This is a genomic window from Streptomyces sp. NPDC025273, assembly GCF_040638585.1.
In the GTDB taxonomy this organism is placed as follows: Bacteria; Actinomycetota; Actinomycetes; order Streptomycetales; family Streptomycetaceae; genus Streptomyces; species Streptomyces cinereorectus.
In genome coordinates, this window is record NZ_JBEZYP010000005.1 from 1 (window position 1) to 110,322 (window position 110,322).

The window sequence follows — 110,322 nt, forward strand, 5'->3', positions numbered from 1 at the left end:
TCCCGAAAGGCACCGACCTGAGCGTCCACAGTCCCGAAGACCTCGAACACGTCGCCCAGGAACTCAACGGCCGCCCACGCAAGACGCTCGGCTGGAGTACTCCAGCCGAGCGTCTACGTGATCTACTCACCACCTGAAAACCAGGCGGTGTTGCAACGACCCCTTGAACCCAAGCCCCTTGGGTTTCCAGTGGTCCGGGCCCTCCCGCGTGCGGGACGACGGTTCGTCAGCGGCGGTGCTGCGAGTCCGCGACGGTCACCTCGACGCGCTGGAACTCCTTGAGGTCGCTGTAGCCCGTGGTGGCCATCGCCCGGCGCAGCGCGCCGAAGATGTTCATCGAGCCGTCGGGGCTGTGCGAGGGGCCGGTCAGGACCTCCTCCGTCGTGCCCACGGAGCCCAGGTCGACCAGCTTGCCGCGCGGCACGTCCTCGTGGACGGCCTCCATGCCCCAGTGCCGGCCACGGCCGGGCGCGTCCGTCGCACGGGCCAGCGGGGAGCCCATCATCACGGCGTCCGCACCGCAGGCGATCGCCTTGGGCAGGTCACCGGACCAGCCGACACCGCCGTCCGCGATCACGTGCACGTACCGGCCGCCGGACTCGTCCATGTAGTCGCGGCGGGCACCGGCCACGTCGGCGACCGCGGTCGCCATCGGGACCTGGATGCCGAAGACGTTGCGCGTGGTGTGCGCGGCACCGCCGCCGAAACCGACGAGGACACCGGCCGCGCCGGTGCGCATCAGGTGCAGGGCCGCGGTGTACGTGGCGCACCCGCCGACGATCACCGGGACGTCCAGCTCGTAGATGAACTGCTTCAGGTTGAGCGGCTCGGCGGCGCCGGAGACGTGCTCGGCGGAGACGGTCGTGCCGCGGATGACGAAGATGTCCACGCCCGCGTCGACGACGGCCTTGGAGAACTGGGCGGTGCGCTGCGGCGAGAGCGCGGCGGCGGTGACGACACCGGAGTCGCGCACCTCCTTGATGCGCTGCCCGATCAGCTCCTCCTGGATGGGGGCGGAGTAGATCTCCTGGAGCCGCGCGGTGGCGGTCTCGACGGGCATCTCGGCGATCTCGTCGAGGAGCGGCTGCGGGTCGGCGTGCCGGGTCCACAGCCCCTCGAGGTTGAGGACACCCAGTCCGCCCAGCTCACCGATGCGGATGGCGGTCTGCGGAGAGACCACCGAGTCCATGGGAGCGGCCAGGAAGGGCAGCTCGAAGCGGTAGGCGTCGATCTGCCAGGCGATCGAGACCTCCTTCGGGTCACGGGTACGGCGGCTCGGCACGACAGCGATGTCGTCGAACGCGTATGCCCGCCGACCGCGCTTGCCGCGCCCGATCTCGATCTCAGTCACGATGATGTGGCCTTTCCTCTACGTCTGCGCTGACCAGTATCCCCGACACACACATGAGGGGCGGTCCCGGGAACCCCGGTCCGCCCCTCACCTGCGCTGATGCGTTACTTCCTGCTGTAGTTCGGTGCTTCGACCGTCATCTGGATGTCGTGCGGGTGGCTCTCCTTGAGACCCGCCGAGGTGATCCGCACGAAGCGGCCGTTGGCCTGGAGCTCCGGGACGGTCCGGCCGCCGACGTAGAACATCGACTGGCGGAGACCGCCGGTGAGCTGGTGCACCACCGCGGACAGCGGGCCGCGGTACGGGACCTGGCCCTCGATGCCCTCGGGGACCAGCTTCTCGTCGGAGGCGACGCCCTCCTGGAAGTAGCGGTCCTTGGAGTACGAACGCTGCTCGCCGCGGGTCTGCATCGCGGCGAGCGAACCCATGCCGCGGTACGACTTGAACTGCTTGCCGTTGATGAACATCAGCTCGCCCGGGGACTCCTCGCAGCCCGCGAGGAGCGAACCGAGCATCACGGTGTCCGCGCCGGCCACCAGGGCCTTGGCGATGTCACCGGAGTACTGGAGACCACCGTCGCCGATGACCGGGACCCCGGCCGCCTTGGCGGCGAGCGAGGCCTCGTAGATCGCGGTGACCTGCGGGACGCCGATGCCGGCGACCACGCGCGTGGTGCAGATGGAGCCGGGTCCGACGCCGACCTTGATGCCGTCGACACCCGCGTCGATGAGCGCCTGGGCACCGTCACGGGTGGCGATGTTGCCTCCGATGACGTCGACTCCGGAGGCGTTCGACTTGATCTTGGCGACCATGTCGCCGACGAGGCGGGAGTGGCCGTGCGCGGTGTCCACGACGATGAAGTCGACACCGGCCTCGACGAGCGCCTGCGCCCGCTCGAAGGCGTCGCCCGCGACGCCGACCGCGGCGCCGACGAGCAGCCGGCCTTCCTTGTCCTTGGCGGCGTTCGGGTACTTCTCCGCCTTGACGAAGTCCTTGACGGTGATGAGGCCCTTGAGGACCCCGGCGTCGTCGACCAGCGGAAGCTTCTCGATCTTGTGGCGGCGCAGCAGCTCCATGGCGTCCACACCGGAGATGCCGACCTTGCCCGTGACCAGCGGCATCGGCGTCATGACCTCGCGCACCTGGCGCGCACGGTCCGGCTCGAAGGCCATGTCGCGGTTGGTGACGATACCGAGGAGCTTGCCCGCCGCGTCGGTGACCGGGACACCGCTGATGCGGAACTTGGCGCACAGGGCGTTGGCCTCGTGCAGCGTCGCGTCCGGGTGCACCGTGATCGGGTCGGTGACCATGCCGGACTCGGAGCGCTTGACCAGGTCGACCTGGTTGGCCTGGTCGGCGATGGAGAGATTGCGGTGCAGGACACCCACGCCGCCCTGACGCGCCATGGCGATGGCCATGCGCGCCTCGGTGACCTTGTCCATCGCCGCCGAGAGCAGCGGGATGTTCACCCGGACGTTCTTCGAGACGTGCGAGGAGGTATCGATCTGATCGGGCGCCATGTCGGACGCGCCGGGCAGCAGCAGCACGTCGTCGTATGTCAGCCCGAGCGTCGCGAATTTCTCGGGCACTCCGTCGACGTTTGCAGTCATGACACCTTCCCCAAATGGCCTTGATCGGTGCGGATGTCCATGCTAACGGGCTCGCGGGGTGTCTCATTCCACGAGCAAGATCACTTGGCGGTTTCGTGGCTTCCTACGGAACAGCCGGGGCCGGTCCGAGCCGCCCCTACTGGCCCGCGAGGGCCCGCAGTCTGCTCAGCGCGCGGTGCTGGGCGACCCGGACCGCGCCCGGGGACATTCCCAGCATCTGTCCGGTCTCCTCCGCGGTCAGACCGACCGCGACCCGGAGGACCAGCAGCTCGCGCTGGTTCTCCGGGAGATTGGCGAGAAGCTTCTTGGCCCAGGCCGCATCGCTGCTGAGCAGGGCGCGTTCCTCCGGGCCGAGCGAGTCGTCGGGCCGCTCCGGCATCTCGTCGGAGGGCACGGCCGTCGAACCGGGGTGCCGCATCGCGGCACGCTGGAGGTCGGCGACCTTGTGGCCCGCGATGGCGAAGACGAAGGCTTCGAAGGGCCTGCCGGTGTCCTTGTACCGCGGCAGCGCCATCAGCACCGCGACACAGACCTCCTGCGCGAGGTCCTCGACGAAGTGACGGGCGTCACCCGGCAGCCGGCTCAGCCGGGACCTGCAGTAGCGCAGGGCGAGCGGGTGGACATGGGCCAGCAGATCGTGGGTGGCCTGTGCGTCGCCGTCGACGGCGCGGTGCACCAGAGCACCGATCACCGTCGTCTCGTCGTCGCGCATCGGACCATGGTGCCCTGACGCCGTCTGATCCGCGGCATCGCGTCCCGAGTTGTGCACCGAAGCGTTATGAGCGGGTGCGCCGGATGTCATCCCCTGCGCCCTCCCCTTCCGCTGGACCGAATCGTTCCCGAGGAACTCCACACCTCAAGGATGCGGCATCGGCCGGGAAGCGTCACCCGACGCCGGCAGCGGGCCCTGCCGCAGGTCCGCCGCCACCGTCGCCCCGTCCGCCGTCGTGCGGACGGGATCGAACGACTACCGGCCGCGCCGCGGCGTCAGCGGACCAGGCCCCAGCGGAAGCCGAGCGCGACCGCGTGCGCCCGGTCCGAGGCTCCCAGCTTCTTGAACAGACGCCGGGCGTGCGTCTTCACCGTGTCCTCGGAGAGGAACAGCTCGCGTCCGATCTCCGCGTTGGAGCGGCCGTGGCTCATGCCTTCGAGGACCTGGATCTCCCGCGCGGTGAGCGTCGGCGCCGCCCCCATCTCGGCGGACCGCAGCCGGCGCGGGGCGAGCCGCCAGGTCGGATCGGCCAGCGCCTGGGTGACGGTGGCCCGCAGCTCTGCGCGCGAGGCGTCCTTGTGCAGATAGCCGCGGGCACCGGCGGCGACCGCGAGCGCGACGCCGTCCAGGTCCTCGGCGACGGTCAGCATGATGATCCTGGCCCCGGGATCCGCCGAGAGCAGCCGCCGGACCGTCTCCACACCCCCCAGACCGGGCATGCGTACGTCCATCAGAATCAAATCCGAACGGTCGGCCCCCCAGCGGCGGAGGACTTCCTCGCCGTTGGCCGCCGTCGTCACCCGCTCGACGCCGGGCACGGTCGCAACCGCGCGACGGAGCGCTTCTCGGGCAAGCGGGGAGTCGTCGCAGACGAGGACGGATGTCATGACCGTCCTCCGCAGCTGATGCGCGTCACCTTGAGCCTCCAGGCTGTACAAGTCGTCACCTGTGCGGTCGACCCCCTCGGACACCTGCCCGAGCTCGTTCTCCGTCAACCGCCTCGCCCTTCTCAACGACGGTCACTCGAAAGAGTTACGGGTCGAAGCTTCCGGTTCGGCACTCTAAGTGAGAGACCGCACACGGAGGGGAGCGGCGCGAGGTCATTCACTCGTCAACCGATGCATCACCCATAAGCATGCCCCATTTAGCGGATTTTCTTCCCTTTTGCTGGCGTCTGCGGCTAGATTCGCAATCAGTCATATTTACATCTACTAACACCGTAGATGTACGGTCGGAACTCCGGCCACGCCGATCACTCCGACGGTCAACGACGGTCGAGGATGCCGCTTCCGACTCAGCAAGGTTTCGAGGGGACACGCAATGGCAGATTTCTCCCGCCTTCCCGGACCCAACGCAGATCTGTGGGACTGGCAGCTGCTGGCCGCCTGTCGCGGGGTCGACAGCTCGCTGTTCTTCCACCCCGAAGGAGAGCGCGGGGCGGCCCGGAGCGCCCGTGAGACCTCGGCGAAGGAGGTCTGCATGCGCTGCCCGGTACGCGCCGAGTGCGCGGCGCACGCGCTCGCGGTACGGGAGCCGTACGGCGTGTGGGGCGGCCTGACCGAGGACGAGCGCGAGGAGCTCATGGGCCGCGCCCGCAACCGCCTGATCTCGGCCCACTCCGGCGCCACCCAAGAGCCCGGCCACACCTGACACTCCGTACGGCCCATCGACAGCAGAAACGTTTTTTCGAACCTGGCGCGCCCGCCGTCGGACGCGCGCACCGGGTGCGGCGGTATGCGCGCGGTCAGCGCGCGGCGACCCGCGACAGCTGGTCCAGGGTGGCGGCCACCGCCGGGACCCGGGCCAGGTCCGGCAGGGTCAGCGCGACGATCTCCCGCTCCACGGCCGGCTCCACCGTGACGGTGCGCGCTCCCTTGGGACGTACCGACTCGATGGCCAGCGCCGGCAGCACGGCCACGCCGAGACCGGCCCCGACCAGGCCGATCACTGCCGGGTAGTCGTCCGTGGCGAAGTCGATCCGGGGGGTGAACCCGGAGGCCTCGCAGACCTCCACCAGCTGACGCCTGCAGCGCGGGCAGCCCGCGATCCACGGCTCGTCGGCCAGCTCGCCGATGCCGACGGCCGCCGCCCCCGCCAGCCGGTGGCCCTCGGGAACCAGTCCGATCAGCCGGTCCGTGAGCAGCGGGCGCACCACGAGGTCGTCCCACTCGCCGCCGGTCGTCCCGTACCGGAACGCCAGCGCGATGTCGCAGTCCCCGTCGCGCAGCATCTCCACCGAGCGGGGCGGTTCCGCCTCGACGAGCGAGACCTGGGTGCCGGGGTGGGCGGCGCGCAGCGCGGCGAGGGCGCCGGGAACCAGCGTGGAGCTTCCGCTGGGGAACGACACGAGACGGACCCGCCCGGCACGCAGCCCGGCGATCGCCGCGACCTCCTCCTCGGCCGCGGTCAGGCCCGCGAGGATGCCGGAGGCATGGCGCACCAGGGCCTCGCCGGCCTCGGTGAGCCGCATCTCACGCCCCGTACGGATCAGCAGCGGAGTGCCCGCGGAGGATTCCAGTGCCTTCATCTGCTGGCTGACCGCGGGCTGGGTGCAGCCCAGCTCCCGCGCGGCGGCGGAGAACGAGCCGGTGGTGGACACGGCACGCAGGACGCGGAGATGGCGGGCTTCGATCATCCTTCAACCATAAGCGCTACTTGCAGGGTCGCGCGATTATTCACGAGCATCTTTGGGTCCGGAATGGCTAGCGTGTGCGGCATGAAGCTGCTGACCGTGAATCTGGGCCGCCCCGGGGCCACCGCGCACTCCGACGGGCTCACCGGGATCGACAAGCGTCCGGCCGACGGTCCCGTGCGGGTCAGCGACCCCGGCCCCAAGGGCAGCGGCGGCAGCGGGCTGGCCGGGGACTCGGTGTGCGACCTGCGCCATCACGGCGGCACGGACCAGGCGGTGTACGCCTTCGCGCGCGAGGAGCTCGACGCCTGGGAGAGGGAGCTCGGCCGGCCCCTGCCCAACGGCTCGTTCGGCGAGAACCTCACGACGCTCGGCCTCTCCGTGAGTCACGCGCGGATCGGCGAGCGCTGGCGGATCGGCGACGAGCTGGTCCTGGAGGTGACGGCCGGCCGCATTCCGTGCCGTACGTTCGCGGGTCACCTGGACGAGCGGGGCTGGGTGAGGCGGTTCACGCGCGAGGCGGCGACCGGCGCGTATCTGCGGGTCGTCGAGCCGGGCACGATCCGTGCCGGGGACCGAGTCGAGATAGTCCACCGTCCCGACCACGAGGTCACCGCGGCCATCCAGTTCCGGGCCGTCACGACCGAGCGGGGCCTGTTGCCGCTCCTCCTGGCCGCCGGGGACGCGCTGCACCCCGAGGCGCTGCGCACGGCGCGGGAGTACGTGGCGGCCCACGGGTCGTGACCATCCTCCGGGCGGGTGGGCGGCCCGCGGTCGCGGGGCACTAACGTGCCGCGTATGACGACTGCACTGATTACGGGCGCGACGGCGGGGATCGGGGCCGCCTTCGCCGGGCGGCTCGCGGGTGACGGGCACAACCTGGTGCTGGTGGCCCGTGACACGGAGCGGCTGCGGGTCCAGGCCACGGAGCTGCACGACCGGCACGGCATCGAGGCCGAGGTACTGACGGCCGACCTGTCGACGGACGCCGGGATCGAGGCGGTCGAATCACGGTTGGCGGACCGCGTGAGCCCGGTCGACCTGCTGGTGAACAACGCCGGTTTCGGCAACAAGGGGCGTTATCCGGACGTCCCCATGGCCGATGAGCTGACCATGCTGAAGGTGCACTGCGAGGCGGTGCTGCGGCTGACCTCGGCCGGAGCGATCGCCATGCGGGAGCGCGGGCGCGGTGGAGTGATCAATGTGGCTTCGGTCGCGGCCTTCCTGCCGCGGGGGACGTACGGGGCGTCGAAGGCGTGGGTCGTCCAGTTCACCCAGGGCGCGGCGAAGGACCTGGCGGGGTCGGGGGTGCGTCTGATGGCCCTCTGCCCCGGCTTCGTGCGGACCGAGTTCCACGAGCGGGCCGGAATGGGGACGGGCAACATCCCGGACTGGATGTGGCTCGACGCGGACAAGCTGGTCACGGCGGCCCTGGCGGATCTGGCCCGGGGCAGGACGGTGTCGGTGCCGGACCCCCGGTACAAGGCGCTGATGGGCCTGGTGAAGGTGGCACCCCGGGGTCTGCTCGGCGGAGTGACCTCCCGCGCGGGCCGCACGTACGGCCCGCGGTAGCAAACCCGCCCCGGGGCGGGTACCCCGCGCGACGGCCGAGGCCCGGTGCCCCCGCGACGGGGGTACCGGGCCTCGGCTGCGTACGGACGTACTAGTGGGAGTGGCCGTGGCCGTGACCGGCGTCGGCCTCTTCCTCGGCCGGCTTCTCGACGACCAGGGTCTCGGTCGTGAGCAGCAGCGACGCGATGGACGCGGCGTTCTCCAGGGCGGAGCGGGTGACCTTGACCGGGTCGATGACGCCGGCCTTCACCAGGTCGCCGTACTCGCCGGTGGCGGCGTTGAAGCCCTGCCCCTTGTCGAGGTCGGCGACCTTCGAGGTGATGACGTAGCCCTCGAGGCCCGCGTTCTCCGCGATCCAGCGCAGCGGCTCGACGGCGGCGCGGCGCACGACCGCGACACCCGTGGCCTCGTCGCCGGTCTTGCCGAGGTTGCCCTCGAGGACCTTGACGGCGTGGACCAGAGCGGAGCCACCACCGGAGACGATGCCCTCCTCGACCGCGGCGCGGGTCGCGGAGATGGCGTCCTCCAGACGGTGCTTCTTCTCCTTGAGCTCCACCTCGGTGGCGGCGCCGACACGGATCACGCACACGCCGCCGGCCAGCTTCGCGAGGCGCTCCTGGAGCTTCTCGCGGTCCCAGTCGGAGTCCGTGGACTCGATCTCGGCCTTGATCTGGTTGACGCGGCCCTTGACGTCGGCGGAGTCGCCGCCGCCGTCGACGATGGTCGTGTCGTCCTTCGAGACGGTGACGCGGCGGGCGGTGCCCAGCACGTCCAGACCGGCCTGGTCGAGCTTGAGGCCGACCTCCTCGGCGATGACGGTCGCACCGGTGAGGGTGGCGATGTCGCCGAGCATGGCCTTGCGGCGGTCACCGAAGCCCGGGGCCTTCACCGCGACGGCGTTGAAGGTGCCACGGATCTTGTTGACGACGAGGGTGGAGAGCGCCTCGCCCTCGACGTCCTCGGCGATGATGAGCAGCGGCTTGGAGCCACCCGCCTGGATGACCTTCTCCAGCAGCGGGAGCAGCTCCTGGATGGAGCCGATCTTGCCCTGGTGGATCAGGATGTACGGGTCGTCGAGGACGGCCTCCATACGCTCCTGGTCGGTCACCATGTACGGGGAGAGGTAGCCCTTGTCGAAGGCCATGCCCTCGGTGAACTCGAGGTCCAGGCCGAAGGTGTTGGACTCCTCGACGGTGATGACACCGTCCTTGCCGACCTTGTCCATCGCGTCCGCGATGAGCTCGCCGACCTGGCTGTCCTGCGCGGAGAGCGCGGCCACTGCGGCGATGTCGGACTTGTCGTCGATCGGGCGGGCGGTCGCGAGGAGTTCCTCGGACACGGCCTTCACGGCGGCGTCGATGCCCTTCTTCAGGGCGGCCGGGGACGCGCCCGCGGCAACGTTGCGCAGACCTTCGCGGACGAGCGCCTGGGCCAGCACGGTGGCGGTGGTGGTGCCGTCACCCGCTACGTCGTTGGTCTTGGTCGCCACCTCCTTCACCAGCTGCGCACCGAGGTTCTCGTACGGGTCGTCGAGCTCGACCTCGCGCGCGATGGTGACACCGTCGTTGGTGATGGTGGGAGCGCCGAACTTCTTGTCGATGACGACGTTGCGGCCCTTCGGACCGATCGTCACCTTCACCGTGTCGGCAAGCTTGTTGACGCCGCGCTCAAGGGCGCGACGGGCGTCCTCGTCGAACTTCAGAATCTTCGCCATGGGCTGAGCTGTCCTCTCAAACGAACTGCGCCCCTCGCCACCCGGCTAGTTATTTCGCAGGGGGCCAGGGGCGCAGAACAGAAGCAAACGTGGGTGAATTACTTCTCGATGATCGCGAGAACGTCGCGCGCCGAGAGGACGAGGTACTCCTCGCCGTTGTACTTCACCTCGGTGCCGCCGTACTTGCTGTACAGAACGACATCGCCGGTCTTGACGTCGAGCGGAAGGCGCTCGCCGTTCTCGAAGCGGCCCGGGCCCACGGCCAGGACGACGCCCTCCTGGGGCTTCTCCTTGGCGGTGTCCGGAATGACCAGGCCGGAAGCCGTGGTCTGCTCGGCGTCGAGCGGCTGGACCACAATGCGGTCCTCGAGCGGCTTGATCGCAACCTTGGAGCTGGTGGTCGACACGATCCGGTCTCCCCCTTCGGAGATCTCACGGGGTTTAACAGTCTGTGGGTGGCGACCAGGTCGATCCGTCGTCGCGGGTGCCGGACCTGCCCTGTCGCACAGTGGTGCTGGCACTCTCCAGTGGGGAGTGCCAGACCTGAGACTATGACCGCGATTAGCACTCGGTCAAGCGGAGTGCCAATTCACCACCCTCGCGTGGCGCGCTCGGACCGGCGTGCGCCCCGACGACGCGGAAGGGGGCGGGCGTGTTCCGGGCGGAGAACGGCCCCTCAGACGTAGTCCTCCAGCCTGGCCACGGCGTACCCCTTGCCCGTGATCGTCTTCATGACGTGGCGGACCATGTCGGTCATGGACCCCTTCCACGCCTCCGGCCCGCGGAAGTGGGTGAGGATGATGTCGCCGGGGTGCAGGTCACGGTCCCACTCGCGCCACTCCATGTGGTCGGGGAACGCCTCGGCCGCCCAGAGGGGCACGGCCTTGATGCCGCAGGACTTGGCGATGCGCAGGGTGTCGCCGTTGTAGTTGCCGAACGGCGGCCTGAAGAGGGTGGGCCGCTTCCCGAAGTACTTCTCGATCTTGTCCTGTTCGCCGCAGATCTCCCGCCGCTGGTCGGCCTTCGAGAGCCCCGGCAGATAGCGGTGGTTGAGGGTGTGGTTGCTGAGGGTGACGCCGCGCGCCTGCATGTCCTTGAAGTAGCCGTAGTCGTCGCTGACGACGTAGTCGCTGAGGAAGGCGCTGTACGGGATGTCCAGCTCCGTCATCATCTTCAGCAGTTCAGGGTCCTTCTCCGCACCGTCGTCCATCGTCAGGAAGACGATCCGCTCCTTGGTCGGGACGGTGGTGAAGACCGGGGGCAGCGCGTCCCCGCCCTCGACCTCGAAACCCTCACGGGTGGTGATGCGCGGCTTCTCGGCGGGCGGCGCCGGGGGGAGCAGCGGGACCTCGGCCAGCCCCCACTTCCTCGCGGCTGCCGCGCGCGCGGCCCGCTGCCGCTTCAGCCGCTCGGCGTAGGCCTCCGGCGCCGGGGCCGCCTCGGCGGCGTCCGCCCCGGGCCGTCCCGCGCCCGGATCGGCCTGCCGCCCCCGGCCGGCCCCGTCGCCGCCGGCTCCTTCGGCGCATGCGGAGGCGACGGCGGCGACCAGCAGGGCCGCCAGAACCGCGCGGACCGGTCTGTGCCGTTTCATGGCGCATTTTTCGTTTTGTCGTACTGGCTGCATGGCGCCGCATCCTGCCAGCCGGTCGACGGCCCCCCGCCCCGACACCTCCGGCGGGCCCGGCCCGTCCCCCGGCTGGCTCACAATGGACCGGTGAACGACCAACCCCCCGCAGACGCTTCCGACCCGCTCGCCGCGTTCGCCGCCCTGCGCACCCCCGAGGGCGCCGCGCTGCTGGCGGAGTTGCGCGACCACGACCCGGCTCAGGAGCTGGCCACGGCGACCCGGCTGCGCCGCACCCACCCGGCCGGACTGGTGTCGGCGGCGCTCGGCCAGGCGCGGCTGCGGCAGCGCGCGGTGGCCAAGTTCGGGGCGGCGGACGCGTACCGGATGTTCTTCACCCCGAACGGCGTGGAGCAGGCGACCCGGACCTCGGTCGCCACCTGTCGCGCCGAGCGGTTCGCGGGACTCGGCGGCGTACGGAGTGTGGCCGACCTGTGCTGCGGGATCGGCGGCGACGCGATCGCGCTGGCCAGGGCCGGCATCTCCGTACTGGCCGTGGACCGCGACCCGCTGACCGCGGAGGTGGCCCGCGCCAACACCGTCGCGCTGGGCCTCCAGGACCTGGTCGAGGTGCGGTGCGCGGACGTCACGGAGATCGACACCTCCGGGTACGACGCGGTCTTCGTCGACCCGGCCCGGCGTGGCGGACGCGGCCGGATCTTCGACCCCGAGTCCTACTCACCGCCGCTCTCCTGGGCGACCGGGGCCGCGCTCAGGGCCCCCCGCGCGGCGCTGAAGATCGCCCCGGGTGTCCCGCACGAGGCGATCGGCCCCCGGGCCGAGGCCGAGTGGATCTCGGACGGCGGCGATGTGAAGGAGGCCGTGCTCTGGTTCGGCGAGGGCTTCACCCCCGGGCGCTTCCGGGCCACCCTGCTCCCGTCCGGCGCGACCCTGACCACCGACGCGCCGCTGCCCGCCCCGCCCGTGGGGCCCGTCGGCCGCTATCTGTACGAACCCGACGGCGCCGTCATCCGCGCCCACCTGGTCGCCGCCGTCGTGGAGCGGTGCGGGGGCAGGCTGGTCGACGAGACGATCGCGTACGTCACGAACGACGAGCTGTACGAGTCCGAGTACACGACCGCTTACGAGATCACCGACCGGCTCCCGTTCAACATGAAGAAGCTGAAGGCCCTGCTGCGCGAACGGCAGGTCGGTGTCCTGACCGTCAAGAAGCGCGGCTCCGCGGTCGAACCCGAGGAACTGCGGCGGCGGATGAAGCTCCAGGGACCGCACGCGGCCACCGTCTTCCTCACCCGGGTGGCCGGGGCCCCGACCATGCTGATCGGGCAGCCGGTGAAGCCGCCCTGATCAGCCGTGCCGGCCCCGGCCCGGGGCTTGCGTCCTGAGCCCCGCCGCCCGGCGCAGGGCCGGCGCGGACATGCCCGGACGTGTTCAGGTCAGCGGGTACGACGTGCGCCCGGACGCCTCGTCGATCTCGTCGTGCGCCTTGGTGAGCAGCTTCATCGCCAGTTCGTTGAGCGCGCGGGCCCCCGCGATCTCCTCGCCGACCCTCGGCTGCTCCGCGTCGGAGGGATGGCGGCTGGCGTATCCGTGGGCCCGTACCTCGGTCCCGTCACTGAGCCGCACGAGAGCGGCCGCGCGGGTGCGGTGCGTGTCCTCCTCGAATTCCAGCTCGACATGCCATCCGACAGTGGTTTCCATCATGACGGTCACCTCCCGGAAGTCCTGCTTCCAGGGTGCGCCCGTTCGCCCGGCCGCGCACGGCGTGCGGGCGGGGTGGCGTCAGGCGTCAGGCGTCACACAGCGCCTGGACGTCCAGCTTCCGCATTCCCATCATCGCCTTCATCGCCCGGTCCGCCCTGGCCCTGTCGGGGTCGGAGAGCACCTCGTGCAGGGCGCGCGGGACGATCTGCCAGGACAGACCGTACTTGTCCTTCAGCCATCCGCACATGCTCTCCTCACCGCCCTCGGTGAGCTTCGCCCACAGCGCGTCGACCTCCTCCTGGTCCGCGCAGTCCACGCTCAGCGAGACGGCCTCGCTGAAGGTGAACTGCGGCCCGCCGTTGAGCGCGACGTACTCCTGTCCGGCGAGCACGAAGTCCACCGTCAGCACGGTGCCGGGCTCCCCCGGGGACGCCTCGGTGTGGTGCATGACGTCGACGACGCGTGAGTCCCCGCCGAAGACGGAGACGTAGAACTCCGCGGCCTCCTGGGCCTGGTCGTCGAACCACAGGCAGGGCTTGATCTTCTGCATGGTCTCTCTCCTTCGCGCGGTGCGTGGCAGAACGCTGTGCAAGGTAGACCCGTCCCGCACCGCGAACTCATCGGTACACGCCCTGCGCGCGGGCCGGCGGCAGCGTTCACTCCCGCGGCGGCAGGAGCGGGCCACGGTCCGTACGAAGGCGGCGTGCGCCGGGTCCTGCCCGCGGAGGCGGTCTCAGGCGTCCGCCGGCCCCAGCGACTCGAAGCGCCAGCGGTGCACCGGGCGGGTGATCAGCCCTGCGTGCGGCTCGGGCAGCTCCGGCAGTTCGTCGTCGTAGGCCGCCTCCCACCAGGTGAGGACGAGCACCCGGTCCTGCGGGGCGCGCAGCAGCTCGCTGCGCAGCGGCCGCCGGGCGAGCTCGGCCGCCCGGGACCGGGCCCATTCCAGCAGCTCGGCTCCCCGGCCCGCGGTGGCGCGGGCCTCCCACATCAGGGCGACGGTCATGAGTAGAGGTTGTCCTTGCTGATCTCGTGCACGTGGTCGTGGTCATGGGCGTGACCGTGCGCCCCGGGTACATGGGGTTCGGTGACCGGCAGCGAGGAGTCCGCGGAGAGCTCCCAGTCCGAGGCCGGGCGGTTGCGGGCGACCATCTCGGCGCCGAGCGCGGCGACCATCGCGCCGTTGTCCGTGCACAGTCCGGGCCTGGGCACGCGCAGCCGGATGCCGGCCCGCTCGCACCGCTCCTCGGCCAGGGCGCGCAGCCGCGAGTTGGCCGCTACACCGCCGCCGATCATCAGGTGGCCGACGCCCTCGTCCTTGCAGGCCCGCACGGCCTTGCGGGTCAGCACGTCCACGACGGCCTCCTGGAAGGACGCCGCGACGTCCCGTACGGGAACGTCCTCGCCGGCCGCCCGCTTCGCCTCGATCCAGCGCGCCACGGACGTCTTGAGGCCGGAGAAGGAGAAGTCGTACGCCGGATCGCGCGGGCCGCTCAGCCCGCGCGGGAACGCGATCGCCTTCGGGTCTCCTTCCCTGGCCAGCCGGTCGATGACCGGGCCGCCGGGGAAGCCGAGGTGCAGCACCCGGGCGATCTTGTCGAAGGCCTCGCCCGCCGCGTCGTCGATGGTGGCGCCCAGCGGGCGTACGTCGCTGGTGATGTCCGGGGCCAGCAGCAGCGAGGAGTGTCCGCCGCTGACCAGCAGTGCCATCGTCGGCTCGGGCAGCGGGCCGTGCTCCAGCTGGTCGACGCAGATGTGCGAGGCGAGGTGGTTCACCCCGTACAGCGGCTTGTTCAGCGCGTACGCGTACGCCTTGGCCGCCGACACGCCGACGAGCAGCGCCCCGGCGAGCCCGGGGCCGGCCGTGACCGCGATGCCGTCCAGGTCCCGGGCGCTGATCCCGGCCTCCTTCAGGGCGCGCTCGATGGTGGGGACCATCGACTCCAGGTGGGCGCGGGAGGCGATCTCCGGGACGACGCCGCCGAAGCGGGCGTGCGTGTCGACGCTGGAGGCGACGGCGTCGGCGAGCAGCGTCGTGCCGCGCACGATGCCGACGCCGGTCTCGTCGCAGGAGGTCTCGATGCCGAGTACGAGCGGTTCGTCAGCCATCAGTCAGATCTCTGTTCCTTGTACGGTCAGGCGCATGACGAGTGCGTCGATGTTCCCCGGCTGGTAGTAGCCCCGGCGGAAGCCGATGGGTTCGAAGCCGAAGCGTTCGTAGAGCTTCTGCGCGCGTGTGTTGTCGACACGCACCTCCAGGAGCACCGAGGCGCACTCGAAGGCCGTGGCGTGTCTGAGCAGGTCGCTCAGGAGCTCGGAGCCGAGGCCGCTGCCCCACTGGCCGCGGCTGACGCCGATCGTCTGGACGTCGGCGAGGTCACCGGCCGAGGCGAGGCCCGCGTAACCGACGATCCGTCCGTCGGCGGGGTCCTCGGCGACGACGTAGCGGTGGGTGGCCTGCGGGCCGCGGGAGCGCGCCAGCTCGGACCAGAACATGCCGGCCGACCAGGAGTCCTCGGGGAACAGCTCGTGTTCCAGCTCCAGCACCGGGGCGATGTCCCACCAGCGCATCTCGCGGAGCACTGCGGTCGCGGTCGTCACTTGGGGGTGACCACCTTGTAGTTCTTCGGCACCTGGGCGTCGGGCCTGCGCAGGTAGAGGGGCTGCGGCGGCAGCAGTGCGTCCCCGGCGGCGAGGCGTTCGGCCGCGAGGGCGGCGAGCGCACCCGCGGAGACGTGTTCCGGACCGCGGGCGTCCGGGAAGGCCTCGGGGTAGAGCAGGGCGCCCGCGCCGACGACGGGCAGTCCGGCGAGCCGCTCGGCGATGTCGGCGGGCCGGTCGACGCCGGGTTCGCCGGTCGTGCGGCCCTCCTCGTACCGCGCCCAGTAGACCTCCTTGCGGCGCGCGTCCGTCGCGACGGCGAACGGGCCTTCGAGGCCCCCCTGCCGTGCGGCGTACGCGAGGCCGTCGAGCGTGCACAGCCCGTGCACGGGCACGGAGAGGACGGAGCCGAAGGTCGCCGCGGTCACCAGACCGACGCGCAGCCCGGTGTAGGGGCCGGGGCCGGTCCCGACGACCACGCCGGTCACGGCGTCGAGTGCCACCCCGGCCTCGGCGAGGACCCGGTCGACGGCGGGCAGCAGGAGTTCCCCGTGCCTTCGGGCGTCGACCTGGCCGGTTTCGGCGACGACGGAGGCACCGTCGTGGAGGGCGACGGTGACGGCGGGGGTGGCGGTATCCACGGCGAGCAGGAGCACACAAACAGCCTACGGCTCCGCCGACCCGGTCATCGCAGCCCGTACGGCGTCCCGGTCCGCCCTTCCGCTGCTGGTACCGTCGCCCGGGTACACGCGTGTACGACGTAAATGCTTGTATGACATACGACGGCAGGCGCGCGAAAAGGGAGTTCACGGTGGCAAGGGGCAGCTCGGGAATCGTGGCCGCGCTCACCGCCGCGGCGGTGGCCGCGGTCTGTTTCCTCGCCTACCAGGCGTCGGCGAACGCGCCCGACTCGGTGGCCGTCCCCTCGGCCGAGGCCTCCGGCAGCGCGTCGGCGAAGCCGAGCGAGAAGCCCGCCCCTCCGAAGGAGCCGCTCGCGATCCCCGCGGACTCCGACACCGGGCCGCGCGTCGTGTACGCGCTGAAGGACCGGCGGGTGTGGATCGTGGACGCGAAGGAGAAGTCGCTCCGGACGTTCGCCGTCATGCCGAGCTCCGTGAGCCCGCTGCCGGGTGTCTACCGGGTCACCTCGCGCTCGGGCACCATCAAGGGCTCGGACGGCGTACTGATCGAACACGTGGTGCGTTTCGCGAGCGTCGACGACGTGTCCGTGGGCTTCAGCGCCGCACAGGACGGTTCCCTGGAGAGCCCCGACCCCACGCTGAAGACCGGCGGCGTGCGGATGAAGCGCGCCGACGGCAACGCGCTGTGGACCTTCGCGACGGTCGGCGTCAAGGTCGTCGTCGTCCCGTAGCGGCCCCCGGCCCGGTGGCAGAAGCCCTCTAGGCCGCGTCGCGCCCCTGTTCCTCCTCGACGTCCTCGGCGTCCTCGCGGGGCGGCGTCGAGACAGCTGTCGCCGCGGCGCAGGAGGCCAGCAGATCCTTCATCGACACCGCGGACACCGGCGTGTCCGCCTGCGGCGGCTGCGGCTGCACTTCGCGCTCGGGTGTCGGCATGTATGCCTCCTCGGGCTTCGGTGAGAGACGTGGTTAGGCAGACCTAACCAGATCTCCCGTCCATGTGACCACGGCCGTAGCCCCCGGCGCAACATTTTACCGACGGCCTGTCGGAAAGCGGCCCGCGTCAGGCCGTCGCCAGGTCCTCCCGCAGCCCTGCCCAGCGCGCCCCGATCCCCATCAGGGTCACCGTGCGGCGTTCGTCGTCCGTGTCGCCGACCGCGCGGTCGATCACCACGCGCAGCCGGTCCTCCGACAGCTCCTCGACCTTTCCGTCGCCCCACTCCACGACGACCACCGACTCCGGCAGCGACACGTCGAGATCCAGGTCCTCCATCTCGTCGAGCCCGCCGCCCAGGCGGTACGCGTCGACGTGGACCAGTGCGGGGCCCGTGCCCAGCGACGGGTGGACCCGGGCGATCACGAAGGTGGGAGAGGTGACGGCGCCCCGCACGCCGAGACCCTCGCCGAGCCCGCGGGTCAGGGTGGTCTTGCCCGCGCCGAGCTCGCCGGAGAGCATCACCAGGTCCCCGGGGGCCAGCACACCGGCGATGCGGCGGCCGAGGTCCCGCATCTGTTCGGGGGACTCGACGGCGAGGTCCAGGGTGACGGTGTCCGGTACGGCGGTGTCGGCCGCCGGGCCGTTGTGCGCTGCTTCCATGCGGGCAACGTTAGAGGATCAGGGCACCTCGGCCGGAACGGCTCCGATCCGTACCAGCAGGTCCGCGAGCCGGTCGGTGACCGTCTCCGGGTGCTCCAGCATCACCAGGTGCCCGGCGTCCGGCACGATGACCAGCTCGGAGTCGGGGAGGTGGTCCGCGATGGCCTCGCTGTGCGTACTGGGCGTCACCAGGTCCTTGTCGCCGGCCAGGATCAGCACCGGGATGTCGCGGAAGGCGAGCAGCGCCCCGCTCTTGTCGTGATCGGTGAACGCCGGGTAGAACTCGGCGACCACATCGATCGGGGTGGACTCGATGAGCCGCTCCGCGAACCGGGACACCGCCGGGTCCACGTCCCGCGATCCGAACGAGTAGCGCTTGATCAGGCCCGCGAAGAGGTCGGCCGTGGCCCGCCTGCCGCGCTCCACCAGCTCCGCCTGGGAGCCGAGCGCGTTCAGCACGACGGGCAGCACCCGGCGCACCGCGTTCACCCCCGCCACGGGCAGCCCGAAGTTCACCTCGCCGAGCTTCCCGCTCGACGTGCCGATGAACGCCACCGCGGCGACCCGGTCACGGATCAGCTCCGGGTACCGGTCGGCGAGCGCCATCATCGTCATGCCGCCCATCGAGTGCCCGACGAGCACCAGCGGGCCCTCGGGGGCCGCCGCGTCTATGACCGCCTTCAGGTCGCGGCCGAGCTGGTCGATGCCGACCGGTACGCCCTCGGCCTGCGCCCTGCCGCGCTCGGAGCGGCCGTGGCTGCGCTGGTCCCAGTGGACGGTGCGGACCAGGCCGCGCAGGGCCGCCCGCTGGAAGTGCCAGGAGTCCTGGCTGAGGCAGTAGCCGTGACTGAAGACGACGGTGACGGGTCCGGGCGCCTTGCGGCCGAAGAGCCTTCGCCGGCGCGACGAGCTCGTGCCGCTGCCCGGCTTGGCACCGGAGCGGACCGTGCCGCCGTCCTCGACCTCGTCGACCTCGTAGTACAAGCCGGTCCCGTCGTCGGCGACGGCACGGCCCGGGGTCCCGCGCACGGAGCCGTACGGGCCGGAGGCGTCCAGCGCGAGACGGGCCTTCTTGCGCATGCCCCGGCCCACCGTCAGCCGCTCGACCGCGACACCCGCCGCCGCGCCCGCGGCGATGACGCCTATCGCCGCTCCGGCGATGCCCGCCCGCCGCCAGCCGGCCGCCGCGACGGCCGCCGTCGCCGCCACGTCCCCCGCGCTGGTATCGCTCACCGTGCCGTGCTCCTCACCCTGTCGTCGCGCTCGTCCGGTCAGCCCCGGTCGGGGGCCTCGTGCAGATGGACGCGGGGTACGCGTCCGCCGATCCGCGTGACGATCTCGTACGCGATCGTGCCGGCCGCCTCCGCCCAGTCCTCGGCGCTCGGCTCGCCCCGGTCCCCCGGCCCGAACAGCACCGCTTCGGCGCCCGCTTCCGGGGTCTCGCCCCCGAGGTCGACCACGAACTGGTCCATCGCGACGCGGCCCGCGACCGTCCGTCGCCGTCCGGCGACGAGCACGGGGCCCCGGCCCGAGGCGTGCCGCGGGATGCCGTCCGCGTAGCCGACCGGCACCAGGGCCAGGGTCGTCTCGGCGGAGGTCGTGTAGTGGTGGCCGTAGCTGATGCCGTGGCCCGGCGGCACCTGCTTGACCAGCGCCACCGAGGCGGCGAGCGTCATCACGGGGCGCAGGCCGAAGTCGGCGGGGGTGCCCAGCTCGGGCGAGGGCGAGATGCCGTACATGGCGATCCCGGTGCGGACGAGGTCGAAGTGGGACTCCGGCACCGTGAGCAGCGCCGGGGAGTTCGCGATGTGCCGCACCTCCGGCTCGACGCCCTCCTTCTCCGCGCACGCCACCATGTCGCGGAACACGGCCAGCTGGGCGGCGATCGACGGGTGGTCCGGCTCGTCGGCGCAGGCGAAGTGCGACCAGAGGCCGGTGATGCGCAGGGTGCCCGCGGTCTCGGCCCTCCGGGCGGCGGAGACGAGCTCCGGCCAGTCGGCGGGCTGACAGCCGTTGCGCCCGAGGCCCGTGTCGGCCTTGAGCTGCACCCGGGCCGGGATGTCGGCCTCGGTGGCGGCGGCGACGACTTCGCCGAGCGCCCACATTCCGCTCACCGAGACGTCGATGTCGGCCTCGATCGCCTCGCGCCAGGGCCCGCCGGGTGTCCACAGCCAGCACATCACCCGGCCGCCGATCCCGGCGGCCCGCAGCGCGAGCGCCTCCTGGGGGGTCGCGGTGCCCAGCCAGGTCGCGCCCGCCTCCAGCGCGGCTCTGGCACAGGGCAGCGCCCCGTGCCCGTACGCGTCGGACTTCACCACGGCCATGAGCTGCGCCCCGGAGGCCCGCGCACGCAGGACACGCACGTTGGCGCGCAGTGCTGCGAGGTCGATCTCGGCACGGGCTCTCGGGGACGCTGTCTCGTTCATATCGCGTCCAGTGTCTCAGAGCCGTACGCCTGTGCCCTCGACCTCCCGGGCGCGGTGGGGCGTCAGCCGTGCCGGAGCGCGTGTTCCAGGTGCTCGACGAGGACCGGGACGTGGCCGTCCCCCAGGTCCTTCACGGCCGTGACCAGGGTGACAGGGCCGTGCTCGCGCAGCAGGCCGAGCAGTTCGCCGACGGCGTGCTCGTGGACCGGGTCGCCAAGCTCGGCGCGGTAGCGGTCGACGAACTCGTCGTACCGCTTCCCGGAGCGGTCCTCGTGGTACCAGGAGCGGAGCTCCTTCGACGGGGTGACGTCCTTGGCCCACACGTCGACGGCGGCGTGCTCCTTGGAGACCCCGCGCGGCCAGAGCCGGTCGACGAGGACGCGTGTTCCGTCGTCCTCCTCCGGCGGGTCGTACACCCTGCGTACGCGTACGGCTTCGCTGCTGCCCACGTCCGATCACCCTTCCGGCTCGTGTCCCGCTCCTGCCAGCGTGGCTCAGGCCCGCACGTCCCGCCAGGCCGCGGGGATCGCGTCGGCGACGTCCTGTGCGGCGACCGGCGCCCCGTCCGATCCCCGGCGCGCCGCGAGCCCGTGCAGATAGGCGCCCACGGAGGCCGCGTCGCGCGGGGCCAGTCCGGCGGCGAGCAGCGAGCCGGTCAGCCCGGAGAGCACGTCGCCGCTGCCTGCGGTGGCCAGCCAGGACGTGCCCGTCGGGTTGACGCGCACCGGCACGTCCCCGGCCTCCGCGACCAGCGTCGTCGAGCCCTTGAGCAGCACCGTGGCCCGGTAGCGCGCGGCCAGTTCGCGTACGGCGGCGAGCCGCCCCGCCTCGACCTCCTCGCGCGGGACGCCGAGCAGCGCGGCCGCCTCCCCGGCGTGCGGGGTGAGCACGGTGGAGGCGGTGCGCGCGCGGACGGCCCCGGCGTCCATCAGCCGCAGCCCGTCCGCGTCGATCAGCACGGGCACGTCCGAGGCCAGTACGTCGGAGACCGCCTCGGCGGCCGCCGAGGAGTCGCCGAGCCCCGGCCCGGCCACCCAGGCCTGCACCCGCCCGGCCTTAGAGGGCCGCCCGGGGTGCACGAGGGTCTCCGGGTAGCGGGCGATCACCGCGTCCGTGCCGGGACCGGCGTACCGCACGGCTCCGGCACCGCCGCGCAGCGCACCCGCGACCGCGAGCACCGCGGCGCCCGGGTACCGTTCCGAGCCGGCCGCCACGCCGACCACACCGCGCCGGTACTTGTCGCTGTGCGCGCCGGGCAGCGGCAGGAGGGCGGCGACGTCGGCGTACTGGAGGGCCTCCAGGTCGGGGCGCCCGGGCAGTTCGGGCCCCAGGCCGATGTCGACGAGGCGCAGCGCGCCCGCCCGCTCGGCGGCCGGGTCGATGAGCAGCCCCGGCTTGTACGTACCGAAGGTGACCGTGGCGTCCGCCCGTACGGCGGCGCCGAGCACCTGTCCGGTGTCCGCCTCGACCCCGCTGGGCAGGTCCACGGCCAGCACGGGCGCGTGGCCGCTCGTGACCGCGCGCACCAGCGCCTCCGCGTCGGGCCGCAGGCCGCCCCGGCCGCCGATCCCGGTGATGCCGTCGACGACGAGGTCGACGGGTCCCAGGCCGTCCGGGGTGTCCAGGACCTGGCCGCCGGCCGCGAGCAGGGCCGCCAGGCCGCCCGCGTGGACCTTGTCCGGGGAGGTCAGCAGGGCCCGTACACCCGCCCCTCGGCGAGCCAGCCGGGCTCCGGCGTACAGCGTGTCACCCCCGTTGTCGCCACTGCCGACGAGGAGGAGCACCCGCGACCCGTACACCCGGCCGTTGCGCCGGAGCAGGTCGCCGCAGGCGACCGCCAGGCCGGCGGCGGCGCGCCGCATCAGTGCGCCCTCCGGCAGCCGTGCCATCAGCGCCTGTTCGGCGGCCCGTACGGTCGATACGCTGTACGCCTGTCGCATGCGCTCAACTCTCCGCGATCACGACGGCCGACGCCACCCCCGCGTCATGGCTGAGCGAGACGTGCCAGCTGCGCACCCCCAGCTCCGCGGCACGGGCGGCGACCGTGCCGCGGACCTCCAGCCGGGGCTGCCCGCTGTCCTCGACGCACACCTCGGCGTCCGTCCAGAGCAGCCCGCCCGGGGCGCCGAGTGCCTTGGCCAGCGCCTCCTTGGCGGCGAACCGGGCCGCGAGGGAGGCGATCCCCCGCCGCTCCCCGCTGGGCAGCAGCAACTCCCTCTCCAGGAACAGACGGTCCGCGATCTGCGGCGTCCGCTCCAGTGCCGCGCCGAAGCGTTCGATCTCCGCCACGTCGATCCCGACCCCGATGATCATGCACTCACCCTCATCCACTACTCCACGGTCACGGACTTCGCCAGATTGCGCGGCTGGTCCACCTCGTTGCCGCGGGCCGTCGCCAGTTCGCAGGCGAAGACCTGCAACGGCACGGTGGCGACCAGCGGCTGAAGCAGCGTAGGCGTAGCGGGGATCCGGATGAGGTGGTCGGCGTACGGGACGACCGCTTCGTCGCCCTCCTCGGCGATGACGACGGTCCGGGCGCCCCGGGCCCTGATCTCCTGGATGTTCGACACGATCTTGTCGTGGAGCACCGAACGGCCGCGCGGGGACGGCACGATCACGACGACCGGCAGCCCTTCGTCGATGAGCGCGATCGGTCCGTGTTTGAGCTCCCCCGCGGCGAAGCCCTCGGCGTGCATGTACGCGAGCTCCTTGAGTTTCAGCGCGCCTTCCAGGGCCACCGGGTAGCCGACGTGGCGGCCCACGAACAGGACGGTGTCCCGGTGGGCGAGCGAGCGGGCGAGGGCGCGCACGGGCTCCATGGTGCCGAGGACCTGCTCGACCTGGTGGGGGACCTCGGAGAGCTGGCGGACGACGGTGCGGATCTCGTCGCCCCACTTGGTGCCGCGGATCTGTCCGAGGTAGAGCGCGACGAGGTAGCAGGCGACGAGCTGGGTCAGGAACGCCTTGGTGGAGGCGACGGCGACCTCCGGCCCGGCATGGGTGTAGAGGACGGCGTCGGACTCCCTCGGGATCGTCGAGCCGTTGGTGTTGCAGATGGCGAGGACCTTCGCCCCCTGTTCACGGGCGTGCCGCAGGGCCATCAGCGTGTCCATGGTCTCGCCGGACTGGGAGATCGCGACGACGAGGGTGTGCCGGTCCAGGATCGGGTCGCGGTAGCGGAACTCGCTGGCGAGTTCCGTCTCGCAGGGCAGCCGGGTGACGTGCTCGATGGCGTACTTGGCGATCATCCCGGCGTGGAACGCGGTCCCGCAGGCGACGATGACGACCTTGTCGACCTCCCTGAGCTCGCTCGGCGGGATCCGCACCTCGTCGAGGCGCAGCGTGCCGGAGGCGTCGATCCGGCCGAGGAGCGTGTCGGCGACGGCCTTCGGCTGGTCCGCGATCTCCTTGAGCATGAAGGAGGCGTAGCCGCCCTTCTCGGCGGCGGAGGTGTCCCAGTCCACGTGGTAGGCGTGGACCTCGGCGGGCCGGCCGTCGAAGCCGGTGACGGTGACCCCGTCCCGGCGCAGCTCCACCACCTGGTCCTGGCCCAGCTCGACCGCGTCCCGGGTGTGGGCGATGAAGGCGGCCACGTCGGAGGCCAGGAACATCTCGCCCTCCCCGACGCCCACCACCAGCGGCGAGTTGCGCCGGGCCCCGACGACGGTGCCGGGCTCGTCGGCGTGCACCGCGACCAGGGTGAACGCACCGCGCAACTGCCTGCACACCTGGCGCATGGCCTCGGCGAGGTCGCCGGCCGAGGAGTGCGCCTCCGCCAGCAGGTGGGCGACGACCTCGGTGTCGGTCTCGGAGGCCAGCTCGTGGCCGCGCCCGGCGAGCTCCTCGCGCAGGGCGGCGAAGTTCTCGATGATCCCGTTGTGCACGACGGCGACGCGGCCCGCGTTGTCGAGGTGCGGGTGCGCGTTGGCGTCGGTGGGGCCGCCGTGCGTGGCCCAACGGGTGTGCCCGATACCGGTGTTCCCCGCGGGCAACGGCCGGTCCTTGAGCTCCTTCTCCAGGTTGAGGAGCTTCCCGGCCTTCTTCGCCCCGGCCAGACCGCCGTCCGCGAGGACGGCGACCCCCGCCGAGTCGTAGCCCCGGTATTCGAGGCGCTTCAGTCCCGCGACGACGACGTCCTGCGCCGACTGCCCACCGACGTAACCCACGATTCCGCACATATCGGCACCATAAGGCCCCTGCCTGCCGCTGCCCGGGGGTCCGGCGTGTGTCGTTTCCGCCGTTGGACGGTGAGGGCCTGCCGAAGGTTGTACGGGTCCGTGTCAGGGAAGCCGTCGGCCGCTCGAAGGACCACCGAAGCACCTTCGCCCCTCCCCACGTGACCGACCCCACCCCCCACTGCGTCAGAACTGCCGCAACAATGCATAGGTGATCACTTCGCCCGCACGGAGCCCCCGGCGCACCGAGCACGCGCCGACGCCCTACCTCGACCTGACCCGGGCGGAGTGGAGCGCGCTGCGCGACAAAACGCCCCTGCCGCTGACCGCCGCGGAGGTGGAGAAGCTGCGGGGCCTCGGCGACGTCATCGACCTCGACGAGGTCCGGGACGTCTACCTGCCGCTCTCCCGGCTCCTCAACCTGTACGTCCAGGCCACCTCCGGTCTGCGCGGGGCGCTGAACACCTTCCTCGGGGACGCGGGCAACGGCCACGGCGAGCAGCGCGGGACGCCGTTCGTCATCGGGGTCGCGGGCAGTGTCGCCGTCGGCAAGTCCACCAGCGCCCGCATCCTGCAGGCCCTGCTGGCGCGCTGGCCCGAGCACCCCCGGGTGGAGCTGGTGACCACCGACGGGTTCCTGCTGCCGATGAAGGAGCTCGAAGCGCGCGGGCTGATGTCGCGCAAGGGGTTCCCGGAGTCGTACGACCGGCGGGCCCTGACCCGGTTCGTCGCCGACATCAAGGCCGGCAAGGACGAGGTGACGGCCCCCGTCTACTCGCACCTGATCTACGACATCGTGCCGGACGAGCGGCTCACCGTACGCCGTCCCGACATCCTCATCGTCGAGGGCCTGAACGTGCTCCAGCCCGCGCTGCCCGGCAAGGACGGCCGTACCAGGGTGGGGCTCGCGGACTACTTCGACTTCAGTGTGTACGTGGACGCGCGCCCCGAGGACATCGAGACCTGGTACCTGAACCGCTTCCGCCGGCTGCGCGAGACGGCGTTCCAGAACCCGTTCTCGTACTTCCGCAAGTACACCCAGGTGTCCGAGGAGGAGGCGCTGGACTACGCGCGCACCATGTGGCGGACCATCAACAAGCCCAATCTGCTGGAGAACGTGGCGCCGACGCGGGGCCGTGCCACGCTGGTGCTGCGCAAGGGGCCGGACCACAAGGTCCAGCGGCTGTCGCTGCGCAAACTCTGACCCGCTCGACTCCGGAAAGGGTGCGCCCGTGCTGCATCTGCGTCTCATCGTGCCCGCCGACCGCACCGACGAGGTGGTCTCCCTGCTGGAGCACACCGTCGGCACCGCCCATCTCGCCGTGCTGGCCGGAGTGGCCCTCAGCCCGGCCGGTGACGTGGTCCTGTGCGACGTGGCGCGCGAGTCGGGCGACGAGCTCATCGGCGCGCTGCGGGAGCTGGGCATCGACAGGACCGGCTCGATCACCGTCGAGAACATGGACCTGACGCTTTCCGCTCAGGCGGACGAGGCCGAGCGGGAGGCGCCCGGCGAGGGCGCGGACGCGGTGCTGTGGGAAGAGCTGAGCGAGGTGACCCATGAGGAGTCCACCCTCAGCGTGACCTACGTGTCGTTCCTCTCCGTCGCGACGATGCTGGCCGCCTGCGGAGTGATGCTCGACAACGCGATCCTGATCGTGGGTGCGATGGCGGTGGGCCCGGAGTTCGGCCCGCTGGCCGGCATCTCGACGGCGCTGGTGCAGCGCGCCCCGCGGCTGGTCGCGCGCTCGCTGTGGGCGCTGATCAGCGGCTTCGTCGCGGCGATGGCGGTGACGGCCGGGTTCGCCTGGCTGATGGACACCTTCGGGCTGTTCAACGCCGGCATGGTCACGGCGGACCGGCCCAACACCGGGTTCATCTGGCATCCGGACTGGATGTCGTTCGTGGTGGCGCTCCTGGCGGGCATCGCCGGGACGCTCTCGCTGACCTCGGCGAAGTCAGGGGCGCTGATCGGCGTGGCGATCTCCGTGACCACGGTTCCCGCCGCCGCCAACGCCGCGGTCGCCTTCAGCTACCAGGACCTCCAGCAGACGTGGGGGTCTTCGGCGCAGCTGCTGGCCAACCTGGGCGGCATCGTCGTGGCCGGGACTCTGACGCTGATGCTCCAGAAGGCACTGTGGGCGGCACAGCGACGGGCGGACCCGGCCGTGAAGCCGGGTCCGTCCCGCGTCGGCTGAGGGGCCGTCAGCCCAGCGCGGACTTCACCACGTCGGCCAGCCGGCCGGCCACGGCGCGTGCCTGCTCGAGGTCGGCGGCCTCGACCATGACCCGTACCAGCGGCTCCGTGCCCGACTTGCGCAGCAGGACGCGTCCGGTGTCGCCCAGCTCGCGCTCGGCCTCGCCGACCGCGGCGGCCAGCTCGGGCGAGGTGTCCACGCGGGACTTGTCGACGTCCGGGACGTTGATCAGGACCTGCGGGAGGCGCTGCATGACACCGGCCAGGTCGGCGAGCGTACGGCCGGTGGCGGCGACCCGGGCCGCCAGCATCAGGCCGGTCAGCGTGCCGTCGCCGGTCGTGGCGTGGTCCAGGACGATGACGTGGCCGGACTGCTCGCCGCCCAGCGCGAAGCCCTCGGCCTTCATCGACTCCAGGACGTAGCGGTCGCCGACGGCGGTCTGGACGAGCTGGATGCCCTCCCGCTCCATCGCCATCTTGAAGCCGAGGTTCGACATGACCGTGCCGACGACGGTGTCCTTGCGCAGGTGCCCGGCCTCGCGCATGGCGAGGGCGAGCACGGCCAGGATCTGGTCGCCGTCGATCTCCGCGCCGGTGGCGTCCACGGCCAGGCAGCGGTCGGCGTCGCCGTCGTGCGCGATGCCGAGGTCGGCTCCGTGCTCGACGACGGCGGCCCGCAGCAGCCCCAGGTGCGTGGAGCCACAGCCGTCGTTGATGTTGAGGCCGTCCGGCTCGGCGCCGATGGTGACGACCTCGGCCCCGGCGCGGGCGAACGCCTCGGGCGAGACGCGGGCGGCGGCGCCGTGCGCCTCGTCGAGGACGACCTTGAGTCCGTCGAGGCGGTTCGGGAGGACGCCGATGAGGTGGGCGACGTACCGGTCGAAGCCCTCCGTGTAGTCGGTGACCCGGCCCACGCCGCCGCCGGTCGGACGGGCCCAGGGCTCGCCCGTGCGGTGCTGCTCGTAGACCGTCTCGATGCGGTCCTCCAGCTCGTCGGCGAGCTTGTGGCCGCCGCGGGCGAAGAACTTGATGCCGTTGTCCGGCATCGCGTTGTGGCTGGCGGAGAGCATGACACCGATGTCGGCGCCGAGCACGCCGGTGAGATACGCCACGGCCGGGGTCGGCAGCACCCCGACCCGCAGGACGTCCACGCCCGCGCTGGCCAGGCCCGCCACGACGGCGGCCTCCAGGAACTCTCCGGACGCGCGGGGGTCGCGGCCCACCACGGCCGTGGCCCGATGCCCCTCGAAGGTGCCCGCCTCGGCCAGTACGTGCGCCGCCGCGACCGAGAGCCCGAGCGCGAGCTCGGCCGTCAAGTCCGCGTTGGCGACACCGCGCACGCCGTCCGTGCCGAAGAGTCGTCCCACTGGTGTCCTCCGAAGGTGCTCCGAAACCACAAAACCAAAGCAATCAAATCAGGGCATAGCAAGGCAGGGCGCAACAAAGTAGAAGTGCGATCGAGGCTGCCAGCCCTATAAACGTCTTAAGCCGTTATACGCCCGGTAGGGCCGATAAACGAACGCCCCAGCAGCACGAGGTGTGCCGCCGGGGCGAACGTGTAATGCGGACGAGCAGGCGAGATTTAGCGCTTGCTGTACTGCGGGGCCTTACGGGCCTTCTTGAGACCGGCCTTCTTGCGCTCGACCGCACGGTCGTCGCGGGAGAGGAAGCCGGCCTTCTTCAGCGTGGCGCGGTTGTTGTCCACGTCCGCCTCGTTCAGCGCGCGGGCCACACCGAGGCGCAGGGCGCCGGCCTGACCGGAGACGCCGCCACCCGAGATGCGGGCGATGACGTCGTAGCGGCCGTCGAGCTCGAGCACCTTGAAGGGCTCGTTGACTTCCTGCTGGTGCACCTTGTTGGGGAAGTAGTCCTCAAGGGTGCGACCGTTGATCTTCCACTTGCCGGTGCCCGGAACGATCCGGACGCGGGCGATGGCGTTCTTGCGACGGCCCAGGCCGGCCGCGGGCTGCGGGTCGCCGAAGCGGCCCGCGAGCGACTCGGAGGTGTACTCACCCTCGACGGGGACCTCCGACTCGAAGGTGGTCACCTCGGCGAAGGTCTCTTCGCCCTCGGTGCCCGCCACGTCCTCGGTGGTCGTCTCAACAGTGTTCTCGGCCACGATGCTCCTCAGATCTTTCTTTGTGTCTTTGGGGGGAGGCCGGAACTACTGCGCGACCTGGGTGATCTCGAACGGGACCGGCTGCTGCGCAGCGTGCGGGTGCTGGTCACCCGCGTAGACCTTCAGCTTCGAGATCATCTGACGACCCAGGGTGTTCTTGGGGATCATGCCCTTGATGGCCTTCTCGACAGCCTTCTCCGGGTTCTTGGAGAGCAGCTCGTCGTAACGCACGGAGCGCAGACCGCCCGGGAAGCCGGAGTGGCGGTACGCCATCTTCTGGGTCTTCTTGTTGCCGGAGAGGTGGACCTTCTCGGCGTTGATGATGATGACGAAGTCGCCCATGTCCATGTGGGGGGCGTAGATCGCCTTGTGCTTGCCGCGGAGGAGGTTCGCGGCCGTCGTGGCCAGACGGCCCAGGACGATGTCCTCGGCGTCGATGATGTGCCACTGGCGAGTGACATCGCCGGGCTTGGGGCTGTACGTACGCACTTCGTAGCCTTCGCTTCTTCAGTGGATGAGGTCCAGACACATGGCACCTCTGAAGCGACCATGCAGCTGGGGCTCACAGTGCCGGGGACGCTGCCCGTATGCGAGCCACTGGTAACTGCTCCAGAGAACCTACGTATGGGCCCTTCGCGTGAGAACGACGAAGCCGATACGTATAACAACCCCCGACATTACCCGCCCCGCCCCGGACGGGTCAAAACGCGCCGGCCCTACCGCTTCCGCTCGACCCTGCGCTCGTCCCAGACGGGCTCCGTGGACTCCCGTACGACCCCGTCCGAGCCGAAGACCAGGTAGCGGTCGAAGGACTTCGCGAACCAGCGGTCGTGTGTGACGGCCATCACCGTCCCGTCGTACGTCTCCAGCCCGTCCTGCAGTGCCTCGGCCGACTCCAGGTCCAGGTTGTCCGTCGGCTCGTCCAGCAGCAGCGCGGTGGTGCCGGCCAGCTCCAGCAGCAGGATCTGGAACCGAGCCTGCTGCCCGCCGGACAGCCTCTCGAAGGCCTGGTCCCCCTGCCGCTCCATCTCGTACCGCCGCAGTACGGACATGGCCCCGCCCCGGTCCTTGGCGTGTTCCGTCCACAGGATCTCGACGAGCGTCTTGCCCAGCAGCTCCGGATGGGCGTGCGTCTGCGCGAAGTGCCCCGGCACGACGCGCGCACCGAGCTTCCACTCCCCGGTGTGCGCCACCGTGTCCCCCGCCAGCAGGCGCAGGAAGTGCGACTTGCCCGACCCGTTGGACCCCAGGACGGCGACCCGCTCCCCGTAGTAGATCTCCAGGTCGAACGGCTTCATCAGACCGGTCAGCTCCAGGTTCTTGCAGGTCACCGCCCGCACCCCGGTCCGTCCGCCGCGCAGCCGCATGGTGATGTCCTGCTCGCGCGGCGGCTCCGGTGGCGGGCCCGCCTCCTCGAACTTCCTGAAGCGGGTCTGCATCGCGTGGTAGCGGTTCGCCATGTCGGGGCTGTTCGCCGCCTGCTGCCGCATCCGCAGGACGAGCGCCTTCAGCCGGGCGTGTTCCTCCTCCCAGCGCCGCAGGAGCTCCTCGAAGCGCGCGAACCGCTCCTTGCGGGCCTGGTGATACGTGGCGAACCCGGCACCGTGCACCCAGACGTCCGACCCGGCCGGGCCGGGCTCCACGCTGACGATCTTCTCGGCGGCACGCGACAACAGCTCCCGGTCGTGGGAGACGAAGAGCACCGTCTTACGGGTCTCCTTGAGCTTCTCCTCCAGCCAGCGCTTGCCGGGGACGTCCAGATAGTTGTCCGGCTCGTCCAGGAGCAGCACCTCGTCCGGGCCGCGCAGCAGCGCCTCCAGGACCAGCCTCTTCTGCTCGCCGCCGCTGAGGGTGCGCACCTCGCGCCACTGCGCCTTCTCGTACGGGATCCCGAGCGCGGCCGTGGTGCAGATGTCCCACAGCGTCTCGGCCTCGTACCCCCGGACCTCCGCCCAGTCGCTGAGTGCCTGCGCGTACGCCATCTGCGCGGCCTCGTCGTCCACGGTGAGGATCCGCTCCTCGGCCACGTCGACGGCCTTCGCCGCCTCCCTGATGCGCGGCTGGGCCACGGAGACCAGCAGGTCACGCACGGTCCGCTCGTCCCGTACGGAACCGACGAACTGGGCCATCACCCCCAGTCCGCCGCTCACCGAGACCGAGCCGCCGTGCGGCTGGATCTCCCCGGCGAGCAGCCTCAGGAGCGTCGTCTTGCCCGCCCCGTTCGCCCCGACAAGGGCGACGACCGCCCCGTCGGCCACCCGGAACGAGGCATCGCCGAGCAGCACCCGCCCGTCGGGCAGGTAGTAATCCAGATGGCCCGCTTCGAGATGTCCCATACCGAGCATTGTCACGGCCCGCGGACCCCTGGCCCAACCGGTTTACGGTCGGCGAGGACCGACCGGCAAGGGGAGGGCGGACGAGGGAGCGGGGTCCGGTGCGTGCGGCTGCGCGGCGGAGGACTGCTGCATGGCCGAGCCCTGGTGATCGACGACGCCGCGGCTGTGCGTGCCCGACCGGGCGGCGCCGCCCTCCCCTTGCCGGTCGGTCTAGGATTCGCCGCATGAGCTTTGGGCAAGGGGGGCCCTCCTGGGGGCCGGGAGACAGCGGGACTCCGGACTGGGCGGCGCTGGCCGAAGCGTCCGCGGCGCGCAGCCGGCGCAAGAAGTGGCTGATGATCGGCGGCGGTGCCGTGGCCACCGCGGCCGTCGCCGCGATCGTGGCCACGGCCGTCGTCACGACCGGCGGCGGGACATCGGGGCCCGGCACGAACGCGAGCGAACTGCCCGCACCCGCCGACCTGCCCTCGGAGCCGGTGCCGCAGCCCTCCTTCTCCTCGGTCGCCCCGCCGCCTCCGCCGGACCCGAAGGACTTCATAGCCGACGCCGGGAAGGACACGGCCCCGGTCACCGTCGACGCCTTCTTCCCGGGCAGGAAGCTGACGATGGGCGACCGCGTGTACGCCAAGGGCGCGACGCACCGGACCAGGAGCTGCGCCGCGACCACCCAGGGCGCCCTCGGCTCCATCCTCACCGCCAACGGCTGCGACCAGGTCATCCGCGCCACCTACGGCAAGGACGGCGTCGCCGTCACCGTCGGACTCGCCGTGTTCGGTACCGAGGCCGAGGCGAAGAAGGCGGCCCAGGAGGCGTCCGGCGGCATCGCCTCCCTCGACGGCGCGGGCGTCCCCACCTTCTGCCGGGGCGGATCCGTCTGCCGGCGCACCGCCAACTCCTACGGCCGCTACGCCTACTTCACCGTCGGCGGCTTCACCAGCGGCAGGAACGTCACCAAGGCGGACCAGGCCGTGTTCGCGGTCGGCGACGACCTGACCGACTTCACGTTCCGCCAGATCCGCCACCGCGGCGAGGTCCAGGCATCGGCGGCCGCCGCGGCCCCCACCACCTGACCGTCCCTCACGCACCAGTCCCGTCCCCCTCCCTGCCCCGAGGACCCGCCGCCGTGCGTCTGACCGCCCTGTTCACGATCCCGCGCGTCCTGCGCCACAGCGATGCGATAGGCGCCGACCTGCCGCCGGACGAGGCCGTGGTCCTCGACGCCCCGGACCCCTCGTTGCGGGCCGCGCTGACCGCTGCCGCGGCCGGTGACCACGCCCCGGCGGCCGAGCTGCTCGCCGCGACCCGCGAGCACGCCCAGTGGGAGCGCAGAGACGCGTGCGTCTCCGGGCTGGCCCGCGCCTCGCTGCATCACCCGGGCTGGCTCGACAGCTGGCTGGAGGAGTCGCCGGAGGATCCCGACGCCGTGCTGGTCAAGGCCGACCAGTACGTCTGCCAGGCCTGGCAGATCCGCACCGGGGCCCGCGCCCGGCATGTCGAACGCGACCAGTTCCAGGCGTTCCACGCCGTGCTGCGCGACGCCGTGCCCGTCATCTCCGCGGCCGCCGGGCTCAACCCCCACGACCCCGTGCCCTGGCGCATCGCGCTGACCCAGGCCCGCGGCATCCAGGCCCCGCGCGAGATCTTCGACTCCTACCTGGCCGAGGCGAACGATCGCGATCCGCACCACGAGGGCTGTCACGTCCAGGCGCTCCAGTACCTCTGCGCCAAGTGGTACGGCTCGCACGAGGAGATGTTCGCCTTCGCCGAGGATGCGGCCGGCGAGGCACCACCCGGCTCCCGGCTGCACGCCCTGCCGCTCCAGGCCGTCGTCGAATACCTGATCTCCGACGACGAGGTGTCCGGCCCCGACCCGTACACCCCCCGCGCCGAAGCCGCCGTGACCAGGGCCCAGGCGCTCTCCGAGTGCTACGCGCCCGGGGACCGGGAGGCGGCCGGCTTCCGCAACCACCTGGCCATGGTCCTGTGGTCGCTGGACCGCTTCGAGGAGGCGCTCACCGCCTTCCGCTCGATCGGCGTGCACGCCACCACGTTCCCGTGGACCTATCTCGGCGACGCCCGCGCCGAATTCCTGGAGGCCCGCTCCGACACCCGGGTCGAGCTGGCGACGAAGGTCCCCTTCTTCGGCCCGTCGCCGAAGCCGCCGGCCGGCGGCACCCCGGTCTGGGAACAGGAGCGGGCGCCCCGGTCGGTCGCCATCGCCGCCACCGGCCCCACCGAGGTCGCCCAGGCCGCACTGATCTGTGGCCACAGCCTGCGGACCGCCCCGGCGGGCAGCGGTCACACCTACGTCGAGATCGTTCCGGAGCCGGTACGCGGCAGACGCGCCGCCCTGCTCCCCGAGGACCCGCTCACCTCGGCCGCCGACAACTTCACGACCGGCGAGGACTGGCCGGCCCTGGTCCTGCACCGCACGCCGGAACGCAGCAGCTTCACCCTCCTGCACCGGGGCAGGAAGGTGGCGGCCCACTCCTGGGAGACGGCCGCACCGGCCGCCGACCATGCGGAGGCGACCGCCACGGCCGCGGCCCTGGCCCGGACCTACGGCCTGTCCGACCCCCGCCCCCTGGCCCACGTCCTGCGCGCCACCGGAGACCCGGCCCGCCACCAGAGCGAACTCCTCGCCGCCCTCGGCCTCCCGCCCCTGCCTCCGGGGTACGGCGGCGACCAGGAGATCCTCGCCGCGCTCCCGGGCGCCCGGGTGCTGGCCCGGCGGGGCTTCCTGGCGGGCATGCGGGACACCATGGCCACGAAGGACGGCGTCCACCCCGAGACCCCCGCTCCGGCCGAACCCCACCCGGCCCGCTGGTGGATCCTGCGCGCCCTGGGCCTGGTGGTGTTCACCGCGTCGGCGGTCTACGCCTGGTGGGCCCCCGACATCGGCTGGTTCCGCTCCACCGTGGCGAGCTTCGTCGCCCTGTACTTCGCGGCCCAGCTGCGCCGCGCACTGCGCCGCCGGCAGCTCAGCAGCAGCCCGCCCCCGGCAACGTCCTGACGTTCCGGGCCTCTTCGGCCCTGGCCGCCAGCAACCCGTCCGCCGGGTACGCCACTTCCTCCAGTGTCAGCCCGTGCGGGCGCACCACGTGCACCGCCGGGTCCCGCACCTTCGCCGCCAGCACCTCGGCGGGCCACCCGGCCGGCCGGCGGCCGTCCCCGACGAACAACGCCGCGCCGATCAGGGCCCGCACCATGTTGTGGCAGAAGGCGTCGGCCTGCACGGTCGCCGTCAGGACCCCCGACGCCGCGTCCCGCACCCAGTGGAGCTTCTGCAGCGTACGGATGGTCGTGGCGCCCTCGCGCTTCTTGCAGTACGCCGCGAAGTCGTGCTCACCGACCATCAGCGCTGCCGCCTCGTTCATCGCGTCCACGTCCAACGGCCGGTCGTGCCAGAGCACATGGCCCCGGACCAGCGGGTCCACCCCGCCCGGCCGGTCCCCCACCCGGTACGCGTAGCGGCGCCACAGCGCGGAGAAGCGGGCGTTGAACCCCGCCGGCGCCTCGGCCGCCCGCCAGATCCGTACGTCCAGCGGCAGCCGCCCGGCCATCCGCCGCAGCAGCTTCTCCTCGTGCTCGGCCCACACCTCGGCCGGCAGGTCGACGTGCGCCACCTGCCCCCGCGCGTGCACCCCGGCGTCGGTGCGCCCGGCGACCGTCAGGTCGTACGTCACGGGGGACCGGGTGACGGTCCGCAGCGCGTCCTCGATCTCCCCCTGCACGGTGCGCCTGCTGGTCTGCTTCGCCCAGCCCGAGAAGTCCTTCCCGTCGTACGAAAGGTCCAGCCGTACCCGTACGAATCCGGGCTCTGCTTCGTCACTCACCAGCGCATCCTCTCAAAGCGGAACGGGCCCGCACCGCCCCGAAGGGCGATACGGACCCGTACCGGGGTCTCAGGACGCTCAGGCGTCCTTGGACTCCTCAGCGGCGGCGTCGGCCGGCTTGGCGTCCTCGACGGTCTCGGCCGGGGCCTCGTCCTTCTTGAGGGCGTCTTCCTTGACCGCGCGCTTGGTCGCGGCCTCGGCCTCACCGGTGGCCTGCTGGGCCACGGTCAGGGCCTCGACGAGCTCGATGACGGCCATCGGGGCGTTGTCGCCACGACGGTTGCCGATCTTCGTGATGCGGGTGTAACCACCGGGGCGGTTCTCGTACCGCGGGGCGATCTCGGTGAAGAGCGTGTGCACGATGCCCTTGTCCGTGATCGACTGCAGCACCAGGCGACGGTTGTGGATGTCGCCCTTCTTCGCCTTGGTGATGAAACGCTCCGCGACCGGACGCAGGCGGCGGGCCTTGGCCTCGGTCGTGGTGATGCGGCCGTGCTCGAACAGCGACTTCGCGAGGTTGATGAGAAGAAGCTTCTCGTGCGCAGCGCTGCCGCCCAGACGGGCACCCTTGGCGGGCTGAGGCATGGTGTTTCTCCTTGTGTGCTGCACCGGCCGTATCAGGTACCGGTGTCAGTTCCCGCGAGGCGGCTGCCCCGTGGAAGTCTTTACTTCGCCGCGGCCATTTCGAGCCCGTCCGGCGATCGAGGACAAAGCCTCGACCCGGCACGGGGCACCCAGGAACCCGGGCGCCCCCCGCCGGAGGCGATCAGTACTGCTCGGTCTCCACGAAACCGGCGTCCGCGTCGTCGTCGGCGCCGAAGGCGTCGGCCGCGGCCGTCGGGTCGAATCCGGGCGGGCTGTCCTTGAGCGCCAGGCCCATGCCGGCCAGCTTCGCCTTGACCTCGTCGATCGACTTCGCACCGAAGTTGCGGATGTCGAGCAGGTCGGCCTCGGAACGGGCCACGAGCTCACCCACGGAGTGGATGCCCTCGCGCTTGAGGCAGTTGTACGAACGGACCGTGAGCTCGAGCTCCTCGATCGGCAGCGCCAGATCGGCGGCGAGCGCGGCGTCCGTCGGGGACGGGCCCATGTCGATGCCCTCGGCGTCGATGTTGAGCTCGCGCGCCAGACCGAACAGCTCGACCAGGGTCTTACCGGCCGACGCCATGGCGTCACGGGGACGCATGGCCTGCTTGGTCTCGACGTCGACGATCAGCTTGTCGAAGTCGGTGCGCTGCTCGACACGGGTCGCCTCGACCTTGTACGTGACCTTGAGCACCGGGGAGTAGATGGAGTCGACCGGAATGCGGCCGATCTCCTGGCCCACCTGCTTGTTCTGGACGGCGGAGACGTAGCCGCGACCGCGCTCGACGGTCAGCTCCATCTCCAGCTTGCCCTTGCCGTTCAGCGTGGCCAGGACCAGGTCCGGGTTGTGGACCTCGACGCCGGCCGGCGGGGCGATGTCAGCAGCGGTGACCAGGCCGGGACCCTGCTTGCGCAGGTACATCACGACCGGCTCGTCGTGCTCCGAGGAGACGACCAGCTGCTTGATGTTGAGGATGAGGTCGGTGACGTCCTCCTTGACGCCCGGCACGGTGGTGAACTCGTGCAGGACCCCGTCGATCCGGATGCTGGTGACAGCGGCACCGGGGATCGAGGAGAGGAGCGTGCGACGCAGGGAGTTGCCGAGGGTGTAACCGAAGCCCGGCTCCAGCGGCTCGATCACGAACCGGGAGCGGAACTCGTCGACGACCTCTTCGGTCAGCGACGGACGCTGAGCGATAAGCATGGAGGAATCCTTCAGTCGTGGGCACCCACTATTTGATGCCCGACAGATGAAACAAGGATACGGGCGGCACGCCCCCGAAGGGACATACCGCCCGGATCCCACGCTACTGACGCACGGCCGTCACCGGCCGTGACGGATCAGACGCGGCGACGCTTCGGCGGACGGCAGCCGTTGTGCGGCGTCGGGGTGACGTCCTGGATCGAACCGACCTCGAGGCCCGTGGCCTGGAGGGAGCGGATCGCGGTCTCGCGGCCGGAGCCCGGACCCTTCACGAAGACGTCGACCTTGCGCATGCCGTGCTCCTGCGCGCGGCGGGCGGCCGACTCGGCGGCCATCTGCGCGGCGAAGGGGGTGGACTTGCGCGAGCCCTTGAAGCCGACGTGGCCGGCGGAGGCCCAGGAGATCACGTTGCCCGAGGGGTCCGTGATCGAGACGATGGTGTTGTTGAACGTGCTCTTGATGTGGGCGTGCCCGTGAGCGACGTTCTTCTTTTCCTTGCGACGCACCTTCTTGGCTGCGCCCTGACGACCCTTGGGGGGCATGTCTTTACTCCAGATGGAGAGGGGAGGTGATCGGTCCTACAGCGAAGACCGCTGGTTGCTGCGAAGATCCGGTGGCCCGGACGCCCGCAGTGCGTCCGCTGAGGACTACTTCTTGCCCGGCTTCTTCTTACCGGCGATGGCGCGACGCGGGCCCTTGCGGGTACGCGCGTTCGTGCTGGTGCGCTGACCGTGGACCGGCAGACCGCGACGGTGCCGGATGCCCTGGTAGCAGCCGATCTCGATCTTGCGGCGGATGTCGCCCTGGATCTCGCGGCGAAGGTCACCCTCGGTGCGGAGGTTGGCGTCCACGTACTCGCGGATCTTGACCAGGTCCTCTTCGGCCAGGTCACGAACGCGGGCGTTGGGGTCCACGCCAGTGGTGGCGAGGATCTCCTTGGACCGGGTACGCCCGATGCCGAAGACGTAGGTGAGGGCAACCTCCACGCGCTTTTCGCGCGGGATGTCAACACCTGAAACGCGTGCCATTCAATGGCTCCAGTTGTTATTTCGGGGGTCTTCCGCAGCACCACTCCCGAACGCCGACCTCATCCGTGAAGGAGGAGATGGTACGCCCGGGTCCCCGGCCCCCGCCGGAGGTGTCGTCAGCCGAAGCGTGGACGGGCACTGCGTATGTACGTTTACGTGCGTCGCGCGAAGAGCTGCGAGATGCAGGTGGTCGTGCGTCAGCCCTGGCGCTGCTTGTGGCGCAGGTTGTCGCAGATGACCATGACCCGGCCGTGACGGCGGATCACCTTGCACTTGTCGCAGATCTTCTTGACGCTCGGCTTGACCTTCATGGGATGTCAGGTTCTCCGGGTCAGTGCCCTCACCGCGCCGTAGCAGCGGTGGCGGCAAGATCTACTTGTACCGGTAGACGATCCGGCCACGCGTCAGGTCGTACGGAGACAGCTCCACCACGACCCGGTCATCCGGGAGGATACGGATGTAGTGCATCCGCATCTTGCCACTGATGTGCGCGAGGACCTTGTGACCGTTCTGGAGTTCCACCTTGAACATGGCGTTCGGGAGGGACTCGATCACGGTGCCCTCAATTTCGATGGCACCTTGCTTCTTGGCCACGCTTCGCCCTTCGAATCGGCTACCTTGATCGACTGTCACACTGCCGCATGCGGACACACGGATGCACGAGAGCCGACGAGTCAGTCTACGTCAGCGGACTCCAAAAGACGAATCCGTCAAGTTTGCCCACGTGGACTGATCCTTAGACATCCACGCCGGGCCCAGTCCTGGAGGGCCGCCGCCGGGGGCACCCCCGGCACGCCGCGGGGCGGCCCCGCGGGACTGCGTCCGCGGGGCCGCCCCGAGCGGGCGGGATCTCAGCCCAGCGGGTCCGGCGCCGCTTCCACCCCGTACTGGGCGAGCCTCGCCCGCCCGCAGTCCGGCGCGGTCAGGACGAGCGGCCCCTGCTCCGTGAGCGCGATCGAGTGCTCCCAGTGCGAGGACCAGGTCCCGTCCGTCGTGAGGACCGTCCACTCGTCGGCGAGGACCTTCGTCTGCGCCGTACCCAGCGAGACCATCGGCTCAATCGCCAGGCAGACGCCCGGAACCAGCTTGATGCCCTTGCCTCGCTTGCGGGAGACGTAGTTCAGCAGGTGCGGGTCCATGTGCATCTCGGTGCCGATGCCGTGGCCGCCGTAGTCCTCGATGATCCCGTACTTCCCGGTGGCCGGCCGGGGCTGGCGGCGGATGTAGGACTCGATGGCCTTCGAGATGTCGACGAGCCGGTTGTTCACCTTCATCGCGGCGATCCCGGCCCACATGGACTCCTCGGTCACCCGGGAGAGCTCGACGAGCTCCGGAGCGTGACCGGTGCCCACGAAGGCGGTGTACGCGGCGTCGCCGTGCCACCCGTCGATGATCGCGCCAGCGTCGATCGAGATGATGTCGCCGTCCTTGAGCACGGTCTTCTCGTCCGGGATGCCGTGCACGACGACCTCGTTGACCGAGGTGCAGATCGTCGCCGGGAATCCGCCGTACCCCAGGAAGTTCGACTTCGCGCCGTGATCGGCGATCACCTTGCGCGCGACCTCGTCCAGATCCTTCGTGGTGGCTCCGGGCACGGCCGCCTCGCGCGTGGCGGCGTGAATGGCAGCGACCACCAGGCCCGCCTCGCGCATCTTCGCGATCTGCTCGGGGGTCTTGATCTGCACCATTGCTCGGCGCCTCTCTGCGTACGAAGGTGAACGGTTGAAGCCGTACTCCACGATACGGCGCAAACAGTCGGCCGCGACGCCCAGAGGCGCCGCGGCCGGCCGCAGTGGTGGAACGGGAGGGCTCAGCCCTCGTCGGAGCTCCGAAGAGCCTCCATGGCCCGCTCGGTCACGTCCGTGACCTTGCCGAGCGCGGAGATCGTGACCACCAGGCCCTGGGCCCGGTAGTAGTCGATGATCGGCTCGGTCTGCGTGTGGTAGACCTCGAGCCGCGTGCGCACGGTCTCTTCGCTGTCGTCGTCGCGCTGGTACAGCTCGCCACCGCAGGCGTCGCAGACGCCGTCGGACTTCGGCGGGTTGTACGTCACGTGGAACACGTGAGCGCTGTCGTTGCGGCAGATGCGGCGGCCCGCGATGCGCTTGACCACCTCGTCCTCGGGGACCTCCAGGTCGAGCACCGCGTCCAGCTTGACGCTCTCGCTCCGGAGCGTCTCGTCCAGCGCCTCGGCCTGGCCCACGTTGCGCGGAAAGCCGTCCAGCAGGAAGCCGTTCACGGCGTCCGGCTGGGCCATGCGGTCCTTGGCCATCGCGATGGTGACTTCGTCCGGCACCAGCTGTCCCGCGTCCATGTAGGCGCGGGCCTGCTTGCCAAGGTCCGTGCCCTGGCTGATGTTGGCGCGGAAGAGGTCGCCCGTGGAGATGTGCGGAATCGAGAGATTCTTGGCAAGGTACGCAGCCTGCGTTCCCTTGCCGGCACCGGGCGGCCCGACGAGGACGATTCGCATCAGCGGAGGAACCCTTCGTAATTGCGCTGCTGGAGCTGACTCTCGATCTGCTTCACGGTTTCCAGACCCACACCCACGATGATCAGGATGCTCGTCCCGCCGAACGGGAAGTTCTGGTTCGCACCGCCGAAGCCTGCCAACGCCATCGTCGGCACCAGAGCGATCAGGCCCAGGTACAGCGAGCCCGGCCAAGTGATCCTGTTGAGCACGTAGCTCAGATACTCGGCAGTAGGTCGACCGGCCCGGATACCCGGGATGAAGCCACCATACTTCTTCATGTTGTCGGCGACTTCCTCGGGGTTGAACGAAATCGCCACATAGAAGAAGGCGAAGAACACGATCAACAGGAAGTACGTCGCGATGTAGTACGGGTGGTCGCCCTTGACGAAGTGGTCCTGGATCCAGGTCGCCCAGCCCGCAGTGGAGTTGGAGAACTGGACGATCAGAGCCGGGATGTAGAGCAGCGAAGAAGCGAAGATGACGGGAATCACACCCGCCTGGTTCACCTTCAGCGGGATGTACGTGGACGTACCGCCGTAAGACCGGCGCCCGATCATCCGCTTCGCGTACTGCACCGGAACACGGCGCTGGGCCTGCTCGACGAAGACGACGAGGCCGACCATCACGAAGCCGATCAGGATGACCGTGATGAACTCGATCCAGCCGTCGGCGAGCTTGCCGCTCTCCTTGATGGCCCAGAGAGCGCCCGGGAAGCTGGCGGCGATCGAGATGAACATGAGGATCGACATGCCGTTACCGATGCCGCGGTCGGTGATGATCTCACCGAGCCACATGACGGCGGCGGTTCCCGCGGTCATGGTGACGACCATGACGACGGTCGTGAAGATCGACTGGTTCGGCACGATCTGGTCGGCGACGGGGCAGCCGCTGAACAGCGCCCCGCTGCGGGCGGTCGCCACCAGGCCGGTGCCCTGGAGGATGGCGAGCGCCACGGTCAGGTAACGCGTGTACTGCGTGATCTTGGCCGTGCCCGACTGCCCCTCCTTCTTGAGGGCTTCGAGTCGGGGGATGACGACGGTCAGCAGCTGAAGAATGATGCTGGCCGTGATGTACGGCATGATTCCGAGCGCGAAGATCGTGATCTGCAGCAGTGCACCACCGCTGAACATGTTCACCAGACCGAACAGGCTGTTGTTGCCCTTGCTGGCCTGATCAACACAAATCTGGACGTTCTCGTAGCTCACCCCCGGGACGGGAATGTGCGCCCCGAGACGGTAGAGCACGATGATGCCGAGCGTGAAGAGCAGCTTCTTGCGCAGGTCGGGCGTCTTGAACGCCCGGGCGAACGCGGTGAGCACGGTGCCTCCTGCGACCCCCGCGCAATGCGTAGAGGTGACGGTCTTGAGGATCGACGATTACGTAACAGTCAAAGGGCCCCGGACGTTCGCCCAGGACTTACCACAGCAACAGTGGACGCCACCTTACCGGCGGACATGCCCCCCTAGGAACGACCAACCGGGGATGCCCCATATGAGAGGCATCCCCGGTCGGATGTTCAGACCACCGAATTGTCCGTGTTGTCTCAGACGAGTTCGGTGACGGTGCCGCCGGCAGCGGCGATCTTCTCCTTGGCGGAGCCGGAAACGGCGTCAACCGAAACCTGCAGTGCCACGGAGATCTCGCCCTGTCCGAGGACCTTGACGAGCTGGTTGTTGCGCACAGCGCCCTTGGCGACCAGGTCGGCCACCGTGACCTCTCCACCCTCGGGGTAGAGCGTCGCGAGCTTGTCCAGGTTCACGACCTGGTACTCCGTGCGGAACGGGTTCTTGAAGCCCTTGAGCTTCGGGAGACGCATGTGGAGGGGCATCTGGCCACCCTCGAAGCGCTCCGGAACCTGGTAACGAGCCTTCGTACCCTTGGTACCACGGCCTGCGGTCTTACCCTTGGACGCCTCACCACGACCCACACGGGTCTTGGCGGTCTTGGCGCCCGGGGCAGGCCGGAGGTTGTGGGCCTTCAGCGGGCTGTTCTCCGCCATGTCAGTCAACCTCCTCAACCGTCACGAGGTGGCGGACGGTGTGCACCATTCCGCGGAACTCGGGGCGGTCCTCCTTGACAACCGAGTCGTTCAGGCGCTTGAGCCCGAGCGAACGCAGGGTGTCGCGGTGGTTCTGCTTGCTGCCGATGTACGACTTCGTCTGCGTGATCTTGAGGCGAGCCATTACGCACCCGCTCCCGCACGTGCACGAAGCAGAGCCGCGGGGGCGACGTCCTCGAGGGGCAGACCACGGCGAGCCGCGATCTCCTCGGGACGCTGCAGGCCCTGGAGGGCCGCCACGGTCGCGTGCACGATGTTGATCGGGTTCGAGGAACCGAGCGACTTCGACAGGATGTCGTGAACGCCGGCGCACTCCAGAACGGCGCGCACCGGGCCACCCGCGATCACACCGGTACCGGGGGAAGCGGGCTTGAGCAGAACGACGCCCGCAGCCTTCTCGCCCTGGATCGGGTGAGGGATGGTGCCCTGGATACGCGGAACCTTGAAGAAGCTCTTCTTGGCCTCTTCAACGCCCTTGGCGATGGCCGCGGGAACTTCCTTGGCCTTGCCGTATCCGACACCGACGGTGCCGTCACCATCGCCCACCACGACCAGCGCGGTGAAGCTGAAGCGACGACCACCCTTCACAACCTTGGCGACGCGGTTGATCGCGACGACGCGCTCGACGTACGCGGTCTTCTCGGCGGCGCTGGCGCCACCGTCACGGCCCTTCCGGTCCCGCCGCTCGCCGCCACCGGCACCGCTTCCGCGGCGCTGGGGTCCAGCCATTGGATTTACCTCTCTCTGTTACGTCCGCTGTGCGTAGGAACCGGGGCTTAGAACTTCAGCCCGGCTTCACGGGCGGCGTCAGCCAGAGCGGCAATCCGCCCGGCGTACTGGTTGCCACCGCGGTCAAAGACGACGGCCTCGACGCCTGCGGCCTTGGCACGCTCGGCGACAAGTGCGCCGACCTGCTTGGCCAGGGTGCTCTTGTCACCCTCGCCGCCGCGGATGGAGGCATCCAGGGTCGACGCCGACGCGAGCGTGTGGCCCGCGATGTCGTCGATGACCTGAGCCACCATGTGGCGGTTGGAACGCGTCACAACCAAGCGCGGACGCTCCGGCGAACCGGAGATGTGCTTGCGGACGCGGATGTGGCGCCGCTTGAGAGCGGCACGCTTGTAGGCGTCGCCCTTGGCGATCTTCACACCGTATGCCATGGCTACTTACCAGCCTTTCCGACCTTGCGGCGGATGACCTCGCCCGCGTACTTGACGCCCTTGGCCTTGTACGGGTCGGGCTTCCGCAGCTTGCGGATGTTGGCGGCTACCTCGCCGACCTTCTGCTTGTCGATGCCCTCGACGCTGAGCTTCGTGGGCGACTCGACCTTGAAGGTGATGCCATCCGGAGCCTCGATGAGGATCGGGTGGCTGTAGCCCAGGGCGAACTCCAGGTTGGAGCCCTTCGCCTGGACGCGGTAACCGACACCGCTGATCTCGAGCGCCTTGCTGTATCCCTGGGTCACACCGGTGATCATGTTCGCCACCAGCGTGCGGGACAGGCCGTGGAGGGCCTTGTTCTGACGCTCGTCGTTCGGGCGGACGACGTTGAGCACGCCGTCCTCACCCTTGGTGACCTCGATCGGCGCGGCGACGGTGTGCGAGAGGGAACCCTTGGGGCCCTTCACCGCGACCGTGCGGCCATCGATGGTGACGTCCACACCGGCGGGAACCTGGATGGGGAGCTTGCCGATTCGCGACATGAGCTATTCCTCCGTTCCCGACTACCAGACGTAGGCGAGGACTTCCCCACCTACGCCCTTCTTGCTGGCCTGCTGGCCGGTCAGGAGACCGTGGGACGTGGAGATGATCGCCACGCCCAGGCCGCCCAGAACCTTCGGCAGATTGGTGGACTTTGCGTATACACGCAGACCCGGCTTCGAAATGCGCTTGATGCCGGCGATCGAACGCTCGCGGTTGGGCCCGAACTTCAGCTCCAGGACGAGGCTCTTGCCGACCTCGGCGTCCTCGACCTTCCAGCCGGTGATGAAGCCCTCCTGCTGGAGGATCTCCGCGATGTGCGACTTGATCTTGCTGTGCGGCATGGCGACATCGTCGTGATACGCCGAGTTCGCGTTACGCAGACGCGTGAGCATGTCTGCGATGGGATCAGTCATGGTCATGAGTTGGCCTTCGGCCTCTCTCGCCGGGGTTTCCTGTATGCGCCATCCCTCTCCCCACTCTGTGGCGGGACGGGTGCGGTGCGGGGACCTACGGCGTAGTAAGTCGGTCAGGGCGGCAGGCGCCCAACCCTTCAAGCCTACGGCATGAAGAGCGGGGCTCCTGCCGACCAGATACTTACCGAGAGCTTTCTGGTTCTCCCAACGCCCCTGGGGGCGAAGGAGAGTTACCAGGAGCTCTTGGTCACGCCCGGCAGCTCGCCACGGTGAGCCATCTCACGAAGGCACACGCGGCACAGGCCGAACTTGCGGTAGACGGAGTGGGGCCGGCCGCAGCGCTGGCAGCGGGTGTACCCGCGCACGCCGAACTTCGGCTTACGGGCGGCCTTAGCGATCAGAGCCTTCTTCGCCACGGTCAGTTCTCCTTGAACGGGAAGCCGAGGTGACGAAGCAGGGCACGACCCTCGTCGTCGTTGGTCGCCGTGGTGACCACGGTGATGTCCATGCCCCGGACCCGGTCGATCTTGTCCTGGTCGATCTCGTGGAACATGACCTGCTCCGTGAGACCGAAGGTGTAGTTGCCACGGCCGTCGAACTGCTTGGGCGACAGGCCGCGGAAGTCACGGATACGCGGAAGCGCGAGCGACAGCGTACGGTCCAGGAACTCCCACATGCGGTCACCACGGAGGGTGACGTGGCAGCCGATCGGCTGCCCCTCGCGCAGCTTGAACTGCGCGATCGACTTGCGGGCCTTGGTGACGGCCGGCTTCTGACCGGTGATCGTGGTGAGGTCCTTGACGGCACCGTCGATCAGCTTGGAGTCGCGGGCGGCGTCGCCCACACCCATGTTGACCACGATCTTGACCAGACCGGGGATCTGCATGACGTTCTCGTACGAGAACTCCTCACGCAGCTTTCCGGCGATTTCCTCGCGGTAGCGCGTCTTGAGACGCGGCGCAGTGGTGGCAGTCATCAGATGTCCTCACCGGTCCGCTTGGCAACGCGGATCTTCTTGCCCTCGTCGTCGAAGCGGTAGCCGACGCGGGTGACGACCTTGTTGCCGTCCTTCTCCACGACCAGCTGAACGTTGCTGACGTGAATCGGGGCCTCGGTGGTGACAATGCCACCGGTCTGCGAGCCGCGAGCCGTCTGACCGGCCTTGGTGTGCTTCTTGACCCGGTTGACACCCTCGACGAGGACACGGTCCTGGGCGGGGAAGGCGACGATGACCTTGCCCTGCTTGCCCTTGTCCTTACCGGTGATGACCTGAACCAGGTCGCCCTTCTTGATCTTCATGCTTACAGCACCTCCGGCGCGAGCGAGATGATCTTCATGAACTTCTTCTCGCGCAGCTCTCGGCCCACGGGGCCGAAGATACGGGTGCCGCGGGGGTCGCCGTCGTTCTTGAGAATGACAGCGGCGTTCTCGTCGAAGCGGATGTACGAGCCATCCTGACGACGACGCTCCTTGACGGTGCGAACGATGACGGCCTTGACGACGTCACCCTTCTTCACGTTGCCACCGGGGATCGCGTCCTTGACGGTGGCGACGATGACGTCACCGATGCCCGCGTAGCGGCGACCCGAGCCACCGAGAACACGGATGGTGAGAATTTCCTTCGCACCCGTGTTGTCGGCGACGCGCAGTCGCGACTCCTGCTGGATCACGTCTATCTCCTGATCGTCTGCCGGTTCCCGGCGGGGACTCCGGTGAGGGAGTCCCCGCCGAGCCTGGCGGAACTGGCCTGAGGGGAGACCCCCTCAGGGATTACTTGGCCTTCTCGAGGATCTCGACGATGCGCCAGCGCTTCGTGGCGGACAGCGGACGCGTCTCCATGATGATGACGCGGTCGCCGACGCCTGCAGCGTTCTGCTCGTCGTGGGCCTTGAGCTTGTTCGTACGGCGGATGACCTTGCCGTACAGCGCGTGCTTCACGCGGTCCTCGACGGCGACGACGACGGTCTTGTCCATCTTGTCGCTGACGACGAGACCCTCACGGGTCTTGCGGAAACCGCGGTCAGTGTTGGTCTCAGTCACAGTCTTCTCGCTCATCAGGCGCTCTCCACCGTCTCGATGCCCAGCTCGCGCTCGCGCATCAGGGTGTAGATCCGGGCGATGTCCTTACGGACGGACTTGAGCCGACCGTGGTTCTCGAGCTGCCCCGTCGCCGCCTGGAAGCGGAGGTTGAACAGCTCTTCCTTGGCCTCGCGGAGCTTGTTGAGGAGCTCCTCGTTGCCCAGCTCGCGCAGCTCGGACGCCTTGGTACCGGCCGACATCACGACTCACCTGCCTCGCGCCGAACGATCCGGCACTTCATCGGAAGCTTGTGAGCAGCGCGGGTGAGCGCCTCACGAGCAATCTTCTCGTTCGGGTAGGACAGCTCGAACATCACCCGACCGGGCTTGACGTTCGCGATCCACCACTCGGGAGAACCCTTACCGGAACCCATGCGGGTCTCGGCGGGCTTCTTCGTCAGGGGGCGGTCCGGGTAGATGTTGATCCAGACCTTGCCGCCACGCTTGATGTGGCGGGTCATCGCGATACGAGCTGCCTCGATCTGGCGGTTCGTCACGTACGCCGGGGTCAGCGCCTGGATGCCGTACTCGCCGAACGCAACCTGCGTGCCACCCTTGGACATACCGCTGCGCTTCGGGTGGTGCTGCTTGCGGTGCTTGACCCTACGGGGGATCAGCATTTCGGTCAGGCCTCCGTTCCGGTGCTCTCAGCCGGAGCAGCGGCGGCGGGAGCGTCGGCCTTGGGGGCCTCCGCTGCCGGCGCGGACTGCTGCGGCTTGCGGCCGCGGCCGCCACGCTCGCCACCACGGCCACCGCGGCCGGCCGGGCGGTCAGTGCCGCCACGAGCCGGACGGTTACCGGCGCGGGCCGCGGCGTTCTCGGCGCGAACCTCGGCGATGTTCTTGACGTCGCCCTTGTAGATCCAGACCTTCACGCCGATGCGGCCGAAGGTCGTCTTGGCCTCGAAGAAGCCGTAGTCGACGTTCGCGCGGAGCGTGTGCAGGGGCACACGGCCCTCGCGGTAGAACTCCGAGCGGGACATCTCGGCGCCGCCGAGGCGGCCACCGCACTGGATCTTGATGCCCTTGGCGCCGGCCTTCATCGTGCTCTGCATGCTCTTACGCATGGCACGACGGAAGGAGACGCGGGAGGAGAGCTGCTCGGCGACGGCCTGGGCCACCAGCTGAGCGTCCACCTCGGGGTTCTTGACCTCGAGGATGTTCAGCTGGACCTGCTTGCCGGTCAGCTTCTCCAGCTCGCCACGGATGCGGTCGGCCTCGGCGCCGCGGCGGCCGATGACGATGCCCGGGCGGGCGGTGTGGATGTCGACGCGGACGCGGTCGCGGGTGCGCTCGATCTCGACCTTCGAGATGCCGGCACGCTCCATGCCCTTCGTCATCATGCGACGAATGGCAACGTCTTCCTTGACGTAGTCCTTGTACAGCTTGTCGGCGTACCAACGGGACTTGAAGTCCGTGGTAATGCCGAGCCGGAACCCATGCGGGTTAACCTTCTGGCCCATTACCGGGTTCCTTCCTTGCTGCTGACGACCACGGTGATGTGGCTGGTCCGCTTACGGATCCGGTAGGCACGGCCCTGAGCACGCGGACGGAACCGCTTCAGGGTCGGGCCCTCGTCCACGTACGCCTCGCTGATGACCAGCGAAGAGGCGTCAGGGTGGTCGTAGTTGTGTGCAGCGTTGGCGATGGCGCTGTCAAGCACCTTGCCAACCGGCACGCTCGCGGCCTGCGGGGCGAAACGCAGGACCGCCTGAGCCTCCGTGGCATCCATGCCACGGATGAGGTCCACCACTCGGCGGGCCTTCATGGGCGTGACGCGGATGTACCGCGCCTGGGCCCTGGCTTCCATGGTTGTCCCTTCGGTGTGAGTCATAGTCGTTTCCACCCCGCGCTAGCGGCGCTTCGACTTCCGGTCGTCCTTGACGTGGCCGCGGAAGGTGCGAGTCGGCGAGAACTCGCCGAGCTTGTGGCCGACCATCGACTCGGTGACGAACACCGGGACGTGGATCTTGCCGTTGTGCACCGCGATGGTGTGACCCAGCATGGCCGGGATGATCATCGAGCGACGGGACCAGGTCTTGATGACGTTCTTGGTGCCTGCCTCGTTCTGTACGTCCACCTTCTTGATGAGGTGGCCGTCGACGAAGGGCCCCTTCTTGAGACTGCGCGGCATCTAAACCCGCTCCTAGCGCTTCTTGTTCGTCTTGCGGCGGCGGACGATGTACTTGCTCGATGCCTTCTTCGGCGAGCGAGTACGACCCTCCTTCTGACCCCACGGCGAGACCGGGTGACGTCCACCGGAGGTCTTGCCTTCACCACCACCGTGCGGGTGGTCAACCGGGTTCATCGCGACACCGCGGACGGTCGGGCGGACGCCCTTCCAGCGCATGCGGCCGGCCTTGCCCCAGTTGATGTTCGACTGCTCGGCGTTGCCGACCTCACCGATGGTGGCGCGGCAGCGGGCGTCGACCAGCCGGATCTCTCCGGAAGGCATACGAAGGTGGGCCATCGTGCCCTCCTTCGCCAGCAGCTGCACGGAGGCACCCGCGGAACGGGCGAACTTCGCGCCGCCGCCGGGCCGCAGCTCGATGGCGTGGATGGTCGTACCGACCGGGATGTTGCGCAGCGCCAGGTTGTTGCCCGGCTTGATGTCTGCGGTCGGACCGTTCTCGACGCGGTCACCCTGCGACAGGCCACGCGGGGCGACGATGTAACGCTTCTCGCCGTCCGCGTAGTGCAGCAGCGCGATGCGCGCGGTGCGGTTCGGGTCGTACTCGATGTGCGCGACCTTGGCCGGCACGCCGTCCTTGTCGTGACGACGGAAGTCGATCACGCGGTAGGCGCGCTTGTGGCCACCGCCCTGGTGGCGAACGGTCACACGACCGGCGTTGTTACGGCCGCCCTTGCTGTGCAGGGGGCGGACCAGCGACTTCTCCGGCGTGGACCGCGTGATCTCGACAAAGTCGGCGACGCTGGAGCCACGACGGCCCGGGGTCGTCGGCTTGTACTTGCGGATACCCATTTCTCAGTCCTCGTCCGATTCCGGACGACTCGACCTCACTAGGAGGTCGGGCCGCCGAAGATGTCGATACGGTCGCCCTCGGCGAGGGTCACGATGGCGCGCTTGGTGTCAGCGCGCTTGCCGAAGCCGGTCTTGGTCCGCTTGCGCTTGCCCTGCCGGTTGATCGTGTTGACCCCGGTGACCTTGACCGAGAAGACCGCTTCCACGGCCTGCTTGATCTGGGTCTTGTTGGAGCCGGGCGCGACGATGAACGTGTACTTGTTCTCGTCGAGCAGCGCGTAGCTCTTCTCGGACACGACCGGCTTGACGAGAACGTCACGCGGGTCCGAGTACGTCTTGCTCGTGATGGTGCTGGTAACGGTCGCCTCGCTCATCAGGCGTCGCTCCCTTCGGTCTCAGCGGTCTGGGGGCCAGACACGAAGGACTCGAAGGCGGCCTGGGTGAAGACCACGTCGTCAGAGACGATCACGTCGTACGTGTTCAGCTGGCCCGGCTCCAGGATGTGCACCTGGGGCAGGTTGCGTGCGGACAGCCACGCGGCCTCGTCGGCGCGGTCGACGACCAGGAGCAGGTTGGCGCGCTCCGAGATCTTGCCGAACAGCGTCTTGGCGGCCTTCGTGGAAACTCCACCCTCGACCACGCCGGTGACGACGTGGATGCGGGAGTGACGCGCCCGGTCGGAGAGGGCACCGCGCAGGGCGGCGGCCTTCATCTTCTTCGGGGTGCGCTGCGAGTAGTCGCGCGGCTGCGGGCCGTGGACGACGCCACCGCCTGCGAACTGCGGCGCGCGGGTCGAACCCTGGCGGGCGCGGCCGGTGCCCTTCTGGCGGTAAGGCTTGCGGCCACCACCACGGACTTCGCCGCGACGCTTGGTCTTGTGCGTGCCCTGACGGGCAGCTGCCAGCTGTGCGACAACGACCTGGTGGATCAGCGGAACGCTGGTCTTCGCGTCGAAGATCTCCGCAGGGAGCTCGACGGTACCGGCCTTGTCGCCTGCCGGCGAAAGGATGTCAATGGTGCTCATTACCTCAAGCCCCCTTGGCCGCGGTACGGACCAGGACGAGGCCGCCGTTCGGACCGGGGACTGCGCCCTTGATGAGCAGCAGACCCTTCTCCGCGTCAACCGCGTGGATGGTCAGGTTCTGGGTGGTGACGCGCTCGTTGCCCATCCGGCCGGCCATGCGCATGCCCTTGAAGACACGCCCAGGGGTGGCGCAGCCACCGATCGAACCGGGGGAACGGTGCTTGCGCTGGACGCCGTGGCCGGCGCCGAGGCCCTTGAAGTTGTGACGCTTCATGACACCGGCGAAGCCCTTGCCCTTGCTCTTGCCCGTGACGTCGACCTTGACGCCGGACTCGAACACCTCGGCAGTGACCTCCTGGCCCAGCGTGTACTCGCTGGCGTCAGGGGTGCGGAGCTCCACCAGGTGGCGGCGCGGGGTCACGTCGGCCTTGGCGAAGTGGCCCTTGAGGGGCTTGTTCACCTTGCGCGGGTCGATCTCGCCGAAGGCGATCTGGACCGACTCGTAGCCGTCGCTGTCGTTGGTGCGGACCTGGGTCACGACACACGGCCCGGCCTTGACGACGGTCACCGGGACAACCCGGTTGTTCTCGTCCCAGACCTGGGTCATGCCGAGCTTCTCGCCCAGGACGCCCTTAATGTTCTTAGCCATCTCGCGCGTCACCTCAGAGCTTGATCTCGATGTCGACGCCCGCCGGCAGGTCGAGGCGCATGAGCGAGTCAACCGTCTTCGGCGTGGGGTCGAGGATGTCGATGAGGCGCTTGTGCGTGCGCATCTCGAAGTGCTCGCGCGAGTCCTTGTACTTGTGCGGCGACTTGATGACGCAGTACACGTTCTTCTCAGTGGGCAGCGGCACCGGGCCCGCGACCGACGCACCAGTGCGCGTCACCGTCTCGACGATCTTCTTCGCCGAGGAATCGATGACCTCGTGGTCGTAGGCCTTGAGCCGGATGCGGATCTTCTGTCCCGCCATGGCTACTAGTAGTCCTGTCTCTCATAACGCTCTGGAACCCGGGAGTTCTCGTAACTCCACCTCCGACCCACGCGGTCGGGCGTGTCGCATCCCCTCTACGAAAATTTCCCGAAGGAAATCCCAACCAAGGGGGTGCGGGCCGAAACCGCGCTGCCGGGGGTGAAACCCCACCGGGCGCCTGGTCAGTGCCCCACTGACGCTTCCCGGAAGATTCCCGTACGTCCGGCCCATGGGGCCGACGAGTACTGTGGGACTCGCTTCCGGTCCTCCCGGCGGGAGGCGCGCAGCATTGACACTCAACCGAGCAACCTGGCTAGTGTGCCATACGGGGCGTGAGCCTGGCCAATCGGGCGGAGGATCTTACCCCCCGCGAGGGAGCGGTCAAACGCGAGCGCGTTTCGAGGCCCTCCAGGCCCGGTCGCACACCACCCCGCCGCCGCCCTCGCGCCGGTCAGCCGCGGGTGACGTTCTCGGTCAGCAGTCGGAGCAACTGCTTTGCGGTGGCGTCCTGTTCGGGCGTCAGGCCCATCGCGTCGCCGATGGCCAGGGGTACCGCTCGCGCCCGTTCCCGCAGGTCCGCGCCGGCCTCGGTAAGCCGCACCGCCACCGAGCGCTCGTCGTCCGCCCGCCGTTCACGCCGGACCAGTCCGTTGGCCTCCAGGCGCTTCAGGAGCGGCGAGAGCGTGCTCGACTCCAGCTGCAGCGCGCCGCCCAGATCCCGCACGGAGACGGCGTCACGCTCCCACAGGACGAGCATCACCAGGTACTGCGGGTAGGTGAGACCCAGCTCGTCCAGCAGGGGGCGGTAGCGCGCCGTGACCGCCCGCGAGGCGGCGTAGAGGGCGAAGCAGAGCTGATCCCGCAGTTGGAGCGAGCCCTGGGCGGGCGGGGTGTTCGCGGTGGCGGCCATGGGACGGGCTCCTGACTTCGGCCGAATGCAGGCCCCTGGAGGCGATGACGACCCACTCTACTTCTTCGGGTACCCGCGATCACTTCGCGCTCGATTAAGTTGTGCGCGACTTAGTCGAGCACTATGATTTGGTTTCCGTCCACCGCTTCGGGTGGACACCCCGCCCCTGCCCGAGGAGCCCGCCATGTCCGAGCAGTTCACCCCTCGTCCGGTCGTACTGGAACCCGCGGCCGCCGCCTTCGCCGAGGCCACGGCGAACCCTCCGTACCTGTTCGACCTCGGCCCGGTCGAGGGCCGCAAGGCCGTGGACGAGGTGCAGTCCGGTCCCGTCGAGGCACCCGCGGTCACACAGGAGTGGGTCACCGTCGAGGGCGGCCCGACCGGATCCGTCCGGGCCCGCATCACCCGGCCGGTGGGCGTGGACGGGCCACTGCCCGTCGTGCTCTACGTCCACGGAGCCGGCTGGGTGTTCGGCAACGCCCACACCCACGACCGCCTCGTGCGGGAGCTGGCCGTCGGAGCCCGGGCCGCCGTCGTCTTCCCCGAGTACGACCTGTCCCCCGAGGCTCGCCATCCGGTGGCCGTGGAGCAGAGCTACGCGGTCGCCCGCTGGGTCACCACCGAGGGCACGGCCCACCGGCTCGACCCGGCACGGCTGGCCGTGGCCGGGGACTCCGTCGGCGGCAACATGGCGACGGTCCTGACCCTGCTGGCCAAGGAGCGCGGCGACGTCACCTTCGCCCACCAGGTGCTCTTCTACCCGGTCACCGATGCCGCCTTCGACACCCCCTCGTACCACGAGTTCGCCGAGGGCTACTTCCTGCGCAGGGATGCCATGCAGTGGTTCTGGGACCAGTACACGACCGACGAGAAGCAGCGCGCCGAGATCACCGCGTCGCCGCTGCGCGCCACCGTCGACCAGCTCACCGGCCTGCCCCCGGCCCTGGTGATCACGGGGGAGGCCGATGTCCTGCGCGACGAGGGCGAGGCCTACGCGGCCAAGCTCCGCGACGCGGGGGTGGCGGTGACCGCCGTCCGCTACCAGGGCGTCATCCACGACTTCGTGATGCTCGACGCCCTGCGCGGGACCCACGCCGCCGAGGCCGCCATCGCCCAGGCGGTCGCCACCCTGCGTACGGCGCTCGCCTCCGTCTGAGCCGGAGATCGCACGGGAGTCCGATGCGGCACCGCTTCGAGCGAACCGAATCGCCCTCGGCATATGCCGGGGGCGATTCGGTTATAGCGTCTGAGGCATGGTCAATTCATCGCACGAGGCGATGCACCGGATCTTCCAGGAAGACCCGGGCATCTTCACCAGGACTTTCAGAACTCTCGGTATCCCGTTCACCGACCCCGTCTCCGTGTCGCTCCTCCCTACGGATCTCACCGAGACAAGGCCGTTGGAACGGCGGGTCGACACCCTGTTACGGGTCGACACGGCCGACGGCGACGGCTATCTGCTCGCCGTCGAGGCCCAGGGCAGAAAGGACCCGGCCAAGCACAGCAGCTGGACCTACTACCTGGCGCACCTCAACGCCAAGTACGGCATCGGGCCCGTCCTGCTCGTCGTCTGCCAGGACGAGGCGACCGCGCGGTGGGCCGCCCGGCCCATTCGCATCGGCCCTCCGCAGTGGCCCTCACTGACGGTCCGGCCGTTGGTCCTCGGCCCGCACAACGTGCCGGCGGTCACCGATCCCTCCACGGCGGCACGCGATGTCCCGCTCGCCGCGTTCTCGGCGATTACGCATGGTAAGGATCCGAATGCGCCTGCCATACTCAAAGCGTTGGCCGCCGCATTGAAGACCGTCGACGAAGAGACAGCGCTCATCTTCGGCGAACTCACCGAACTCGGCCTGGGAAAGACCCCGGCCGCCCAGATCTGGAGGGACCTCATGGCCATCGACCTCTCATTCTTCCGCTCGGAGACCTCGCAGCGACTGCGTGCCGAGGGCAGAGCCGAAGGTAAGGCCGAAGGTAAGGCAGAGGGCTTGGCCGAAGCCGTGGTGAGGGTCCTCGAACAGCGCGGTGTCTCCGTCAGCCAGGACGTCAGCGACCGCGTCCACGGCTGCACCGACACCGACGTGCTCGACGAGTGGCTCGCCCGGGCGCTCTCGGCGACGGAGGCCGAGGACCTGTTCACCGACGTCTGACGAGTCCGGGCCCTCGGCCCTGCCCGGCCCTGCGCCGAGGCTCCCGCCCTCGCGATCCCCCGGCAGCGGACCGGGCGCCCCGCGGCGCCTGCTACGCCCGCACCCGGACCGCCGCCCCGGGCCCAAGCACCCGAACCGGTGCCGCCGCGCGCCCTGGCACCCGAACCGGTGCCGCTGCTCCCGCCCGTCCACGTACCGGCCCGCACCGCACGCACGGCACCGCCTTCGCCGGTCCCTCGGCCCCAGGATCCGACGTCGGAGCTGCACCGGGCCGCGGCCGCGATCCTCGCCGACCTGCGCCGCAGCTCGTGCTCTCCGAGCGCGACGTCCAGGCCCTCACCCCCGGCGTCGCCACCTGGCTCGAACGCGATGCCCACCCGGACACCGTCCGCCAGGACCTCATCACCGACCTGCCCGTCCCGCCGCGGCATCCGGCGAAGCTCGTGCGGCACCGCATCAGCACGCTGCTGCCGCCACCGCTGCCCGGGTCCCGGGAAATCGCACCCGTCCGCCCCGGCGTGACCGTCGTCCCGCTCCAGAACTGCGACAGCTGCGACCGGGCCTTCCGCTCACGCCACCCGGGCCATTGCCGCGGCTGCCGGCACGAACAGGCAGACCTGCACACCGCCGCGTGACGGGCTCCACCTCCTGCGACGGGCCTCGCAGCACCAGGGGGAGGGGTATCGAATCATCACTCCACGCGAGATCTCGGGCGAGGGCGAGGCGACGGGCCGCGCACCAGAGATCCTGCTGATGCCAGGACCGCGTGGACTCGCCGTCCGGCGCAGGCTGATCGCCGTTTCCGGCCCGCCTCAGGTACGGGTGACCGTGCCGCAGGACCCGTCGGGCTGCCACTCACTGCGGTCATAGGGATCCACGTCCTGGCCGGCGGGCCTCCGATTCGGGGCGTCGCTCGGGAAGGACGGGTGCAGGTAGCCGTCGTTCACCTCGCAGGCGGCGTTCCCGAAGTTCTGCTCGGACCTGAGGACGGAGAGCTTGTCGCGCGTCGCGACGAACTTCTGCGGGTCGTGCAGCGCCGTCGTCAGGCGCCGACGCACGATCGTGCGCGTCACCTCGTCGCCGCCCGCCCTCAGCAGCGGATAGACGAAGGTGTAGTCGGCATGCACCTCCACCGAGCCCGTAGCGCCCGCTTCGAACGTCATCCGGCCCCGGGTCTTGACGACATCCCCCACCAGCCGTGCCTCGTCCGGGTCGAACCGGGTGAACATCATCAGCGGGTCGTGCTCCTCATCCGGCTGCGCGAGGGAGCGTTCGAGGAGTTCCCGCTCCCCCTGCTGCAGGGGGTCGAGCAGCTCCAGCGCTTCCCGGGGCTTCTCGCCCCGCAGCGTGACCGGATCGAGGTTGGCTTCCACGAGCAGCTGCCGGGTGGCCCGCAGCGCGTGCTCGACCTGGCCCTTGCTCATCCCACCGGACGCCTTCGCCACCGGGATCTCGATCCCGTCCACGCCGTCCGCCCAGCGCAGTGCGGGCGAGCCGCGGAACGGCTCCTGCTCAGTGGGCCTGTCGGGACCGAGCCCGTCGGCGGGCGCGGCGGTCGGCGGTGCGGTCTCGGCGGGCAGCGGCAGGGTGTCGGCCGACGGGTCCCCGCCGGGCAGGTGTTCAGTCACCAGGCTCGGCCGCATGGTGACCACCAGGGCCCCGACGACGACCAGCATTCCCAGAACGCCTGCCGCACGTCTCCGCTTCCGGGAGCCATCGTGCCCCTCCTGCCGGGCGGGACCGGTGCGCCAGCCGTCCGGTTGCCAGGAGTCCGGCTGCTTGCCCTTCCGCCCCCGGCGACCGCGCGCTGCCTCCTCGTCCAGCGCACGCAGCCGCGCGGTGACCATCCGTGCCCGGGCCGACGGCTCCTTCGGCGCCCCTGCCCCGCCCGCCTCCGCCTGCCGGACCAGTTCCGCCCACTGCTCGTCCGACACGGGAGCCGCGCCGTCCCCGCGGCCGGAAGGCCCCTCCGGCGTGTTCGTGCTCATCGTTCTGTCCACTCCCCCATGAAGTTGTCAGTGCAACTTCATGCGGCGTACCTGATCATGAACAAGGGGACGGCACACTCCGTGACCTTCTTGTGATGGTCCTGCGGCGGGACCAGCGGTCCCGTCGCCCCACCCCGCGACGCCACCACCCGGACGGGCCCAACCAGCCCCCGTGCCTTCGCACTTCGCGTACGGTGCGGTAGAGCCACCCCTCGACAGGCAGAGCTGGTCCCGCTGTCGCACGGACCACGGCGGGTGAGATCGCGGGGCTGATGCGCACATCCACAGGAGGAGCCAGGTGCGTCTGCTGATCGATGTGGTCGAGGGCGACCATTCCGATTTCTACGGCCCCTACGGCCATCGGACGGCTTGCCGGATGCGCGGGCTGGAGCCGTTCGCAAGACCGCCTCGGGCTGCGGACGACCGGTCGAGGCGGTGGCGGGACCTGCACGATGCCGCTCTGGGCAGGGCGTTCGAGGTGTCCGTGGCACCGTCGGCAACCGTGGCTGACTGCCTGGCCGCCGCTCTGGACGAAGGCCGGCGCACAGGTGCGGCCGAGCCCGTGGGGGAAGTCGATCCGGACCATCCCTGGGCCGATCGTGTGCCCCGCGTCCGGCTGGCGGACCCCGCCACGGACGAGACGCTCGACGAGCGGCTCACGCTGGATTCGTACGGCCTGGCCGACGGCGACCTGGTCGTCCTGTGCATCGAACACCCGCCGCGGGCCGCGTACAGGTTGACCCGCTCACCCAATCCCGCCGCGCTCCTGGAACGCATGCAGCTGGCGATGAACGGCGCTGCGCCCGGCAGCGGCGCCAGGCTGTGGGGCGTCCTGCTCTACACGTCCGTCGACACCGAGCTGGCGACGTACGTCCGCACGCACTTCGAGGATCTCGACGCGCTCTCCGGCCCCTCCACCCGTGTGTTCGTGGTGGAACGCCGGGCACCGTGGGCCGAGGCCCGGCGCTACTGGCGCGAGCACCTCGAGCCGGAGCTGTACCGGGTGCTGGCGTCCCTGCAGTGGCTGCGCTGGCAGCCGTACGACCCTCAGGGCGCGTACCGGATCGCCTCGCTGCTGAAGGTGGACCCCGCGCTCCTGCCCTGCCTCGTCCTGTTCAACGGCCGCCCCGGCCTGCCGTGGGGAAAGCAGAAGGTCGTCTTCCCCGTGGAGGAGGCCACTCCCCGCTACTTCCGCACCCTGTTCGGACGCATGGCCGAGGTGCTCGGCGGACAGCCCGGCACCGAGCCCGGACGGCTGGAGTACGAGGACCTGCGGACCGAGGCACGGGCCGACGGCCCGGCCGTGCTGCGTGACCTCCTGCTCCGCAGCGCCCGTGACCGGGACGAGGAGGCGTTCCGCAGGGTCGCGGACGCCCAGCGGGCGATCAGCGCGGCGCTGGAACCGAATCCCGCGCCGCACACCGGGTATCAGCTCAACCACTGCAAGGTCATTCTCACTTCGGGGGCCGCGATGACGGAGAACTTCAACTTCAACGGGCAGAACACGACGTTCGTCAACCGCCCCCAGGACACCGTCATCCAGGACTTCCAGAACCAGCACGGAACCACCCTGTGCGCCGATGATCTGCGGCAGCTCCTCGGTCTGACCCTGTCCAGCACCGATCTGTCCGACACCGAACGTGACGAGGCCGCGCAGGCGGTGCACGACCTGGCCACGCTCTCCGGCGAGCCCGACGCCGGCGCCTTCCGCCTGCGCGTGGAACGCCTCAGGGAGCTCCTCTCCGGTGCGGCCGACATCGCCCAGCCGGCGCTGGCCCTCCTCACGTCGGTCGTGGCCGCCGTGACCGGATAGCCGCCGGGCCGTCCGAGGCAGCCCCGAGTGTGCCGGTCCCCCCTCGCATCACAGCTGCGGGGGGAGAGAGCGGAACCGTCCCGCGTACGAGGAAGGGCCCCGCACCTCTCTCGCGAGAGGTGCGGGGCCCTTCTTGGTGCTCTGTGCGGAGCGACCAGGTCGGACGACCAAGCAGAGAACTACTTGATGATCTTGGTGACCTGGCCGGCGCCCACGGTCCGGCCACCCTCACGGATGGCGAACTTCAGGCCCTCTTCCATGGCGACCGGCTGGATCAGCGCGACGTCCATGAGGGTGTTGTCACCCGGCATGACCATCTCGGTGCCCTCGGGGAGGGTCACCACGCCCGTCACGTCCGTGGTACGGAAGTAGAACTGCGGGCGGTAGTTGTTGAAGAAGGGGGTGTGACGGCCACCCTCGTCCTTCGACAGGATGTAGGCCTGGGCCTGGAAGTCGGTGTGCGGCGTGACCGAACCCGGCTTGATGATGACCTGGCCGCGCTCGACGTCCTCGCGCTTGATGCCACGAAGAAGCAGACCGACGTTCTCACCGGCCTGGCCCTCGTCGAGCAGCTTGCGGAACATCTCGATACCGGTGACCGTGGTGGTGGTCTTCTCGGTCTTGATACCGACGATGTCGACGGTCTCGTTGACCTTCAGGACACCACGCTCGATGCGGCCGGTGACGACCGTACCGCGACCGGTGATCGTGAAGACGTCCTCGATGGGCATGAGGAACGGCTTCTCGACGTCACGCTCGGGCTGCGGGATGGACTCGTCGACGGCCTTCATCAGGTCGAGAACGGTCTGGCCCCACTCGGCGTCGCCCTCAAGAGCCTTGAGCGCCGAGACCTTGACGACCGGAAGGTCGTCGCCCGGGAACTCGTACTCGGAGAGGAGCTCACGGACCTCGAGCTCGACGAGCTCCAGGATCTCCTCGTCGTCCACCATGTCGGCCTTGTTCAGGGCGACGACGATGTACGGAACGCCGACCTGGCGGGCCAGGAGCACGTGCTCCTTGGTCTGCGGCATCGGGCCGTCGGTGGCGGCGACGACGAGAATGGCGCCGTCCATCTGCGCCGCACCCGTGATCATGTTCTTGATGTAGTCGGCGTGACCCGGGCAGTCGACGTGCGCGTAGTGACGCGACTCCGTCTGGTACTCGACGTGCGCGATCGAGATCGTGATACCGCGCTGGCGCTCCTCGGGAGCCTTGTCGATCTGGTCGAAGGCCGAGGCCTCGTTCAGGTCCGGGTACGCGTCGTGCAGCACCTTGGTAATGGCGGCCGTGAGGGTCGTCTTACCGTGGTCGATGTGACCGATGGTGCCGATGTTGACGTGCGGCTTAGTCCGCTCGAACTTTGCCTTCGCCACTGGGGTCCTCCTGAGTGGTTCTGTACGCCTTGCTTCATCGGCGCCAGGTGATCTTTGCTGGAATGCCGGTGCCGGGGGCATTCGCCGCGTTGCTTACGCGCTGCGACGAATGCCCGGCCGGACTCCGGTGACAAGCCTAAAGCGTGAACTCGGAAGAGTTACTCGCCCTTGGCCTTCGCGATGATCTCCTCGGCGACGTTCCGCGGAACCTCGGCGTAGGAGTCGAACTGCATCGAGTAGCTTGCGCGACCCGAGGTCTTGCTGCGGAGGTCTCCGACGTAGCCGAACATCTCCGAGAGGGGCACGAGGCCCTTCACGACGCGAGCGCCGCTGCGCTCCTCCATGGCCTGGATCTGGCCACGGCGGGAGTTGAGGTCGCCGATGACATCGCCCATGTAGTCCTCGGGCGTGGTGACCTCGACGGCCATCATCGGCTCGAGGAGCACGGGGGACGCCTTGCGGGCACCCTCCTTGAACGCCTGCGAACCGGCGATCTTGAAGGCGAGCTCCGAGGAGTCGACCTCGTGGTAACCACCGTCGAGAAGGGTGACGCGGACGCCGACCATCTCGTAACCGGCCAGGATGCCGAACTGCATGGCTTCCTGAGCACCCGCGTCCACCGAGGGAATGTACTCACGGGGGATGCGGCCACCGGTGACCTTGTTGACGAACTCGTACGAGGCGTCGCCACCCTCGATGGGCTCGAGGGCGATCTGCACCTTCGCGAACTGGCCGGTACCACCAGTCTGCTTCTTGTGCGTGTAGTCGATGCGCTCGACGGTCTTGCGGATCGTCTCGCGGTACGCGACCTGGGGCTTGCCGACGTTCGCCTCGACGCGGAACTCGCGCTTCATGCGGTCGACGAGCACCTCGAGGTGAAGCTCGCCCATACCACCGATGATGGTCTGGCCGGTCTCCTCGTCGGAGTGCACCTGGAAGGAGGGGTCCTCCTCCGAGAGGCGCTGGATGGCGACACCCAGCTTCTCCTGGTCGCCCTTGGACTTGGGCTCGATGGCGACCTGGATGACCGGTGCCGGGAAGTCCATGGACTCCAGGATCACCGGGTGCTTCTCGTCGGACAGCGTCTCACCCGTGGTGGTCTGCTTCAGGCCCATGACGGCGACGATGTCACCGGCGCCCACCGACGCGATCTCCTCACGCTTGTTCGCGTGCATGCGGTAGATCTTGCCGATGCGCTCCTTCTTGCCCTTGACCGAGTTCAGCACCGCGGTGCCGGCCTCGAGGCGACCGGAGTAGATCCGGACGAAGGTGAGCTTGCCGAGGTGCGGGTCACTCGCGATCTTGAACGCCAGGCCGGAGAACGGCTCGTCGTCCGAAGGCTTGCGCTTGATGACCAGCTCCGGGTCCTTGACGTCGTGGCCCTCGATGGCCTCGACGTCCAGGGGGGAAGGCAGGTAGCGGACGACGGCGTCGAGCAGGGGCTGGACGCCCTTGTTCTTGAACGCCGTGCCACAGAAGACGGGAGTCACGGTGACGGAGTCGGCCGTGCCCTTCGACGCGAGGGTGATCCGGCGGATCGCCTCGTGCAGCTGCTCCTCGGTGGGCTCGACGCCCTCGAGGTACAGCTCCATCATCTGGTCGTCGTTCTCCGAAACGGCCTCGAGGAGCTTGCCGCGCCATTCCTCGGCGGCCTCCTTGAGGTTGTCCGGGATCTCGACGGTGTTGTACATCTCGCCCTTGACGGCCTCTTCGGGGTATACGAAGGCCTTCATCGTCACGAGGTCGACGACGCCTCGGAAGTCGGCCTCCGCTCCGATGGGGAGCTGCATGACGATCGGGACCGCGCCGAGACGCTGGACGATCATGTCGACGCAACGGAAGAAGTCGGCCCCGGTGCGGTCGAGCTTGTTGACGAAGCAGATACGCGGCACGCCGTAGCGGTCCGCCTGACGCCAGACGGTCTCGGACTGCGGCTCGACGCCCGCCACACCGTCGAACACGGTGACGGCACCGTCGAGGACGCGGAGCGAACGCTCCACCTCGACGGTGAAGTCGACGTGACCCGGGGTGTCGATGATGTTGATGGTGTGGTCAACATCATTGAGCGGCCAGTGACAGGTCGTCGCGGCGGACGTGATCGTGATGCCGCGCTCCTGCTCCTGCTCCATCCAGTCCATCGTGGCTGCGCCGTCGTGGACTTCACCGATCTTGTACGAAACGCCGGTGTAGAAGAGGATCCGCTCAGTGGTGGTCGTCTTGCCCGCGTCGATGTGGGCCATGATCCCGATGTTGCGGACCTTGGCCAGGTCAAGCGAAGTGGTGGCCATTTGGCTCAATCTTCTCTCGGTCTCGATGGGGTAAGCGACTACCAGCGGTAGTGCGCGAAGGCCTTGTTCGACTCGGCCATCTTGTGGGTGTCCTCGCGCTTCTTGACAGCTGCGCCAAGACCGTTGGAGGCGTCGAGCAGCTCGTTCATGAGGCGCTCGGTCATGGTCTTCTCGCGACGGGCGCGGGAGTAACCCACGATCCAGCGCAGCGAGAGGGTGGCGGCGCGACCGGGCTTGACCTCGATCGGCACCTGGTAGGTGGCGCCACCGACACGGCGGGACTTGACCTCGAGCGAGGGCTTGACGTTCTCAAGCGCGCGCTTCAGCGTGATGACCGGGTCAGCGCCGGTCTTCTCGCGGAGGCCTTCCATGGCGCCGTACACGATCCGCTCGGCGGTGGAACGCTTGCCGTCGAGCAGGATCTTGTTGATCAGCGAGGTGACAAGAGGAGAGCTGTAGACCGGGTCGATGATGACCGGGCGCTTCGGGGCGGGGCCCTTACGAGGCATTCTTACTTCTCCTTCTTGGCGCCGTAGCGGCTGCGGGCCTGCTTGCGGTTCTTGACACCCTGGGTGTCGAGAGAGCCGCGGATGATCTTGTAACGAACACCCGGCAGGTCCTTCACACGGCCACCACGCACGAGCACGATGGAGTGCTCCTGCAGGTTGTGCCCCTCACCCGGGATGTAGGCCGTGACCTCGATGCCGGAGGTCAGACGCACACGCGCGACCTTACGGAGGGCCGAGTTCGGCTTCTTCGGGGTGGTCGTGAACACACGCGTGCAGACGCCACGACGCTGGGGCGAACCCTCGAGCGCGGGCGTCTTGTTCTTCTCGACCTTGTCCTGCCGGCCCTTCCGGACCAGCTGCTGGATCGTAGGCACTACTTCTCCGGTTTCTGTGTGCCGTTCGTGAAACTAACCTGGAACACTCTCCGACCCACGCGGTCGGGTGTGTCGAACACTGCGAGCTCCTGCCGTGAGGCAGGAAAAGCGCAGATTGCAGTGGCCACTTACGGACTCGCCATGCGGTTGAGGACACGCACCCGAGCCCAGGCACACTCCAGGCACAAGGCTTGAGCGTACCTACCTCACGGAGCTGGGTCAAAACAAATGCCGCGGAGCGCGGACCGCGGGCGCGCGAGGGACGGGCCGCAGGCCGGAAGCGGCTGTCTCCGGCGGGCAGCGGCACGCCCTCCCCGCAGCCGCGGGGCGCCTGAAGCGCGCGCCGACACCCTACGCACACAGCCCCGGGCCCGGCCCCGCAGGACGGCAGGGACGGGACGCGGCCGCGTCCGTGGCCGGCAGCGCCGGGCCGGTGTCCGCCGGACTCGTGGAGCGGCTGGGGGCCGGACTCCCGGGCGACGCCTACGCGTCCCGCCTCCCCCCGGCCCCGCCCAGCCTCCCGCCGGGGTCCCGCACACCGCGTGGAGGCCCAGGGAGGCCCGCTACGCGACTGCGGGACCCCGCGCCGGGCACGCCGAAGGGCGGCCACCCCGTACGCAACGGGGTGACCGCCCTTCGGTCGTATCGAGCGACCCGCTTACTGGTTGTACGGACCGTAGTCGTAGTCCTCCAGCGGAACGGCCTGGCCGGAGCCCGTGCCGAACGGCGAGTAGTCGATGTCGTCGTAGCCGACGGCCGAGTACATCGCGGCCTTGGCCTCCTCGGTCGGCTCGACCCGGATGTTGCGGTAGCGGGACAGACCCGTACCGGCCGGGATGAGCTTACCGATGATGACGTTCTCCTTGAGGCCGATCAGGGAGTCCGACTTGGCGTTGATCGCCGCGTCGGTCAGAACCCTGGTCGTCTCCTGGAAGGACGCCGCCGACAGCCACGACTCGGTGGCGAGCGAGGCCTTGGTGATACCCATCAGCTGCGGACGGCCGGAGGCGGGGTGACCGCCCTCGGTGACCACACGACGGTTCTCGGTCTCGAACTTCGAGCGCTCGACGAGCTCGCCCGGCAGCAGCTCCGCGTCGCCGGACTCGATGATCGTCACACGGCGCAGCATCTGCCGGATGATGATCTCGATGTGCTTGTCGTGGATCGACACACCCTGCGAGTTGTAGACCTTCTGGACCTCGCCGACCAGGTGGACCTGGACCGCGCGCTGACCGAGGATCCGCAGCACGTCGTGCGGGTTGGTGGCACCGACGGTGAGCTTCTGGCCCACCTCGACCGCGTCGCCCTCGCCGACCAGGAGACGGGCACGCTTGGAGATCGGGAACGCCGTCTCCTCGCTGCCGTCGTCCGGGGTGACGACGAGCTTCTTGGTCTTCTCGGTCTCCTCGATCCGGACCCGGCCCTTGGCCTCCGAGATCGGGGCGACACCCTTGGGGGTACGCGCCTCGAAGAGCTCGACGACACGCGGCAGACCCTGCGTGATGTCGTCACCGGCCACACCACCGGTGTGGAAGGTACGCATCGTCAGCTGGGTGCCGGGCTCACCGATGGACTGGGCGGCGATGATGCCGACCGCCTCACCGATGTCGACCAGCTTGCCGGTGGCGAGCGAGCGTCCGTAGCAGAAGGCACAGGTGCCGACCGCGGACTCACAGGTCAGGACCGAGCGGGTCTTGACCTCCTCGACGCCGGCGCCCACGAGGGCGTCGATCAGGACGTCACCGAGGTCGACGTTGGCAGGCGCGATGACCTTGCCGTCGACGACGACGTCCTCGGCGAGCATGCGGGCGTAGACCGAGGTCTCGACGTCGTCCGTCTTGCGAAGGACACCGTCGGCACCCTTGACCGCGATCTTCAGCTTCAGGCCGCGGTCGGTGCCGCAGTCCTCCTCGCGGATGATGACGTCCTGCGAGACGTCCACCAGACGACGGGTCAGGTAACCCGAGTCGGCGGTACGCAGGGCGGTGTCCGCCAGACCCTTACGGGCACCGTGCGTGGAGATGAAGTACTCCAGAACGGTGAGGCCCTCACGGAAGGACGCCTTGATCGGACGCGGGATGGTCTCGTTCTTCGCGTTCGACACCAGACCACGCATACCCGCGATCTGACGCATCTGCATCATGTTTCCTCGGGCACCCGAGTCGACCATCATGAAGATGGGGTTCGTCTTCGGGAAGTTCGCGTTCATCGCCTCGGCGACCTCGTTGGTCGCCTTGGTCCAGATCGCGATGAGCTCCTGCGTGCGCTCGTCCTTGGTGATCAGACCACGCTCGTACTGCTTCTGGACCTTCTCGTCCTGCTCCTCGTAGCCCTTGACGATGGCCTTCTTGGCCTCGGGGACGACGATGTCGGCAACAGAGACGGTGACCCCGGAACGGGTCGCCCAGTGGAAGCCCGCGGCCTTCAGGTTGTCGAGCGTCGCCGCCACGATGACCTTGGGGTACCGCTCGGCCAGGTCGTTGACGATCTCGGAGAGCTGCTTCTTGCCCACCGAGTAGTCGACGAACGGGTAGTCCTCGGGCAGCAGCTCGTTGAAGAGCGCGCGGCCCAGGCTCGTACGCAGCCGGAAGGTGTCACCCGGCTGGTACTCGGGCTCGCCCTCCTCGGCGACCGGCGGCACCCAGCCACGCGGCGGCATGGTGCCCACCGGGAAGCGGATGTCCACCTGCGCCTGGAGCGAGAGCTCGCGGGCGTCGAAGGCCATGGTCGCCTCGGCCGTGGAACCGAACGCCCGGCCCTGACCGATGACCTTGCGCTCCTCCTCGTCCGTGGTGAGGAAGAACAGGCCCAGCACCATGTCCTGGGTCGGCATCGTGACGGGACGGCCGTCCGCCGGCTTCAGGATGTTGTTCGAGGACAGCATCAGGATGCGGGCCTCGGCCTGCGCCTCCGCGGAGAGCGGAAGGTGCACGGCCATCTGGTCACCGTCGAAGTCCGCGTTGAACGCGGTGCAGACGAGCGGGTGGATCTGGATGGCCTTGCCCTCGACCAGCTGGGGCTCGAAGGCCTGGATGCCGAGGCGGTGCAGGGTGGGCGCGCGGTTCAGCAGCACCGGGTGCTCGGCGATGACCTCTTCGAGGACGTCGTACACGACGGTGCGGCCACGCTCGACCATGCGCTTGGCCGACTTGATGTTCTGCGCGTGGTTCAGGTCCACCAGGCGCTTCATCACGAACGGCTTGAAGAGCTCCAGCGCCATCGCCTTCGGCAGACCGCACTGGTGCAGCTTGAGCTGCGGACCGACGACGATCACGGAACGCGCGGAGTAGTCCACGCGCTTGCCGAGGAGGTTCTGACGGAAACGGCCCTGCTTGCCCTTCAGCATGTCGCTGAGGGACTTCAGGGGACGGTTGCCGGGACCGGTGACCGGGCGACCGCGGCGGCCGTTGTCGAACAGTGCGTCGACGGCCTCCTGCAGCATCCGCTTCTCGTTGTTCACGATGATCTCGGGGGCACCGAGGTCAAGGAGACGCTTGAGGCGGTTGTTGCGGTTGATCACACGGCGGTACAGGTCGTTCAGGTCGGAGGTCGCGAAGCGGCCACCGTCCAGCTGCACCATCGGACGCAGGTCCGGCGGGATGACCGGCACGCAGTCGAGCACCATGCCCTTGGGCTTGTTGCTGGTCTGCAGGAACGCCGAGACGACCTTGAGGCGCTTGAGCGCACGGGTCTTCTTCTGGCCCTTGCCGGTCCGGATGATCTCGCGGAGGCGCTCGGCCTCCTCGTCGAGGTCGAAGGACTCCAGGCGCTTCTGCAGGGCGGCAGCACCCATGCAGCCGTCGAAGTACGTGCCGAAGCGGTCACGCAGCTCGCGGTAGAGCAGCTCGTCGCCCTCGAGGTCCTGGACCTTGAGGTTCTTGAAGCGGCTCCACACCTCGTCGAGACGGTCGATCTCGCGCTGCGCGCGGTCGCGCAGCTGCTTCATCTCACGCTCGGCACCTTCGCGCACCTTGCGGCGCACGTCGGCCTTGGCACCCTCGGCCTCGAGCTCGGCCAGGTCGGTCTCGAGCTTCTTGGCGCGGTTCTCGAGGTCCGAGTCGCGACGGTTCTCGACCTGCTGGCGCTCGACGGAGACGTGTGCCTCCAGCGACGGGAGGTCGCGCGTGCGGCGCTCCTCGTCGACGAACGTGATCATGTACGCGGCGAAGTAGATGACCTTCTCGAGGTCCTTCGGCGCGAGGTCCAGCAGGTAGCCCAGGCGTGACGGGACGCCCTTGAAGTACCAGATGTGGGTGACGGGAGCGGCAAGCTCGATGTGGCCCATGCGCTCACGGCGCACCTTGGCGCGCGTGACCTCGACGCCACAGCGCTCACAGATGATGCCCTTGAAGCGGACACGCTTGTACTTGCCGCAGTAGCACTCCCAGTCCCGGGTAGGACCGAAGATCTTCTCGCAGAAGAGTCCGTCCTTCTCGGGCTTGAGCGTGCGGTAGTTGATGGTCTCCGGCTTCTTCACTTCGCCGTGGGACCAGGTCCGGATGTCGTCCGCGGTGGCAAGGCCGATCCGCAGCTCGTCGAAGAAGTTGACGTCGAGCACTTGTCGTCAATCCCTCTTTCGGGGGTTCGAGCCCCCTCGCTTCACGCGAGAAATCGGGGCACTTCAGCAATGGTCTGAACGGGTCCGGGGAGAGCCGGCCGGATCACAGGGATCCGGCCGGCCAACCCGTCAGACCTCTTCGACGCTGCTCGGCTCGCGCCGGGACAGGTCGATACCGAGCTCCTCCGCCGCGCGGAAGACGTCCTCGTCCGTGTCACGCATCTCGATGGACATGCCGTCCGAGGACAGCACCTCCACGTTGAGGCAGAGCGACTGCATTTCCTTGATGAGCACCTTGAAGGACTCGGGAATGCCGGGCTCGGGGATGTTCTCGCCCTTGACGATCGCCTCGTAGACCTTCACGCGGCCGGTCACGTCGTCGGACTTGATCGTCAGCAGTTCCTGGAGGGCGTATGCGGCGCCGTAAGCCTCAAGGGCCCACACCTCCATCTCACCGAATCGCTGCCCACCGAACTGCGCCTTACCACCCAGCGGCTGCTGCGTGATCATGGAGTACGGGCCGGTCGAACGGGCGTGGAGCTTGTCGTCGACCAGGTGGTGCAGCTTGAGGATGTACATGTAGCCGACCGAGACCGGCTCGGGGAACGGCTCGCCGGAGCGGCCGTCGAACAGGTTGGCCTTGCCCGAGGGCTGGACCAGCCGGTTGCCGTCGCGGTTCGGGATCGTGGCCTCGAAGAGGCCGGTGATCTCGTCCTCGCGCGCACCGTCGAAGACGGGCGTGGCGACGTTGGTGCCGGGTGCGACCTGGTCGGCGCCGATGGCCTGCAGGCGCTTGGCCCACTCGTCACCGAGGCCGGAGACGTCCCAGCCGCGGCTGGCGAGCCAGCCGAGGTGGATCTCCAGGACCTGTCCCGGGTTCATTCGGGACGGGACACCCAGCGGGTTGAGGATGATGTCGACCGGGGTGCCGTCCTCCAGGAACGGCATGTCCTCGATCGGCAGGATCTTGGAGATGACGCCCTTGTTGCCGTGACGGCCGGCGAGCTTGTCACCATCGGTGATCTTGCGCTTCTGCGCGACGTAGACGCGGACCAGCTGGTTCACGCCCGGCGGCAGCTCGTCGCCCTCTTCGCGGTCGAAGACGCGGACGCCGATGACCTTGCCGATCTCGCCGTGCGGGACCTTCAGCGAGGTGTCGCGCACCTCGCGCGCCTTCTCACCGAAGATCGCGCGGAGCAGGCGCTCCTCCGGGGTCAGCTCGGTCTCACCCTTGGGCGTGACCTTGCCGACGAGGATGTCGCCGGCGACGACCTCGGCACCGATACGGATGATGCCGCGCTCGTCGAGGTCGGCGAGGACCTCTTCGGAGACGTTCGGGATGTCCCGGGTGATCTCCTCCGGGCCGAGCTTGGTGTCACGGGCGTCGACCTCGTGCTCCTCGATGTGGATCGAGGAGAGGACGTCGTCCTGCACGAGGCGCTGCGACAGGATGATCGCGTCCTCGTAGTTGTGACCCTCCCACGGCATGAACGCCACGAGCAGGTTCTTGCCGAGCGCCATCTCACCGTTCTCGGTGGCAGGCCCGTCGGCGAGGACCTGGCCCTCGATGACCCGGTCGCCCTCGGAGACGACGACCTTCTGGTTCACCGAGGTGCCCTGGTTGGAGCGCGAGAACTTGGCGATGCGGTACGTGGTGTACGTGCCGTCGTCGTTGGTGACGGTGATGTAGTCCGCGGAGACCTCCTGGACCACACCGTCCTTCTCGGCCTTGAGGACGTCACCGGCGTCGGTGGCGCAGCGGTACTCCATGCCGGTGCCGACGAGCGGCGCCTCGGACTTGATGAGCGGCACCGCCTGACGCATCATGTTCGCGCCCATGAGGGCACGGTTGGCGTCGTCGTGCTCCAGGAAGGGGATCATCGCGGTCGCGACGGACACCATCTGGCGCGGCGAGACGTCCATGTAGTCGACGTCGTCACCGGGGATGTAGTCGACCTCTCCGCCACGACGGCGGACCAGGACGCGGGGCTCGGTGAACCGCATGTCCTCGGAGAGCGTCGCGTTCGCCTGGGCGATCACGAAGCGGTCTTCCTCGTCGGCGGTGATGTAGTCGACCTCGTCGGTGACCTGGCCGTCGACGACCTTGCGGTACGGCGTCTCGATGAAGCCGAACGCGTTGACGCGGCCGTACGAGGCGAGCGAACCGATCAGACCGATGTTCGGGCCTTCGGGGGTCTCGATCGGGCACATGCGTCCGTAGTGGGACGGGTGCACGTCACGGACCTCGAAGCCGGCCCGCTCACGGGAGAGACCACCCGGGCCGAGAGCCGACAGGCGGCGCTTGTGGGTGAGACCCGACAGCGGGTTGTTCTGGTCCATGAACTGCGACAGCTGGCTGGTGCCGAAGAACTCCTTGATGGAGGCGACGACCGGCCGGATGTTGATCAGGGTCTGCGGCGTGATCGCCTCGACGTCCTGGGTCGTCATGCGCTCACGCACGACGCGCTCCATGCGGGCGAGACCCGTACGGACCTGGTTCTGGATGAGCTCGCCGACGTTACGCAGACGACGGTTGCCGAAGTGGTCGATGTCGTCGGTCTCGACGACGATCGTCCGGCCGGACTCGCCGACGGTCTCGAGCTCACCGGCGTGCAGCTTCACCAGGTACTTGATGGTCGCGATGATGTCGTCGCTGGTGAGGACACCGGCGTCGAGCGGCTCCTCGGCGCCGAGCTTCTTGTTCACCTTGTAGCGGCCGACCTTCGCGAGGTCGTAGCGCTTCGGGTTGAAGTAGAGGTTCTCGAGCAGCGTCTGAGCGGCCTCGCGCGTCGGCGGCTCGCCGGGGCGCAGCTTGCGGTAGATGTCGAGCAGCGCGTCGTCCTGGCCCTGGGTGTGGTCCTTCTCCAGGGTGGCGCGCATGGACTCGTACTCGCCGAACTCCTCGAGGATCTGCTCGGTGGTCCAACCGAGGGCCTTCAGGAGAACGGTGACGGACTGCTTGCGCTTGCGGTCGATGCGGACACCGACCATGTCGCGCTTGTCGATCTCCATCTCCAGCCAGGCACCCCGGGACGGGATGATCTTGGCGGAGAAGATGTCCTTGTCGGACGTCTTGTCGATGGAGGAGTCGAAGTAGACACCCGGCGAGCGGACCAGCTGCGACACGACGACACGTTCGGTGCCGTTGATGACGAAGGTGCCCTTGTTGGTCATGAGCGGGAAGTCGCCCATGAAGACCGTCTGGGACTTGATCTCGCCGGTCTCGTTGTTGGTGAACTCGGCCGTGACGAAGAGCGGCGCGGCGAACGTGAAGTCGCGCTCCTTGCACTCGTCGATGGAGTTCTTCGGGGGCTCGAAGCGGTGGTCGCGGAACGTGAGCGACATCGACCCGGAGAAGTCCTCGATCGGCGAGATCTCCTCGAAGATCTCTTCCAGGCCGGACTTGGTGGGGACGTCTTGTCCGCTGTCCAGAGCAGCCTCGACGCGAGCCTTCCAGGCGGCATTGCCGAGGAGCCAGTCAAAGCTCTCGGTCTGCAGCGCGAGGAGGTTCGGAACCTCGAGGGGTTCCCTGATCTTTGCAAAAGAGATGCGCAGCGGGGCGGTGCTGGCACCGTTGTTCGTATTCGAGGTCGAGGCGTTGCGCGAGGCGGCCAAGAGGGGGTCCTTCCGAGGGCTCGGACTCACTACGCGCGTACCGGCCCCAAGCCGCACACAGAGACAGAAATCCCAAGGTCAGGGAATGGTCGGTCATCGATGCTAGGCGTGGGCATGCCCCTGGTGACGGGCAGGAGGCAGCTAACAGGCAGCGCAAAGGGTCAGTGTAGCCAAGCGGCACACTGATGTCCAGTCGGGGTTCTCAGAGACCCACGTTGCTCTCAACAGCTTGTTCTCAACACCTATGAATAGCCCTCGCGCGGGGTGCGCTCTTCTTTACTGCCCTCTTCGTTCTCGATCCATGCCTCGGATCCGGATCGAGATGACGACGCGTCCTGAGAATTGCGCGCCGCGTGCGGTTCGTCAAGGCCCCGAGGCCGGGACGGATCCCCGGCGATCTTCACCTGGGCCCCCAGGACGCCCGTTGACGCCCCCTGGGAGACGCACGGCGAAGATCACCCTACTCGTCGCCGCCGGAAGTTCAAGGCAGCCTCCTGGGGCACGCCAAAGGGCGACCACCCGGATGGGTGATCGCCCTTTGCGATGTGACATCCCCGCCTCGCGGCAGAGAGGGTCCTGAGGAGTCAGACGACTCGCAGGGTCACTTGACCTCGACGGAGGCGCCGGCGGCCTTGAGGGACTCGGCAGCCTTGTCAGCGGCCTCCTTGGCGACCTTCTCGACGACCGGCTTCGGGGCGCCGTCGACGAGGTCCTTGGCCTCCTTCAGGCCCAGCGAGGTCAGCTCACGCACGACCTTGATGACCTGGATCTTCTTGTCGCCGGCAGCCGTGAGGATGACGTCGAACTCGTCCTGCTCGGCCTCGGCCTCGGCGGCGGGGCCGCCCTGGGCGGGACCGGCGACGGCAACCGCGGCAGCGGCGGTGACGTCGAACTTCTCCTCGAACGCCTTAACGAACTCGGAGAGCTCGATGAGGGTGAGCTCCTCGAACTGGGCGAGCAGGTCTTCCTGGCTGAGCTTCGCCATGATGGCGTCCTTCCACTAATTCGGCAGGTGCCGGATGTATATGTAGGCGGGCGTACGGGCCCGCTGCGAGCCGTGGACGCGGAGTGTTACTCCGCCACCTCGGCGTCGGCGGGAGCCGGCGTACCGGCACCGCCCTGCTCGGCCTTCTTGGCGCGAAGAGCTTCCGCGGTGCGGACGAACTTCGACGGCAGAGCCTGGAAGAGCTGCGCAGCCTGAGTCTGCTTGCCCTTCATGGCGCCGGCCAGCTTGGCGAGCAGAACCTCGCGGGACTCGAGGTCCGCGAGCTTCTTGATCTCATCGGCGGACAGCGCCTTACCGTCAAGGACACCGCCCTTGATGATGAGGTTGGGGTTGTCCTTGGCGAAGTCACGAAGACCCTTCGCCGACTCCACCGGGTCACCGGTGATGAAGGCAACCGCCGTCGGACCTGCGAACAGGTCGTCCAGCGTGTCGATCCCGGCCTCGTTGGCCGCAATCTTGGTCAGCGTGTTCTTCACCACGGCGTACTGGGCGTTCTCACCGAGCGAACGACGCAGCGTCTTGAGCTGCGCCACGGTGAGACCCCGGTACTCGGTCAGCACAGCGGCGTTCGAGCTGCGGAACTGGTCCGTCAGCTCGGCTACCGCGGCAGCCTTGTCGGGCCTTGCCATGAGCGTCGGCCTCCTTCCGGGTGATGAGGACCGCTCAGAAGGGGCCGGGAAAGACGAAACGCCCCGGCGCAGGCGCCAGGGCGTAGCTCGACCGGACGAGGTCCGGGAGCTTTCCACAGTCACCTGCGCAGGTCGTCCGTTCTCGACGGATCCTTCGGTCACCGTCCCTCTTGCGAGAGCGCGGCAACGACCAGCGGTCTTTGGCTTCCTGTGGAGACTACGGGACCGGATCCCGATCAGGCAAATCGGGCCAACGAGGTGAACCTCGCCGGCACCGGCCGGTCAGGTGGTCGTGGAGTCCGCGCCCTGCCCGATCCCCTCCAGCATCTCCATCAGGTCGAAGGTCGCGTTCGCCGGCGGGGCCGTGACAGCGATGTCGGTCCCGTAGTCCGAGTAGTCGGCCACCATCGTGATCTCACCCTGAGGGCTGTCCATGCCGACGTTCATCCGCATCGGGTAGCCGTCCTCGTTGACCCAGACCTCGGTGTCGTAGCCCTTGATCCCGGACTTCTTCACACTGGCCAGCAGGGACTCGCGCTCCTTGTCCGTGAGGACGTCGAGCGATTCGTTGGCGGTCAGCATCTCGTCGACCGAGAGCGAGCCCTTGTAGTGCTGCGTCTCGACGCCGCCGACCTTCTCCGCACCCACGTGCTTGAGGTTCGGGGACTCCAGGAGCAGAGCCAGCTGCTGGGCCGGGTCCTGGTTCATGTCCTCCATGCCGCGGGTCATCTGCTTCTGCACACCCGCGTCACCGGACGCCTCCGCGATGGCGGCGAAGTCCATCTTCATCCAGCGCTTGCCGTCCATCTCCGCGGAGGCCTCGGCGCCCATGTCCATGTACATGACGTCGTCCACCATGACCATACGGATCTGCTCGGGTGCGTCCGGAGAGACCTGGAACGCCTCGCCCTTCATGGTCATGTCCATCACGGTGGGGCCCCACCCCATCGTGCCGGACATCTCCATCGTGCCGCCCTCGGTGGCGGCCGGCATCTCTATCGTCAGGCGCACCTTGGCCGACTTGGCGGCAGCGGTCTTCTTGTACGCCGCCGTCAGCATCTGCGTCACCGCCGCCCCCGACCGGCTCTCCGCCTTCGGTGCCCCGGCCGCCGGCTTCTTCTCCCCGCCCTGGCAGCCGGCGACACCAGCGATCACGACCGCGACGGTCAGCGAAACGCCCGCGCGCCTCCATGCCGACATACTCATGCCCCACCCCTTGTTTTGTTTGCGAACTCTTGAACCGTAACGCACCCCACTGACAGCCGGCCCATGAAAAAAAGCCGTCCCCCGCCGCTCCGGAGAGCGGCGGGGGACGGCTTCTGGTCACGCGGTCCGCGACAGCCGTCAGTTTCAGACGGAGGCCGGGTCCTCCTCGACGAGGAGGTTGCGCACGCGGTTGGCGTCCAGCGGGATGCCGGGGCCCATCGTCGTGCTCATGGTCGCCTTCTTGATGAAGCGGCCCTTGGCGGCGGACGGCTTCAGACGGAGGATCTCCTCCAGCGCCGCGCCGTAGTTCTCGACCAGCTTGGTGTCATCGAACGACGTCTTGCCGATGATGAAGTGCAGGTTCGAGTGCTTGTCGACGCGGAACTCGATCTTTCCGCCCTTGATGTCGTTGACAGCCTTGACGACATCGGGGGTGACGGTGCCGGTCTTCGGGTTCGGCATCAGACCACGCGGACCGAGCACGCGGCCCAGGCGGCCGACCTTGCCCATGAGGTCCGGCGTGGCGACGACGGCGTCGAAGTCCAGACGGCCCTTCGCCACCTCGTCGATGAGCTCGTCGGCGCCGACGATGTCGGCGCCCGCGGCTTCCGCGGCCGCAGCACGGTCACCGGTCGCGAAGACCAGGACCCGGGCGGTCTTGCCGGTGCCGTGCGGGAGGTTCACGGTGCCACGGACCATCTGGTCGGCCTTGCGAGGGTCGACACCCAGGCAGAACGCGACCTCGACGGTGCCGTCGAACTTGGTGGCGGCGGTGTCCTTGGCGATACGGACGGCCTCGAGGGGGGCGTACGTACGCTCCCGGTCGATCTTCGCGTCCGCAGCGCGGAGGTTCTTGCTGCGCTTCACTTCTACTCCTGTGGGTTCAGAGTGTGGAGTCGTGGTGCGGACCAGCGCTTGGTCCTACCACTGAGGGCTTGAGGGGCTGACTCAGCCTTCGACCGTGATGCCCATGGAACGGGCGGTGCCAGCGATGATCTTCGACGCGGCGTCGAGGTCGTTGGCGTTCAGGTCGGGGAGCTTCGTCGTGGCGATCTCGCGGACCTGGGCAGCCGTGAGCTTGGCGACCTTGGTCTTGTGCGGCTCGCCGGAGCCCTTCTCCACGCCCGCGGCCTTGAGGATCAGCTTGGCGGCCGGCGGAGTCTTCGTGATGAAGGTGAAGGAGCGGTCGTCGTAGACCGTGATCTCCACCGGCACGACCATGCCACGCTGCGACTCGGTCGCGGCGTTGTAGGCCTTGCAGAACTCCATGATGTTGACGCCGTGCTGACCCAGCGCGGGGCCGACCGGCGGTGCCGGGTTGGCCGCACCGGCGTTGATCTGGAGCTTGATAAGCCCCGTGATCTTCTTCTTCTTGGGAGGCATTGCTCTCTCCGGGTCCTAGTGAGAGTGTTTCGCCGCCATTCCGGTCATCCGGATGGAGGCATACCGCACAACGATAACGGGTATAGCTGCGCGACCAAAAACCGAGCAGGTCAGACCAGCTGCGAAGCCGGTCTGACCTGCTCGGTAGGCATGTGTCCGGAAGCTGGCGGAACCCGCTAGTTCTTCTGGATCTGGTCGAAGCTCAGCTCGACCGGGGTCTCGCGACCGAAGATCTCGACGAGGCCCTTGACCTTCTTCGAGTCGGCGTTGATCTCGTTGATCGTCGCCTGCAGCGTCGCGAACGGTCCGTCGGTGACGGTGACCGAGTCGCCCACCTCGAAGTCCAGCACCTGGACCTCGACCTTGCGGGCCGGAGCCGGCTTGCCCTCGGCCTCGGCAGCCTCGCGAGCCGCCTTCTCCTCGGCCTCGGGGGCGAGCATCTTGACGATCTCATCCAGGGTCAGCGGGTACGGGTCGTAGGCGTTGCCCACGAAGCCGGTGACACCGGGCGTGTTGCGGACAACACCCCAGGACTCGTTGGTCAGGTCCATGCGCACCAGGACGTATCCCGGGAGCTTGTTCTGACGGACGTTCTTCCGCTCACCGTTCTTGATCTGGACGATCTCTTCCTCGGGCACCTCGGCCTGGTAGATGAAGTCCTCGACGTTGAGCGAGACGGCGCGCTGTTCCAGGTTGGCCTTCACGCGCTTCTCGTAACCGGCGTACGTGTGGATGACGTACCACTCGCCGGGAAGGCCGCGCAGTTCCTCGCGCAGGGCGGTGACGGCGTCGACGGGGGCGGCCGGCTCGGCCTCTTCCTCGTCGGACTCGTCGGATCCGGCGGCGTCCTCGTCCTCATCGGCGGCGGCCTCCTCGGCCTCCGCCTCCTCGTCGGACTCGACGTGCACGGCGTCCTGCTCGGCGGGCTCGCCCGCGGCGGCGTCAGCAGCTTCGACCTGGTCCGGGGCCACGGCATCCGCCGCCTCGACGATGTCGAGCTCGTCCTCGGCGGACTCGACGGCGCTCGCCGTGGGCTCGGCGTCGTCGTTCAGGTTCGGGTCAGACACGATGGCTGCTTCTTCCTGGATACAAATGGGTGGAACATGCGAAAGGGGCGCCGATGAGGCGCCCTCCGCGGGGATCAGCCGAAGACGTACTTGACGACCCGCGCAAATCCGAAGTCGATCACGGTGACAAGACCGATCATGACTACCACGAAGACGATCACGACGGCCGTGTACGTCGTCAGCTGGCTGCGCGTCGGCCACACGACCTTGCGCAGCTCGGCGACGATCTGGCGGTAGAACAGCGCGAGACGGCCCAGAGGACCCTTCTTGCCGCGCTTGCCGCCCTTCCGAGACTTCTTCTTCGACTCGGGGGCTTCGTCCTCGGCATCAGGCATGTCGATGGAGCCCACGGCGTCCGTCACGCTACTCACCTGATTCCGGGTCGTGGCCGTGCCGCGCCCGGTGGAGCCGCACGGCGGTGCATTGAAGTACGTACATGCGCACACATCCTGGCGAAGGAGTGTGTAGCAGGGCCGGAGGGACTTGAACCCCCAACCGCTGGTTTTGGAGACCAGTGCTCTACCAATTGAGCTACGACCCTTTGTGGTTTCCACCAACCTACCGCATCCTCCCCGGTGGGCCGGGCGGAAAACGGTGCGGCTGATGAAGGCCAACGACAGGTGAGTGTACGTGTTCAACGGCGCCGCGTCGAACAGACAACTACCGACCGGTCCTGTCCGGCTGCTGTCCGCGTCCTGTCCGGTCCCTGAAACCGCTGTGCCGACGGCGTTTCGGGTCTGCGAGCATGGGGGGCATGAGCGCTGCAACTTCTCCGTCCGAGCGCCGGGTTTCGGCCCGCATCGGTGCGATCTCCGAGTCCGCCACCCTCGCCGTCGACGCCAAGGCAAAGGCCCTCAAGGCCGCCGGACGTCCGGTGATCGGCTTCGGCGCGGGCGAGCCCGACTTCCCGACTCCCGGCTACATCGTCGACGCCGCGATCGAGGCCTGCTCCAACCCGAAGTACCACCGCTACACCCCGGCGGGCGGGCTCCCCGAGCTCAAGGCCGCCATCGCAGAGAAGACGCTGCGCGACTCCGGCTACGAGGTCGAACCGTCCCAGGTGCTGGTGACCAACGGCGGCAAGCAGGCCATCTACGAGGCATTCGCCGCGGTCCTCGACCCGGGCGACGAGGTCATCGTCCCGGCGCCGTACTGGACCACCTACCCCGAGTCCATCCGTCTCGCCGGCGGTGTCCCGGTCGAGGTGGTGGCCGACGAGACCACCGGGTACCGGGTGTCCGTCGAGCAGCTGGAGGCGGCGCGCACCGAGCGCACCAAGGTCGTCCTGTTCGTCTCGCCGTCCAACCCGACCGGCGCCGTCTACAGCAGGGCCGACACCGAGGCGATCGGCCGCTGGGCCGTCGAGCACGGCCTGTGGGTGCTGACCGACGAGATCTACGAGCACCTGGTCTACGGCGACGCGGAGTTCACCTCGCTCCCCGCGGTCGTGCCCGAGCTGCGCGACACGTGCATCGTGGTCAACGGTGTGGCCAAGACCTACGCGATGACCGGCTGGCGGGTGGGCTGGATCGTCGGCCCCAAGGACATCGTGAAGGCCGCGACCAACCTGCAGTCGCACGCCACCTCCAACGTCAGCAACGTCGCGCAGGTCGCCGCGCTGGCCGCCGTCTCCGGCCCCCTGGACGCGGTCGCCGAGATGCGCACCGCCTTCGACCGCCGCCGCCGGACGATCGTGCGGATGCTCAACGAGATCGACGGCGTGCTCTGCCCCGAGCCCGAGGGCGCCTTCTACGCGTACCCGTCGGTGAAGGGGCTGCTCGGCAAGGAGATCCGCGGCAAGCGCCCGGCCACCTCCGTCGAGCTCGCGGCCCTGATCCTGGACGAGGCCGAGGTCGCCGTCGTCCCGGGCGAGGCCTTCGGCACGCCGGGCTACCTGCGGCTGTCCTACGCCCTGGGCGACGACGACCTCGTCGAGGGCGTCTCGCGGCTCCAGAAGCTGCTGGGCGAGGCCCGCGACTGACCGGCCGGCTCACCGAACGAGTGGCCCCCGGCTCCGGCCGGGGGCCACTTATCTGTTCGAGAGATAACTCAGGAGGGGAACCGGCTACCGCGACACGCCCCGCATGCGGCAAGATCCTTCAATGGAGCGTGACGTACGGCTGTTGCCCAAGGCCCACCTGCACCTGCACTTCACCGGGTCGATGCGGCCCACGACCCTGCTCGAACTGGCGGACAAGTACGGGGTGCACCTGCCCGAGGCGCTGACGAGTGGCGAGCCGCCCCAGCTGCGGGCCACCGACGAGCGCGGCTGGTTCCGCTTCCAGCGCCTCTACGACATCGCCCGGTCCTGCCTCCGCTCGCCGGAGGACATCCAGCGGCTCGTGCGCGAGACCGCCATGGAGGACGTCGCGGACGGCTCCGGGTGGCTGGAGATCCAGGTCGACCCCACCTCGTACGCCCCGCTGCTCGGCGGGCTGATCCCGGCCATCGAGATCATCCTGGACGCCGTGGACAGCGCGGCCCGCGAGACCGGGCTCCCGATCCGGGTCGTGATCGCGGCGAACCGGATGAAGCACCCGCTGGACGCCCGGACGCTGGCCCGGCTCGCCGTGCGGTACGCGGACCGGGGGGTCGTCGGCTTCGGACTCTCGAACGACGAGCGCCGCGGCATGGCCCGCGACTTCGACCGGGCCTTCGCCATCGCCCGCGAGGGCGGCCTGCTCGCGGCCCCGCACGGCGGCGAGCTCGCCGGTCCCTCCAGCATCCGGGACTGTCTGGACGACCTGGACGCGGGCCGGATCGGGCACGGCGTACGGGCGGCCGAGGACCCGAGGCTGCTGCGCGAGCTCGCGGAGCGCGAGGTGACCTGCGAGGTCTGCCCCGCCTCCAACGTGGCACTCGGCGTCTACGAGAAGCCCGCCGACGTACCCCTGCGCACTCTGTTCGACGCGGGAGTCCCGATGGCGCTCGGCGCGGACGACCCGCTGCTCTTCGGCTCGCGGCTGGCCGCCCAGTACGACTTCGTACGCCGCCATCACGCGTTCACCGACGAGGAGCTGGCCGAACTGGCGCGGCAGTCCGTGCGGGGGTCGGTGGCGCCCGCCGACGTACGGGAGAGGCTGCTGGGCGGGATCGACGCGTGGCTCACCGGCTGAGTGGCCCCCGCCCGCTGTCCGTCCCGCCGTCCCGCTACAGGCTGACGCCGACCGTCACCGGCTCGTTGACGAGCGTGACGCCGAAGGCCTGGTGGACCCCGTCGACGACCTCGCGGGCCAGGGCCAGCAGGTCCTCGGTGGTCGCTCCGCCGCGGTTGGTGAGGGCGAGCGTGTGCTTGGTGGAGATGCGGGCCGGGCCCGTGCCGTACCCCTTGGTGAACCCAGCCCTGTCGATGAGCCAGGCGGCGGAGGTCTTCGTGCGGCCCTCGCCGGCGGGGAAGGCCGGGGGCGCGGTGTCCTGACCCAGGCGGTCCCTGACGCGGGCGAGGAAGGCGGTGTGCTCCGCCTCGTCAAGGATCGGGTTGGTGAAGAAGGACCCCGCGGACCAGGTGTCGTGGTCCTCCGGGTCGAGCACCATGCCCTTGCCGGCCCTCAGCCGCAGGACGGTCTCACGAGCGGCTGCGACCGGGACGCGGTCGCCCTGCCCGACGCCCATGACTCGGGCCGTTTCCGGGTAGAGCAGCGGTGCGGACAGTCCGCCCGCGTCCTCCAGTCCGAATCGGACACGGAGCACGACGAAACGATCGGGCTCCGCCTTGAAGCGGCTGTGCCGGTACGAGAACGCGCACGCGTCGTTCGGGATGGTGACCGTCTCGCCGGAGCGCCGGTCGTAGGCGACGACCTCGGTGATGACCGAGGACACCTCCTGCCCGTACGCACCGACGTTCTGGATCGGCGTCGCCCCGGCGGATCCGGGAATCCCGGCGAGGCACTCGACGCCTGCCAGGCCCGCCTCGACCGTACGGGCCACGGCGTCGTTCCACGGCTCGCCGGCCGCCAGCTCCAGCGTCGTACCGGAGAGCTCGAAGCCTTCGGTGGCGATGCGCAGGGCTGTGCCGTCGAAGCCCTTGTCCCCGATGACCAGGTTGGAGCCGCCACCGATGATCAGCAGTGGGGTGCCGCTCGCGTCGGCTTCGCGGACGGCGGCGATCACCTCGGCGTCGGTGGTGGCCGTCAGGAGGCGGTCGGCTGGGCCGCCGAGCCGGAAGGTGGTCAGGGGGGCGAGGGGGGCATCGTGGAGTTCCTGCACGGGGACAAGAGTACGGTCCGTGGCCCCTCCGCTCGGGCGGGGCCACGGACCGTACGGGCACGGCGGGAATCAGGCCGCGGCAGCGGCACGGTTCCCGGCCCTGCTCCGGCCCCTGGGCCTCGCGGCGGCTCGGGAGGAGCAGGGCGACGGGCCCGCCCTTACGCCTCAGGCCAGCCGAACCACGGCGCGGGACATGCCCAGCACCTTCTTGCCGTCACTCATCGCCGTCAGGTCCACCCGCACCAGGTTGTCGTCCAGCTTCGCGGCGACCTTGCCGCTGACCTCGACCACCGCACCGGTGTCGTCGTTCGGCACGACGACCGGCTTGGTGAACCGCACGCCGTACTCGACGACCGCACCCGGGTCGCCGGCCCAGTCCGTGACCACCCGGATCGCCTCGGCCATCGTGAACATGCCGTGCGCGATCACATCCGGAAGGCCGACCTCACGTGCGAACTTCTCGTTCCAGTGAATCGGATTGAAGTCACCCGAGGCGCCGGCGTACTGCACCAGCGTCGCCCGGGTCACCGGGAACGACCGCGCCGGAAGCTCCGTGCCGACCTCGACCGCCCCGTACTCCACACTCGCCGTCATCACGCCTCCTCGGCGGCACGCGCCACCAGCTTCGTCCACGCGGTCACGACGTGTTCGCCCGACTCGTCGTGCACCTCGCCGCGGATGTCCAGGATGTCGTTGCCGGCCATCGACTTGACCGCCTCGATCGTCGAGGTGACCGTGAGCCGGTCCCCCGCCCGCACCGGACGCGTGTACGCGAACTTCTGGTCCCCGTGCACCACACGGCTGTAGTCCAGACCGAGCTGCGGATCCTGGATCACCTGACCCGCGGCCTTGAATGTGATCGAGAAGACGAACGTGGGCGGGGCGATCACGTCCGCATGCCCGAGGGCCTTGGCGGCCTCCGGATCCACGTAGGCGGGATGGGTGTCACCCACCGCCTCCGCGAACTCCCGGATCTTCTCCCGGCCGACCTCGTACGCCGGGGTGGGCGGATAGGTCCGCCCCACGAAGGACTGGTCGAGCGCCATGAGCCCGCTACCTCCTGATGAAAAGTCGAAATAGGGCGAGGGACAACCCAATACAACGACACGAGGCCGCCCCCAGTGGGGACGGCCTCGTGTACGAGCCTGTTTTCAGCGCGTTTCGCGGTGCGCGGTGTGCGAGTTGCAGCGCGGGCAGTGCTTCTTCATCTCAAGACGGTCCGGGTTGTTACGCCGGTTCTTCTTGGTGATGTAGTTCCGCTCCTTGCACTCCACGCAGGCCAGCGTGATCTTCGGGCGGACGTCGGTGGCAGCCACGTGAGTGCTCCTTGGACGGACGGTGGACGGATGAACGCAAAAAAGAGTAGCCGATCGAAGGACCGACCCCACAATCGGCTACCGTTAGTAGCGGTGACCGGACTTGAACCGGTGACACAGCGATTATGAGCCGCTTGCTCTACCGACTGAGCTACACCGCTTTGATGACGAGCTTCCCCGCCGAAGCGGGGTCACCCGATCACCAGAGCCCCAATGCGGAATCGAACCGCAGACCTTCTCCTTACCATGGAGACGCTCTACCGACTGAGCTATTGGGGCGAGCGAGGAAGACATTACACGCTCTGTCGCCGATCGCCCAAATCCGTTTCCGCGCCCCCGGCCCGGCCCGTGACCGACCTCCCGGCGGACCCCGGCCGCAGCCCCTGATCAGGCCCTTGATCAGCTCGTACGCCGCCTCTTCCGGACGCCCGGCACCCCTGCTCCAGACCCCGGGGCCCGCCCTCCCCGCACGCCACAGAAGGCCACATTCGTACGACTATTCCGCTCCTCCACCGGACGAACCGGACCCCCCAATAGGCTCGGCCCACTCTGCGTCACGTGATCTTGCACCCCTCCCAGGAGCGCGATGCCCGACAGCCGGCCGCGGCGGCCCGACGACAGCGCAGCCGGCCCGGACGGCTCCGCAGCGGCCCCGCTCCTCCTCAGCGGAGCCCGGCTCACCGACGGGCGCACGGTCGACGTGCGGATCGACGGCGCGCACATCGAGGCGGTGGGCACCGCGGGCTGCCTCAGCACCTGGGGCACCCGCGTGGACCTGCGCGGCTATCTGCTGCTCCCCGCTCCCGCCGAACCCCACGCACACAGCGACACGGCACTCACCGCCTCCACCGGAGGGCCCGCCTCCCAGCGCCCCGAGGACATCCGCCGGCGCGCGACCGAAGCCGCCCTGCTGCAGCTCAGCCACGGGGCCACCGCCCTGCGCGCCCACGTACGCGTGGGAGACGTGCAGGGCCTCGCCTCGCTCGAAGCCGTCCTGGGAGCCCGCCGCTCCCTGCGGGGGCTCACCGACGTCACCGCTGTCGCCGCGCCCCGGCTGCTCACCGGGGTGGCAGGGGCCGAGGGTCTCGCCGCGCTCCGGGACGCCATGGACATGGGCGCGGGCGTCATCGGCGGCTGCCCCGACCTCGACCCCGACCCTTCCGGCTACGCGGAGGCGGTCCTGGGCCTCGGCGCCGAGCACGGCCGCCCCGTCGACCTCCACACGGACGGTGACGATCCCGCCCGCCTGGCACGGCTGGCCGCCATGGCGGGCGGACTCCGCCCCCGCGTCTCCCTGGGCCCCTGTGCGGGCCTCTCCCGGCTTCCCGGCGACGCTGCGGCCCGCGCCGCCGACCAGCTCGCCGCCGCGGACGTCACGGTGATCTGCCTCCCCCAGGGCGGGTGCTCCGGCGCGCGGCTCCGCGGCACCGCGCCGGTAGGCCTCCTGCGGGCCGCCGGAGTGCGCGTGGCGGCGGGCAGCGGCGCCCTGCGCGACCTCTCCAACCCCGTGGGCCGCGGCGATCCCCTGGAAGCCGCGTACCTCCTGGCCTCCCGGAACGGGCTCGATCCCGATCACGCCTACGACGCCGTCTCCACCACCGCACGGGCGGTCATGGGCCTGCCCGACGTACGCGTCGAGGCCGGCTTCCCCGCCGAGCTCCTGGCCGTACGCGCGGACCAGCTCTCCGGGGCGCTCTCCCTCACGTACAGCAGGATCGTGGTGCACCTGGGGCGCGTGGTCGCACGGACCAGTGCCGTGCGCGAGTACTGCGACTCCGAAGCCGTGGACGCCCTTGACCTCCCCCGCCAGGGACGCGCCGATTCCGGCGCCGGCGGCGGGCCTTGAGCGCGAGGGCGTGCTCGGGCGTACCGTCGGAAGCATGCGCATTGTCATTGCAGGTGGACACGGTCAGATCGCCCTGCGGCTGGAGCGGCTGCTCGCCGCCCGCGGCGACGAAGCGGTCGGCATCATCCGCGACCCGCAGCAGAGCGAGGACCTCCGGGCCGCAGGCGCCGAACCCCTCGTCCTCGACCTCGAGTCAGCCTCCACGGAGGAGGCCGCCGAGGCCCTGCGCGGTGCGGACGCGGCGGTCTTCGCGGCCGGTGCCGGCCCGGACAGCGGCACGGAACGCAAGGACACGGTGGACCGCGGCGCGGCCGTGCTGTTCGCCGACGCGGCGGAACGAGCGGGCGTCCGCCGGTACGTCGTCGTCTCCTCGATGGGTGCCGACCCGCACCATCCCGGCGACGAGGTCTTCGACGCGTACCTGCGCGCCAAGGGCGAAGCCGACGCGTACGTGCGCTCCCGGGCAGCCCTGGCCTGGACGGTCCTGCGCCCCGGCATGCTGACGAACGACGCGGGCACCGGCCAGGTCCTGCTCCAGGCCTCCACGGGCCGCGGCCCCGTCCCGCGCGACGACGTCGCGGCGGTCCTGCTGGAGCTGCTGGACACCCCGGCGACGGCGGGCCTGACGCTGGAGCTGATCTCCGGGAGCGTGCCTGTGACGGTCGCGGTGCGGGACATCGCCGGGAACTGACCTCCGGCCCCGCGACACGGGCGGTCCGGCTGCCGGGGAACGAGAGAGCCCCTGACCAGATGTACTGGTCAGGGGCTCTGTTCGTGTGGCGGCGCCAGGGTTCGAACCTGGGTAGGCTGAGCCGGCAGATTTACAGCGGGCCGGGCACGAGCCCCCTGACCTGCAAAATTGCCTGATCCAACGTCCCCCGGGGGACGCCTGGGGCAGAACCCCGACCTCCGCACAGCACGTAGGACGCTGAGCACCTGCTGAACAGGCTGCCCAAAACCGGTCACACCCAACTCTTGCGATCCGGTTGACGGCCCGTCACCTCCAGTCCCCATACTGATCCTCTTGGTGACATCTGCACAGGTGCACTGGCCAACGCAAGCCAGGGGGGTTGAGTTGAGCGGACAGCGGAAGAAGACGGTCGCCTTCTACGAGGTTGTTCGAGCGAAGGATGCCGGCAACCTACGGTTCGGCCACATCGACTGGTCATTCGTTCTGGACAATTTGAGTGCGTTGTCGGTTCACGACCGCCACATGAATCATGAAGACGACGTTTACGTAGGCGAACCAATTGACTCGTCGCACGGAAGGCACTTAGTGCTTGCTCGCCTGCGTGACGGAGACTTGCAGCAAATTGATTACGAAGCCCAGAAAATTGACGCCCTCAGACTCGACGGCAACCGAAGCGTCGTCGACACGACGATTATCTGCTTCCTTCCCTACGGCAATGTCATCGGAGTAATCCAAGGAAGCGCCTCAGCCCCTAGACCGACAGCCTTGCAGCGATGGCTCAATGCGATGCGTTCAGGAATCGAGGAGGATCTCGCGATCATCCCCCTCATCGGAAAAAATGCCTGGGATAAGCTGAAGGCGGCCGAATCCGTCAATCTTTTCGAGATGAGGTTGCGCCCTGCCTCAACATCAATGTTCCCAACCGCCGTGGAGGGGCTCGGAGATTTTGCCCGTCACGCACACAAACAGAATCCTGACGCTCTGATCACAATGACAATTAAGATCCCGAAAGGACGGGGACTCTCTCGAAGTGGCGCCAGAGCGAGAGGGGAGCGACGCCTGCATTCAAGCGTCCAGGAATTCCTTTCTGACTTCGGTAGCCTCGTCGGCCCTCACGGGCTGATCGATCGGGCGATCGCAGATGTCATGCTGTCGGCATCCGACGGCAGCATCGTCGAAGACAAGATCAATTTCGTTAATGACCACATCACAGCATCCAAGCAGGTGACGCTGCCGCACGGCGGTGGAGCCGGGCCCTGGTTCGAGGCGGCTGTGCAAGCAGTGATGCAGGCGGCGGCAGAGCATGACCACGACCTAAGAGCTGCTGTCAGTGCCATGCCCTAGGCTCCGACTGAGCCTGAAGGGGGTGCGTCATGGGCGCAGTACGGAGAGCGCGTGGCTACGTCTATAACCAATGGAGCCACCACCCAGTCGTCGACTTCGCTCTGACCGGCCTCTCCGTCGGAGGGTTAGCCATAGCACAAGGCCACCACATCTTCGCCAGCCATGACGCCGATCAGCGTATGAGTATCTACGCGACAGTGGCCTCGGTGGCGGCGATTGTCGGCGGCTTCGGCACGGCAGCCATTAGTCAATACGCAACTAGCGCTGGCCAGAGAATGATGATCCTCCGCCAGACATACGGAATCCACCTTCGCCGCAATTGGGTGGGATTGCTCACTTCCATGCTGATCGTATCCTTCGGATGCCTGGCCGTCATGATGTCGGACACCAGAGAAAAGATCGGCATCGCAGGATGGGTTGCAGAGTATTTGATCATTTTTGGCGCAGTGAGATCATTTCGCCTTGTGTGGCTCTTCCGACTCCTAATCGATGTATCGGATCACGACGCGGGAAACCCTTCCACCGATTCCACTATTCAAGTTCGCCGAGTCAACCGATAAGCTCCGCCTAACCGCACGCCACCCAGTGCGCGGCGGGCACTTCGACCGAGAGGGGAGCCCACCGACACGAAGCGGACGCCGCTACGCCCGATTCGTGGCGACGAAGCCTCCTCAGTGCGCGACGAGTCGGCCCGTGAAGCCCGCCCCGCAAAGACGCTCGTAGGCCGCTTCCACCTGCGCGGGAATGTCCTGACCAACCATGTAGCCCTGCTCCGGATAGATGACCAAGCGCTGCTGAGCCCCCACAAGCATGTTCAGCACGAGGTGTGGGTCCCCGATCGAGTCGACGTACTCCATGAGCGTCACCGACGCAGAGGCGCTGACAATCTCAACGTCCGGCCAGAGCTTTCGAGCGGTTGCGTAGGCCCTGCGCTCCTCGTATGGCTTGCTGATGAGAAGGACAGACGAGACATCCACACCCTCCCTCTCAAGCAGTTCACGGGAAAAGCAGATGTTCTCGCCCGTGTTCCTCGCGTTCGGCTCGACGAGGATAACTTCTGCCGGCACGCCCAACTCCACGGCCCGCTCCCTGTAGTGCTCGGCCTCGCCGCGGGGCATTCGCTCCTGAGTAGTGCGGCTCGTGGCACCCGTGAAAACTATGAGTGGCATCAGACCGCGCCGGTACAGATCAGCCGTGACATCGGCTACGCCCAGGTCGTGGCTGCCCAACCCGATGCCCACAGAGCACTGACGCGGCTTGTGGTGCATCTGCTGGAAGTCCCAGAGGAGCTCTGCATCTGCCCACTCCTCCGACGAGATCACGGCTTCACCTCCCGTGCCGAGTCCGGCACTTCGAAGTCGTACTCCCACGCGAAGCGGGTCGCCGCATGGATACCGATCGCGAACTCGACCACCGTGTCGTCCGCCGTGAACGTGGTGCGGTGCAGCTCGACTACCCATTCGCCGACGGGCAGTTGCAGGAGCTTCGCCTCGTCCGACGTGGGGACGCGCGCGAACAGTTGCTCCTTCATGTGGTCGATCTCGTAACCCGCGTCGTACAGGACACGGAATCCCCCGCCGCGGCCGGCGGGACCCGGCGTGGGGTCGACGATGCGCGTTCCCTCGACGTGCTCGGGCCTGTAGTAGCTGGTCAAGGTGTGCGTGGGCCGGTCGCCCTCCTTCACCAGCCGGGCTCGTGCGTAGACGTCCGCACCGGCCGGTAGGCCATGTGCCTCCGCTACGGCCGGCGGCGCTTCGACTAGAGAGACCGTCTGCGTCTGATCTCCCCGGCGGTAGGCCCGGCCTGTGGCCACCCGGTCGGCAATGAACGCCACCTGGTCGCCGTCGCGCCACTTCGCCTTGTCGTACCGGGCGACGCCGAGCCGCTTCAGGGGCGTCTGCTGACGCACGACCGTCCCGTGCCCGCGCGATGACGCGACCAGCCCTTCGGCCTCCAGCGCCTTGTACGCCGCGTGAACCGTGGACTTTGAGCCCTCGCCGGCCTCAACGAGCTCTCTGATGTGCGGCAGCTGCTGGCCAGGGGCGTACTCGCCCGACCTGATCCGAGCAGCCAGCGTGTCGGCGAGCTCTCGCCATTTCGGTGCCATTCCAGCCTCCTCTCAACTCACCCAGTCAAACACAGTCCCAGGACTGTTGACAGTCCTGGGACTGTGGGTGCATTGTCTCACTAGCGGTCACGCAGTCCCGGGACTACAGGTCTTGGGCGTCTCTTCTGCGTGCCTGCTCGCACCGCCCGGAGGGCTCCGTGAAACGGGTCCAAAGGAAGCGGCCGTTCTTTGAGAACTGAACAGCGTGCCAAGGATCGCCGCCTCTCCTATGCCCCAAGCAGGCGGCAGCGCGGGACATCGTCCCGCGTGCTCAACCGCGTCACCCGACCACTTCGCAGCGCCCATGACCGCTGCGGCCGGTTGCCTCCTCCGCCCGTCCAGCCCCTTTCCTGGACCGTACGGGCGGGGCCGAGGGGAACCGGATGGCCCGGAACCAGGAGCGGCACCCCGGTTGCCCCCAGGGTGCCGCTCGATACAGGCACCTGTGTAGGAGGCACCTGTGATCAGCAGTCTGACAGAGCAGGAACGCGACGAACTCTCCAAGAAGGTCAGCGAGGCCAACCGCCGTTCCTCCGGCGGGTCCGGTCGCTGACCATGCACGGCCCCGGATCACGGCGTGAGGCTGCCGGATCGAATGCGGCCCGGGGCACTCGCCGCCAGCTCTGGCGGCCGGGCCGGCCACATGCCGTGGCAGTCCATCCCTGAACGGCGCGCGGCCCCGGTGCTGGAACACCGGGGCCGCTGTTTCGGGCCGTTCCACCGACTAAGGAGAAAAACGACCCATGAAGAACATCGTTGCTGGTCGCGAGCCTGTTACCGCGACCGAGTTCATTGAGCTGGCTCTGGGGATCGACCTGGAGCTGTTCACTGGTTCGGCCACGGAGTCCGCGATGGAGCGGGCCGCGCGGCTGGACGTCGCCCACGAGGTCCTGGCGGACCTGCGGGAGAGCGACCCGGAGACCGCGGCCTACGCCGCGTCCCTGCTGCGGACGCTGCCCCTGAAGACGCAGACGAGCGGACGGCGCCCGCGCCGTGCGGTCCGCCGCCCGGCCAAGGCGTCCGCGGTTGCGGGTTCGGCGGTGGCCGCATGATTCGCATCGTCACCAAGGCCCGGCTGGCCCGTATGGTCGCCGAGGCGAAGCAGGCCCGTGACCGTGCCTTCGAGGTACAGGAGAAGGCGGATGCCGTGTTCTCCACCTACTTCCGTACGGTCGCCGAGCTGACCGCCCGCACAGTCCAGGCAGAAGAGGCCCGGTCCGCGTACGCCGACGTTGTCACCGCCCTGCGGGCCGAGCTGGATGCCGCCCAGGCGCCGGGGGAGGTTGTGCTGCTGGTGCGCTACGGGCAGCCGCACAGCATTCACCGCAGCGTTCACGCGGCCAAGGTGTGCGCGGCTACGCACGGCGCCGACCCCGCCTCGTGGCGCCCGTCTTCACGGCCGCCGACCGCGTCGGATGACTGGGCCACGATCGCGTTCATTTTCGACGCGGCGACGGATGCGTTCCTGTGCTCGGTGGCGCCGGTTCTGCCGGTGGCGGGGGGTGCGGGATGAACAGTGTTCAGATCCGTTCAGCGGAGAAGGCGCTGTCTGTCGGGACGTGGCTGATCGTGGGCGGCGCGATGCTCTTCTCCATCCTGACGGTGACGCCGCTGATGGAGCGGCACACACCCGAGGGATGGAAGTGGACCGCCCCGATCCTCCCCCTGGTCGTGGACGCCGCAGTCGTCATCGTCGTACGCCTCGATGCCGTTCTGGCCCGCCTTGGTGGGCATGGGGGCCGGTGGCCGGTCGCCCTGCGGTGGATGACGGGGTGCATGACCCTCGCGTTGAACGTGGCCGACTCCGCGTTGCAGAAAGAGCTGGTCGGGGTGGCCGTGCATGCGGTCGCCCCGCTCCTGCTCATCGTCACTGCGGAGACCGGGCTCGCCTACCGGCAGGCCATCACCGCTGCCCTGACCGCGCAGGAAGCCCGGCAGAAGGCCGAGCAGGCCGAGCGCGAGCAGGCCGCCGTCCAGCGCCGTGAGGCGGCCGAGCGGCGGGAGCGTGAGGACCGCGAGCACGCCGCCCAGTTGATGCGTGAGCAGCGTGAGCACGAGGTGATGCTGGCCCGTGAACAGACGGCGCGGGAGGAGGCGGTGCGGCGTGAGGAGCGCGAGCGAGCAGAGGCTCGGGAGCGTGCTGAGCGGGAGCTTCGTGAACGCCGTGAACGCGAGCGTGAACAGCAGCAGGTGGAGCGTGAACGCCTCGAACGAGAGGCCGCCCAACGCCGTGCTGCGGAGCGTCGGGAGCGCGAGGAGCGTGAACGCCGTGAACAGGCTGAGCGCCACGAGCGGGCCGAGCGTGAACGCGCCGCGCTCCTGTCGGCCGGCCCCGCTACCGAGAAGCAGCCCGAGGGCCAGGCCCGCGAGACCGTGAAGGCGGCGTTCGTCGCGGGGCTGCCGGTGCGGGCTGCGGCCGAGCTGACCGGATGGTCGATCGGCTGGGTCTCCGCCCGCTACCAGGAATTGCGTGACCACTCGACGCCCCGGGCGCTTGAGGGCGCGCACCGGTGAGCGCCGTGCCGGTCTACCGGTGGCGCCTCGCACCGCCCGGTTACGCAACCCTCCGACAACTCCGAGCCCAAGGGCTGCGGCCGGGCGGGCAGGACGTCGCCGCGGTGCTTGAGCGCCCGCGTAAGCGGCGGGGCCCGCTGGTCGCCTACCTCTACCGCATTGACCGGGCCAAGCCGGTCCGGCCGATGACACCGGCCAGGTGGGCGGCGCTCGCCAAGGCGAACGCGGCCCGGCAGGTCTGCCCGAAGTGCCGCAGGGACGCGGGGTATCGCATCCCGGCCTCGCTCGGCATGTGCGTGACCTGCGCCTTTCCCGAGGAACAGTGCGCCGCCTGACCTACAGCAGGCCCCCTCCCGTCCCCTTTTCTCTTCGATTTGGAGTGCCGGTATGGCCGAGTACCACTTCGTCATCTCCGCTCAGAGGCCCCTGCCGGGTGGTGGGTTCGCCATGGGCGACTGGTCCAGCTGCATCACCCCGGAGCCGGGCTGGAGTCGGCAGGACACCTTCGAGGTGATCCGGGCCGAGTTCGCCAAGCGCTACCCGGAGCTCGGGCGGGCCTGCGTCACGTTCTTCTCGCTCGAACTGAACACGCTCTGACCTCGCACCATCTCGCTGCGCGGTGGCCCGGACTCTTGCTTGGAGGCCGGGTCCGGGCCACCGCTCTCCTCCACAAAGGGAGTGCGCTCAGCATGACCGATGTCAGCACTGAACCGGTAGCAGCCCCCGCTGCCACCCCGCCCGAAACACCCCCTCCCACCACACCGGCACCCGACCCCGCCCCGGCTGCGACCACGACCGTGGAGCACACGGCCGGCGGGTGGCCGGTGGTTCCGCTCGCGGTGACCGGGGCGAACTCCACGATCGGCCTGGTCGCCGCGTCCGCGCTGGTCGGGGGGCCGGTCGGTGCGGCGCTCGCCGCGACCGGGGCCGCCGTTGTCGGCGTCGCCAGTGCGGCACGCCGCCGCAGCAAGGCCCGCCGTACGGCGGGTGGGACCGCGTCCCGGGCCGTACGGAAGGCGTCCGCCACCCGTACCGGCCGGGGCGTTCCCTCGCAGGGCCGCACCACGGCCTCGCGCTCCACCGGGGCCCCGTCGCGATCCCAGGGCGGCACCAAGGCCAGTCTCCGCAAGGCAGGTTCGACCGGCGGCCGGCACGGCACCGGTGCCTCTACGGGGACCGGCCGAGGAGCGGCCGGGAAGTCGGCGGGCCGTGGAGCTCTGGGCAGGCATGCCCCGCAGGTCAGTGCCCTGCGCGACACGGCCCGCACCCAGTCGCCGACCCGCCATGCGGCCCGGACCAACACCGCTCAGGCGCGGCGTTCGGTGGCGGATGCCCGCCGCGCCGCCCGCGCCAGCACAACACCCAGCACCACCGGCACGGGCGGCAGGTCCGCCGCCTCGGGCGGGTCCGGCAAGACCCGGCCGTCGGGACTGCTCGGCCGGGCCAGCAGGGACACGCTCAACAAGGCTCGTTCTGCTCGTGACGCCGCGATCCTCCGGGGCCGTACGGCGCGGGATGCGCGGGCTGCGGGCCGGTTGGAGTCGAGCCGGGACCGGATCCGTAAGGCCGGTGTCCGCAGGGCCGCCCGCGCCGCGCTGCGCAGGTCGGCTCTCCGGAAGCAGGGCCGTCGTCTGATGGCCACGTTGCTGGCGGCCCCGCTGGGTGTGCTCGGGATGCTGAGCACACCGCTCGGTAAGCGGCTCGGGTGGGCTTGGTTGCAGCAGCCCGGCCGCCGCCTCTACCGGCACCTGATGCGCTCGGCCGAGGAGCGTAAAGCCGCCCGCGACGCCGCCATACGCGAGCGTCTCGCGGCCGAGGAGAAAGCCCTCGACGACGCCGCCGCGGCTGATGGTCCGGAGATCGGCGACACCGTTCAGTGCCCGTTCCACCTGCTCCCCGCCCCGTACAGCACTCCGTTGGAGGTTGTCAGCATGTCCGGTTTCAAGTTCGAAGAGGCCGCCGCCGAGATGGAGAACGCGGCCCGCACCTACGAGCCCGAGAACAGCATGGAGATCCTCTCCATGGTCGAGAACCTCCCCCACGCCCTCACCTCCGTGGCGAACACGTTCCGGATCCTCGCCGAGCGGTCCGACTCGGAGTTCCCGCTGGAGAAGGACATCGCCGGGGCGTTCGACGAGATCTACGGCGCCCTGATGCGGGCCGTGGACGCGTCCGCCGACCTGGGGGACCTCTTCCGCCAGGTCCACGACCACGACATCGCCCGCCACGAGGACCCCCGCAACGGGCCCGAGGCCGAGAAGGGCTGGAACGTCTGACATGACCACCAACACCACCACCAACAAGCAGTCCGGTGGTCCGGTGTGGGACTGGGCTGCTGGTCACGGACCCGTGACCGGCGCCCTGTCCGCCACCACCGGAGCCTTCGCCCTCGCCACCACCGGCGCCGCCACCGGCATGCCCCCCGCCTGGATCGTCGCGGTCGGTGCGGCCGGTGCGATCGGCCACACCGTCAGCAGCCTGCGCGACCGCCTGTCCGCCCGCACGATCAGCATGCGGTCCGCCTCGTGGCTGGTCGGTGCGGGATGGACCACGTGGGCCATGACCACCGGGCCCCTGACCTGGGCGGCGCTCGGCTCCCTTGCCGTGATCGGCGTCGGCATCGGGACCACCGCCCACTCCACCCTCCTCCACGAGGAAGCCCGGGAGCTGGAAGCCCTGGCCGCCGCCGAACGCCAGGTAGCCGCGGAACTGTCCGCCGGGCGCCGGGCGATCGCCGCGGAATGGGTGGACCGGGTTCAGCGGGTCTGCGGCATCACCCTGCGGGTCCTCGCGGTGGAGATGTGGCCGACCGGCACCGGGTTCACCATCGATGCCGAACTCCCGGCCGGCGGGACGACGTACGGGCGGATCGCGCAGGAGTCGGCCAAGCTCAGCGCCGATGCCCGCCTCCCGCACGGCTGCACCGCCACCGCCGGACCCGGCATCGACCAAGGCCGGGTCCTGATCGACGTCACCACCAAGAACGTGCTGGAACAGGAAGTCTTCTACCCCTCCGACTACAGCCGCCTGTCCATCCACACCGGCATCCCCTGGGGGCTGCGGACCAACGCGGACGAGATCAAGGCGTACCTGCGCGAGCAGTGCGCCCTCGTGGTCGGGCCGACGGGGTCGGGGAAGACGAACATGGTCCACACGATCCTGGCCGGGTTCGCCCGTGCCGAGGACGTGCTGACCTGGGTCATCGACCTGAACGCCGGATCGGCAGGCCTGCCCTGGGCCCGCCCCGCCTTCGACACCCACGGCCACCCCGTGGACGGGGTCCAGCCGGGTATCGACTGGCTGGCCGCCTCCCACCAGGAGGCGCTGGTGATGTTGAACGCGGCGGTGAGGATTGCGAAGCACCGCAAGACCGCCTACCAGGACCTCATGGCCCAGGCGAACACGGACCTGCTCCCGATCAGTGCGCAGATCCCGCAGATCATGCTGGTCGTGGACGAGGGTGCGGAGATCCTTTCCAGCAACGACCGGGAGCTGAAGAAGCTCGCCGCCCTGATCCTGGAAGTCATCCGGATCGCCCGCGCCATGGGCATCCGTACGGTTCTGACCGCGCTCGGTGCGACGAGCAGTGTGGTGGGGAACCTGATGATCCGCCGCGAGGCCAAGGTGCGCGTCGCGCTGACCGGTGGTGAGAAGGAGGGCATGGACCTGGGCAAGCAGTTCCCCGGCTCCCGTGGCCTCAAGCCCGAGCAGGCCCCCTACAAGGGGTCCGGGTTCATGGGCACCCCGGAGTCCGAAGTCGGGCTGTTCAAGTCGTGGCGGATCCTGCCCAACCAGATCCGCGACATCGTCACCGCCACCACCACCCTGCACCCCGTCCTCGACAAGCCGTCGACCAAGGCGGCCGGGGGCGCCTACGCGGACCGGTGGAACCCGGAGCGCACCGCGTGGATGCGCGACCACACCCTCACCCCCGGAACCGCGGGCCCGGCCGCACAGTCCGCGGCCAACAGCGGGGGTGGGTTGAACCTGTCCGCCCTCCGCGACCAGCCCGCACCGGCGACCGACGAGGACGCGGCGGTACGGGCGTTCATGGAGCAGATCGACCAGCAATTCGGCACCGCCCCCGAACCCCGTAAGGACTCGGAGCGTCCGGCCGCGTCGGGGCTGAACCTGTCCGCGCTGCGACCGGAGAACAACGCCGCCCGCCAAGCCGCGCTCCGGATCCTCATGGACGCCGGCCCCGAGGGCACCGGTGCTTCCGCGATCGCCCGCGCGCTCGCCGACGAGCACGGCACGTCGCGGCAGACGGTCGTCGGCTGGCTCAAGGAGTGGGCCGAGGAAGGCGAAGCGGTCCGCGTCGGCGAGGGCACGAAAACCCGCTACGTCCACCGCCGCTACACCTGAGCCCGCCCCTCGCTTGTCGCCTGTCACCCACCCCACCCGAGAAGGCACCCACACGGGTTTGTGGGGGCCGGAAACGGCTTGTGACCTGCAAGGCGACAAGCGACAAGACAAGACAAGCGACAAGGCACACGACAAGCCGGACGACAAGCGACACGACAAGCCAGCGCGGGCGACACCCCTCCCCAACGAGGGCTGTCGCCCGCGCTGCTGAAGGAGCCCCGTCGTGCATGAGACCGCGTACGAGATCACCACCCTCACCCCCCAGCAACCCATCGCACACCCCGCGATGCTGCCGACCGAGATCCCCCCGGGAGTGCAGATGGTCACCCTCCCCGGCGGCATCCGCACCCTCGCCTACACCCCGACCCAGGCGCCGCCCGCGCCGCCGGTCCCGGTCGCGCAGCCGATCCCGACATGGGCCAAGACCACCGCCCTGCTCGCCCCGACGATCGGCGGCGGCGTCGCTGCCGCCGGGATCGGACTCTCCTACGCAGCCCCGGGACTGATCGCCATGAGTGAAGCCCTCTGGGCCGCCGTCGCCCTCATCGCCGCCGCAGCCATCGGCGTCCCCGCCCTGCTCCGGTTCGGCCGCAGCGCGGCCGGCGCCGGGCGGGGCGCGACGCACATCACGCAGAACATCACCGCGTCCGGGATGTTCGGCAAGGCCAACGGAACCATCAACCACCGCTGAACGCCGAGGGCGGCCCCCGTCTCGCCAAAGTCCGGGGCCGCCCTCGTCCAGCAACTCACTCACGAGAAGTGGAGACATCCAGCATGACCCATCACGCCCCGTCCGCGCTGCTGTCCGCAGCCTTACGAGCCGCCGAGCAGGGCTGGCACGTCTTCCCGCTCCGGCCCGCCGACAAGCGGCCCGCGCTCCACGGTGAGTCCGTCTGCCCCCTGGTCGGGGACTGCGCCAGTGGTCACCGCAAGTGGGAGGACCGGGCCACCACCGACCCGGACCGCATCCACCGGGCCTGGGCCGACCGGCCGTTCAACATCGGCATCGCCACCGGCCGCTCCGGGCTGGTCGTCGTCGACCTCGACATGCCCAAGCAGAAGAGCATCACGGGCACGCCTGGCGGCGTGACGACCTTTGAGGCGCTCTGCGAGCGCGCCGGACAGGCCGTGCCAGCCACCTACCGGGTGCGGACCGCGAGCGGTGGACAGCACCTGTACTTCACCGCCCCGGATGGCATCCGGTTCGGCAACACCGCCGGGTTCCTTGCCCCCTCGATCGACACCAGGGCGTGGGGCGGGTACGTCGTCGCCCCCGGCAGCACCGTCAAGGGTCGTGCATACGAGGTGATCGACCACGCCCCGGTGGCCTCGTTGCCGGGATGGCTGCTGGACCTCCTCAGGCCCGTGGAGCGGCCCACCGGGCCCCTGCGGCTGTCTGTGCCGAGGAGGGGCAATCGGGCTGCTGAGACTGCGCTGGAGCGGGAGACCGCCCTCGTGGCAGGCACGGCTGAGGGCGGCCGTGAGGCGCAGCTCTTCGAGAGCGCCCGGAAGGTGGCTCGCTTCGTTGGTTGGGGCGACCTGGCGCGGGACGAGGTGGAGGAGGCATTTCAGAGGGCGGGTGAGGCAGCCGGACTCCCGGCTTCCCAGTGCCGCTCGACTCTGCGCAGCGTTCTGAACTGGTCCCTGCGCACCTGCCGGCCGAGGGAGAGGACGTGAGCTCCCGGCCGAATCCCCCTCTGAAATGCCTGCCCTCCACCCCCACCGGCCCCTACCTCACCGAACCGGCCCTGGCCGTCACCGGGGGTGGTGCGGCGAAGGGCGTCGCCGAAGGCGTCCCATCTGCTGTTCGCCCTGACCAGCAGATGGGAGACGGCCGCTACGCCATCGCCTGGCTGGCCATCAGCGCGCCCCGCGGCGCGGTCCCGACCGCGACGAGCGTCTGCGCGTGCGGCCGTAACCGGTTCGCCGCCGGTCGTCACAAAGCCCTCGCCCTGGTCGAAGACCACACCCGCCACCGCGACCTCTGCCCGCTCCGCACCCACCAGAAAGGCGCCGCCGTATGAACGCGACACCACCCGCACCGCCCCTCGACGGCGCCACCGTGCTCAACGACGTGGAGAGCTTCCACCGCAGGTTCAACGTCTTCCCCACCGAGGCCGCCTACGTCGCCGTCACCCTGTGGGACGCTCACGCGCACCTGGTGGAGTGCTTCGAGACCACACCCCGGATCGCGTTCCTCTCCCCGGAACCGGGCAGCGGGAAGTCCCGGGCCCTGGAGATCGTAGAGCTCCTCACCCCCCGGCCGGTGAGTACGGTCTCGGCATCCGCGAACGCCCTGTACAGGCTCGTCGACTCCGCCGCCGGTCTGCCCACCGTGCTCTTCGACGAGGTGGACACCATCTTCGGCCCGAAAGCCGGGGCAGACGAGGCACTGCGCGGCTTCCTGAACGCCGGATACCGGCGCATCGGCGGTGCCCTGCGGTGCGTGGGGGAGGGCTCCAACCAGAACGCGCAGGTCTTCGGCTCGTACTGCGCGGTCGCCATGGCCGGGCTCGGCTCCCTGCCCGACACGGTGCTGACCCGCTCGGTCATCGTCCGCATGCGCAAGCGCGCCCCGAACGAGCGGGTGGAGCCCTACCGGCAACGCATCCACGAGAAGCAGGGACACGAGCTGCGTGACCAGCTCGCGGCGTGGGCCGACACCGTCCGCGACCAAGTCGCCGACGCCTGGCCCGAGATGCCCGACGGAGTCACCGACCGGCCGGCCGACGTCTGGGAGCCCCTCCTCGCCGTCGCCGACGCCGCCGGGGGCGACTGGCCCGCCCGGGCCCGTACCGCGTGCCTGGAGCTGATCAGCGCCGCACACGACAACGACGAAGCCTCCCTCGGAGTACGGCTGCTGACCGACCTCCGCGACCGAGTGTTCTGCGGCGCCGACCGCGTGCCCACCGCCGTCGTCCTCGAAGGCCTGCTGGCCATGGACGACGCCCCTTGGGGAGACCTGGACGACAAGCCGATCAACTCCCGCACCCTGGCCCGGCTGCTCGCCCAGTACGTCACCCCCGCCAACAAGCCCATCAAGCCGCGCGGCATCCGTACCCCGTCCGGCTTCCCCAAGGGTTACTACGCGGAAGACCTCACGGACGCCTGGACGCGGTACTGCCCTCCCTCCCCTGAGGAATCCGCCACGTCCGCCACATCCGCCACACCGCAGGTCAGCGGCGGTGAATCCGTGGCGGATAGCGCCAAGGCCATCCGCCACACGTCTGCGGAAGCCGCCACACCGCTCTTCCCGGTCGCGGGCTGAACCCCAGCGCCACCAGGTGCCGCCACACCGCGGGTGTGGCGGCACCTATCCGCCACCGAACCGCTATCCGCCACAAACGCAGGGCTCTGACCTGCGATGTGGCGGCGTGGCGGACGTGGCGGATCTCCAGAGCCAAGAGACCACGCGCTCAAAGAGGAGTCGCACCATGGCCAGCCCGCAGATGCTCAAGCTCCCCGAGGTCCTCGCCGAACTCGCCATGAGCCGCGCCGCGTTCTACCGCATGCGTGCCCGCGGCAAGGCGCCCAAGCTCATCAAGCTCCCCAACGGCCAGCTCCGCGTGCGCCGTGCCGACCTCGACGCATGGTGGCGCGACCTCGAAGCCGCCGCCTGACCGCCCGCTCCCCCGCCAGAAACCCGAGGGCCCGCCGGACCGGCGGGCCCTCGGCCTGTTCCAGGAGAACCATGCCCCTCACGTACGACGTGCGCCTCTACTCGATCGAGGTGCGGCGGGACCGGCCCAAGCCCTACCGGCTGCGGTGGGTGGTCGGACAGCGCAAGCACTCCAAGAGCTACCAACTCAAGGCCCAGGCCGACGGCCGGCGCTCGGAGCTGATGGCCGCCGTCCGGCGCGGCGAGCAGTTCGACGAAGAGAAGGGCCTGCCGACCTCCGAGCTGCGCGCCCTCCAAGGCTCGATCACCTGGTACACGCACACCCGCGCATACATTGACCGCAAGTGGGCGGCAGCGCCGGCCAAGTCCCGCAAGAACTACGCGGACGCTCTGGCCACCATCACCCCGGCGCTCGTGAAGTCGTCCGCCGGAAAGCCGGACGCGGCACTGCTTCGGCGAGCGCTGTACGGATGGGCGTACAACCGCAACCGCTGGAACGAGGAGCAGCCGGAGGACGTCGCGCAGGCTCTGCGGTGGCTGGAGAAGAACTCCCTGCCGGTGTCCGCGCTCGAAGACGCGGCCACCGTACGGCTGGCGCTGGACGCCTTGGGGCTGAAGATCGACGGAAAGCCCGCGGCACCTTGTACCGCCCGCCGAAAGCGCGCGTGCCTCAGCGACGTCCTGGGCCTGGCCGTCGAAGAGCGGTACTTCACCATGCCGGTGAACCCGCTGACGACCGTGAAGTGGGTCGCGCCGAAGTCAGCCGAGGAAGTCGATCCACAGAGCGTCGCGAACCCGCGCCAGGCGCGCTCGCTTCTCCAGGGCGTCCGCGAGCAGGGGCCCCGCGGCAAGCACCTCGAAGCGTTCTTCGGGTGCCTGTACTACGCCGCCATGCGGCCGGCGGAAGCGACCGCCCTCCGGGACTCGCAGTGCCAACTCCCGGAGACAGGGTGGGGCGCGCTGACGCTGCGCGAAGGGGCCGTACGGGCCGGTCGTAACTGGACCGACGACGGCGAGGCCCACGAGATGCGGCACCTGAAGGCACGGGCGGTCAAGGACTCCCGGCCCGTGCCGATCCCGCCGCACTTCGTGCGCCTGCTGCGTCAGCACATCGCGACGTACGGCGTCGCCCCGGACGGTCGGCTGTTCCGGACGAGCCGCGGCGGCCTGCTCCAGGAGACCGGGTACGGCGAGGTCTGGGCACGGGCTCGGAAGGAGGTACTGACCGAGGGCGAGCACGCGTCGCTCCTCGCCCGCCGCCCATATGACCTACGTCACGCCGGAGTTTCCTTCTGGCTCAGCTCCGGAGTGGACCCCATGGAGTGCGCGCGGCGGGCCGGCCACACCATCGCCGTCCTCTTCCGCGTCTACGCGAAGGTGCTCGCACAGACCCAGCAGCGGGCCAACGACCGGATCGACGCGGCACTGCGGGAGTGGAACGAGCCGGAGTGAGCCTGTCCCCCGGGGGACGGCTGGGGGACACACCCTGATCAGGGGTGGGATTCGGGTGAGACAACGTGGGATTCGGGGGCCGAGCGGCGCCGTCCGCGGTCCCACTTGCACACACGCAGAAACCCCGCCCGACCTGTGGTTTAAGCAGGTCGGACGGGGTTTCCCGTCCTGTGGCGGCGCCAGGGTTCGAACCTGGGTAGGCTGAGCCGGCAGATTTACAGTCTGCTCCCTTTGGCCACTCGGGCACACCGCCTCGAACGACGCGTCGAAGCCCCATTTCGGTGCTCCTTGGCGACGACGTAAACGATACCCGATGTCCGGGGGTGTTACGCCACCTGATTGATCAGTGCTCGACGCGGGCGGGGGTGGCTAGGCTTTGCGGCGTACCCCAACGCATACGACGCAAGGAGCCACACGTCATGGCCGACTCCAGTTTCGACATCGTCTCGAAGGTCGAGCGGCAGGAGGTCGACAACGCCCTCAACCAGGCCGCCAAGGAGATCTCCCAGCGCTACGACTTCAAGGGCACCGGCGCCTCGATCTCGTGGTCCGGCGAGAAGATCCTGATGGAGGCGAACGGCGAGGAGCGGGTCAAGGCGATCCTCGACATCTTCCAGTCCAAGCTGATCAAGCGCGGGATCTCCCTGAAGTCGCTGGACGCGGGCGAACCGCAGCTGTCCGGCAAGGAGTACAAGATCTTCGCCACGATCGAGGAGGGCATCTCGCAGGAGAACGCCAAGAAGGTGGCGAAGATCATCCGCGATGAGGGCCCGAAGGGTGTCAAGGCTCTGGTCCAGGGCGACGAGCTGCGGGTCAGCTCGAAGAGCCGGGACGACCTGCAGGCCGTGCAGGCGCTGATCAAGGGCAAGGACCTGGACTTCGCGGTGCAGTTCGCCAACTACCGGTAGACGGTTCGCCGCCGTGTGCGGCGGTTCTCGGGCGGGGCGGGGTGTGCCGGCCGGTACACCCCGCCCCGTCCGTGTATGCGAGGTCCGGAAACGCCGGTCGCGGCGCGGCGGAGGTCGCGGACCGTGCGTACGGGGAGGGTCGGGCCCCGGTTCCGCGGGGCGCCGGACAGGGAGTGTGACGAGGATGACGACGGTGTACGCGAGGGTCGGCAGCCCGCTGGGCGAGCTGCTGCTGGCCGGTGAGGAGCGGGCCGGAACGGGCGGGTCGGAGGGGGTGGCACTGGCCTCCTTGTCAGTGCCCGGGCAGAAGGGCGGCGCGGTCGTGCAGGACGGCTGGCGGCACGCTCCTGACCTCTTCAAGGGGGTCGCAGGGCAGTTGGCGGCGTATTTCGAGGGGCGGCTGACCCGCTTCGGCATCGAGTACGCGGACGGCGTGGGCACGGACTTCCAGCGGCGGGTCTGGAGGGCGCTGGACGCCATTCCTTACGGACGGACGGTCTCGTACGGGCAGATCGCCGCGCAGGTGGGTTCCGCGGGAGCCGGGGTGCGGGCCGTGGGGACGGCGATCGGGCGCAATCCGCTGCTGGTCGTACGGCCGTGCCACCGGGTGATCGGGGCCGACGGGGCGCTGCGGGGCTACGCGGGCGGTGTGGAGCGCAAGGAGCGGCTGCTGGGGCTGGAGGGCGCCCTGGAGGGGCCGGTGACGGTGAGCGGGGTTCCGGCGTAACGGGGACTCCGGGGTGGGAGCCGCCTACCCGCCGGATGCCGCACTGGTCAACTTCTGTGACGGTGCGGCGCGCACGGGGATGCGCCAGGACAAGGAGGGGCGGTCGGGTGCGCCCGTGGTGTCACTGAGCCTCGGTCACACGTGCGTGTTCGGCTTCGGGAACACGCGGGACCGGGGGCGGCCCTGCAACGATGTGGAGTGGGTCTGCGGCGACCTGTTCGTGTCCGGCGGCCCGTCACGCTACGCGTTCCACGGGAGCACGAAGGTGTTCGAGGCAACGGCCGGGCCCGCGTCAGGAATGCGGGCCCGGCCGGCTCGATCCGACGTGGCGCGAGACGGGCTCGGGCGCGACGGACCCGGGCGGGGGCGACGCGGCGCAGGTCAGCGGCGGTCGCGGGAGTTACCGAAGAGCAGCCGGTAGGCGATCAGCAGGACGAGGGAGCCGCCGATGGCCGCGATCCACGTTGCCGTGTCGTAGAAGTCGGTGCTGATCGGGCGGTCGAGGAAGCGGGACGACAGCCATCCTCCGAGGAAGGCACCCACGATGCCTATGAGGGTCGTACCGATGATGCCGCCGGGGTCGCGGCCGGGCAGGAGGAACTTGGCTACGGCCCCGGCCAGCAGCCCGAGGATGATCCAGCTGATGATGCTCATGTTCGCGAACCTACCCGTCTCGTGATCCTGCAAGCCAGGACGCTCGTGGGGGTGGGTCCGGTTGCCCGGGGCGCTTGTGGACTAGCGCGTCGCGAACGGCTGGTCGGTGCGGACGATCTCCTTGCCGAAGGGCATCAGGGAGACGGGGATCAGCTTGAAGTTCGCTATGCCCAGCGGGATTCCGATGATCGTGACGCACAGGGCGATGCCGGTGAAGATGTGGCCCAGTGCGAGCCACCAGCCGGCCAGGATCAGCCAGAGGATGTTCCCGATGAACGAGGGGCCTCCGGCGTCGCGGCGGTCGACGACGGTGTAGCCGAACGGCCAGAGGGCGTACACCCCGATACGGAACGCGGCCAGGCCGAAGGGGATGCCGATGATCGTGATGCACAGGAGGAGTCCCGCGGCGATGTAGCCGAGGAACATCCAGAAGCCGCACAGGAGCAGCCATATGACGTTCAGGATTGTCTTCACGGTCGATAGCCTGCCATCTGCTCGAGTCGGGCGATGCGTTCCGACATGGGCGGGTGGGTGGAGAACATCTTGGACATGCCGCGGCCGGGGCGGAACGGGTTCGCGATCATCATGTGGCTCGCGGTCTCGATCCTCGGTTCGGGCGGCAGGGGAAGCTGTCTGGTGCCGGCGTCGAGCTTGCGCAGGGCGCCTGCGAGGGCGAGCGGATCGCCGGTGAGCTGTGCCCCGGCCGCGTCGGCCTCGTACTCACGGGAGCGGCTGACGGCGAGCTGGATGACGGAGGCGGCGAGCGGGCCGAGGATCATGATCAGGAGCATGCCGACGATGCCGGGCCCCTCGTCGTCGTCGGACCGGCCCACGGGGATCAGCCAGGCGAAGTTGACCAGGAACAGGACGACGGAGGCGAGGGCTCCCGCGACGGAGGAGATGAGGATGTCGCGGTTGTAGACGTGGCTGAGCTCGTGGCCCAGGACTCCGCGCAGTTCGCGTTCGTCGAGGATCTGGAGGATGCCTTCGGTGCAGCACACGGCGGCGTTGCGCGGGTTGCGGCCGGTGGCGAAGGCGTTGGGCGCCTGCGTCGGGGAGATGTAGAGCCGGGGCATGGGCTGACGGGCCGCGGTCGAGAGCTCTCGGACGATGCGGTAGAGCTGTGGCGCCTCGAATTCGCTGACGGGGCGGGCCCTCATGGCGCGCAGGGCGAGCTTGTCACTGTTCCAGTACGCGTAGGCGTTGGTGGCGAGCGCGACGAGGAGGGCCACGACGAGGCCGGTGCGTCCGAAGAAGCTGCCGATGACGATGATGAGTGCGGACAGGCCCCCGAGGAGTACGGCGGTCTTCAGCCCGTTGTGCCGGCGGTGCACGGTACGCCCTCCAAGTGCTGCAGCAGGGGAACCCTTGCTCGGGTGGTGCTCCACTCCCCCAGTGGAGCCTCCCGTACTGGTCAACGCGAGGCGGGGGGAGCTAGTTCCCTTGTGCGGGGAGGCCGGGGGCGAAGGTGGTAGGGGCGGATCCCACCGGATCCACCCCTGGGCCGTACGGGTGGCCGCGCCTGGGCCGCGCCCGTGCGTCGGCGCCGTGCCGCGTCGACGCCGTGCCGCGTCGACGCGTCAGCGCTGTGCGGGAAGGCCTGCCAGCGCCCGGGCTTCGGCGTCCGGCTCGACGTCGCTGGTGCAGTGGCCGCAGCGGGTGGCGACGGCGGGAATCTCGATGAAGCAGTGGGGGCAGTCGCGCAGGGCGGCCTTGATGTCGGCCTTCTCTTCCTCTTCCTTGGTCGCGAAGCGGTTCTGGACGTTGGCCATGGGGACGACGACCAGGAAGTAGAGGACGGCGGCGGTGATGACGAAGGCGATGGCGGCGCTGATGAACAGGCCGTAGGGGAAGATCGCACCGTCGACGGTGAAGGTGGCCTTGCTGAAGTCACCGGTTCCGCGGGTGAAGAGGGCGATCAGAGGCACGATGAACGCGTTGCTGAAGCCGGTGACGACGGCGGTGAAGGCGGCTCCCACTGCGAGGCCGATGGCCATGGAGATGACGTTTCCGCGCAGGATGAAGTCTTTGAACCCGTTCAGCACCGCTCTGGCTCCTCTTTGGTCTTTTCAGGTGACGCGTGCAGCCAAGACCATGCCCTATGCGGACCTCGGGGAGCAAGCCGGTCCTGCGGGGGTCAGAACAGGTTGACGGCCGCGAAGCGGAGGACGACCTGGGGCGCGCCGGAGAGTGCGACACCGGTCACCGCGGTGAGCGCGATGGCGGTGGTGAGCGGCGCGGGAGTGCGATGCCTCGACGGCGTGGGGGCCTGCGCACTGTCGGCCGCCTCCGGCAAGCGGAAGAGGGCCGCGGTCCATCGGAGGTAGTAGTAGAGCGCGATCACCACGTTGACGGCCATGACGACGGCGAGCCAGCCCAGTCCGGCGTCGACGGCCGCGGAGAAGACCGTGACCTTCGCGAAGAGGCCGATGATGCCGGGCGGCAGCCCGGCCAGGCAGAGCAGGAAGAAGCCCAGGGCGAGTGCGGCCAGGGGGCGGGTGGCGTAGAGACCTCGGTAGTCGCTGAGACGGTTGCCCGGGTGGGTGCGGGCGACGAGGGCGGCCACGGCGAAGGCGCCGAGGTTCACGACGGCGTACATGAGGGCGTAGGCGACCGTGGAGCCGATCTGTTCGCCGCTTGAGTACGCGGCGGCGGCGATCGGGACGAGGAGGTAGCCGGCCTGGCCGACGGACGACCATGCGAGGAGGCGTACGGCGCTGCGGGCGCGGGTGGCGTTCTGCCGGAGTGCGGCGACGTTGCCGACGGTCATGGTGAGGGCGGCGAGGACGGCGAGCGCGGGCCCCCAGACGTCCGCGTACGACGGGAAGCCGATCACGGTGACGAGGATGAGGCCGGAGAAGCCGACCGCCTTGCCGACGACCGAGAGGTAGGCGGCGATGGGGAGCGGCGCCCCGACGTAGGTGTCGGGGACCCAGAAGTGGAAGGGGGCGGCGGCGGTCTTGAAGGCGAAGCCGACGAGGGTGAGGGCGACCCCGGCCCTGGCGAGGGTGTCGAACTGGCCGGGTACCTCGTCGAGGCGTGCGGCGATCTCCGTGAGGTGCAGGGTGCCGGTGGCCGCGTACACGAAGCTGACGCCGAGGAGCATGACGGCGGTGGCGACGACGGAGGAGAGGAAGAACTTCAGGGCCGCTTCGGAGGACCGCCGGTCGCCGCGCTTGATGCCGACGAGGGCGAAGGCGGGGAGCGAGGCGACTTCGAGGGCCACGACGAGGGTGGCGAGGTCGCGGGCCGCGGGCAGAAGCGCGGCTCCCGCCGCGGAGGACAGCAGCAGGAACCAGAACTCGCCCGCGGGGAGCTTGCGGGTGTCACCGAGGGAGAGCAGCACGGTGAGCAGCGCGCCGCCGAGCACGAGGGCCTGGATGACGAGGGCGAAGTGGTCGGCGGTGTAGCTGCAGGCCTGGGCGGGGCCGGTGAGGCAGAAGGTGGAGCGGTCCCCGGCGCGCAGTGGGACGAGGAGGGCGAGTGCGGCGACGAGGCCGGCCACGGCGCCGTAGCCGAGGAGCGGCTTGCGCCGTTCGCCGACGAAGAGATCCGCGACCAGGACGAGCAGGGCCGCCGTGGCAGCGGTGACGGGGGGTGCGATCGCGAGCCAGTCGACGGACTGGACGAGGCTTGCCGCCCCGGTTGCGCTGTCGGCTGCCACGGTCACGACTTGCCTCCTGCGAGGAGCTTCTGCACGGCCGGGTCGGTGAGGCCGAGGAGGACGGCGGGCCACAGCCCGGCGAGGACGGTGAGGGCTGCGAGGGGGGTCCAGGCGGCGAATTCGTAGGTCTGGATGTCGGCGACCGGACGCGGTTCTTCGCGCTTCTCGCCCATGCAGACGCGGCGTACGACGATGAGCATGTAGGCGGCGGTGAGCAGGGTGCCGAACGCGCCGACGGACATGAAGGTGAGGAAGGCGGGGCGGCTGAGGCCTTCGGCGGGGTCGAAGGCGCCGAACAGGGTGAGCATCTCTCCCCAGAATCCCGCGAGGCCGGGGAGTCCGAGCGAGGCGATCGCGGCGAAGGCGAGGAGCCCGCCGAGCCTTGGGGTGCGGCCGTAGAGCGCGGCGCCGGTGGCCCCGGCGAGGGTGTCGAGGTCCGCTGTGCCGTAGCGGTCCTTGACGGCGCCCACCAGGAAGAACAGCAGGCCGGTGATGAGGCCGTGGGCGATGTTGGCGAAGAGCGCGCCGTTGACACCGGTGGGGGTCATGGTCGCGATGCCGAGGAGCACGAAGCCCATGTGGCCGACGGAGGAGTAGGCGATGAGTCGCTTGAGGTCGCCCCTGGCGCCGGGGCGGGCGAGGGCGAGACAGGCCAGGGATCCGTAGAGGATGCCGACGACGGCGAACGCGGCGAGGTAGGGCGCGAAGGCCTGCATCCCGTCGGGGGTGACGGGGAGCAGAATGCGGACGAAACCGTACGTGCCCATCTTCAGCAGGACGCCGGCGAGGAGCACGGAGCCGACGGTCGGGGCTGCGGTGTGGGCATCGGGGAGCCAGCTGTGCAGAGGCCACATCGGGGTCTTCACGGCAAGGCCGATCCCGATGGCGAGCACGGCGATGACCTGCACGGAAGCGGTGAGACCACGGCCGTTGTCAGTGGCGAGTGCCACCATGTCGAAGGTGCCGCTCTTCAGTCCGATGAGGAGCAGTCCCAGCAGCATGAGCACGGAGCCGAGCAGGGTGTAGAGGATGAATTTCCAGGCAGCGGGCTGCTTCCGGTCACCGCCCCAGCGGGCGATGAGGAAGTACATCGGGATGAGGACCATCTCGAAGGCCAGGAAGAACAGCAGCAGGTCGAGGACGGCGAAGGTCGCGAGGGTGCCGGACTCCAGGACGAGGACGAGTGCGACGAAGGCCTTCGGGGAGGGGCCCGCGGGGGGCTTGAAGTAGCTGTGGAGCGCGCAGAGGAAGGTCAGCAGCGCGGTGAGTACGAGAAGGGGGAGCGAGATGCCGTCGGTGCCGAGGTGGATCCGGACGTCGAGAGCCGGGATCCAGCTGATGTCGGTGGTGGCCTGCATTCTCGACGGGTGGTCGTGGTCGAAGCCGGCGGCCAGGACGAGTGCGGCGACGAGCACGGCGCCGGTGACGGTCACGCCGTGGCGGAGCGCGGCCTGGTCCGGGTTCCTGCCCCTGAGCCCGGGCGGGGCGGGCAGGAGCGCGGCGACCGCGCCGAGGAGCGGGGCGACGACGATGAACGCCAGGAGGAACTGCATCACGGATGCGCTGATATCGATCACGGCTCACGCCCCGGCGTTGACGTTGGCAAAGACGACGGCGGCGATCGCCAGGACAAGGGTTCCGGCGAGCAGCGCGCCGAGGTAGGTCTGCACGTTGCCGGTCTGGGCGCGGCGGACCGCGGTGCCGAGTCCGCGGGTGAGGCCGGCCGAGCCGCGGACGTACGTGTCGACGACCTCACGGTCCAGGAAGCGGACGAGGCGGGCGGCGGCCAGGACGGGGCGGACGAAGAGCGTCGTGTACAGGGCGTCGAGGTGGAAGCCGGTGACCGCGTGACGGTGGAGCGGGCCGAGGAGGAGCCGGCCGGGGTCGGACGGATCGGGGGCGTCCGCGATGGTGCCGTACGCGGCGGTGTGTGACGCCATCGCCTCGACCTCGACGAGGGCGGGTTCGGCGTCGGGGTGTGCGGCGACCGCGCCGACCGGGGGGCGCTCGGCGTGGGCCGTGGTGTGGCGCCAGGCCCCGTAGGTGACGAGTCCGCCGACGAGACCCACGCCGGTGGACAGGACGGCGGTCGTGAGGGTCGGGGTGAGGCCGTGTCCGTCGAACCAGTCGGTGATGACGCCGGCGGTGAGGCCGAAGGCGATCGTGGGGACGGCGAGGACCCAGAGGACGGAGGTCATCGCGACGGGCTGCCTGCCGTGGTCGGGGGCCTCGGTGCCGCGTCCGCGGAACGTGAGGAGCCACAGGCGGGTGGCGTAGGCGGCGGTGAGGACCGCGGCGAGGAGCCCGGCGACGAGGACCGTCCAGCCGGCGGCGGCCGGGGCGATGTCGCGGTCGCCGAGGGCGGTGTGCTCGGCGGCGACGAGGACGGCTTCCTTGGAGAAGAAGCCGGCGAACGGGGGGATGGCGGCGAGTGCCAGGAGGGCGACGGTCATCGTCCAGTAGGCGTCGGGGATCCGCTGGGTGAGGCCGCCCATGCGTGACATGGCGGCGAGTGAGTTGGTCCCCGCGGCGTGGATGACCACGCCGGCCGCCAGGAAGAGGACGGCCTTGAACGCACCGTGGGAGATGAGGTGGAAGACGGCGGCCCCGCGGTCACCGACGGCCAGGGCGCCGGACATGTAGCCGAGCTGGCCGATGGTCGAGTAGGCGAGGACGCGTTTGATGTCGTCCTGGGCGAGGGCGGCGAGCCCGGAGCCGATCATCGTGACGGCCGCCATCACGGCGAGGACGACGAGGGCGGCGCCGGAGGCGGCGAAGACGGGGAGGAGCCTGGCCACGAAGTAGATGCCGGCGGCGACCATCGTCGCGGCGTGGATGAGCGCGGAGACGGGGGTGGGGCCGGCCATCGCGTCGGGCAGCCAGGTGTGCAGGGGGAACTGCGCGGACTTGCCCGCGACGCCTGCGAGGAGCAGCAGGGCGATGAGGGTGGGGTGGTCGAGTCCGCCGTTCGTGACGGCGGCCAGGATGCCGGTGATGCGGAACGTGCCGGTGTCGGCGGCGAGGGCGAACAGTCCGATGAGGAAGGGGACGTCGCCGAGCTTGGTGACGAGGAAGGCCTTGAGGGAGGCGGCGCGGGCCTCGGGCGTCTCCCAGTAGTGGCCGACGAGGAAGTACGAGCAGATGCCCATGATCTCCCAGCCGACCAGGAGCACCATCAGGTCGCCGGAGTAGACGACGAGCAGCATCGCGGAGGTGAAGAGGGAGACGAGCGCCGCGTAGGAGGTGTAGCGGGTGTCGTCGCGCAGGTAGGCCGTCGAGTAGATCTGCACGCAGGTGGCGACGAGCCCGACGAGAACGGCGACGAGGACGGCGAAGCCGTCGAGGTGCAGGGCGAGGTCGATGGGGACCGAGCCGGTGGGGGTGAGCTGGGTCGCGGCGTCGATGGCCCGGCCACCGCCCTGGCGCACTGCGACGAGGACGGCGATGACGGCCGCGGCGAGGGTGGGCAGGACGGCGAGGGGGCGGGCGAAGCCGGGGACGGTCCTGCCCAGGAGGAGTCCGGTGGCGGCGCCCAGGAAGGGGAGGAGGGGGACGAGGACGGCGAGGGTCGTGGTGGTCACGCGGTGGCCTCTGCCTTCTTTGCCTTCCCTGCCGGAGCAGTGGCCTGGTCTGCGGTGCCGTGGGGGGCGTCGTCGGTGGCCTCGTCACCGGGAAGCGTCTCGGCCTCGTCGGTCTCCGCGGTGTCGCGGAGGCGGTCGATGTCCGAGGTGCCCCGGTTGCGGTGGACGGCGAGGACGATCGCCAGGCCGATGCCGATCTCGGCTGCGGCGATGGCGATGGTGAAGAGGGTCAGCGCCTGGCCGGAGTGGAGTGCGTCGCGGAGCCAGACGTCGAAGGCGACCAGGTTGAGGTTGACGGCGTTGAGCATCAGCTCGACGGACATCAGGACGAGGATCGCGTTGCGGCGGGCGAGGACTCCGTACAGACCGGTGCAGAAGAGGAGGGCGGCGAGCACGGCGGGATAGGCGAGGTGCATCAGCTCTTGTCCTCCCGGTCCTTGCGGGACAGGACGATCGCGCCGACGAGAGCGGCGAGCAGCAGGACGGAGAGCGCCTCGAAGGGCAGCACCCAGTGCCGGAAGAGGAACGCGCCGGAGGCCTTGGTGGAGCCCTGGGCCGGTCCGTCCAGGTCGATCCAGGTCGTACGGAAGGCATCCACGACGACCCAGACGAGAGCGGCGGCCGAGGCTGCTGCCACGCCGAGGGCGATCCACCGGTTGCCCGAGTCGGCGTCCGGGGACCGGCCGATGGGCGCTCGGGTGAGCATCAGCCCGAAGAGGAGGAGTACGACGACGGAGCCGACGTAGATCAGGACCTGCACCCAGGCGATGAACTCGGCCGTGAGCAGGAGGTACTCGACGGCCAGACCGCCGAGCGCCACGACGAGCCAGAGGGCGGCGTGCACCAGCTGCCTGGTCGTGACGGTGATGAGCGCTGCGCCGAGGGTGGCGACACCGACGAGGAGGAAGGCGATCTCGACGCCGGTCGGGGAGAGGAAGCCGGGGTGGCCGGCAACGGCTGCCAGGGTCACTCCTGTCCCCCCTCTTCCGGTTCGGCTGCTCCGGCCGGCTGTTGCGGCTGCGTGGTGCGTTCCGCCTGCGCTGCCTCTTCCGCGTCCTGGGCCGCACGGTGCTTCTCCGCCGTCTTGCGGGCGGCGGCGATCTCCTTCGGTTCCTCGGCCCCCGGGTCGAGCGCGGGCGGTTC

General features: G+C 69.4%; 122 protein-coding genes, 4 tRNA genes and 2 pseudogenes (1 of these 128 only partly in view). 36 read left to right on the forward strand and 92 right to left on the reverse strand.

Features of this window, described 5'->3' with window-relative positions:
• A pseudogene (locus tag AB0F38_RS10600) lies at positions 1–137 on the forward strand (IS30 family transposase); the annotation flags it as partial.
• An 89-nt stretch (positions 138–226) separates the two neighbouring features.
• Here the strand turns inward: AB0F38_RS10600 and AB0F38_RS10605 are convergent.
• The 4 genes from AB0F38_RS10605 to AB0F38_RS10620 form a co-directional block, all read right to left on the reverse strand.
• The gene (locus tag AB0F38_RS10605; RefSeq protein WP_361889877.1) at positions 227–1,351 is read right to left on the reverse strand and encodes a GuaB3 family IMP dehydrogenase-related protein; all 1,125 of its coding nucleotides are present in this window, start codon (positions 1,349–1,351) and stop codon (positions 227–229) included.
• A 104-nt stretch (positions 1,352–1,455) separates the two neighbouring features.
• Positions 1,456–2,961: an IMP dehydrogenase gene (gene guaB / locus AB0F38_RS10610; RefSeq protein ID WP_361889880.1), complete on the reverse strand. Its 1,506-nt coding sequence runs from the start codon at positions 2,959–2,961 to the stop codon at positions 1,456–1,458.
• A 136-nt stretch (positions 2,962–3,097) separates the two neighbouring features.
• The gene (locus AB0F38_RS10615; RefSeq protein WP_361889883.1) at positions 3,098–3,673 is read right to left on the reverse strand and encodes a sigma-70 family RNA polymerase sigma factor; all 576 of its coding nucleotides are present in this window, start codon (positions 3,671–3,673) and stop codon (positions 3,098–3,100) included.
• A 275-nt stretch (positions 3,674–3,948) separates the two neighbouring features.
• Complete coding sequence (locus AB0F38_RS10620) at positions 3,949–4,560, reverse strand: response regulator transcription factor (RefSeq protein WP_003948568.1); 612 nt, start codon at positions 4,558–4,560, stop codon at positions 3,949–3,951.
• A gap of 433 nt (positions 4,561–4,993) precedes the next feature.
• On the opposite strand from AB0F38_RS10620, the gene AB0F38_RS10625 reads away from it, so the two are divergent.
• Complete coding sequence (locus AB0F38_RS10625; RefSeq protein WP_361889886.1) at positions 4,994–5,323, forward strand: WhiB family transcriptional regulator; 330 nt, start codon at positions 4,994–4,996, stop codon at positions 5,321–5,323.
• A gap of 94 nt (positions 5,324–5,417) precedes the next feature.
• Here the strand turns inward: AB0F38_RS10625 and AB0F38_RS10630 are convergent, their stop codons facing one another.
• Positions 5,418–6,308 carry a LysR family transcriptional regulator gene (locus AB0F38_RS10630; RefSeq protein ID WP_361889889.1) on the reverse strand — a complete coding sequence of 297 codons (891 nt, stop codon included), beginning with the start codon at positions 6,306–6,308 and terminating at the stop codon, positions 5,418–5,420.
• An 81-nt stretch (positions 6,309–6,389) separates the two neighbouring features.
• On the opposite strand from AB0F38_RS10630, the gene AB0F38_RS10635 reads away from it, so the two are divergent.
• Positions 6,390–7,049: an MOSC domain-containing protein gene (locus AB0F38_RS10635; RefSeq protein ID WP_361889891.1), complete on the forward strand. Its 660-nt coding sequence runs from the start codon at positions 6,390–6,392 to the stop codon at positions 7,047–7,049.
• A gap of 54 nt (positions 7,050–7,103) precedes the next feature.
• The gene (locus AB0F38_RS10640; protein WP_361889894.1) at positions 7,104–7,877 is read left to right on the forward strand and encodes an SDR family oxidoreductase; all 774 of its coding nucleotides are present in this window, start codon (positions 7,104–7,106) and stop codon (positions 7,875–7,877) included.
• A gap of 91 nt (positions 7,878–7,968) precedes the next feature.
• Here the strand turns inward: AB0F38_RS10640 and groL are convergent, their stop codons facing one another.
• From groL to AB0F38_RS10655, 3 genes are all read right to left on the reverse strand, one after another.
• Entirely contained in the window at positions 7,969–9,591 is a 1,623-nt protein-coding gene (gene groL / locus AB0F38_RS10645) for a chaperonin GroEL (RefSeq protein ID WP_361889897.1), read from the reverse strand.
• A gap of 98 nt (positions 9,592–9,689) precedes the next feature.
• Positions 9,690–9,998: a co-chaperone GroES gene (gene groES / locus AB0F38_RS10650; protein WP_028439209.1), complete on the reverse strand. Its 309-nt coding sequence runs from the start codon at positions 9,996–9,998 to the stop codon at positions 9,690–9,692.
• Between the two features lie 269 nt (positions 9,999–10,267).
• Positions 10,268–11,182, reverse strand: a complete 915-nt coding sequence (locus tag AB0F38_RS10655; RefSeq protein WP_361889901.1) for a polysaccharide deacetylase family protein — start codon at positions 11,180–11,182, stop codon at positions 10,268–10,270.
• Positions 11,183–11,305: 123 nt separating this feature from the next.
• On the opposite strand from AB0F38_RS10655, the gene AB0F38_RS10660 reads away from it, so the two are divergent.
• Positions 11,306–12,523 (forward strand): methyltransferase domain-containing protein, encoded by a 1,218-nt coding sequence (locus AB0F38_RS10660; protein WP_361889904.1) that lies wholly within the window; start codon positions 11,306–11,308, stop codon positions 12,521–12,523.
• Between the two features lie 84 nt (positions 12,524–12,607).
• Here AB0F38_RS10660 and AB0F38_RS10665 read toward each other — a convergent pair whose 3' ends face one another.
• The 6 genes from AB0F38_RS10665 to tsaB form a co-directional block, all read right to left on the reverse strand.
• Complete coding sequence (locus tag AB0F38_RS10665) at positions 12,608–12,880, reverse strand: DUF1876 domain-containing protein (RefSeq protein ID WP_361889907.1); 273 nt, start codon at positions 12,878–12,880, stop codon at positions 12,608–12,610.
• A gap of 85 nt (positions 12,881–12,965) precedes the next feature.
• Positions 12,966–13,430, reverse strand: coding sequence for a VOC family protein (locus AB0F38_RS10670; RefSeq protein ID WP_361889910.1), 465 nt, complete (start codon positions 13,428–13,430; stop codon positions 12,966–12,968).
• Between the two features lie 183 nt (positions 13,431–13,613).
• A complete protein-coding gene (locus tag AB0F38_RS10675; protein ID WP_361889913.1) occupies positions 13,614–13,883 on the reverse strand; it encodes a hypothetical protein in 270 nt (89 codons plus the stop codon).
• Positions 13,880–14,986 carry a tRNA (adenosine(37)-N6)-threonylcarbamoyltransferase complex transferase subunit TsaD gene (gene tsaD / locus AB0F38_RS10680; protein WP_361889916.1) on the reverse strand — a complete coding sequence of 369 codons (1,107 nt, stop codon included), beginning with the start codon at positions 14,984–14,986 and terminating at the stop codon, positions 13,880–13,882. The genes AB0F38_RS10675 and tsaD overlap by 4 nt, the downstream gene beginning before the upstream one ends.
• Before the next feature lie 3 nt (positions 14,987–14,989).
• The gene (gene rimI / locus AB0F38_RS10685; RefSeq protein ID WP_361889918.1) at positions 14,990–15,478 is read right to left on the reverse strand and encodes a ribosomal protein S18-alanine N-acetyltransferase; all 489 of its coding nucleotides are present in this window, start codon (positions 15,476–15,478) and stop codon (positions 14,990–14,992) included.
• Complete coding sequence (tsaB, locus tag AB0F38_RS10690) at positions 15,475–16,134, reverse strand: tRNA (adenosine(37)-N6)-threonylcarbamoyltransferase complex dimerization subunit type 1 TsaB (protein WP_361889921.1); 660 nt, start codon at positions 16,132–16,134, stop codon at positions 15,475–15,477. Before tsaB ends, rimI begins: the two co-directional genes overlap by 4 nt.
• A 179-nt stretch (positions 16,135–16,313) precedes the next feature.
• Here tsaB and AB0F38_RS10695 point away from each other — a divergent pair, with 179 nt between their 5' ends.
• On the forward strand, positions 16,314–16,850 hold the full coding sequence (locus AB0F38_RS10695; protein WP_361890670.1) for a hypothetical protein: 537 nt from the start codon (positions 16,314–16,316) through the stop codon (positions 16,848–16,850).
• Positions 16,851–16,878: 28 nt separating this feature from the next.
• On the opposite strand, the gene AB0F38_RS10700 is transcribed toward AB0F38_RS10695, so the two are convergent.
• The 8 genes from AB0F38_RS10700 to glmS form a co-directional block, all read right to left on the reverse strand.
• Entirely contained in the window at positions 16,879–17,052 is a 174-nt protein-coding gene (locus AB0F38_RS10700; RefSeq protein ID WP_361889924.1) for a hypothetical protein, read from the reverse strand.
• Positions 17,053–17,179: 127 nt separating this feature from the next.
• Positions 17,180–17,713 (reverse strand): tRNA (adenosine(37)-N6)-threonylcarbamoyltransferase complex ATPase subunit type 1 TsaE, encoded by a 534-nt coding sequence (gene tsaE / locus AB0F38_RS10705; RefSeq protein ID WP_361889927.1) that lies wholly within the window; start codon positions 17,711–17,713, stop codon positions 17,180–17,182.
• 18 nt (positions 17,714–17,731) lie between these two features.
• Complete coding sequence (locus AB0F38_RS10710) at positions 17,732–18,946, reverse strand: alpha/beta hydrolase (protein ID WP_361889929.1); 1,215 nt, start codon at positions 18,944–18,946, stop codon at positions 17,732–17,734.
• A 38-nt stretch (positions 18,947–18,984) separates the two neighbouring features.
• A complete protein-coding gene (alr, locus tag AB0F38_RS10715; protein WP_361889932.1) occupies positions 18,985–20,139 on the reverse strand; it encodes an alanine racemase in 1,155 nt (384 codons plus the stop codon).
• A gap of 62 nt (positions 20,140–20,201) precedes the next feature.
• Positions 20,202–20,588, reverse strand: a complete 387-nt coding sequence (locus AB0F38_RS10720; protein WP_361889935.1) for a DUF488 family protein — start codon at positions 20,586–20,588, stop codon at positions 20,202–20,204.
• A 45-nt stretch (positions 20,589–20,633) separates the two neighbouring features.
• On the reverse strand, positions 20,634–22,079 hold the full coding sequence (locus AB0F38_RS10725; RefSeq protein WP_361889937.1) for an NAD(P)H-hydrate dehydratase: 1,446 nt from the start codon (positions 22,077–22,079) through the stop codon (positions 20,634–20,636).
• Between the two features lie 4 nt (positions 22,080–22,083).
• A complete protein-coding gene (locus AB0F38_RS10730) occupies positions 22,084–22,452 on the reverse strand; it encodes a holo-ACP synthase (RefSeq protein WP_361889940.1) in 369 nt (122 codons plus the stop codon).
• Positions 22,453–22,469: 17 nt separating this feature from the next.
• Entirely contained in the window at positions 22,470–24,317 is a 1,848-nt protein-coding gene (gene glmS / locus AB0F38_RS10735) for a glutamine--fructose-6-phosphate transaminase (isomerizing) (RefSeq protein ID WP_361889943.1), read from the reverse strand.
• A 208-nt stretch (positions 24,318–24,525) separates the two neighbouring features.
• Here glmS and coaA point away from each other — a divergent pair, with 208 nt between their 5' ends.
• Positions 24,526–25,518, forward strand: a complete 993-nt coding sequence (coaA, locus tag AB0F38_RS10740) for a type I pantothenate kinase (protein ID WP_361889946.1) — start codon at positions 24,526–24,528, stop codon at positions 25,516–25,518.
• A 28-nt stretch (positions 25,519–25,546) separates the two neighbouring features.
• Positions 25,547–26,509 carry a DUF389 domain-containing protein gene (locus AB0F38_RS10745; protein ID WP_361889949.1) on the forward strand — a complete coding sequence of 321 codons (963 nt, stop codon included), beginning with the start codon at positions 25,547–25,549 and terminating at the stop codon, positions 26,507–26,509.
• Between the two features lie 7 nt (positions 26,510–26,516).
• Here the strand turns inward: AB0F38_RS10745 and glmM are convergent, their stop codons facing one another.
• The 4 genes from glmM to AB0F38_RS10765 all read right to left on the reverse strand — a co-directional run bounded on the left by glmM (position 26,517) and on the right by AB0F38_RS10765 (position 30,963).
• Positions 26,517–27,875 (reverse strand): phosphoglucosamine mutase, encoded by a 1,359-nt coding sequence (gene glmM / locus AB0F38_RS10750; protein WP_361889952.1) that lies wholly within the window; start codon positions 27,873–27,875, stop codon positions 26,517–26,519.
• Positions 27,876–28,090: 215 nt separating this feature from the next.
• Positions 28,091–28,591 (reverse strand): 30S ribosomal protein S9, encoded by a 501-nt coding sequence (gene rpsI / locus AB0F38_RS10755; RefSeq protein ID WP_361890673.1) that lies wholly within the window; start codon positions 28,589–28,591, stop codon positions 28,091–28,093.
• A gap of 81 nt (positions 28,592–28,672) precedes the next feature.
• On the reverse strand, positions 28,673–29,116 hold the full coding sequence (gene rplM / locus AB0F38_RS10760; RefSeq protein ID WP_031096418.1) for a 50S ribosomal protein L13: 444 nt from the start codon (positions 29,114–29,116) through the stop codon (positions 28,673–28,675).
• 227 nt (positions 29,117–29,343) lie between these two features.
• On the reverse strand, positions 29,344–30,963 hold the full coding sequence (locus AB0F38_RS10765) for an ATP-binding cassette domain-containing protein (RefSeq protein ID WP_361889955.1): 1,620 nt from the start codon (positions 30,961–30,963) through the stop codon (positions 29,344–29,346).
• A 224-nt stretch (positions 30,964–31,187) separates the two neighbouring features.
• Here AB0F38_RS10765 and AB0F38_RS10770 point away from each other — a divergent pair, with 224 nt between their 5' ends.
• On the forward strand, positions 31,188–32,033 hold the full coding sequence (locus AB0F38_RS10770) for a hypothetical protein (RefSeq protein ID WP_361889958.1): 846 nt from the start codon (positions 31,188–31,190) through the stop codon (positions 32,031–32,033).
• A 53-nt stretch (positions 32,034–32,086) separates the two neighbouring features.
• Positions 32,087–33,976 (forward strand): hypothetical protein, encoded by a 1,890-nt coding sequence (locus AB0F38_RS10775; protein WP_361889961.1) that lies wholly within the window; start codon positions 32,087–32,089, stop codon positions 33,974–33,976.
• Here the strand turns inward: AB0F38_RS10775 and truA are convergent.
• The 32 genes from truA to AB0F38_RS10935 form a co-directional block, all read right to left on the reverse strand.
• Positions 33,945–34,799, reverse strand: a complete 855-nt coding sequence (gene truA / locus AB0F38_RS10780; RefSeq protein ID WP_361889964.1) for a tRNA pseudouridine(38-40) synthase TruA — start codon at positions 34,797–34,799, stop codon at positions 33,945–33,947. The genes AB0F38_RS10775 and truA overlap by 32 nt on opposite strands.
• A gap of 78 nt (positions 34,800–34,877) precedes the next feature.
• A complete protein-coding gene (rplQ, locus tag AB0F38_RS10785) occupies positions 34,878–35,384 on the reverse strand; it encodes a 50S ribosomal protein L17 (protein ID WP_104788309.1) in 507 nt (168 codons plus the stop codon).
• Between the two features lie 181 nt (positions 35,385–35,565).
• A complete protein-coding gene (locus tag AB0F38_RS10790; RefSeq protein WP_003966937.1) occupies positions 35,566–36,588 on the reverse strand; it encodes a DNA-directed RNA polymerase subunit alpha in 1,023 nt (340 codons plus the stop codon).
• Between the two features lie 137 nt (positions 36,589–36,725).
• Positions 36,726–37,130 (reverse strand): 30S ribosomal protein S11, encoded by a 405-nt coding sequence (gene rpsK / locus AB0F38_RS10795; protein WP_003956432.1) that lies wholly within the window; start codon positions 37,128–37,130, stop codon positions 36,726–36,728.
• A gap of 105 nt (positions 37,131–37,235) precedes the next feature.
• A complete protein-coding gene (rpsM, locus tag AB0F38_RS10800; protein ID WP_361889967.1) occupies positions 37,236–37,616 on the reverse strand; it encodes a 30S ribosomal protein S13 in 381 nt (126 codons plus the stop codon).
• A 197-nt stretch (positions 37,617–37,813) separates the two neighbouring features.
• The gene (gene rpmJ / locus AB0F38_RS10805; protein WP_003956441.1) at positions 37,814–37,927 is read right to left on the reverse strand and encodes a 50S ribosomal protein L36; all 114 of its coding nucleotides are present in this window, start codon (positions 37,925–37,927) and stop codon (positions 37,814–37,816) included.
• Positions 37,928–37,988: 61 nt separating this feature from the next.
• On the reverse strand, positions 37,989–38,210 hold the full coding sequence (gene infA / locus AB0F38_RS10810; RefSeq protein ID WP_003956442.1) for a translation initiation factor IF-1: 222 nt from the start codon (positions 38,208–38,210) through the stop codon (positions 37,989–37,991).
• A gap of 257 nt (positions 38,211–38,467) precedes the next feature.
• Entirely contained in the window at positions 38,468–39,304 is an 837-nt protein-coding gene (map, locus tag AB0F38_RS10815) for a type I methionyl aminopeptidase (RefSeq protein WP_129265067.1), read from the reverse strand.
• A 122-nt stretch (positions 39,305–39,426) separates the two neighbouring features.
• A complete protein-coding gene (locus AB0F38_RS10820; protein WP_361889971.1) occupies positions 39,427–40,086 on the reverse strand; it encodes an adenylate kinase in 660 nt (219 codons plus the stop codon).
• The gene (gene secY / locus AB0F38_RS10825) at positions 40,086–41,405 is read right to left on the reverse strand and encodes a preprotein translocase subunit SecY (RefSeq protein ID WP_361889974.1); all 1,320 of its coding nucleotides are present in this window, start codon (positions 41,403–41,405) and stop codon (positions 40,086–40,088) included. Before secY ends, AB0F38_RS10820 begins: the two co-directional genes overlap by 1 nt.
• Positions 41,406–41,629: 224 nt before the next feature.
• Positions 41,630–42,085 carry a 50S ribosomal protein L15 gene (gene rplO, locus AB0F38_RS10830; RefSeq protein ID WP_358973508.1) on the reverse strand — a complete coding sequence of 152 codons (456 nt, stop codon included), beginning with the start codon at positions 42,083–42,085 and terminating at the stop codon, positions 41,630–41,632.
• A 1-nt stretch (position 42,086) separates the two neighbouring features.
• Complete coding sequence (gene rpmD / locus AB0F38_RS10835) at positions 42,087–42,269, reverse strand: 50S ribosomal protein L30 (protein WP_003966943.1); 183 nt, start codon at positions 42,267–42,269, stop codon at positions 42,087–42,089.
• Positions 42,269–42,874, reverse strand: a complete 606-nt coding sequence (gene rpsE / locus AB0F38_RS10840; protein WP_056796577.1) for a 30S ribosomal protein S5 — start codon at positions 42,872–42,874, stop codon at positions 42,269–42,271. Before rpsE ends, rpmD begins: the two co-directional genes overlap by 1 nt.
• A 47-nt stretch (positions 42,875–42,921) precedes the next feature.
• Positions 42,922–43,305, reverse strand: coding sequence for a 50S ribosomal protein L18 (gene rplR, locus AB0F38_RS10845; protein WP_069171153.1), 384 nt, complete (start codon positions 43,303–43,305; stop codon positions 42,922–42,924).
• Positions 43,306–43,307: 2 nt separating this feature from the next.
• Entirely contained in the window at positions 43,308–43,847 is a 540-nt protein-coding gene (rplF, locus tag AB0F38_RS10850; RefSeq protein WP_275493830.1) for a 50S ribosomal protein L6, read from the reverse strand.
• A gap of 21 nt (positions 43,848–43,868) precedes the next feature.
• Positions 43,869–44,267, reverse strand: a complete 399-nt coding sequence (gene rpsH, locus AB0F38_RS10855; RefSeq protein WP_014154584.1) for a 30S ribosomal protein S8 — start codon at positions 44,265–44,267, stop codon at positions 43,869–43,871.
• A gap of 224 nt (positions 44,268–44,491) precedes the next feature.
• A complete protein-coding gene (locus tag AB0F38_RS10860) occupies positions 44,492–44,677 on the reverse strand; it encodes a type Z 30S ribosomal protein S14 (protein ID WP_003948630.1) in 186 nt (61 codons plus the stop codon).
• 2 nt (positions 44,678–44,679) lie between these two features.
• Positions 44,680–45,237 (reverse strand): 50S ribosomal protein L5, encoded by a 558-nt coding sequence (rplE, locus tag AB0F38_RS10865; RefSeq protein WP_033297605.1) that lies wholly within the window; start codon positions 45,235–45,237, stop codon positions 44,680–44,682.
• The gene (rplX, locus tag AB0F38_RS10870) at positions 45,237–45,560 is read right to left on the reverse strand and encodes a 50S ribosomal protein L24 (RefSeq protein WP_014047788.1); all 324 of its coding nucleotides are present in this window, start codon (positions 45,558–45,560) and stop codon (positions 45,237–45,239) included. The genes rplE and rplX overlap by 1 nt, the downstream gene beginning before the upstream one ends.
• A gap of 2 nt (positions 45,561–45,562) precedes the next feature.
• Positions 45,563–45,931 carry a 50S ribosomal protein L14 gene (rplN, locus tag AB0F38_RS10875; RefSeq protein ID WP_003966950.1) on the reverse strand — a complete coding sequence of 123 codons (369 nt, stop codon included), beginning with the start codon at positions 45,929–45,931 and terminating at the stop codon, positions 45,563–45,565.
• A gap of 100 nt (positions 45,932–46,031) precedes the next feature.
• Positions 46,032–46,316, reverse strand: coding sequence for a 30S ribosomal protein S17 (gene rpsQ / locus AB0F38_RS10880; protein WP_031096375.1), 285 nt, complete (start codon positions 46,314–46,316; stop codon positions 46,032–46,034).
• Positions 46,316–46,540: a 50S ribosomal protein L29 gene (gene rpmC / locus AB0F38_RS10885; RefSeq protein ID WP_015035581.1), complete on the reverse strand. Its 225-nt coding sequence runs from the start codon at positions 46,538–46,540 to the stop codon at positions 46,316–46,318. The genes rpsQ and rpmC overlap by 1 nt, the downstream gene beginning before the upstream one ends.
• Positions 46,540–46,959, reverse strand: a complete 420-nt coding sequence (gene rplP / locus AB0F38_RS10890) for a 50S ribosomal protein L16 (RefSeq protein ID WP_014047785.1) — start codon at positions 46,957–46,959, stop codon at positions 46,540–46,542. The genes rpmC and rplP overlap by 1 nt, the downstream gene beginning before the upstream one ends.
• A gap of 5 nt (positions 46,960–46,964) precedes the next feature.
• A complete protein-coding gene (rpsC, locus tag AB0F38_RS10895) occupies positions 46,965–47,801 on the reverse strand; it encodes a 30S ribosomal protein S3 (RefSeq protein WP_327115670.1) in 837 nt (278 codons plus the stop codon).
• On the reverse strand, positions 47,801–48,148 hold the full coding sequence (rplV, locus tag AB0F38_RS10900) for a 50S ribosomal protein L22 (protein WP_026290933.1): 348 nt from the start codon (positions 48,146–48,148) through the stop codon (positions 47,801–47,803). The genes rpsC and rplV overlap by 1 nt, the downstream gene beginning before the upstream one ends.
• A 42-nt stretch (positions 48,149–48,190) precedes the next feature.
• The gene (rpsS, locus tag AB0F38_RS10905) at positions 48,191–48,472 is read right to left on the reverse strand and encodes a 30S ribosomal protein S19 (protein WP_023539342.1); all 282 of its coding nucleotides are present in this window, start codon (positions 48,470–48,472) and stop codon (positions 48,191–48,193) included.
• Positions 48,473–48,484: 12 nt separating this feature from the next.
• Positions 48,485–49,321 (reverse strand): 50S ribosomal protein L2, encoded by an 837-nt coding sequence (rplB, locus tag AB0F38_RS10910; RefSeq protein WP_056796589.1) that lies wholly within the window; start codon positions 49,319–49,321, stop codon positions 48,485–48,487.
• A gap of 38 nt (positions 49,322–49,359) precedes the next feature.
• On the reverse strand, positions 49,360–49,695 hold the full coding sequence (gene rplW, locus AB0F38_RS10915; protein WP_361889983.1) for a 50S ribosomal protein L23: 336 nt from the start codon (positions 49,693–49,695) through the stop codon (positions 49,360–49,362).
• Entirely contained in the window at positions 49,695–50,345 is a 651-nt protein-coding gene (rplD, locus tag AB0F38_RS10920) for a 50S ribosomal protein L4 (RefSeq protein ID WP_361889986.1), read from the reverse strand. The genes rplW and rplD overlap by 1 nt, the downstream gene beginning before the upstream one ends.
• A gap of 4 nt (positions 50,346–50,349) precedes the next feature.
• On the reverse strand, positions 50,350–50,994 hold the full coding sequence (rplC, locus tag AB0F38_RS10925; RefSeq protein WP_014047781.1) for a 50S ribosomal protein L3: 645 nt from the start codon (positions 50,992–50,994) through the stop codon (positions 50,350–50,352).
• Between the two features lie 13 nt (positions 50,995–51,007).
• On the reverse strand, positions 51,008–51,316 hold the full coding sequence (gene rpsJ, locus AB0F38_RS10930) for a 30S ribosomal protein S10 (RefSeq protein ID WP_003948644.1): 309 nt from the start codon (positions 51,314–51,316) through the stop codon (positions 51,008–51,010).
• 451 nt (positions 51,317–51,767) lie between these two features.
• Entirely contained in the window at positions 51,768–52,226 is a 459-nt protein-coding gene (locus AB0F38_RS10935; protein WP_361889989.1) for a MarR family transcriptional regulator, read from the reverse strand.
• 184 nt (positions 52,227–52,410) lie between these two features.
• On the opposite strand from AB0F38_RS10935, the gene AB0F38_RS10940 reads away from it, so the two are divergent.
• The 3 genes and pseudogenes from AB0F38_RS10940 to AB0F38_RS10950 form a co-directional block, all read left to right on the forward strand.
• Positions 52,411–53,382: an alpha/beta hydrolase gene (locus tag AB0F38_RS10940; protein WP_361889992.1), complete on the forward strand. Its 972-nt coding sequence runs from the start codon at positions 52,411–52,413 to the stop codon at positions 53,380–53,382.
• 97 nt (positions 53,383–53,479) lie between these two features.
• Positions 53,480–54,376 carry a hypothetical protein gene (locus AB0F38_RS10945; RefSeq protein ID WP_361889995.1) on the forward strand — a complete coding sequence of 299 codons (897 nt, stop codon included), beginning with the start codon at positions 53,480–53,482 and terminating at the stop codon, positions 54,374–54,376.
• Positions 54,377–54,505: 129 nt separating this feature from the next.
• Positions 54,506–55,011: pseudogene (locus AB0F38_RS10950) on the forward strand (helix-turn-helix domain-containing protein); the annotation flags it as partial.
• 177 nt (positions 55,012–55,188) lie between these two features.
• On the opposite strand, the gene AB0F38_RS10955 reads toward AB0F38_RS10950, so the two are convergent.
• Positions 55,189–56,364, reverse strand: coding sequence for a hypothetical protein (locus AB0F38_RS10955; RefSeq protein WP_361889998.1), 1,176 nt, complete (start codon positions 56,362–56,364; stop codon positions 55,189–55,191).
• Positions 56,365–56,866: 502 nt separating this feature from the next.
• Here AB0F38_RS10955 and AB0F38_RS10960 point away from each other — a divergent pair.
• The gene (locus AB0F38_RS10960; RefSeq protein ID WP_361890000.1) at positions 56,867–58,177 is read left to right on the forward strand and encodes a hypothetical protein; all 1,311 of its coding nucleotides are present in this window, start codon (positions 56,867–56,869) and stop codon (positions 58,175–58,177) included.
• A gap of 179 nt (positions 58,178–58,356) precedes the next feature.
• Here the strand turns inward: AB0F38_RS10960 and tuf are convergent, their stop codons facing one another.
• The 14 genes from tuf to AB0F38_RS11030 form a co-directional block, all read right to left on the reverse strand.
• Positions 58,357–59,550 carry an elongation factor Tu gene (tuf, locus tag AB0F38_RS10965; protein WP_361890003.1) on the reverse strand — a complete coding sequence of 398 codons (1,194 nt, stop codon included), beginning with the start codon at positions 59,548–59,550 and terminating at the stop codon, positions 58,357–58,359.
• 158 nt (positions 59,551–59,708) lie between these two features.
• Positions 59,709–61,838 carry an elongation factor G gene (gene fusA / locus AB0F38_RS10970; RefSeq protein WP_361890006.1) on the reverse strand — a complete coding sequence of 710 codons (2,130 nt, stop codon included), beginning with the start codon at positions 61,836–61,838 and terminating at the stop codon, positions 59,709–59,711.
• 38 nt (positions 61,839–61,876) lie between these two features.
• Complete coding sequence (rpsG, locus tag AB0F38_RS10975) at positions 61,877–62,347, reverse strand: 30S ribosomal protein S7 (protein WP_014154599.1); 471 nt, start codon at positions 62,345–62,347, stop codon at positions 61,877–61,879.
• A 2-nt stretch (positions 62,348–62,349) separates the two neighbouring features.
• Complete coding sequence (gene rpsL / locus AB0F38_RS10980; protein ID WP_003948652.1) at positions 62,350–62,721, reverse strand: 30S ribosomal protein S12; 372 nt, start codon at positions 62,719–62,721, stop codon at positions 62,350–62,352.
• 658 nt (positions 62,722–63,379) lie between these two features.
• Positions 63,380–67,279, reverse strand: a complete 3,900-nt coding sequence (locus AB0F38_RS10985; RefSeq protein ID WP_361890010.1) for a DNA-directed RNA polymerase subunit beta' — start codon at positions 67,277–67,279, stop codon at positions 63,380–63,382.
• A gap of 129 nt (positions 67,280–67,408) precedes the next feature.
• On the reverse strand, positions 67,409–70,894 hold the full coding sequence (gene rpoB, locus AB0F38_RS10990) for a DNA-directed RNA polymerase subunit beta (protein WP_361890013.1): 3,486 nt from the start codon (positions 70,892–70,894) through the stop codon (positions 67,409–67,411).
• Positions 70,895–71,495: 601 nt separating this feature from the next.
• On the reverse strand, positions 71,496–71,879 hold the full coding sequence (gene rplL, locus AB0F38_RS10995) for a 50S ribosomal protein L7/L12 (protein WP_031096333.1): 384 nt from the start codon (positions 71,877–71,879) through the stop codon (positions 71,496–71,498).
• An 86-nt stretch (positions 71,880–71,965) separates the two neighbouring features.
• Positions 71,966–72,529, reverse strand: coding sequence for a 50S ribosomal protein L10 (gene rplJ, locus AB0F38_RS11000; RefSeq protein WP_329231821.1), 564 nt, complete (start codon positions 72,527–72,529; stop codon positions 71,966–71,968).
• Between the two features lie 282 nt (positions 72,530–72,811).
• Positions 72,812–73,735 carry a hypothetical protein gene (locus AB0F38_RS11005; RefSeq protein ID WP_361890017.1) on the reverse strand — a complete coding sequence of 308 codons (924 nt, stop codon included), beginning with the start codon at positions 73,733–73,735 and terminating at the stop codon, positions 72,812–72,814.
• A gap of 144 nt (positions 73,736–73,879) precedes the next feature.
• On the reverse strand, positions 73,880–74,602 hold the full coding sequence (gene rplA, locus AB0F38_RS11010) for a 50S ribosomal protein L1 (protein WP_361890020.1): 723 nt from the start codon (positions 74,600–74,602) through the stop codon (positions 73,880–73,882).
• An 81-nt stretch (positions 74,603–74,683) separates the two neighbouring features.
• Positions 74,684–75,118 (reverse strand): 50S ribosomal protein L11, encoded by a 435-nt coding sequence (gene rplK, locus AB0F38_RS11015; protein ID WP_361890023.1) that lies wholly within the window; start codon positions 75,116–75,118, stop codon positions 74,684–74,686.
• Between the two features lie 176 nt (positions 75,119–75,294).
• Positions 75,295–76,185 (reverse strand): transcription termination/antitermination protein NusG, encoded by an 891-nt coding sequence (nusG, locus tag AB0F38_RS11020; protein ID WP_361890026.1) that lies wholly within the window; start codon positions 76,183–76,185, stop codon positions 75,295–75,297.
• A gap of 74 nt (positions 76,186–76,259) precedes the next feature.
• On the reverse strand, positions 76,260–76,547 hold the full coding sequence (gene secE / locus AB0F38_RS11025) for a preprotein translocase subunit SecE (RefSeq protein ID WP_361890029.1): 288 nt from the start codon (positions 76,545–76,547) through the stop codon (positions 76,260–76,262).
• A 106-nt stretch (positions 76,548–76,653) separates the two neighbouring features.
• Positions 76,654–76,726, reverse strand: a tRNA-Trp gene (locus AB0F38_RS11030).
• A 213-nt stretch (positions 76,727–76,939) separates the two neighbouring features.
• Between AB0F38_RS11030 and AB0F38_RS11035 the strand changes: the two genes are divergently transcribed.
• A complete protein-coding gene (locus tag AB0F38_RS11035; RefSeq protein ID WP_361890031.1) occupies positions 76,940–78,166 on the forward strand; it encodes a pyridoxal phosphate-dependent aminotransferase in 1,227 nt (408 codons plus the stop codon).
• A gap of 121 nt (positions 78,167–78,287) precedes the next feature.
• Positions 78,288–79,301, forward strand: coding sequence for an adenosine deaminase (locus tag AB0F38_RS11040; protein WP_361890034.1), 1,014 nt, complete (start codon positions 78,288–78,290; stop codon positions 79,299–79,301).
• A gap of 34 nt (positions 79,302–79,335) precedes the next feature.
• Here the strand turns inward: AB0F38_RS11040 and AB0F38_RS11045 are convergent, their stop codons facing one another.
• The 6 genes from AB0F38_RS11045 to AB0F38_RS11070 form a co-directional block, all read right to left on the reverse strand.
• Complete coding sequence (locus tag AB0F38_RS11045) at positions 79,336–80,391, reverse strand: UDP-N-acetylmuramate dehydrogenase (RefSeq protein WP_361890037.1); 1,056 nt, start codon at positions 80,389–80,391, stop codon at positions 79,336–79,338.
• Positions 80,392–80,556: 165 nt separating this feature from the next.
• Positions 80,557–80,985, reverse strand: a complete 429-nt coding sequence (locus AB0F38_RS11050) for a MaoC family dehydratase (protein WP_361890040.1) — start codon at positions 80,983–80,985, stop codon at positions 80,557–80,559.
• Positions 80,985–81,437 (reverse strand): MaoC family dehydratase N-terminal domain-containing protein, encoded by a 453-nt coding sequence (locus AB0F38_RS11055; RefSeq protein WP_361890043.1) that lies wholly within the window; start codon positions 81,435–81,437, stop codon positions 80,985–80,987. Before AB0F38_RS11055 ends, AB0F38_RS11050 begins: the two co-directional genes overlap by 1 nt.
• Before the next feature lie 105 nt (positions 81,438–81,542).
• The gene (gene rpmG, locus AB0F38_RS11060; protein ID WP_003956487.1) at positions 81,543–81,707 is read right to left on the reverse strand and encodes a 50S ribosomal protein L33; all 165 of its coding nucleotides are present in this window, start codon (positions 81,705–81,707) and stop codon (positions 81,543–81,545) included.
• 88 nt (positions 81,708–81,795) lie between these two features.
• A tRNA-Met gene (locus tag AB0F38_RS11065) sits at positions 81,796–81,868 on the reverse strand.
• A 45-nt stretch (positions 81,869–81,913) separates the two neighbouring features.
• Positions 81,914–81,986, reverse strand: a tRNA-Thr gene (locus tag AB0F38_RS11070).
• A 307-nt stretch (positions 81,987–82,293) separates the two neighbouring features.
• On the opposite strand from AB0F38_RS11070, the gene AB0F38_RS11075 reads away from it, so the two are divergent.
• The 4 genes from AB0F38_RS11075 (at position 82,294) to AB0F38_RS11090 (ending at position 86,148) form a co-directional block, all read left to right on the forward strand.
• Positions 82,294–83,553: an amidohydrolase family protein gene (locus tag AB0F38_RS11075; RefSeq protein ID WP_361890046.1), complete on the forward strand. Its 1,260-nt coding sequence runs from the start codon at positions 82,294–82,296 to the stop codon at positions 83,551–83,553.
• A gap of 34 nt (positions 83,554–83,587) precedes the next feature.
• Positions 83,588–84,244 (forward strand): SDR family oxidoreductase, encoded by a 657-nt coding sequence (locus AB0F38_RS11080; RefSeq protein ID WP_361890049.1) that lies wholly within the window; start codon positions 83,588–83,590, stop codon positions 84,242–84,244.
• 336 nt (positions 84,245–84,580) lie between these two features.
• Positions 84,581–85,588 carry a hypothetical protein gene (locus tag AB0F38_RS11085; RefSeq protein ID WP_361890052.1) on the forward strand — a complete coding sequence of 336 codons (1,008 nt, stop codon included), beginning with the start codon at positions 84,581–84,583 and terminating at the stop codon, positions 85,586–85,588.
• A gap of 29 nt (positions 85,589–85,617) precedes the next feature.
• Positions 85,618–86,148 carry a hypothetical protein gene (locus AB0F38_RS11090; RefSeq protein ID WP_361890055.1) on the forward strand — a complete coding sequence of 177 codons (531 nt, stop codon included), beginning with the start codon at positions 85,618–85,620 and terminating at the stop codon, positions 86,146–86,148.
• A 111-nt stretch (positions 86,149–86,259) separates the two neighbouring features.
• On the opposite strand, the gene AB0F38_RS11095 is transcribed toward AB0F38_RS11090, so the two are convergent.
• Together AB0F38_RS11095 and AB0F38_RS11100 are read right to left on the reverse strand one after the other, a co-directional pair.
• Positions 86,260–86,910, reverse strand: a complete 651-nt coding sequence (locus AB0F38_RS11095; protein WP_361890057.1) for a YdcF family protein — start codon at positions 86,908–86,910, stop codon at positions 86,260–86,262.
• A complete protein-coding gene (locus AB0F38_RS11100) occupies positions 86,907–87,695 on the reverse strand; it encodes a GntR family transcriptional regulator (RefSeq protein WP_361890060.1) in 789 nt (262 codons plus the stop codon). The genes AB0F38_RS11095 and AB0F38_RS11100 overlap by 4 nt, the downstream gene beginning before the upstream one ends.
• Before the next feature lie 743 nt (positions 87,696–88,438).
• Between AB0F38_RS11100 and AB0F38_RS11105 the strand changes: the two genes are divergently transcribed.
• The 13 genes from AB0F38_RS11105 (at position 88,439) to AB0F38_RS11165 (ending at position 99,645) form a co-directional block, all read left to right on the forward strand.
• Complete coding sequence (locus tag AB0F38_RS11105; protein WP_361890063.1) at positions 88,439–88,747, forward strand: hypothetical protein; 309 nt, start codon at positions 88,439–88,441, stop codon at positions 88,745–88,747.
• Entirely contained in the window at positions 88,744–89,208 is a 465-nt protein-coding gene (locus AB0F38_RS11110) for a hypothetical protein (protein ID WP_361890066.1), read from the forward strand. Before AB0F38_RS11105 ends, AB0F38_RS11110 begins: the two co-directional genes overlap by 4 nt.
• Positions 89,205–90,209, forward strand: a complete 1,005-nt coding sequence (locus tag AB0F38_RS11115) for a DUF2637 domain-containing protein (protein ID WP_361890068.1) — start codon at positions 89,205–89,207, stop codon at positions 90,207–90,209. Before AB0F38_RS11110 ends, AB0F38_RS11115 begins: the two co-directional genes overlap by 4 nt.
• The gene (locus AB0F38_RS11120; protein WP_361890071.1) at positions 90,206–90,544 is read left to right on the forward strand and encodes an RRQRL motif-containing zinc-binding protein; all 339 of its coding nucleotides are present in this window, start codon (positions 90,206–90,208) and stop codon (positions 90,542–90,544) included. The genes AB0F38_RS11115 and AB0F38_RS11120 overlap by 4 nt, the downstream gene beginning before the upstream one ends.
• Positions 90,545–90,596: 52 nt before the next feature.
• A complete protein-coding gene (locus AB0F38_RS11125; protein WP_319655059.1) occupies positions 90,597–90,806 on the forward strand; it encodes a hypothetical protein in 210 nt (69 codons plus the stop codon).
• A 92-nt stretch (positions 90,807–90,898) separates the two neighbouring features.
• Positions 90,899–92,485, forward strand: coding sequence for a hypothetical protein (locus tag AB0F38_RS11130; RefSeq protein ID WP_361890074.1), 1,587 nt, complete (start codon positions 90,899–90,901; stop codon positions 92,483–92,485).
• A 1-nt stretch (position 92,486) separates the two neighbouring features.
• Positions 92,487–94,574 (forward strand): hypothetical protein, encoded by a 2,088-nt coding sequence (locus tag AB0F38_RS11135; RefSeq protein ID WP_361890077.1) that lies wholly within the window; start codon positions 92,487–92,489, stop codon positions 94,572–94,574.
• A gap of 223 nt (positions 94,575–94,797) precedes the next feature.
• Entirely contained in the window at positions 94,798–95,265 is a 468-nt protein-coding gene (locus tag AB0F38_RS11140) for a hypothetical protein (protein WP_361890079.1), read from the forward strand.
• Between the two features lie 83 nt (positions 95,266–95,348).
• A complete protein-coding gene (locus AB0F38_RS11145; RefSeq protein ID WP_361890082.1) occupies positions 95,349–96,251 on the forward strand; it encodes a bifunctional DNA primase/polymerase in 903 nt (300 codons plus the stop codon).
• The gene (locus AB0F38_RS11150; RefSeq protein WP_361890085.1) at positions 96,248–96,598 is read left to right on the forward strand and encodes a hypothetical protein; all 351 of its coding nucleotides are present in this window, start codon (positions 96,248–96,250) and stop codon (positions 96,596–96,598) included. The genes AB0F38_RS11145 and AB0F38_RS11150 overlap by 4 nt, the downstream gene beginning before the upstream one ends.
• The gene (locus tag AB0F38_RS11155) at positions 96,595–97,842 is read left to right on the forward strand and encodes a DUF3631 domain-containing protein (protein WP_361890088.1); all 1,248 of its coding nucleotides are present in this window, start codon (positions 96,595–96,597) and stop codon (positions 97,840–97,842) included. Before AB0F38_RS11150 ends, AB0F38_RS11155 begins: the two co-directional genes overlap by 4 nt.
• Positions 97,843–98,008: 166 nt before the next feature.
• Positions 98,009–98,194, forward strand: a complete 186-nt coding sequence (locus AB0F38_RS11160) for a helix-turn-helix domain-containing protein (RefSeq protein ID WP_030635885.1) — start codon at positions 98,009–98,011, stop codon at positions 98,192–98,194.
• A 71-nt stretch (positions 98,195–98,265) separates the two neighbouring features.
• Positions 98,266–99,645 carry a site-specific integrase gene (locus tag AB0F38_RS11165; protein ID WP_361890091.1) on the forward strand — a complete coding sequence of 460 codons (1,380 nt, stop codon included), beginning with the start codon at positions 98,266–98,268 and terminating at the stop codon, positions 99,643–99,645.
• A gap of 171 nt (positions 99,646–99,816) precedes the next feature.
• Here AB0F38_RS11165 and AB0F38_RS11170 read toward each other — a convergent pair.
• Positions 99,817–99,898: transfer RNA gene (locus tag AB0F38_RS11170), tRNA-Tyr, on the reverse strand.
• Positions 99,899–100,064: 166 nt separating this feature from the next.
• Here AB0F38_RS11170 and AB0F38_RS11175 point away from each other — a divergent pair.
• From AB0F38_RS11175 to AB0F38_RS11185, 3 genes are all read left to right on the forward strand, one after another.
• Entirely contained in the window at positions 100,065–100,553 is a 489-nt protein-coding gene (locus AB0F38_RS11175; RefSeq protein WP_329040019.1) for a YajQ family cyclic di-GMP-binding protein, read from the forward strand.
• A 184-nt stretch (positions 100,554–100,737) separates the two neighbouring features.
• Positions 100,738–101,280 carry a methylated-DNA--[protein]-cysteine S-methyltransferase gene (locus AB0F38_RS11180; RefSeq protein WP_361890093.1) on the forward strand — a complete coding sequence of 181 codons (543 nt, stop codon included), beginning with the start codon at positions 100,738–100,740 and terminating at the stop codon, positions 101,278–101,280.
• Positions 101,281–101,359: 79 nt separating this feature from the next.
• Positions 101,360–101,701 (forward strand): alpha-ketoglutarate-dependent dioxygenase AlkB, encoded by a 342-nt coding sequence (locus AB0F38_RS11185; RefSeq protein ID WP_361890676.1) that lies wholly within the window; start codon positions 101,360–101,362, stop codon positions 101,699–101,701.
• Here the strand turns inward: AB0F38_RS11185 and AB0F38_RS11190 are convergent.
• From AB0F38_RS11190 to AB0F38_RS11235, 10 genes are all read right to left on the reverse strand, one after another.
• Positions 101,662–101,934 (reverse strand): GlsB/YeaQ/YmgE family stress response membrane protein, encoded by a 273-nt coding sequence (locus tag AB0F38_RS11190; RefSeq protein WP_361890095.1) that lies wholly within the window; start codon positions 101,932–101,934, stop codon positions 101,662–101,664. The genes AB0F38_RS11185 and AB0F38_RS11190 overlap by 40 nt on opposite strands.
• 81 nt (positions 101,935–102,015) lie before the next feature.
• Positions 102,016–102,408, reverse strand: a complete 393-nt coding sequence (locus AB0F38_RS11195; protein WP_361890098.1) for a YccF domain-containing protein — start codon at positions 102,406–102,408, stop codon at positions 102,016–102,018.
• Positions 102,405–103,268, reverse strand: coding sequence for a zinc metalloprotease HtpX (htpX, locus tag AB0F38_RS11200; RefSeq protein WP_361890101.1), 864 nt, complete (start codon positions 103,266–103,268; stop codon positions 102,405–102,407). Before htpX ends, AB0F38_RS11195 begins: the two co-directional genes overlap by 4 nt.
• A gap of 246 nt (positions 103,269–103,514) precedes the next feature.
• Positions 103,515–103,979: a large conductance mechanosensitive channel protein MscL gene (gene mscL, locus AB0F38_RS11205; protein WP_361890104.1), complete on the reverse strand. Its 465-nt coding sequence runs from the start codon at positions 103,977–103,979 to the stop codon at positions 103,515–103,517.
• 92 nt (positions 103,980–104,071) lie between these two features.
• Entirely contained in the window at positions 104,072–105,604 is a 1,533-nt protein-coding gene (locus AB0F38_RS11210; RefSeq protein ID WP_361890107.1) for an NADH-quinone oxidoreductase subunit N, read from the reverse strand.
• On the reverse strand, positions 105,601–107,151 hold the full coding sequence (locus AB0F38_RS11215) for an NADH-quinone oxidoreductase subunit M (RefSeq protein WP_361890679.1): 1,551 nt from the start codon (positions 107,149–107,151) through the stop codon (positions 105,601–105,603). The genes AB0F38_RS11210 and AB0F38_RS11215 overlap by 4 nt, the downstream gene beginning before the upstream one ends.
• A gap of 27 nt (positions 107,152–107,178) precedes the next feature.
• Entirely contained in the window at positions 107,179–109,179 is a 2,001-nt protein-coding gene (locus AB0F38_RS11220; protein ID WP_361890110.1) for an NADH-quinone oxidoreductase subunit L, read from the reverse strand.
• The gene (gene nuoK, locus AB0F38_RS11225) at positions 109,176–109,595 is read right to left on the reverse strand and encodes an NADH-quinone oxidoreductase subunit NuoK (RefSeq protein WP_361890113.1); all 420 of its coding nucleotides are present in this window, start codon (positions 109,593–109,595) and stop codon (positions 109,176–109,178) included. Before nuoK ends, AB0F38_RS11220 begins: the two co-directional genes overlap by 4 nt.
• On the reverse strand, positions 109,595–110,149 hold the full coding sequence (locus AB0F38_RS11230) for an NADH-quinone oxidoreductase subunit J (RefSeq protein WP_361890115.1): 555 nt from the start codon (positions 110,147–110,149) through the stop codon (positions 109,595–109,597). The genes nuoK and AB0F38_RS11230 overlap by 1 nt, the downstream gene beginning before the upstream one ends.
• Positions 110,146–110,322: the final stretch of an NADH-quinone oxidoreductase subunit I gene (locus AB0F38_RS11235; protein ID WP_361890118.1), read on the reverse strand. It continues 438 nt past the right edge of the window; only the last 177 of its 615 coding nucleotides appear in the window; its start codon lies beyond the right edge, outside the window — the gene reads right to left on this strand; it ends in the stop codon at positions 110,146–110,148. The genes AB0F38_RS11230 and AB0F38_RS11235 overlap by 4 nt, the downstream gene beginning before the upstream one ends.

What these genes read in the sequence shown, in the direction of transcription:
- guaB (WP_361889880.1), bottom strand. Translation starts at nt 2,961, where the DNA reads ATGACTGCAAACGTCGACGGAGTGCCCGAGAAATTCGCGACGCTCGGG.
- AB0F38_RS10615 (WP_361889883.1), bottom strand. Translation starts at nt 3,673, where the DNA reads ATGCGCGACGACGAGACGACGGTGATCGGTGCTCTGGTGCACCGCGCC.
- AB0F38_RS10620 (WP_003948568.1), bottom strand. Translation starts at nt 4,560, where the DNA reads ATGACATCCGTCCTCGTCTGCGACGACTCCCCGCTTGCCCGAGAAGCG.
- AB0F38_RS10625 (WP_361889886.1), top strand. Translation starts at nt 4,994, where the DNA reads ATGGCAGATTTCTCCCGCCTTCCCGGACCCAACGCAGATCTGTGGGAC.
- AB0F38_RS10630 (WP_361889889.1), bottom strand. Translation starts at nt 6,308, where the DNA reads ATGATCGAAGCCCGCCATCTCCGCGTCCTGCGTGCCGTGTCCACCACC.
- AB0F38_RS10635 (WP_361889891.1), top strand. Translation starts at nt 6,390, where the DNA reads ATGAAGCTGCTGACCGTGAATCTGGGCCGCCCCGGGGCCACCGCGCAC.
- AB0F38_RS10640 (WP_361889894.1), top strand. Translation starts at nt 7,104, where the DNA reads ATGACGACTGCACTGATTACGGGCGCGACGGCGGGGATCGGGGCCGCC.
- groL (WP_361889897.1), bottom strand. Translation starts at nt 9,591, where the DNA reads ATGGCGAAGATTCTGAAGTTCGACGAGGACGCCCGTCGCGCCCTTGAG.
- AB0F38_RS10655 (WP_361889901.1), bottom strand. Translation starts at nt 11,182, where the DNA reads ATGAAACGGCACAGACCGGTCCGCGCGGTTCTGGCGGCCCTGCTGGTC.
- AB0F38_RS10665 (WP_361889907.1), bottom strand. Translation starts at nt 12,880, where the DNA reads ATGATGGAAACCACTGTCGGATGGCATGTCGAGCTGGAATTCGAGGAG.
- AB0F38_RS10670 (WP_361889910.1), bottom strand. Translation starts at nt 13,430, where the DNA reads ATGCAGAAGATCAAGCCCTGCCTGTGGTTCGACGACCAGGCCCAGGAG.
- AB0F38_RS10675 (WP_361889913.1), bottom strand. Translation starts at nt 13,883, where the DNA reads ATGACCGTCGCCCTGATGTGGGAGGCCCGCGCCACCGCGGGCCGGGGA.
- tsaD (WP_361889916.1), bottom strand. Translation starts at nt 14,986, where the DNA reads ATGGCTGACGAACCGCTCGTACTCGGCATCGAGACCTCCTGCGACGAG.
- AB0F38_RS10700 (WP_361889924.1), bottom strand. Translation starts at nt 17,052, where the DNA reads ATGCCGACACCCGAGCGCGAAGTGCAGCCGCAGCCGCCGCAGGCGGAC.
- tsaE (WP_361889927.1), bottom strand. Translation starts at nt 17,713, where the DNA reads ATGGAAGCAGCGCACAACGGCCCGGCGGCCGACACCGCCGTACCGGAC.
- alr (WP_361889932.1), bottom strand. Translation starts at nt 20,139, where the DNA reads ATGAACGAGACAGCGTCCCCGAGAGCCCGTGCCGAGATCGACCTCGCA.
- AB0F38_RS10725 (WP_361889937.1), bottom strand. Translation starts at nt 22,079, where the DNA reads ATGCGACAGGCGTACAGCGTATCGACCGTACGGGCCGCCGAACAGGCG.
- AB0F38_RS10730 (WP_361889940.1), bottom strand. Translation starts at nt 22,452, where the DNA reads ATGATCATCGGGGTCGGGATCGACGTGGCGGAGATCGAACGCTTCGGC.
- glmS (WP_361889943.1), bottom strand. Translation starts at nt 24,317, where the DNA reads ATGTGCGGAATCGTGGGTTACGTCGGTGGGCAGTCGGCGCAGGACGTC.
- AB0F38_RS10765 (WP_361889955.1), bottom strand. Translation starts at nt 30,963, where the DNA reads ATGGGACATCTCGAAGCGGGCCATCTGGATTACTACCTGCCCGACGGG.
- AB0F38_RS10770 (WP_361889958.1), top strand. Translation starts at nt 31,188, where the DNA reads ATGAGCTTTGGGCAAGGGGGGCCCTCCTGGGGGCCGGGAGACAGCGGG.
- rplQ (WP_104788309.1), bottom strand. Translation starts at nt 35,384, where the DNA reads ATGCCTCAGCCCGCCAAGGGTGCCCGTCTGGGCGGCAGCGCTGCGCAC.
- AB0F38_RS10790 (WP_003966937.1), bottom strand. Translation starts at nt 36,588, where the DNA reads ATGCTTATCGCTCAGCGTCCGTCGCTGACCGAAGAGGTCGTCGACGAG.
- rpsK (WP_003956432.1), bottom strand. Translation starts at nt 37,130, where the DNA reads ATGCCCCCCAAGGGTCGTCAGGGCGCAGCCAAGAAGGTGCGTCGCAAG.
- rpsM (WP_361889967.1), bottom strand. Translation starts at nt 37,616, where the DNA reads ATGGCACGCGTTTCAGGTGTTGACATCCCGCGCGAAAAGCGCGTGGAG.
- rpmJ (WP_003956441.1), bottom strand. Translation starts at nt 37,927, where the DNA reads ATGAAGGTCAAGCCGAGCGTCAAGAAGATCTGCGACAAGTGCAAGGTG.
- map (WP_129265067.1), bottom strand. Translation starts at nt 39,304, where the DNA reads ATGGTGCAGATCAAGACCCCCGAGCAGATCGCGAAGATGCGCGAGGCG.
- AB0F38_RS10820 (WP_361889971.1), bottom strand. Translation starts at nt 40,086, where the DNA reads ATGCGAATCGTCCTCGTCGGGCCGCCCGGTGCCGGCAAGGGAACGCAG.
- rplO (WP_358973508.1), bottom strand. Translation starts at nt 42,085, where the DNA reads ATGGCGGAGAACAGCCCGCTGAAGGCCCACAACCTCCGGCCTGCCCCG.
- rpmD (WP_003966943.1), bottom strand. Translation starts at nt 42,269, where the DNA reads ATGGCTCGCCTCAAGATCACGCAGACGAAGTCGTACATCGGCAGCAAG.
- rpsE (WP_056796577.1), bottom strand. Translation starts at nt 42,874, where the DNA reads ATGGCTGGACCCCAGCGCCGCGGAAGCGGTGCCGGTGGCGGCGAGCGG.
- rplR (WP_069171153.1), bottom strand. Translation starts at nt 43,305, where the DNA reads ATGGCATACGGTGTGAAGATCGCCAAGGGCGACGCCTACAAGCGTGCC.
- rplF (WP_275493830.1), bottom strand. Translation starts at nt 43,847, where the DNA reads ATGTCGCGAATCGGCAAGCTCCCCATCCAGGTTCCCGCCGGTGTGGAC.
- rpsH (WP_014154584.1), bottom strand. Translation starts at nt 44,267, where the DNA reads ATGACCATGACTGATCCCATCGCAGACATGCTCACGCGTCTGCGTAAC.
- rplE (WP_033297605.1), bottom strand. Translation starts at nt 45,237, where the DNA reads ATGACTGCCACCACTGCGCCGCGTCTCAAGACGCGCTACCGCGAGGAA.
- rplX (WP_014047788.1), bottom strand. Translation starts at nt 45,560, where the DNA reads ATGAAGATCAAGAAGGGCGACCTGGTTCAGGTCATCACCGGTAAGGAC.
- rpsQ (WP_031096375.1), bottom strand. Translation starts at nt 46,316, where the DNA reads ATGAGCGAGAAGACTGTGACTGAGACCAACACTGACCGCGGTTTCCGC.
- rpmC (WP_015035581.1), bottom strand. Translation starts at nt 46,540, where the DNA reads ATGTCGGCCGGTACCAAGGCGTCCGAGCTGCGCGAGCTGGGCAACGAG.
- rplP (WP_014047785.1), bottom strand. Translation starts at nt 46,959, where the DNA reads ATGCTGATCCCCCGTAGGGTCAAGCACCGCAAGCAGCACCACCCGAAG.
- rpsC (WP_327115670.1), bottom strand. Translation starts at nt 47,801, where the DNA reads ATGGGCCAGAAGGTTAACCCGCATGGGTTCCGGCTCGGCATTACCACG.
- rplV (WP_026290933.1), bottom strand. Translation starts at nt 48,148, where the DNA reads ATGGAAGCCAGGGCCCAGGCGCGGTACATCCGCGTCACGCCCATGAAG.
- rpsS (WP_023539342.1), bottom strand. Translation starts at nt 48,472, where the DNA reads ATGCCGCGCAGTCTCAAGAAGGGGCCCTTCGTCGACGGCCACCTCATC.
- rplB (WP_056796589.1), bottom strand. Translation starts at nt 49,321, where the DNA reads ATGGGTATCCGCAAGTACAAGCCGACGACCCCGGGCCGTCGTGGCTCC.
- rplW (WP_361889983.1), bottom strand. Translation starts at nt 49,695, where the DNA reads ATGAGCGAGGCGACCGTTACCAGCACCATCACGAGCAAGACGTACTCG.
- rplD (WP_361889986.1), bottom strand. Translation starts at nt 50,345, where the DNA reads ATGAGCACCATTGACATCCTTTCGCCGGCAGGCGACAAGGCCGGTACC.
- rplC (WP_014047781.1), bottom strand. Translation starts at nt 50,994, where the DNA reads ATGGCTAAGAACATTAAGGGCGTCCTGGGCGAGAAGCTCGGCATGACC.
- rpsJ (WP_003948644.1), bottom strand. Translation starts at nt 51,316, where the DNA reads ATGGCGGGACAGAAGATCCGCATCCGGCTCAAGGCCTACGACCACGAG.
- AB0F38_RS10935 (WP_361889989.1), bottom strand. Translation starts at nt 52,226, where the DNA reads ATGGCCGCCACCGCGAACACCCCGCCCGCCCAGGGCTCGCTCCAACTG.
- AB0F38_RS10940 (WP_361889992.1), top strand. Translation starts at nt 52,411, where the DNA reads ATGTCCGAGCAGTTCACCCCTCGTCCGGTCGTACTGGAACCCGCGGCC.
- AB0F38_RS10945 (WP_361889995.1), top strand. Translation starts at nt 53,480, where the DNA reads ATGGTCAATTCATCGCACGAGGCGATGCACCGGATCTTCCAGGAAGAC.
- AB0F38_RS10955 (WP_361889998.1), bottom strand. Translation starts at nt 56,364, where the DNA reads ATGAGCACGAACACGCCGGAGGGGCCTTCCGGCCGCGGGGACGGCGCG.
- fusA (WP_361890006.1), bottom strand. Translation starts at nt 61,838, where the DNA reads ATGGCCACCACTTCGCTTGACCTGGCCAAGGTCCGCAACATCGGGATC.
- rpsG (WP_014154599.1), bottom strand. Translation starts at nt 62,347, where the DNA reads ATGCCTCGTAAGGGCCCCGCCCCGAAGCGCCCGGTCATCATCGACCCG.
- rplL (WP_031096333.1), bottom strand. Translation starts at nt 71,879, where the DNA reads ATGGCGAAGCTCAGCCAGGAAGACCTGCTCGCCCAGTTCGAGGAGCTC.
- rplJ (WP_329231821.1), bottom strand. Translation starts at nt 72,529, where the DNA reads ATGGCAAGGCCCGACAAGGCTGCCGCGGTAGCCGAGCTGACGGACCAG.
- AB0F38_RS11005 (WP_361890017.1), bottom strand. Translation starts at nt 73,735, where the DNA reads ATGAGTATGTCGGCATGGAGGCGCGCGGGCGTTTCGCTGACCGTCGCG.
- rplK (WP_361890023.1), bottom strand. Translation starts at nt 75,118, where the DNA reads ATGCCTCCCAAGAAGAAGAAGATCACGGGGCTTATCAAGCTCCAGATC.
- AB0F38_RS11035 (WP_361890031.1), top strand. Translation starts at nt 76,940, where the DNA reads ATGAGCGCTGCAACTTCTCCGTCCGAGCGCCGGGTTTCGGCCCGCATC.
- AB0F38_RS11040 (WP_361890034.1), top strand. Translation starts at nt 78,288, where the DNA reads ATGGAGCGTGACGTACGGCTGTTGCCCAAGGCCCACCTGCACCTGCAC.
- AB0F38_RS11050 (WP_361890040.1), bottom strand. Translation starts at nt 80,985, where the DNA reads ATGACGGCGAGTGTGGAGTACGGGGCGGTCGAGGTCGGCACGGAGCTT.
- AB0F38_RS11055 (WP_361890043.1), bottom strand. Translation starts at nt 81,437, where the DNA reads ATGGCGCTCGACCAGTCCTTCGTGGGGCGGACCTATCCGCCCACCCCG.
- AB0F38_RS11075 (WP_361890046.1), top strand. Translation starts at nt 82,294, where the DNA reads ATGCCCGACAGCCGGCCGCGGCGGCCCGACGACAGCGCAGCCGGCCCG.
- AB0F38_RS11080 (WP_361890049.1), top strand. Translation starts at nt 83,588, where the DNA reads ATGCGCATTGTCATTGCAGGTGGACACGGTCAGATCGCCCTGCGGCTG.
- AB0F38_RS11090 (WP_361890055.1), top strand. Translation starts at nt 85,618, where the DNA reads ATGGGCGCAGTACGGAGAGCGCGTGGCTACGTCTATAACCAATGGAGC.
- AB0F38_RS11100 (WP_361890060.1), bottom strand. Translation starts at nt 87,695, where the DNA reads ATGGCACCGAAATGGCGAGAGCTCGCCGACACGCTGGCTGCTCGGATC.
- AB0F38_RS11105 (WP_361890063.1), top strand. Translation starts at nt 88,439, where the DNA reads ATGAAGAACATCGTTGCTGGTCGCGAGCCTGTTACCGCGACCGAGTTC.
- AB0F38_RS11110 (WP_361890066.1), top strand. Translation starts at nt 88,744, where the DNA reads ATGATTCGCATCGTCACCAAGGCCCGGCTGGCCCGTATGGTCGCCGAG.
- AB0F38_RS11115 (WP_361890068.1), top strand. Translation starts at nt 89,205, where the DNA reads ATGAACAGTGTTCAGATCCGTTCAGCGGAGAAGGCGCTGTCTGTCGGG.
- AB0F38_RS11125 (WP_319655059.1), top strand. Translation starts at nt 90,597, where the DNA reads ATGGCCGAGTACCACTTCGTCATCTCCGCTCAGAGGCCCCTGCCGGGT.
- AB0F38_RS11130 (WP_361890074.1), top strand. Translation starts at nt 90,899, where the DNA reads ATGACCGATGTCAGCACTGAACCGGTAGCAGCCCCCGCTGCCACCCCG.
- AB0F38_RS11135 (WP_361890077.1), top strand. Translation starts at nt 92,487, where the DNA reads ATGACCACCAACACCACCACCAACAAGCAGTCCGGTGGTCCGGTGTGG.
- AB0F38_RS11145 (WP_361890082.1), top strand. Translation starts at nt 95,349, where the DNA reads ATGACCCATCACGCCCCGTCCGCGCTGCTGTCCGCAGCCTTACGAGCC.
- AB0F38_RS11155 (WP_361890088.1), top strand. Translation starts at nt 96,595, where the DNA reads ATGAACGCGACACCACCCGCACCGCCCCTCGACGGCGCCACCGTGCTC.
- AB0F38_RS11160 (WP_030635885.1), top strand. Translation starts at nt 98,009, where the DNA reads ATGGCCAGCCCGCAGATGCTCAAGCTCCCCGAGGTCCTCGCCGAACTC.
- AB0F38_RS11165 (WP_361890091.1), top strand. Translation starts at nt 98,266, where the DNA reads ATGCCCCTCACGTACGACGTGCGCCTCTACTCGATCGAGGTGCGGCGG.
- AB0F38_RS11175 (WP_329040019.1), top strand. Translation starts at nt 100,065, where the DNA reads ATGGCCGACTCCAGTTTCGACATCGTCTCGAAGGTCGAGCGGCAGGAG.
- AB0F38_RS11180 (WP_361890093.1), top strand. Translation starts at nt 100,738, where the DNA reads ATGACGACGGTGTACGCGAGGGTCGGCAGCCCGCTGGGCGAGCTGCTG.
- AB0F38_RS11185 (WP_361890676.1), top strand. Translation starts at nt 101,360, where the DNA reads ATGCGCCAGGACAAGGAGGGGCGGTCGGGTGCGCCCGTGGTGTCACTG.
- AB0F38_RS11190 (WP_361890095.1), bottom strand. Translation starts at nt 101,934, where the DNA reads ATGAGCATCATCAGCTGGATCATCCTCGGGCTGCTGGCCGGGGCCGTA.
- AB0F38_RS11215 (WP_361890679.1), bottom strand. Translation starts at nt 107,151, where the DNA reads ATGCAGTTCCTCCTGGCGTTCATCGTCGTCGCCCCGCTCCTCGGCGCG.
- nuoK (WP_361890113.1), bottom strand. Translation starts at nt 109,595, where the DNA reads ATGCACCTCGCCTATCCCGCCGTGCTCGCCGCCCTCCTCTTCTGCACC.